Annotated in this window: 112 protein-coding genes and 1 other RNA gene (2 of these 113 cut by a window edge); 60 read left to right on the plus strand and 53 right to left on the minus strand. The window is 58.8% G+C overall.

Translation table 11 applies throughout. From position 1 onward, the window contains the following. Positions 1-12 carry the 5' portion of an MBL fold metallo-hydrolase gene (locus tag AC0V6V_RS03600; RefSeq protein ID WP_486166035.1) on the minus strand. The gene continues 630 nt to the left of window position 1, outside the view, so 12 of the gene's 642 nt are visible here — the first part of the coding sequence; its start codon is at positions 10-12; its stop codon lies beyond the left edge, outside the window. Between the two features lie 148 nt (positions 13-160). Between AC0V6V_RS03600 and AC0V6V_RS03605 the strand changes: the two genes are divergently transcribed. Together AC0V6V_RS03605 and AC0V6V_RS03610 are read left to right on the plus strand one after the other, a co-directional pair. Continuing rightward, complete coding sequence (locus tag AC0V6V_RS03605; protein ID WP_486166204.1) at positions 161-361, plus strand: HAD hydrolase-like protein; 201 nt, start codon at positions 161-163, stop codon at positions 359-361. Then, a complete protein-coding gene (locus tag AC0V6V_RS03610; protein WP_486164085.1) occupies positions 351-788 on the plus strand; it encodes an HAD-IA family hydrolase in 438 nt (145 codons plus the stop codon). The genes AC0V6V_RS03605 and AC0V6V_RS03610 overlap by 11 nt, the downstream gene beginning before the upstream one ends. 31 nt (positions 789-819) lie before the next feature. Here the strand turns inward: AC0V6V_RS03610 and AC0V6V_RS03615 are convergent, their stop codons facing one another. After that, positions 820-1,518: a S24 family peptidase gene (locus tag AC0V6V_RS03615; RefSeq protein WP_486164086.1), complete on the minus strand. Its 699-nt coding sequence runs from the start codon at positions 1,516-1,518 to the stop codon at positions 820-822. A gap of 166 nt (positions 1,519-1,684) precedes the next feature. On the opposite strand from AC0V6V_RS03615, the gene AC0V6V_RS03620 reads away from it, so the two are divergent. Together AC0V6V_RS03620 and AC0V6V_RS03625 are read left to right on the plus strand one after the other, a co-directional pair. Continuing rightward, entirely contained in the window at positions 1,685-1,966 is a 282-nt protein-coding gene (locus tag AC0V6V_RS03620) for a hypothetical protein (protein ID WP_486164087.1), read from the plus strand. After that, entirely contained in the window at positions 1,956-2,390 is a 435-nt protein-coding gene (locus tag AC0V6V_RS03625; protein ID WP_486164088.1) for a hypothetical protein, read from the plus strand. Before AC0V6V_RS03620 ends, AC0V6V_RS03625 begins: the two co-directional genes overlap by 11 nt. Here the strand turns inward: AC0V6V_RS03625 and AC0V6V_RS03630 are convergent. The 9 genes from AC0V6V_RS03630 to fsa all read right to left on the minus strand — a co-directional run bounded on the left by AC0V6V_RS03630 (position 2,387) and on the right by fsa (position 12,068). Beyond that, positions 2,387-3,826, minus strand: coding sequence for an aldehyde dehydrogenase family protein (locus tag AC0V6V_RS03630; protein ID WP_486164089.1), 1,440 nt, complete (start codon positions 3,824-3,826; stop codon positions 2,387-2,389). The genes AC0V6V_RS03625 and AC0V6V_RS03630 overlap by 4 nt on opposite strands. Positions 3,827-3,853: 27 nt before the next feature. Beyond that, positions 3,854-5,509 (minus strand): acetolactate synthase large subunit, encoded by a 1,656-nt coding sequence (locus AC0V6V_RS03635; protein ID WP_486164090.1) that lies wholly within the window; start codon positions 5,507-5,509, stop codon positions 3,854-3,856. Between the two features lie 90 nt (positions 5,510-5,599). Continuing rightward, complete coding sequence (locus tag AC0V6V_RS03640; protein ID WP_486164091.1) at positions 5,600-6,538, minus strand: D-2-hydroxyacid dehydrogenase; 939 nt, start codon at positions 6,536-6,538, stop codon at positions 5,600-5,602. Between the two features lie 124 nt (positions 6,539-6,662). Further along, a complete protein-coding gene (gene cysS, locus AC0V6V_RS03645; protein WP_486164092.1) occupies positions 6,663-8,108 on the minus strand; it encodes a cysteine--tRNA ligase in 1,446 nt (481 codons plus the stop codon). Between the two features lie 107 nt (positions 8,109-8,215). Continuing rightward, a complete protein-coding gene (locus tag AC0V6V_RS03650) occupies positions 8,216-8,878 on the minus strand; it encodes a nitroreductase (RefSeq protein WP_486164093.1) in 663 nt (220 codons plus the stop codon). A gap of 5 nt (positions 8,879-8,883) precedes the next feature. After that, positions 8,884-9,162: a DUF7336 domain-containing protein gene (locus AC0V6V_RS03655; protein ID WP_486164094.1), complete on the minus strand. Its 279-nt coding sequence runs from the start codon at positions 9,160-9,162 to the stop codon at positions 8,884-8,886. Then, positions 9,159-10,997, minus strand: coding sequence for a cobaltochelatase subunit CobT (gene cobT, locus AC0V6V_RS03660; protein WP_486164095.1), 1,839 nt, complete (start codon positions 10,995-10,997; stop codon positions 9,159-9,161). Before cobT ends, AC0V6V_RS03655 begins: the two co-directional genes overlap by 4 nt. Positions 10,998-11,061: 64 nt before the next feature. Beyond that, a complete protein-coding gene (locus AC0V6V_RS03665; RefSeq protein WP_486166205.1) occupies positions 11,062-11,385 on the minus strand; it encodes a hypothetical protein in 324 nt (107 codons plus the stop codon). 29 nt (positions 11,386-11,414) lie between these two features. After that, positions 11,415-12,068 (minus strand): fructose-6-phosphate aldolase, encoded by a 654-nt coding sequence (fsa, locus tag AC0V6V_RS03670; RefSeq protein WP_472645637.1) that lies wholly within the window; start codon positions 12,066-12,068, stop codon positions 11,415-11,417. Between the two features lie 176 nt (positions 12,069-12,244). Between fsa and AC0V6V_RS03675 the strand changes: the two genes are divergently transcribed. Next, a complete protein-coding gene (locus tag AC0V6V_RS03675; protein WP_486164097.1) occupies positions 12,245-14,413 on the plus strand; it encodes a primosomal protein N' in 2,169 nt (722 codons plus the stop codon). A gap of 45 nt (positions 14,414-14,458) precedes the next feature. Then, positions 14,459-16,021, plus strand: coding sequence for a cryptochrome/photolyase family protein (locus tag AC0V6V_RS03680; protein WP_486164098.1), 1,563 nt, complete (start codon positions 14,459-14,461; stop codon positions 16,019-16,021). A gap of 9 nt (positions 16,022-16,030) precedes the next feature. Here AC0V6V_RS03680 and AC0V6V_RS03685 read toward each other — a convergent pair whose 3' ends face one another. Continuing rightward, positions 16,031-16,411 carry a nuclear transport factor 2 family protein gene (locus AC0V6V_RS03685; protein ID WP_486164099.1) on the minus strand — a complete coding sequence of 127 codons (381 nt, stop codon included), beginning with the start codon at positions 16,409-16,411 and terminating at the stop codon, positions 16,031-16,033. Between the two features lie 139 nt (positions 16,412-16,550). Between AC0V6V_RS03685 and AC0V6V_RS03690 the strand changes: the two genes are divergently transcribed. After that, a complete protein-coding gene (locus AC0V6V_RS03690; RefSeq protein ID WP_486164100.1) occupies positions 16,551-17,183 on the plus strand; it encodes a glutathione S-transferase family protein in 633 nt (210 codons plus the stop codon). On the opposite strand, the gene AC0V6V_RS03695 is transcribed toward AC0V6V_RS03690, so the two are convergent. Both AC0V6V_RS03695 and AC0V6V_RS03700 read right to left on the minus strand, forming a co-directional pair. Continuing rightward, on the minus strand, positions 17,180-17,929 hold the full coding sequence (locus AC0V6V_RS03695) for an isocitrate lyase/PEP mutase family protein (RefSeq protein WP_486164101.1): 750 nt from the start codon (positions 17,927-17,929) through the stop codon (positions 17,180-17,182). The genes AC0V6V_RS03690 and AC0V6V_RS03695 overlap by 4 nt on opposite strands. 1 nt (position 17,930) lies before the next feature. Further along, positions 17,931-18,995 (minus strand): bifunctional transcriptional activator/DNA repair enzyme AdaA, encoded by a 1,065-nt coding sequence (locus AC0V6V_RS03700; RefSeq protein WP_486164103.1) that lies wholly within the window; start codon positions 18,993-18,995, stop codon positions 17,931-17,933. Between the two features lie 59 nt (positions 18,996-19,054). Between AC0V6V_RS03700 and AC0V6V_RS03705 the strand changes: the two genes are divergently transcribed. Next, positions 19,055-20,662: a S1 family peptidase gene (locus tag AC0V6V_RS03705; protein WP_486164104.1), complete on the plus strand. Its 1,608-nt coding sequence runs from the start codon at positions 19,055-19,057 to the stop codon at positions 20,660-20,662. 399 nt (positions 20,663-21,061) lie between these two features. Here AC0V6V_RS03705 and AC0V6V_RS03710 read toward each other — a convergent pair whose 3' ends face one another. Beyond that, positions 21,062-21,889, minus strand: coding sequence for a TauD/TfdA dioxygenase family protein (locus tag AC0V6V_RS03710; protein ID WP_486164105.1), 828 nt, complete (start codon positions 21,887-21,889; stop codon positions 21,062-21,064). A gap of 133 nt (positions 21,890-22,022) precedes the next feature. Between AC0V6V_RS03710 and AC0V6V_RS03715 the strand changes: the two genes are divergently transcribed. From AC0V6V_RS03715 to AC0V6V_RS03740, 6 genes are all read left to right on the plus strand, one after another. Continuing rightward, positions 22,023-22,412 carry a DUF1304 domain-containing protein gene (locus AC0V6V_RS03715; RefSeq protein WP_486164106.1) on the plus strand — a complete coding sequence of 130 codons (390 nt, stop codon included), beginning with the start codon at positions 22,023-22,025 and terminating at the stop codon, positions 22,410-22,412. Between the two features lie 176 nt (positions 22,413-22,588). Beyond that, entirely contained in the window at positions 22,589-23,143 is a 555-nt protein-coding gene (locus AC0V6V_RS03720; protein ID WP_486164107.1) for a F0F1 ATP synthase subunit delta, read from the plus strand. 12 nt (positions 23,144-23,155) lie between these two features. After that, complete coding sequence (gene atpA, locus AC0V6V_RS03725; RefSeq protein WP_486164108.1) at positions 23,156-24,685, plus strand: F0F1 ATP synthase subunit alpha; 1,530 nt, start codon at positions 23,156-23,158, stop codon at positions 24,683-24,685. Positions 24,686-24,708: 23 nt separating this feature from the next. Continuing rightward, positions 24,709-25,578: a F0F1 ATP synthase subunit gamma gene (locus AC0V6V_RS03730; RefSeq protein WP_486164109.1), complete on the plus strand. Its 870-nt coding sequence runs from the start codon at positions 24,709-24,711 to the stop codon at positions 25,576-25,578. A 23-nt stretch (positions 25,579-25,601) separates the two neighbouring features. Then, entirely contained in the window at positions 25,602-27,059 is a 1,458-nt protein-coding gene (atpD, locus tag AC0V6V_RS03735; protein ID WP_472645653.1) for a F0F1 ATP synthase subunit beta, read from the plus strand. Between the two features lie 21 nt (positions 27,060-27,080). Continuing rightward, entirely contained in the window at positions 27,081-27,338 is a 258-nt protein-coding gene (locus AC0V6V_RS03740) for an ATP synthase F1 subunit epsilon (protein WP_486164110.1), read from the plus strand. A 66-nt stretch (positions 27,339-27,404) separates the two neighbouring features. Here the strand turns inward: AC0V6V_RS03740 and AC0V6V_RS03745 are convergent, their stop codons facing one another. Beyond that, positions 27,405-27,785 carry a hypothetical protein gene (locus AC0V6V_RS03745; RefSeq protein ID WP_486164111.1) on the minus strand — a complete coding sequence of 127 codons (381 nt, stop codon included), beginning with the start codon at positions 27,783-27,785 and terminating at the stop codon, positions 27,405-27,407. Between the two features lie 216 nt (positions 27,786-28,001). On the opposite strand from AC0V6V_RS03745, the gene AC0V6V_RS03750 reads away from it, so the two are divergent. Further along, positions 28,002-30,194, plus strand: coding sequence for a prolyl oligopeptidase family serine peptidase (locus AC0V6V_RS03750; RefSeq protein WP_486164112.1), 2,193 nt, complete (start codon positions 28,002-28,004; stop codon positions 30,192-30,194). A gap of 229 nt (positions 30,195-30,423) precedes the next feature. Further along, positions 30,424-30,663, plus strand: coding sequence for a DUF1153 domain-containing protein (locus AC0V6V_RS03755; RefSeq protein ID WP_486138719.1), 240 nt, complete (start codon positions 30,424-30,426; stop codon positions 30,661-30,663). Between the two features lie 57 nt (positions 30,664-30,720). Here AC0V6V_RS03755 and AC0V6V_RS03760 read toward each other — a convergent pair whose 3' ends face one another. The 4 genes from AC0V6V_RS03760 to glmU form a co-directional block, all read right to left on the minus strand. Continuing rightward, a complete protein-coding gene (locus AC0V6V_RS03760; RefSeq protein WP_486164113.1) occupies positions 30,721-31,371 on the minus strand; it encodes an SOUL family heme-binding protein in 651 nt (216 codons plus the stop codon). 101 nt (positions 31,372-31,472) lie between these two features. Then, positions 31,473-32,381: a methyl-accepting chemotaxis protein gene (locus AC0V6V_RS03765; RefSeq protein ID WP_486166206.1), complete on the minus strand. Its 909-nt coding sequence runs from the start codon at positions 32,379-32,381 to the stop codon at positions 31,473-31,475. A gap of 81 nt (positions 32,382-32,462) precedes the next feature. Further along, positions 32,463-32,738, minus strand: a complete 276-nt coding sequence (locus AC0V6V_RS03770; protein WP_486164116.1) for an HNH endonuclease — start codon at positions 32,736-32,738, stop codon at positions 32,463-32,465. Beyond that, positions 32,735-34,093 (minus strand): bifunctional UDP-N-acetylglucosamine diphosphorylase/glucosamine-1-phosphate N-acetyltransferase GlmU, encoded by a 1,359-nt coding sequence (gene glmU / locus AC0V6V_RS03775; RefSeq protein ID WP_486164117.1) that lies wholly within the window; start codon positions 34,091-34,093, stop codon positions 32,735-32,737. Before glmU ends, AC0V6V_RS03770 begins: the two co-directional genes overlap by 4 nt. Before the next feature lie 91 nt (positions 34,094-34,184). Here glmU and AC0V6V_RS03780 point away from each other — a divergent pair, with 91 nt between their 5' ends. Then, complete coding sequence (locus AC0V6V_RS03780) at positions 34,185-34,868, plus strand: HAD-IA family hydrolase (RefSeq protein ID WP_486164118.1); 684 nt, start codon at positions 34,185-34,187, stop codon at positions 34,866-34,868. Positions 34,869-35,006: 138 nt separating this feature from the next. After that, a complete protein-coding gene (locus tag AC0V6V_RS03785; protein ID WP_486164119.1) occupies positions 35,007-35,936 on the plus strand; it encodes an SDR family NAD(P)-dependent oxidoreductase in 930 nt (309 codons plus the stop codon). Between the two features lie 105 nt (positions 35,937-36,041). Here the strand turns inward: AC0V6V_RS03785 and AC0V6V_RS03790 are convergent, their stop codons facing one another. The 4 genes from AC0V6V_RS03790 to AC0V6V_RS03805 are packed head-to-tail and all read right to left on the minus strand — an operon-like array spanning position 36,042 to position 39,101. Then, positions 36,042-36,401, minus strand: a complete 360-nt coding sequence (locus AC0V6V_RS03790) for a DUF2794 domain-containing protein (RefSeq protein ID WP_486164120.1) — start codon at positions 36,399-36,401, stop codon at positions 36,042-36,044. Beyond that, on the minus strand, positions 36,398-37,126 hold the full coding sequence (epsC, locus tag AC0V6V_RS03795) for a serine O-acetyltransferase EpsC (protein ID WP_486164121.1): 729 nt from the start codon (positions 37,124-37,126) through the stop codon (positions 36,398-36,400). The genes AC0V6V_RS03790 and epsC overlap by 4 nt, the downstream gene beginning before the upstream one ends. A 42-nt stretch (positions 37,127-37,168) precedes the next feature. Then, positions 37,169-37,777: a P-loop NTPase family protein gene (locus AC0V6V_RS03800; RefSeq protein ID WP_486166207.1), complete on the minus strand. Its 609-nt coding sequence runs from the start codon at positions 37,775-37,777 to the stop codon at positions 37,169-37,171. A 22-nt stretch (positions 37,778-37,799) separates the two neighbouring features. Further along, positions 37,800-39,101, minus strand: a complete 1,302-nt coding sequence (locus AC0V6V_RS03805; RefSeq protein ID WP_486166208.1) for a heavy-metal-associated domain-containing protein — start codon at positions 39,099-39,101, stop codon at positions 37,800-37,802. A 69-nt stretch (positions 39,102-39,170) separates the two neighbouring features. On the opposite strand from AC0V6V_RS03805, the gene purM reads away from it, so the two are divergent. The 3 genes from purM to AC0V6V_RS03820 are packed head-to-tail and all read left to right on the plus strand — an operon-like array spanning position 39,171 to position 42,448. Continuing rightward, positions 39,171-40,268, plus strand: coding sequence for a phosphoribosylformylglycinamidine cyclo-ligase (gene purM / locus AC0V6V_RS03810; RefSeq protein WP_486164125.1), 1,098 nt, complete (start codon positions 39,171-39,173; stop codon positions 40,266-40,268). Beyond that, entirely contained in the window at positions 40,261-41,226 is a 966-nt protein-coding gene (purN, locus tag AC0V6V_RS03815; RefSeq protein WP_486164126.1) for a phosphoribosylglycinamide formyltransferase, read from the plus strand. The genes purM and purN overlap by 8 nt, the downstream gene beginning before the upstream one ends. A 13-nt stretch (positions 41,227-41,239) precedes the next feature. Continuing rightward, positions 41,240-42,448, plus strand: coding sequence for a sulfotransferase family protein (locus AC0V6V_RS03820; protein ID WP_486164127.1), 1,209 nt, complete (start codon positions 41,240-41,242; stop codon positions 42,446-42,448). Between the two features lie 63 nt (positions 42,449-42,511). Here AC0V6V_RS03820 and ndk read toward each other — a convergent pair whose 3' ends face one another. The 5 genes from ndk to AC0V6V_RS03845 form a co-directional block, all read right to left on the minus strand. Next, positions 42,512-42,934: a nucleoside-diphosphate kinase gene (ndk, locus tag AC0V6V_RS03825; protein WP_486164128.1), complete on the minus strand. Its 423-nt coding sequence runs from the start codon at positions 42,932-42,934 to the stop codon at positions 42,512-42,514. A gap of 161 nt (positions 42,935-43,095) precedes the next feature. Then, complete coding sequence (locus AC0V6V_RS03830) at positions 43,096-43,596, minus strand: hypothetical protein (RefSeq protein ID WP_486164129.1); 501 nt, start codon at positions 43,594-43,596, stop codon at positions 43,096-43,098. Between the two features lie 57 nt (positions 43,597-43,653). Then, entirely contained in the window at positions 43,654-44,088 is a 435-nt protein-coding gene (locus AC0V6V_RS03835) for a DNA polymerase III subunit chi (RefSeq protein ID WP_486164130.1), read from the minus strand. A gap of 8 nt (positions 44,089-44,096) precedes the next feature. Then, complete coding sequence (locus AC0V6V_RS03840; RefSeq protein WP_486164131.1) at positions 44,097-44,228, minus strand: DUF2256 domain-containing protein; 132 nt, start codon at positions 44,226-44,228, stop codon at positions 44,097-44,099. Between the two features lie 20 nt (positions 44,229-44,248). Beyond that, positions 44,249-45,709, minus strand: coding sequence for a leucyl aminopeptidase (locus AC0V6V_RS03845; protein WP_486166209.1), 1,461 nt, complete (start codon positions 45,707-45,709; stop codon positions 44,249-44,251). 209 nt (positions 45,710-45,918) lie between these two features. Between AC0V6V_RS03845 and AC0V6V_RS03850 the strand changes: the two genes are divergently transcribed. The 5 genes from AC0V6V_RS03850 (at position 45,919) to AC0V6V_RS03870 (ending at position 52,049) form a co-directional block, all read left to right on the plus strand. Then, positions 45,919-48,141 (plus strand): LPS-assembly protein LptD, encoded by a 2,223-nt coding sequence (locus tag AC0V6V_RS03850; protein ID WP_486166210.1) that lies wholly within the window; start codon positions 45,919-45,921, stop codon positions 48,139-48,141. A gap of 215 nt (positions 48,142-48,356) precedes the next feature. Further along, complete coding sequence (locus AC0V6V_RS03855) at positions 48,357-49,697, plus strand: peptidylprolyl isomerase (protein WP_486164133.1); 1,341 nt, start codon at positions 48,357-48,359, stop codon at positions 49,695-49,697. Positions 49,698-49,708: 11 nt separating this feature from the next. Then, positions 49,709-50,722 (plus strand): 4-hydroxythreonine-4-phosphate dehydrogenase PdxA, encoded by a 1,014-nt coding sequence (gene pdxA / locus AC0V6V_RS03860; protein WP_486166211.1) that lies wholly within the window; start codon positions 49,709-49,711, stop codon positions 50,720-50,722. Then, entirely contained in the window at positions 50,715-51,548 is an 834-nt protein-coding gene (rsmA, locus tag AC0V6V_RS03865) for a 16S rRNA (adenine(1518)-N(6)/adenine(1519)-N(6))-dimethyltransferase RsmA (protein WP_486164135.1), read from the plus strand. Before pdxA ends, rsmA begins: the two co-directional genes overlap by 8 nt. Positions 51,549-51,656: 108 nt before the next feature. Beyond that, positions 51,657-52,049 carry a PilZ domain-containing protein gene (locus AC0V6V_RS03870; protein ID WP_486164136.1) on the plus strand — a complete coding sequence of 131 codons (393 nt, stop codon included), beginning with the start codon at positions 51,657-51,659 and terminating at the stop codon, positions 52,047-52,049. Positions 52,050-52,070: 21 nt separating this feature from the next. Here the strand turns inward: AC0V6V_RS03870 and AC0V6V_RS03875 are convergent, their stop codons facing one another. After that, positions 52,071-54,167, minus strand: coding sequence for a malate synthase G (locus tag AC0V6V_RS03875; RefSeq protein ID WP_486164137.1), 2,097 nt, complete (start codon positions 54,165-54,167; stop codon positions 52,071-52,073). A gap of 175 nt (positions 54,168-54,342) precedes the next feature. On the opposite strand from AC0V6V_RS03875, the gene AC0V6V_RS03880 reads away from it, so the two are divergent. The 4 genes from AC0V6V_RS03880 to AC0V6V_RS03895 all read left to right on the plus strand — a co-directional run bounded on the left by AC0V6V_RS03880 (position 54,343) and on the right by AC0V6V_RS03895 (position 58,202). Then, positions 54,343-55,536, plus strand: a complete 1,194-nt coding sequence (locus AC0V6V_RS03880) for a hydrolase (protein WP_486164138.1) — start codon at positions 54,343-54,345, stop codon at positions 55,534-55,536. Continuing rightward, a complete protein-coding gene (locus AC0V6V_RS03885; protein ID WP_486164139.1) occupies positions 55,533-56,549 on the plus strand; it encodes an arginine N-succinyltransferase in 1,017 nt (338 codons plus the stop codon). Before AC0V6V_RS03880 ends, AC0V6V_RS03885 begins: the two co-directional genes overlap by 4 nt. Continuing rightward, positions 56,546-57,811: an N-succinylarginine dihydrolase gene (locus AC0V6V_RS03890; protein ID WP_486164140.1), complete on the plus strand. Its 1,266-nt coding sequence runs from the start codon at positions 56,546-56,548 to the stop codon at positions 57,809-57,811. Before AC0V6V_RS03885 ends, AC0V6V_RS03890 begins: the two co-directional genes overlap by 4 nt. 136 nt (positions 57,812-57,947) lie before the next feature. Further along, positions 57,948-58,202, plus strand: coding sequence for a hypothetical protein (locus AC0V6V_RS03895; RefSeq protein WP_486164141.1), 255 nt, complete (start codon positions 57,948-57,950; stop codon positions 58,200-58,202). A gap of 29 nt (positions 58,203-58,231) precedes the next feature. On the opposite strand, the gene AC0V6V_RS03900 is transcribed toward AC0V6V_RS03895, so the two are convergent. From AC0V6V_RS03900 to mscL, 3 genes are all read right to left on the minus strand, one after another. Continuing rightward, positions 58,232-58,675, minus strand: a complete 444-nt coding sequence (locus tag AC0V6V_RS03900; RefSeq protein ID WP_486164142.1) for a hypothetical protein — start codon at positions 58,673-58,675, stop codon at positions 58,232-58,234. 172 nt (positions 58,676-58,847) lie between these two features. Next, positions 58,848-59,191: a transfer-messenger RNA gene (gene ssrA, locus AC0V6V_RS03905) on the minus strand. A gap of 64 nt (positions 59,192-59,255) precedes the next feature. After that, positions 59,256-59,678, minus strand: coding sequence for a large conductance mechanosensitive channel protein MscL (gene mscL, locus AC0V6V_RS03910; RefSeq protein ID WP_486164143.1), 423 nt, complete (start codon positions 59,676-59,678; stop codon positions 59,256-59,258). Between the two features lie 181 nt (positions 59,679-59,859). Here mscL and AC0V6V_RS03915 point away from each other — a divergent pair, with 181 nt between their 5' ends. From AC0V6V_RS03915 to AC0V6V_RS03935, 5 genes are all read left to right on the plus strand, one after another. Then, entirely contained in the window at positions 59,860-60,462 is a 603-nt protein-coding gene (locus AC0V6V_RS03915; protein WP_486164144.1) for a LemA family protein, read from the plus strand. Between the two features lie 77 nt (positions 60,463-60,539). Continuing rightward, entirely contained in the window at positions 60,540-61,349 is an 810-nt protein-coding gene (locus tag AC0V6V_RS03920; RefSeq protein ID WP_486164145.1) for a TPM domain-containing protein, read from the plus strand. Continuing rightward, on the plus strand, positions 61,350-62,024 hold the full coding sequence (locus AC0V6V_RS03925) for a TPM domain-containing protein (RefSeq protein ID WP_486164146.1): 675 nt from the start codon (positions 61,350-61,352) through the stop codon (positions 62,022-62,024). 11 nt (positions 62,025-62,035) lie between these two features. Further along, the gene (locus AC0V6V_RS03930) at positions 62,036-62,638 is read left to right on the plus strand and encodes an NUDIX hydrolase (RefSeq protein WP_486166212.1); all 603 of its coding nucleotides are present in this window, start codon (positions 62,036-62,038) and stop codon (positions 62,636-62,638) included. A 22-nt stretch (positions 62,639-62,660) separates the two neighbouring features. Continuing rightward, positions 62,661-63,455: an SDR family oxidoreductase gene (locus tag AC0V6V_RS03935; protein WP_472638323.1), complete on the plus strand. Its 795-nt coding sequence runs from the start codon at positions 62,661-62,663 to the stop codon at positions 63,453-63,455. A gap of 150 nt (positions 63,456-63,605) precedes the next feature. Here AC0V6V_RS03935 and AC0V6V_RS03940 read toward each other — a convergent pair whose 3' ends face one another. Beyond that, positions 63,606-63,821 carry a PspC domain-containing protein gene (locus AC0V6V_RS03940; RefSeq protein WP_472642717.1) on the minus strand — a complete coding sequence of 72 codons (216 nt, stop codon included), beginning with the start codon at positions 63,819-63,821 and terminating at the stop codon, positions 63,606-63,608. After that, on the minus strand, positions 63,818-63,946 hold the full coding sequence (locus tag AC0V6V_RS03945; RefSeq protein ID WP_486138684.1) for a recombination protein F: 129 nt from the start codon (positions 63,944-63,946) through the stop codon (positions 63,818-63,820). Before AC0V6V_RS03945 ends, AC0V6V_RS03940 begins: the two co-directional genes overlap by 4 nt. A gap of 248 nt (positions 63,947-64,194) precedes the next feature. Between AC0V6V_RS03945 and AC0V6V_RS03950 the strand changes: the two genes are divergently transcribed. Next, on the plus strand, positions 64,195-64,449 hold the full coding sequence (locus AC0V6V_RS03950; protein ID WP_486164148.1) for a hypothetical protein: 255 nt from the start codon (positions 64,195-64,197) through the stop codon (positions 64,447-64,449). Positions 64,450-64,506: 57 nt separating this feature from the next. Continuing rightward, positions 64,507-65,595 (plus strand): DNA replication/repair protein RecF, encoded by a 1,089-nt coding sequence (gene recF / locus AC0V6V_RS03955; protein ID WP_486166036.1) that lies wholly within the window; start codon positions 64,507-64,509, stop codon positions 65,593-65,595. Here the strand turns inward: recF and AC0V6V_RS03960 are convergent. After that, on the minus strand, positions 65,592-66,350 hold the full coding sequence (locus tag AC0V6V_RS03960; protein WP_486164149.1) for an arylesterase: 759 nt from the start codon (positions 66,348-66,350) through the stop codon (positions 65,592-65,594). The genes recF and AC0V6V_RS03960 overlap by 4 nt on opposite strands. A 59-nt stretch (positions 66,351-66,409) precedes the next feature. Between AC0V6V_RS03960 and AC0V6V_RS03965 the strand changes: the two genes are divergently transcribed. Both AC0V6V_RS03965 and AC0V6V_RS03970 read left to right on the plus strand, forming a co-directional pair. Then, positions 66,410-67,120 carry an ABC transporter ATP-binding protein gene (locus AC0V6V_RS03965; protein WP_486164150.1) on the plus strand — a complete coding sequence of 237 codons (711 nt, stop codon included), beginning with the start codon at positions 66,410-66,412 and terminating at the stop codon, positions 67,118-67,120. Beyond that, the gene (locus AC0V6V_RS03970) at positions 67,117-69,663 is read left to right on the plus strand and encodes an ABC transporter permease (RefSeq protein ID WP_486164151.1); all 2,547 of its coding nucleotides are present in this window, start codon (positions 67,117-67,119) and stop codon (positions 69,661-69,663) included. The genes AC0V6V_RS03965 and AC0V6V_RS03970 overlap by 4 nt, the downstream gene beginning before the upstream one ends. Before the next feature lie 55 nt (positions 69,664-69,718). Here AC0V6V_RS03970 and AC0V6V_RS03975 read toward each other — a convergent pair whose 3' ends face one another. Continuing rightward, entirely contained in the window at positions 69,719-70,204 is a 486-nt protein-coding gene (locus AC0V6V_RS03975) for a DUF805 domain-containing protein (RefSeq protein ID WP_486138679.1), read from the minus strand. Positions 70,205-70,342: 138 nt separating this feature from the next. Continuing rightward, complete coding sequence (locus tag AC0V6V_RS03980) at positions 70,343-73,153, minus strand: TonB-dependent receptor (protein ID WP_486164152.1); 2,811 nt, start codon at positions 73,151-73,153, stop codon at positions 70,343-70,345. Between the two features lie 183 nt (positions 73,154-73,336). Between AC0V6V_RS03980 and typA the strand changes: the two genes are divergently transcribed. The 6 genes from typA (at position 73,337) to AC0V6V_RS04010 (ending at position 80,858) form a co-directional block, all read left to right on the plus strand. Next, on the plus strand, positions 73,337-75,187 hold the full coding sequence (gene typA / locus AC0V6V_RS03985; protein WP_486164153.1) for a translational GTPase TypA: 1,851 nt from the start codon (positions 73,337-73,339) through the stop codon (positions 75,185-75,187). A 206-nt stretch (positions 75,188-75,393) separates the two neighbouring features. Next, a complete protein-coding gene (locus tag AC0V6V_RS03990; RefSeq protein ID WP_486166213.1) occupies positions 75,394-78,123 on the plus strand; it encodes a TonB-dependent receptor domain-containing protein in 2,730 nt (909 codons plus the stop codon). Between the two features lie 196 nt (positions 78,124-78,319). Continuing rightward, positions 78,320-78,721, plus strand: a complete 402-nt coding sequence (locus AC0V6V_RS03995; protein ID WP_486138675.1) for a thioredoxin family protein — start codon at positions 78,320-78,322, stop codon at positions 78,719-78,721. A 60-nt stretch (positions 78,722-78,781) separates the two neighbouring features. Then, positions 78,782-79,501 carry a cytochrome c biogenesis CcdA family protein gene (locus tag AC0V6V_RS04000; RefSeq protein WP_486164155.1) on the plus strand — a complete coding sequence of 240 codons (720 nt, stop codon included), beginning with the start codon at positions 78,782-78,784 and terminating at the stop codon, positions 79,499-79,501. 88 nt (positions 79,502-79,589) lie between these two features. Next, entirely contained in the window at positions 79,590-79,979 is a 390-nt protein-coding gene (locus AC0V6V_RS04005) for a VOC family protein (RefSeq protein ID WP_486164156.1), read from the plus strand. Positions 79,980-80,117: 138 nt separating this feature from the next. After that, entirely contained in the window at positions 80,118-80,858 is a 741-nt protein-coding gene (locus AC0V6V_RS04010) for an extensin-like domain-containing protein (RefSeq protein ID WP_486164157.1), read from the plus strand. 72 nt (positions 80,859-80,930) lie between these two features. Here the strand turns inward: AC0V6V_RS04010 and AC0V6V_RS04015 are convergent, their stop codons facing one another. The 7 genes from AC0V6V_RS04015 to AC0V6V_RS04045 form a co-directional block, all read right to left on the minus strand. Beyond that, positions 80,931-81,554, minus strand: coding sequence for a response regulator transcription factor (locus AC0V6V_RS04015; RefSeq protein ID WP_486138671.1), 624 nt, complete (start codon positions 81,552-81,554; stop codon positions 80,931-80,933). A 150-nt stretch (positions 81,555-81,704) separates the two neighbouring features. Next, the gene (locus AC0V6V_RS04020; RefSeq protein ID WP_486164158.1) at positions 81,705-82,451 is read right to left on the minus strand and encodes a proteasome-type protease; all 747 of its coding nucleotides are present in this window, start codon (positions 82,449-82,451) and stop codon (positions 81,705-81,707) included. A 75-nt stretch (positions 82,452-82,526) separates the two neighbouring features. Beyond that, positions 82,527-83,351 carry a transglutaminase family protein gene (locus AC0V6V_RS04025; protein WP_486164159.1) on the minus strand — a complete coding sequence of 275 codons (825 nt, stop codon included), beginning with the start codon at positions 83,349-83,351 and terminating at the stop codon, positions 82,527-82,529. Further along, on the minus strand, positions 83,351-84,295 hold the full coding sequence (locus AC0V6V_RS04030) for an alpha-E domain-containing protein (RefSeq protein ID WP_486164160.1): 945 nt from the start codon (positions 84,293-84,295) through the stop codon (positions 83,351-83,353). The genes AC0V6V_RS04025 and AC0V6V_RS04030 overlap by 1 nt, the downstream gene beginning before the upstream one ends. Positions 84,296-84,312: 17 nt before the next feature. Further along, entirely contained in the window at positions 84,313-85,710 is a 1,398-nt protein-coding gene (locus AC0V6V_RS04035) for a circularly permuted type 2 ATP-grasp protein (RefSeq protein WP_486164161.1), read from the minus strand. Between the two features lie 97 nt (positions 85,711-85,807). After that, a complete protein-coding gene (locus AC0V6V_RS04040; RefSeq protein ID WP_486164162.1) occupies positions 85,808-86,581 on the minus strand; it encodes an esterase/lipase family protein in 774 nt (257 codons plus the stop codon). 156 nt (positions 86,582-86,737) lie between these two features. Continuing rightward, positions 86,738-87,277 (minus strand): DUF3617 domain-containing protein, encoded by a 540-nt coding sequence (locus tag AC0V6V_RS04045; protein WP_486164163.1) that lies wholly within the window; start codon positions 87,275-87,277, stop codon positions 86,738-86,740. A 354-nt stretch (positions 87,278-87,631) separates the two neighbouring features. On the opposite strand from AC0V6V_RS04045, the gene uvrB reads away from it, so the two are divergent. Continuing rightward, positions 87,632-89,830 (plus strand): excinuclease ABC subunit UvrB, encoded by a 2,199-nt coding sequence (gene uvrB, locus AC0V6V_RS04050; protein ID WP_486164164.1) that lies wholly within the window; start codon positions 87,632-87,634, stop codon positions 89,828-89,830. Further along, positions 89,827-90,444 carry a hypothetical protein gene (locus tag AC0V6V_RS04055; protein ID WP_486164165.1) on the plus strand — a complete coding sequence of 206 codons (618 nt, stop codon included), beginning with the start codon at positions 89,827-89,829 and terminating at the stop codon, positions 90,442-90,444. The genes uvrB and AC0V6V_RS04055 overlap by 4 nt, the downstream gene beginning before the upstream one ends. Here the strand turns inward: AC0V6V_RS04055 and AC0V6V_RS04060 are convergent. Beyond that, the gene (locus AC0V6V_RS04060) at positions 90,416-92,437 is read right to left on the minus strand and encodes a protein-disulfide reductase DsbD family protein (RefSeq protein WP_486164166.1); all 2,022 of its coding nucleotides are present in this window, start codon (positions 92,435-92,437) and stop codon (positions 90,416-90,418) included. The genes AC0V6V_RS04055 and AC0V6V_RS04060 overlap by 29 nt on opposite strands. Positions 92,438-92,591: 154 nt before the next feature. Between AC0V6V_RS04060 and AC0V6V_RS04065 the strand changes: the two genes are divergently transcribed. After that, positions 92,592-93,809: an FAD-dependent monooxygenase gene (locus AC0V6V_RS04065; protein ID WP_486164167.1), complete on the plus strand. Its 1,218-nt coding sequence runs from the start codon at positions 92,592-92,594 to the stop codon at positions 93,807-93,809. Here AC0V6V_RS04065 and AC0V6V_RS04070 read toward each other — a convergent pair. The 3 genes from AC0V6V_RS04070 to hemC form a co-directional block, all read right to left on the minus strand. Next, positions 93,806-94,729, minus strand: a complete 924-nt coding sequence (locus tag AC0V6V_RS04070) for a hypothetical protein (protein ID WP_486164168.1) — start codon at positions 94,727-94,729, stop codon at positions 93,806-93,808. The genes AC0V6V_RS04065 and AC0V6V_RS04070 overlap by 4 nt on opposite strands. A gap of 69 nt (positions 94,730-94,798) precedes the next feature. Beyond that, the gene (locus AC0V6V_RS04075; protein WP_486166214.1) at positions 94,799-95,482 is read right to left on the minus strand and encodes a uroporphyrinogen-III synthase; all 684 of its coding nucleotides are present in this window, start codon (positions 95,480-95,482) and stop codon (positions 94,799-94,801) included. An 18-nt stretch (positions 95,483-95,500) separates the two neighbouring features. Continuing rightward, entirely contained in the window at positions 95,501-96,412 is a 912-nt protein-coding gene (gene hemC / locus AC0V6V_RS04080; RefSeq protein ID WP_486166037.1) for a hydroxymethylbilane synthase, read from the minus strand. A gap of 98 nt (positions 96,413-96,510) precedes the next feature. On the opposite strand from hemC, the gene tsaD reads away from it, so the two are divergent. The 11 genes from tsaD (at position 96,511) to AC0V6V_RS04135 (ending at position 108,914) form a co-directional block, all read left to right on the plus strand. Further along, positions 96,511-97,575: a tRNA (adenosine(37)-N6)-threonylcarbamoyltransferase complex transferase subunit TsaD gene (gene tsaD / locus AC0V6V_RS04085; protein ID WP_486164170.1), complete on the plus strand. Its 1,065-nt coding sequence runs from the start codon at positions 96,511-96,513 to the stop codon at positions 97,573-97,575. Then, positions 97,575-98,591 carry an NAD(P)H-dependent glycerol-3-phosphate dehydrogenase gene (locus tag AC0V6V_RS04090; RefSeq protein ID WP_486164171.1) on the plus strand — a complete coding sequence of 339 codons (1,017 nt, stop codon included), beginning with the start codon at positions 97,575-97,577 and terminating at the stop codon, positions 98,589-98,591. The genes tsaD and AC0V6V_RS04090 overlap by 1 nt, the downstream gene beginning before the upstream one ends. Positions 98,592-98,662: 71 nt before the next feature. Further along, positions 98,663-100,159 (plus strand): lipopolysaccharide biosynthesis protein, encoded by a 1,497-nt coding sequence (locus AC0V6V_RS04095; RefSeq protein WP_486166038.1) that lies wholly within the window; start codon positions 98,663-98,665, stop codon positions 100,157-100,159. 108 nt (positions 100,160-100,267) lie between these two features. Beyond that, positions 100,268-101,971, plus strand: a complete 1,704-nt coding sequence (locus tag AC0V6V_RS04100; protein WP_486164172.1) for a vWA domain-containing protein — start codon at positions 100,268-100,270, stop codon at positions 101,969-101,971. 98 nt (positions 101,972-102,069) lie between these two features. Next, entirely contained in the window at positions 102,070-102,705 is a 636-nt protein-coding gene (locus AC0V6V_RS04105; protein WP_486164173.1) for a hypothetical protein, read from the plus strand. A gap of 62 nt (positions 102,706-102,767) precedes the next feature. Continuing rightward, a complete protein-coding gene (locus AC0V6V_RS04110) occupies positions 102,768-103,127 on the plus strand; it encodes a response regulator (RefSeq protein WP_486164174.1) in 360 nt (119 codons plus the stop codon). Positions 103,128-103,218: 91 nt separating this feature from the next. After that, positions 103,219-105,159, plus strand: a complete 1,941-nt coding sequence (gene acs, locus AC0V6V_RS04115; RefSeq protein ID WP_486164175.1) for an acetate--CoA ligase — start codon at positions 103,219-103,221, stop codon at positions 105,157-105,159. A 278-nt stretch (positions 105,160-105,437) separates the two neighbouring features. Further along, the gene (locus AC0V6V_RS04120; RefSeq protein ID WP_486166039.1) at positions 105,438-106,628 is read left to right on the plus strand and encodes an acyl-CoA dehydrogenase; all 1,191 of its coding nucleotides are present in this window, start codon (positions 105,438-105,440) and stop codon (positions 106,626-106,628) included. Between the two features lie 14 nt (positions 106,629-106,642). Next, complete coding sequence (gene maiA / locus AC0V6V_RS04125) at positions 106,643-107,287, plus strand: maleylacetoacetate isomerase (RefSeq protein ID WP_486166040.1); 645 nt, start codon at positions 106,643-106,645, stop codon at positions 107,285-107,287. Then, positions 107,284-108,294 carry a fumarylacetoacetate hydrolase family protein gene (locus tag AC0V6V_RS04130; protein WP_486164176.1) on the plus strand — a complete coding sequence of 337 codons (1,011 nt, stop codon included), beginning with the start codon at positions 107,284-107,286 and terminating at the stop codon, positions 108,292-108,294. Before maiA ends, AC0V6V_RS04130 begins: the two co-directional genes overlap by 4 nt. 86 nt (positions 108,295-108,380) lie before the next feature. Continuing rightward, positions 108,381-108,914: a peroxiredoxin-like family protein gene (locus AC0V6V_RS04135; RefSeq protein ID WP_486164177.1), complete on the plus strand. Its 534-nt coding sequence runs from the start codon at positions 108,381-108,383 to the stop codon at positions 108,912-108,914. A gap of 29 nt (positions 108,915-108,943) precedes the next feature. Here AC0V6V_RS04135 and AC0V6V_RS04140 read toward each other — a convergent pair whose 3' ends face one another. The 4 genes from AC0V6V_RS04140 to ald form a co-directional block, all read right to left on the minus strand. Beyond that, positions 108,944-109,312 carry a cupin domain-containing protein gene (locus AC0V6V_RS04140; protein WP_486164178.1) on the minus strand — a complete coding sequence of 123 codons (369 nt, stop codon included), beginning with the start codon at positions 109,310-109,312 and terminating at the stop codon, positions 108,944-108,946. Next, positions 109,312-110,418: an S-(hydroxymethyl)glutathione dehydrogenase/class III alcohol dehydrogenase gene (locus AC0V6V_RS04145; protein ID WP_486164179.1), complete on the minus strand. Its 1,107-nt coding sequence runs from the start codon at positions 110,416-110,418 to the stop codon at positions 109,312-109,314. Before AC0V6V_RS04145 ends, AC0V6V_RS04140 begins: the two co-directional genes overlap by 1 nt. A 68-nt stretch (positions 110,419-110,486) precedes the next feature. After that, entirely contained in the window at positions 110,487-111,152 is a 666-nt protein-coding gene (locus AC0V6V_RS04150) for an alternative oxidase (RefSeq protein ID WP_486164180.1), read from the minus strand. 167 nt (positions 111,153-111,319) lie between these two features. Further along, entirely contained in the window at positions 111,320-112,405 is a 1,086-nt protein-coding gene (gene ald, locus AC0V6V_RS04155) for an alanine dehydrogenase (protein WP_486164181.1), read from the minus strand. 174 nt (positions 112,406-112,579) lie between these two features. Between ald and AC0V6V_RS04160 the strand changes: the two genes are divergently transcribed. After that, positions 112,580-112,595, plus strand: the 5' end (the start) of a protein-coding gene (locus AC0V6V_RS04160; RefSeq protein WP_486164182.1) for an NAD-dependent succinate-semialdehyde dehydrogenase. It continues 1,433 nt past the right edge of the window; the window shows 16 of its 1,449 coding nt (coding positions 1-16); the start codon lies at positions 112,580-112,582; its stop codon lies beyond the right edge, outside the window.

Consider the following 112,595-nt stretch of genomic DNA (forward strand, 5'->3'; position numbering starts at 1 on the left):
CGCGGCTTTCATCGGCGGTGTTTTGGGTTGTTCAGTCATAGACCGAGATGTGGCGGCGTGCGCTAAGGATTGCAAGCTAGTGCCACATATGAGCTTGCGACCTGATCTGGGAACCCTAATCGTGTATTGCTACAATACTTGTGGGAGATGTTGCCGAGCTATGGACCTATCAACTTGCAAAGCCATAATTTTCGACAATGACGGTGTGCTCGTCAATTCTGAAGTCATCCACATTGAGGTCGAGCGAGAAATGCTCACTGAGCTTGGGTTGTCTTACGATCGCGAGGCATACCTTTCGCGCTTTGTCGGGCTGTCTTATCCCGATTTCTACGCGCGGTTGGCGTCGGATTATGTTGCATGAACGCACAGAGCCTCGAATTGAGACTGAGCTTCAGCCGCTTGACGGCGTGCCGCAGCTAATCGAGGCATTCTCAGGTAAAGTTGCAGTCGGATCCTCTGCTCCAACGGATAAGTTAGTCAAGAAGCTGGAGATCACGAACCTCACTAAGCTTTTCGCGCCCCACATCTATTCGGTTGATGCCGTAAGCGCCGGGAAACCCGCACCAGACCTGTTCCTTCATGCCGCTAAGCAGATTGAAGTCCCGCCAGCGCGATGCGCTGTGATCGAAGACAGCATCAACGGCATTCGAGCAGCGCGCGCGGCAGGCATGTTGCCCATTGGCTTTGTTGGAGGTGGCCACGCAGATCAGGGTCTCGGGGATCGACTGCTCGCGAATGGGGCGTCGCTAGTTGTATCTAGCCATCACGAAATTGTCGGATTGCTATGAATGAACAGCTAGCGCTCCGAAGGATCGACCCTCAAATCCGTCCGCCTTTCCAAACCACGCGGCCGATAATCTCACATTCCTCCGCCGCCACATCAATCGGCGGGTAGGCGAGATTCTGCGAGATCAACGCCAGCCGGCCCGGCCCAGCGCTAGCGACGCGCTTCACCATCAGATTATCGCCCAGCCGCACGACATGCACACCGTCTCTGAAAGGACGCTCGGCGCGGTCGACCAGGATTTCGTCACCATCATGCAGCAGCGGCTCCATCGAATCGCCCGTCACCGTAATCGCGGATAGCTTGGCCCCCTCAAGCCCTTGCTCGGTCAGCCAGCGGCGTGAGAATTGGAACGCATCATAGGGCTCTTCTGAATCGGGCAAAGTACCCGGTCCGGCCGAGGCCCCAATATCAAGCCGCGGCACATCGACCCACACTTTCGCGCTCATGCCCCGGCCCAGTTGTGCCGCCGCAGACGAAGTGTAGGAATTTTCCTTCGAACCACCAGGCAGAGCGCCCAGTTCCGCCTCAGCAATGCCAAAGAACTGCGCAAGGACGCGGCGGTCATTTTCTTCAAGCTTCTTAGGAGAGCCTTTCGTGATGAATTGTTGCAGATAACTCGCGTTGCGCCCCAGCATTTTCGACAGATTCGCAAGGCTCGTGCCCCGCTCCTTTGACAAGTCCTGCAGGCGCTGACGCGGGTCGGATGGATTGTTTTTCTCTGAGTTCCTCATTTTTCCTTCCTACACGCAAGATTTTTCCTAGACAAGTAGGAAATTGAATGGAACATTTAATGAACATTGAGCGATTCGAAGCAGGATGATTCGCTCTTTTGGTGTCAGATGAAGGGGAAATCACATGCTGATCAGAGTGATTGAAAAGTTCCTGAGGGACCACGATATGCCAGCCACAAAATTCGGACGGTTGGCTGCGCATGACCCGCGCTTTGTGCTGGATTTGCGGATGGGCCGCACGCCGCGCGCCGCCACCGAAGCGCGCACACGCCAATGGATGTCGGACTATATCGGCGCAGCCACCGAGTGCGCAAACGCTCCGGCGGAATTCAAGGCAACACCCGGCAGCTTCCGGCCCCGCAACGGCCAAGCCCCAAGCTATAGCGCCGGAACCTTCGGCATGAAACTCGCTCAAAACCTTGGTCAGGATATCGCCCATGCTTATTGAAACCAAATCCGCCGACAGCGGCCAGATCGATGTTCCAGCAGACATGATCGACACGCCGCCAGCCACGCAGAGTGCGCAGGCCGTACGGCGAGCGCGGCGTTATCGCCCCCGGCGCACGACCAGCGACCGGGTGCGCGAGGCATTGCTCAAGCTCGCAGGTGGGCACGGCAATCTGCTCACTCACGAAGAAAAGCCCTGGGCATCGATCACCTTTTCCGGGTCGCGTCACGAATTGGTGCTGGAATTTGACGGGATCACTGCCTGCAAGGTCGGGGAGGAATTTATCGCCGCCCTGCCCGAGCACGAATTTCACATACCCAGCCAGCTTGTCGCCGATGCAACGATATCGAGCGTTGAGAGCAATTACACACCGGAGCCGCAAATGCAGGTGACGGCGGTGCTGTTGCTGCTCGAGGAGAGCTAATTCCGCCTCACCACGAGGTTCCGGATTTCGCTCATATCTTCCATGGCGAACCGGATACCTTCGCGGCCAAGGCCTGAATCTTTCACCCCGCCATAGGGCATGTTGTCAACGCGGTAACTCGGCACATCGTTGACGACGATACCGCCAACATCAAGCTCGTCCCAGGCGTCGTACATTTTGAACAGGTCGCGGGTGAAGATGCCCGCTTGCAGGCCAAATTTGGAGCGATTCACTTCGTCCAGTGCAGCATCAAAGTCGGTGAATTTCTGCAGGATCGCAAGCGGGCCGAAAGCCTCTTCATTGATGGCCGCCGCATCGGGATGGACATTTTCGAGCAGCGTCGCCTCCAGCATATTGCCGTTCGACAATCCGCCGCCGGTCAGCAAATCCGCCCCGCCCTCGACCGCATCGTCGATCCAGCCCTTAAGGCGCGTCGCCTCACTCTCTGAGATCATGGGGCCGATAAACGTGTCACGGTCTTTCGGGTCGCCCGCGATCAGCGTCTTGGTTTTCGCAACCAGCATGTCTTTGAAGCGGTCATAGATATCGGCGTGGATGATGATCCGCTGCACGCCAATGCAGCTTTGCCCGGACTGATAGAACGCGCCGAAAATAATCCGCTCCAGCGCATCATCCAGATCGGCATCGTGATCGACAATGACAGCGGCATTCCCGCCGAGCTCCAGGATAACCGGCTTCTTGCCAGCCTTGGCCTTAAGGTCCCAGCCAACGCCCGGAGAGCCGGTAAAGCTGAGGAGTTTCAACCGCTCATCGGTGGTGAATAGATCCGCGCCATCGCGGCTGGCTGGCAGGATCGAAAACGCCCCTTCGGGCAGCACATCGCATTCGGCCAAAACCTCGCCCATGATGATTGCGCCAAGCGGCGTTTTACTCGCGGGCTTCATCACAAATGGACAGCCCATTGCAATGGCGGGCGCAATCTTGTGCGCGGCGAGATTGAGCGGAAAGTTGAACGGCGAGATAAAGCTGCAAGGCCCAATAGGAACGCGTTTCCACATCGCTTGATAGCCTTTGGCTCGCGCCGAAATATCGAGCGGCATAACCTCGCCGTAATTGCGCACGGCCTCCTCGCCTGCGATGCGAAAGGTATCGATCAGGCGGGTGACCTCACCTTCGGCATCGTTGATCGGCTTTCCCGCCTCGACGCACAGCGAATAGGCAAGCTCGTCGAACCGCTCTTTGAACCGCGCAACGCAGTGCATCAGCACGTCCTGCTTCTCATAGCTGGCGAGCTTCGCCATTGGCGCGGCTGCGCGCACGGTGCCCGCAATCGCCTCATCAATCACCTCAGGCGTGGCGAGCGCGGTGCGGAAGGCGACCTCGCCTGTGTATTTGTCGGTCACCGCCAAATCGGTATTGGGCTGCGCAGCCTTGTTGTTGAGATAGAGCGGATAGGTGTCTTTGAGTTGAGGCATGGGGATATCCTGATTGGGGGCTTCGGCTCAGAGCTTCGCGCTCAATTCCTTGATCTCATGGTTCAAAATGTGATCGTTTTCGCTGTAGTCGACCGGACAATCGATCAGATGGACGCCCGGCGCGTCGCGCGTGTGGGCAAGCAGGTCAGTCAAATGCTCGCTGCTGGTCACGCGGTGACCATGCGCGCCGTAACTCTCGGCATATTTTACAAAGTCGGGATTGCCATAGGTCAGGCCATAATCCTTAAAACCCATATTCGCCTGTTTCCAACGGATCATGCCGTAGGCATCATCGCGCAGGATCAGCACAGTCATATTGAGGCCCAAACGTACCGCGGTTTCCATCTCCTGACTGTTCATCATAAAGCCGCCATCGCCGCAGATCGCCATGACTTTGCGATCCGGATATAGCATCGCACTCATCATCGCTGACGGCAGGCCAGCCCCCATGGTCGCCAGCGCATTGTCGAGCAGGACCGTGTTCGGCAGATACGCGGTATAATTGCGTGCAAACCACAGTTTATAGACCCCATTATCGAGGCAAATGATGCCATCATTGGGCATGCTCTCGCGCACTTGGCGCACCAGATGCGGCGGGAAGATGGGGAAGCGGTTGTCCGCCTCCAGCGGCTTGGAATGGTCGACCTCTGCCGCGCGATACTCCAGCATTCGTTCGCACAAACAACCATCGCGTTTGGTCGCGCCCTCTTTGATTTGCCAGATCGCATTGGCAATATCGCCGATCACCTCGATCTGAGGGAAATAGACCGGGTCGACCTCTGCGGTCTTGGTCGAGACATGGATCACGGTCGCGCTGCTGTCGTTCATGAAGAACGGCGGTTTCTCGATCACATCATGGCCGACATTGATGATGAGATCCGCATCCTCAATCGCGCGGTGGCAGAAATCACCGGCAGACAAGGCAGCGCAGCCGAGGAACAGCGGATGCCGCTCATCAATCACGCCCTTGCCCATTTGCGTGGTGACAAAGGGGATCTGCACCTTCTCGATAAACTCACCCAGCATATTGCTGGTCATCTTGCGATTGGCACCGGCACCGATCACCAGCACTGGGCGCTGCGCGGCTTCCAATGCCTCCACCGCCATGCGCACGGCTTTGACCTCGGCCGATGGCCTGCGCGCGACCGAGCGGGCGATGGGCACTGAATCGGTTGGCTCCTCGGCGATGTCCTCAGGCAATTCGAGATGCGTCGCGCCGGGCTTTTCCTCTTCAGCCAGACGAAACGCCTCGCGCACGCGGCTGGGAATATTGTCGCCTGCGTGCAGCTGATAAGCGTATTTCGTGATCGGCCCCATCATATCGACCACGTCGAGGATCTGGAACCGGCCCTGCTTGGATTTCTTGATCGGCTTTTGCCCAGTGATCGCCAGCGTTGGCATTCCGCCGAGCTGCGAATAGGCGATCGCAGTGACCATATTGGTCGCACCTGGCCCTAGTGTTGCCAGAAACACGCCGGTCTTACCTGTGTGCCGTCCATAAGTCGCGGCCATAAAGCCGGCGCCTTGCTCGTGCCGGGTCAGCACCAGTTTAATCTGATCGGAGTTGGACAAACTCTCTAGAAAATCGAGATTTTCCTCGCCCGGCACGCCAAAGATATATTCAACACCCTCCGCCTCTAGACATTCGATAAAAAGGTCGGAGGCTTTCTTAGTGTTGGTCATCGCTGCGTTCTCCTAGGAGCTTCAAAAACACAATGGCTGAGATTGCCTATTGTTTCAGCCATTTTTGGCGGTGCCTGTTCTGGACTGCAATCAGTACCCGCGCACCGGATCAAAAATCGGCGCAACCGGTTCTCCGCGGCGATATTTTGCAAGATTATCAAGGAAGCGCGCTGCGCTGCGGATGAACATTTTGTCCTGAGCACGGCCCGACAGGTGCATGGAGATATGCGCATTGTCGAGCGTCCACAGCACGTGATCATCCAGCAGCGGTTCAGGCGTAGTAACGTCCAAGAACGCCCCGCCGATTGTCTTGGCTTGTAGCGCCTCAATCAAAGCCGGCTGGTCGATCACCGCGCCGCGCGCAATGTTTACAATGACGGCGTCCGATTTCATCGCCGCAAGCTCATCTGCGCCGATCATTCCGTCGGTTTCAGACGTGGCCGGGACCGCCAGAATGATCCAGTCAAACTCACCCAATTTTGCGCGCCATTCATCCGGGGTCAGCACGCCCTCCCCGCCGGAGCGGCGAACCACGGTCACATCGACATCAAACGCTTCAAGGCGCGGTTTGATCAGTTTGCCAATCGCACCATAGCCGAGCAGCAAAGCCTTTGATCCGTGCAGCTCGCGCTTGCCCGGGCTGTCTTGCAACCATTCGCGTCGTTCCTGCGCGCGGACAACATCGCGGTAGCCCTTGGCGATATTCAGCATACCCATCACGACATATTCGGCGATGGTTATAGCGTTGATTCCGGCCCCATTGGTGACCGTAACCCCGCGCTCAATCAGGATATCCAGCGGCAGAAAATCGAGCCCCGCATAGATCGAATTAAGCCATTTCAGCTTCTTCGCCGCGCGCAGGGTATCGGCCATCGCCGCCTGATCATACATGTCGAACCAGCCAATCTCCGCCTCGGGCACGGCCTCCAACGCCTCTTCGTGCGTCATGAACCAGCGGACATCGACATCGCCGGGCAATTGCGGCTCGAGCAATGGCCGGATCAGGCCGGAAATGGCGAGGGTTGTCATGTGTTCTCTCTTTTCTCGTCATTGCGAGGAGCCCGGTGGGCGACGCGGCAATCCATGGCCCAACGCCGCACCGGTACGCAAGCTTAGTCCATGGATTGCTTCGCCTGCGGCTCGCAATGACGAATTACGACAGTTTCCACTCCCAGCCCAGCGGGTCGCCGTCCATCACTTCGACGCCCTGCTTCGCAAGCTCATCGCGGATAGCGTCGGAAGCCGCAAAGTCCTTCTCCGCGCGCGCAGCCTTGCGGCGCTCGAACGCTGCGTCGATTTCTGCTTCGGTGATCACTGCGTCTTTCGGTCGGTTGCGCAGGTCCGTGCGCGCAAGTTCAAACAGGCCGAGACCCAGAACGCTATCGATCCGCTCAACAACCGCGCGCTTGACCCCTGCATCAACCTTCTTGGTTGCGAGCGCATCTTCCAAGGCCGTCAGCGCGATCGACGTGTTGAGATCATCGGCAATTGCGGTCTCAAACTTCTCCAGCACAGGTGCAAATTTGGGGTGATCGGTCGCGCCGCCGCTTGGCGCATCGGCGAGACGTTCCACCAGCATCACGATCCGCTTTAACCGGGTGAGCGCGGCGGTCAGCCCCTCCCACGAAAACTCCAGCTCGCTGCGGTAGTGCGCTTGCAGGCACATCATCCGATAGGCGAGTGGGTGATAGCCTTTGTCGAGCAGCAATTGCAGGCGCAGGAATTCGCCGGAAGACTTCGACATCTTGCCAGAGCGCTCAACCAGAAAGTTGTTGTGCATCCAGATATTCGCGCCAGAATTGCGCGCATCGGATAGCCCGCCGCAGCCGCAAAACGCCTGGTTCTGCGCAATCTCATTGGGATGATGGATTTCGCGGTGATCAATGCCGCCAGTGTGAATATCGAACGGAAAACCAAGCAGTTTCTCACCCATGACCGAGCATTCAAGGTGCCAGCCGGGAGCGCCCTTGCCCCACGGGCTGTCCCATTCCATCTGACGCTTTTCGCCAGCGGGTGTCTTGCGCCAAATCGCAAAGTCAGCCGCATTGCGCTTGCCTTCGACTGTGTCGATCCGGCCTTCGCCGTCCTCGGTCACAGCACGCGCCAACCTTCCGTAATCCTCGATGGTTGAGACATCGAAATAGAGCCCGCTATCTAGCTCATAGCAGTGCTTGTCCGCGATGCCTTTTGCGAACTCCAGCATCTCTTCGATGTAATCCGTCGCGACCGACCATTTGGCAGGTTGGCGGATATTCAGAGCCTTCACATCCGCCCAATAGGCCTCTGTGTAATGCTGCGCGATGTCCCAGATGCTTTGCGCCTTTTCAGACGCCATCTTTTCCATCTTGTCCTCGCCCGCATCCGCGTCATCGGTCAGATGGCCAACATCTGTGATGTTGATGATGTGCGTGAGGTCATAGCCCTTGTGTGACAGGGTCCGCCCCAGAATATCCGCAAACACATAGGCCCGCATATTGCCGATATGCGGATAGTTATAGACCGTCGGCCCGCAGGTGTAGACGCGCGCCTCGCCATCGTGGACAGGGCGGAAGGGTTCGATTTCGCGGGTGAGCGAATTGAAGAGTTTGAGGTCAGTCATTTCGCATCGCGCTTTGCCTCTTGCGTCATCCCAGCGCAAGCTGGGATCTTAGGCGGTAATGTTCAGCTTTGCAGTTTTAGACTCCAGCTTTCGCTGGAGTGACGAAGCTACTCAAACCCCAAAAACTTCACCTGATCGCCGAGCGGCACACGCTCACGTTCAAAATTATTCACCGGCGCATCCGGATCGCGGTAACCAATCGCCATCCCGCAAAAGAACATATAGCGTTCGTGATCGAGGCCAAGATGTTCGCGAATGACATCGGCGTAATAGGCCATGAATTCCTGAAAGCAGCTGTCGAGCCCCTCTTCGCGCAGCAGCAGCGCAACCGTCTGCAACCACATGCCGGTATCGGACCATTGCGGCTCTTTCATCAGGCGCGGAAAATAGACGAACATGACGGCGGGCGCGTCGAAGCTGGTGGCGTTGCGGCCCATCGCGGCCATGCGCGCAGGCCCATCATCGCGCGCGACGCCCATCGCATCGAACATGCCCTCCGCGAGACTGTAGAGGCGGTCTTTGTAGGCGTCTTCTTGCTTGGGTGCGTCCCAATCATACTCCAGTTTTTGCGGTGGGGTGGAGGTGATTTTGGCTTGCAATTCCTTAAGCGCCTCGCCTGTAACCACGGTCGCTTCCCACGGCTGGTAATTGCATCCCGATGCCGCCCAACGCGCGGTGTCCATTACGCGGCGGATCGTCTCTAGCTCGACCGGCTGGTCGGTGAATTGACGCACAGAGCGGCGGGATGTGATGGCTTCGGTTACGTTCACTACTCTTATTCCTCAGCATCAGCGGGCAAGTGGAATACTTCGCCCTTCGCATCTTTGGGTGGATCCCCAGTTACGCTAACAAAACCATCCCGCCAGCCAGTTAAACCCAATTTGCATTCCTCAAATTGGAAACCTTCGGGATAGTCTCGGAATCCGGGTTTTGAGCTTAGCTTGTCGATTGCTGCGAGAGCATCGGCTTCTGACTCGTAGAAACCAATAGAAAGTTCAGTGTCTTCGCGGTCTTCGTATTCGCGCTGAAACCAGAGGTGGAACACCGTGCTCACCGCCGCTTCACACCCTTCTCATCCTCAAACAGTTCCGCGAGCTGCTCCATGATCGTGCCGCCGAGCTGCTCGACATCCATAATCGTCACCGCACGTCTGTAATACCGCGTCACATCGTGGCCGATACCAATCGCGACGAGTTGCACGGGTGAGACGTTCTCTATCCACTCGATCACACCGCGCAAATGCGCCTCCAGATAGCCCGCCGAATTCACGCTCAGCGTGCTGTCATCAACCGGCGCGCCGTCAGAAATTACCATCATGATCCGGCGATCTTCTGGCCGGTGGATCAGGCGGGAATGCGCCCACATCAACGCCTCGCCATCGATGTTCTCTTTGAGTAGCCCCTCGCGCATCATCAGGCCCAGATTGCGGCGCGCGCGGCGCCAGGGCTCATCCGCTTGCTTGTAAATGATGTGACGCAAATCATTGAGCCTGCCCGGCCCCTGCGGCTTGCCATCGGCGAGCCAAGCCTCGCGGCTCTGTCCGCCCTTCCAGGCGCGCGTGGTGAAGCCCAGGATCTCTGTTTTGACCCCGCAGCGCTCCAGCGTGCGCGCCAGAATATCCGCGCTGATTGCGGCGATGGAAATCGGCCGCCCGCGCATAGAGCCGGAATTGTCGATCAGCAGCGTGACGACAGTGTCGCGAAACTCAACATCGCGCTCGACCTTATAAGACAGCGCGGTGCCCGGTGAGATCACCACGCGGGCCAGCCGTGCGGCGTCCAAGATGCCCTCTTCCTGATCAAAGTCCCAGCTGCGGTTCTGCTGCGCCATCAGGCGGCGCTGCAACCGATTGGCTAGCCGCGTGACCACGCCTTGCAAGCCGGTCAGCTGGCTGTCGAGATAGGCGCGCAAGCGGTCGAGCTCTTCCGCATCGCACAGCTCCGGTGCCTCGACTTCCTCGTCGAATTTCTCGGTAAAGGGTTTGTAGTCCAGCCCATCAGGAATGTCGGCCTGCGGACGGTTTGAACGGACGGGCGCATTGCTGGCATCGCCGTCTTCGCCCGGCTCGCCATCCTGCATTTCCTCTTCGCCAGACAGCTCGGTATCAGCGTCGCCGTCGCCATCACCTTCCGCCTGTTCGCCGGCCATATCGGTGGCTTGCGGATCGGCGTCGCCCTCTTGCTGCTCGTCGCCTTCTTGCTCGTCGTCGGCGCCTTCTTCCTCGTCACCGTCGTCATTATCCGCCTCATCAGGCGCATCTTGCGGACGGGTGAGATCGAGATCGCGCAGCATATCAAGCGCAAGCTTTTGAAACGCCTGTTGGTCGCCCAGAGTATCGGCGAGACTACTGAGATCATCGCCAATGCGCTCTTCGATGAATTCGCGCACCATTTCGACCCCGGCGCGCGCCTGCTCTGGCACCGCCAGCCCGGTCAATTGCTCGCGCACGATCAGCGACAATGCGCTTTCGAGCGGAACTTCGCTGTTATGTTGGGCGCGGGCAATCGGGTCGGTCGCGGTCCGCTGCTCCACCGCCGCATCAAGGTTAGAGCGAATGCCGCCGAATGCGTTTGCACCGAGAGCTTCATAACGCACCTGCTCAATCGCATCATAGCACGCGCGCGCTACCGGCTCCGGCGGGCTACCGCTGGCGTGCAATCCAGCGTTGTGATGGCGCAGTTTGAGCGAGAAGCTGTCGGCGAACCCGCGCGCCTCGGTGACTTGCTCAGCGGGTAAATCACGGCCCGGCAAGGGTACGCGAAAACGATTTCCCGCAGAGCCCGGCACATCCGCGCTCCACGCAACCTCCACCTCCGCATCGCGCGCAATTGCGCGGCTGGCGCCCGTCAGCGCCTGCTTAAACGTGTCGAGAGGGGATTCTTCAGTCACTTATTTCCGGTCGCGGCTTCCCGCGATTTTATCGCACAATCTAGCAGTGGATTTAAGAGAGACATTAATCAAAGACCTCTTCGACAGGATCGTCTGTCCAGCGCCTTTTGAGCATAAAATAATATACACCAAAACAAAGTCCAGCTGGCACAGTGAGCTTTAAAATTACAGCAAAGAATGAACTCAGGAAACTACCAGAAAGCCCTTCAGGTAGAGACGATTCAACTTGAAACGCGAAAAACAACACGATCAAAGCTGTAGAAAGAATTGTTGTCCTCATAAACCTCTGAAACGGCCCCAATTCTTTAAATAAAAAGAATGAAACAATCCAATTAACGAAAGCGATATATAGAAATGGCAAGAATATTGTAATAACGAGAGCAATCATCAAACTTTCATCCTTCACAATCTAAAGGCTCAGACGATCTTCTGACCCGTCTTAGCCCAGTCCGCCATAAACGCATCAATACCCTTGTCGGTGAGCGTGTGATTGAACAGAGCTTTGATCACTTTCGGCGGTGCCGTCATGACGTCAGCTCCGATCTTCGCGCTTTCGAGCACGTGGGTGACGTGGCGCACGCTGGCGACCAGAATTTCGGTCTCAAACATGTAATTGTCGTAGATCAGGCGGATGTCTTCGATCAAGTCCATCCCGTCAAAGCCATTGTCATCGTGCCGGCCCACGAATGGCGAGATAAAACTCGCCCCGGCCTTCGCCGCGAGCAGCGCCTGATTGGCAGAGAAGCATAGAGTCACATTGACCATAGTGCCATCCCCGGTCAGCGCTTTGCAGGTCTTGAGACCATCAATCGTCAGTGGCACTTTGATACAGACATTGTCGGCGATTTTGCGCAGCACCTCTGCCTCGCGCATCATGGTTTCGTGATCGAGCGCGACGACTTCTGCGGACACAGGACCATCGGTGATCCCGCAAATTTCCTTCGTCACTTCCATAAAATCGCGGCCCGACTTGTGGATCAGCGATGGATTGGTGGTGACCCCATCAAGCAGGCCGGTCGCAGCCAGTTCTTTGATGTCGTCAATTTCGGCGGTGTCGGCAAAGAATTTCATCTCGTCTCAGGCTCCTAGTGGCAGATCACGAATCGCCAGACCTGATTGGCATAGCGCGGACACGCTGACCAGCCACGCAGACGCCCGCTCTCCACGGTAACGTCAGCAATATGATGATTATTGCGCAGCCGCACCTTGCCGATAGTCGTCAGCCGCGCCCATATTAAGGGCCGATCATGAACCGCGTCCGCCTCCTTGTCCTCAATGCCGCGCTTGGCCCGCTTGATTACAAGCTGCCTGAAGGGGTGAGCGCGCCTGCTGGAACGGTGGTGCTGGCCCCGCTCGGCCCGCGCACCGTCACCGGCATTGTTTGGGATGAAGGGCGCTTGCCGGGCCGCGATTTTGACCCCAGCAAATTGCGCGCAATCCGAGAAATACTGCCGGTCCCGCCTCTGTCAGAGCCGCTGCGCAGGCTGATCGAGTGGACTGCAGATTACTACTGCGCCGCGCTGGCCAGTGTGGCGCGCATGGTCCTCTCTAGCGGCGGTGCGCTTGGCGGCCCCGCCACCATGACCGAATACCGTTTGAGCGGATCGGAAGGCTCAGGCCGGATGACGCCTCAGCGCAAGCTGGCGCTCGAGGCTTTGGTCGGTGAGCAAGGCACCATCCGCGAGCTGGCCGGGATCGCAAGCGTATCGGAAGGCGTGCTGCGCGGAATGGTGAACGCGGGGCTGATTGAGCCAGTGACGGTCGCGATTGATCGCCCCTTCCCGCCAGCCGATCCGGAGCATTGGGTGCCAGAGCTATCCCCTGATCAGGCCGAGGTTTCCGATAGACTGGTGAAAGCTGTAGCAGCGGCGGAGTACGCGCCGTTCCTGCTCGACGGGGTGACCGGATCGGGCAAGACCGAGACCTATTTTGAGCCTGTCGCAGAAGCCATCCGGCAGGGGCGACAAGTGCTTGTGCTGCTGCCCGAAATTGCGCTCACTGAGAATTTCCTTGTGCGCTTTGAGCAGCGCTTTGGCACGCCGCCTGTGCTGTGGCACTCATCGCTCAAATCCACAGAGCGCAGGCGCGCTTGGAGAGCCATTGCAAACGGCACAGCGGGCGTTGTTGTCGGTGCTCGATCGGCGCTGTTTCTGCCTTACGCCAACCTCGGCCTGATTATAGTCGATGAAGCGCATGAGGTCAGCTTTAAGCAAGACGAAGGCGTGCGCTACAACGCTCGCGATGTATCCGTAATGCGCGCCCGGTTTGAGAAAATTCCTGTAGTGCTCGCGAGCGCGACCCCGGCGCTTGAAAGCCTGCATATGGCATCAACCGGCATTTATGAACGGCTGGAATTGCCGAGCCGGTTTGGCGGCGCGACTTTGCCAAAAATTCGCCTCGTAGACCTAACGCAGGAACAGCCGGGCAGCGGGCGCTGGCTGGCCCCGCCGCTGGTCGCTGCGCTGGAAGATCGTCTGGCGAAGGGCGAGCAATCGCTCCTGTTTCTAAACCGCCGCGGATTTGCTCCGCTCACCTTGTGCCGCAATTGCGGGCACCGCTATCAATGTCCCAATTGCAGCGCATGGATGGTGGAGCATCGCCTGTCCGCCCGCCTCGCCTGCCATCATTGCGGGCACGAAACAGGCGTACCCGACAAATGCGCAGAATGCGGGGAGCCGGATTGCCTGGTCGCCTGCGGCCCCGGCGTCGAGCGCATCGCGGATGAAGTCGCAGAGCTGTTTCCCGAGTCGCGCGTAGCCGTCGCCACGTCCGACACTTTGGGATCGCCCGAACGCGCCGCTGAGTTCATCGCTCAGGCAGAGGGCGGAGCGATTGACGTGATCGTTGGCACACAGCTGGTGACCAAAGGTTTCCACTTCCCAGAGCTGACCTTGGTCGGTGTAGTCGATGCAGATCTTGGCCTGGAGGGCGGCGATTTGCGCGCGGCTGAGCGGACTTATCAGCAGGTCGCGCAAGTCGCTGGGCGCGCGGGGCGCGGGGCAAAACCCGGCGAGGTTCTTATCCAAACGCGCCACACCGATGCCCCGGTCATCGCCGCGCTTGAGGCAGGCGACCGCGATGCGTTCTACGAGGCTGAAACCGAAGCCCGCAAAGACGCAGGCGCGCCGCCGTTTGGCCGCTGGGCGGCAATCATCTTGTCGAGCGAAGATGAGAGGGAAGCGCGCGCTGCGGCAATGCGGCTGGGCGATACGCGGCCAGAGCAGAATGACCTCTACATCCTCGGGCCCGCGCCCGCTCCGCTGGCTCTGCTGCGCGGTCGCTACCGCTATCGCTTCCTCGTCAACGCGCGGCGCTCCGCCAATCTGCAAAAGGTCATTCGCGGCTGGCTGGATGCGCATGACTTCCCGCCGGGCCTGCGTGTCGGCGTCGATATCGATCCTTATAGTTTTGTTTAAACAAACAATTCGGCACTTTTTGCGGGCCTGAGCATTAGAAGCCTCATGGCATCCAACCCAATCCTCATCCCAATCCTCGGCGACCAGCTGACCCGCACTCTCGCCAGCCTTCGCGGCCGCACCAAGGACGACAGCGTCATCCTGATGATGGAGGTTTGGGACGAGGCGACATACGTCAAACATCACAAGCAAAAGATCGCGCTCATCTTTTCTGCAATGCGCCATTTCGCAGCGGAGCTAGAAGAGGCAGGCTGGCAGGTCGACTATGTGAAGCTGACGGATGGCGACAATTCTGGCAGCTTTACCGGAGAAGTCGCTCGCGCGATTGAACGGCACCATCCGCGCGCAGTCCATGTGGTTGAGGCAAGTGAATGGCGCGTTCAGCAAGCCATTGGGGAATGGCCCGACAAGTTCGCCTGCGACGTCGAGATTCTGCCAGACGACCGCTTCCTCTGCTCGCACGCCGAATTCGAGGAATGGGCCGAAGGGCGCAAGCACCTCACCATGGAGCATTTCTACCGCGAAATGCGCCGCAAGACCGGCCTGCTCATGCTGGACAATGGCAAGCCGAAAGGCGGCGAATGGAACCTCGACAAGCAGAACCGCGAACCGCCCAAAGGCGATATGGATGCGCCCGCTCGGCCCAAGTTTAAGCCCGATGAAATCACACGCGAAGTACTGGCGCTGGTCGAGGACAAATTCTCTGACCATTTCGGCGATCTGGAACCCTTCGAATGGCCAGTAACTAGCGCCGAGGCGGAGCAGGCGGCCGATGCGTTTTTCGCCGAGCGCATCGAAAACTTCGGCCCCTATCAAGACGCCATGGTCTTCGGCTCAGACGACCTCTATCACTCCATGCTCTCAACCAGCATCAATTGCGGTCTGCTCGATCCGATCGCTCTGTGTGAGCGCGCTGAGCAGGCCTATGAAGATGGCCGCGCGCCGCTCAATTCGGTCGAGGGATTTATCCGCCAGATCATTGGTTGGCGCGAGTATATTCGCGGGTTCTACTGGCACTTTATGCCGGGCCTTGAAGAGGCCAATGATTTGGAGGCGACGCGCGCCCTGCCCGAGTTTTTCTGGACCGGCGAGACGGATATGCGATGCCTATCGGATTGCATTCGCTCAACCAAAGAAAACGCCCATGCGCATCACATTCAGCGCTTAATGGTGCTTGGCAATTTCTGCCTGCTGGCCGGGATCGATCCACGCGCGGTGCAGGATTGGTATCTCGCGGTTTACGCCGATGCCTATCAATGGGTGGAGCTGCCGAATGTCTCCAGCATGATCCTCTACGCCGATGGCGGCGCGCTGGCGACCAAGCCCTATGCGGCGAGCGGCAATTACATCAATAAAATGTCCGATTACTGCAAAGAATGCAGCTATTCCGTGAGCAAGAAAACGGGCGACGGCGCATGCCCGTTCAACCCGCTTTATTGGCACTTTATGGACCGTCACCGCGACCGGCTGTCGAGCAATCACCGCATCGGTAGGATCTATGCGACGTGGGACCGGATGGGTGATGAGAAGAAGCAAGAGTATCTCTCCAGCGCAGAGAGCTTCCTTGAGACTTTGGAGCCCGCTCGCGATGGCTGGGCGCGCGACTAAGCGACAGAATTAGCACGCAGACAGAGCCTTCATCAGGCCAGCCGCAGCCGCCGTATCGACATATTCGCGCAGCACCGTAATTTTGCCATCGGACACCTCGCCAACAACGCACACAATTAGGTCGAGCTGGCTGCCATCGGGCAAAGTCCCGCGCACTCGGTGTTCTTCAACAAAGCCCGTTTCAGTCGCGGAACGCACCGCTTCTTCATAGCGAAAATCAGGAACAACCGCATTCACTATCCCGGTGAATTTCAACAGCCTATCACGGTCCATTTCGGGTCCGCCGTTCTGTGATCCGCGAAAGTTCTCAGCGCAGCATTCACGCGCGCGCTCCAGATCGTTGTTCTCAAATGCGGCGAACAATTGCTTTGCAAGGTCAGGTCCAGTCATGGGGGCGAACTTAACCGGCATTGCGGCGCTTGAGAAGCACCAGCAGACCCGAAGTCAATCGCGCGCATCGCCACAAAAGGCTCGACAATCCTCACGCCTAGCGCAAAAGCTCGCTGCACAAACTTTGGGAGCTATTTTCATGCTGACTGTCCATCACCTTCGCATTTCGCAATCCGAACGCATCGTTTGGCTGTGTGAGGAGCTGGGCATTGAGTATGACCTCAAACTTTACAATCGCGATCCCGAAACGCGGCTGGCTCCGGCAGAATTGAAGGCGCTGCATCCGATGGAGATCGCCCCGTTGATCGACGACAATGGCACGCTGCTAGGCGAGAGCGGCGCCATCGTCGAATACATCATCGGCAAATATGCGCCCGGCACTAATCTGGACCCGGGTCCGGACAGCCCCGATTTTGCTGATCACCTTTATTGGTTCCACTTCGCCAATGCGACGCTGATGACGAATGGCATGATGAGCATCGCTGTAAACGCGGTTGGCGCGGAAATGCCGCCGCCTCTGATGAAGCGGATCACCAATGCCTGGGCAGCGATTGAAAGCCGGCTGGGCGAAGCGGATTACTTCGGCGGATCGCAGCTAACGACGGCCGACATTATGATGGGCTTCTCGCTCACAACGGCGCGCGCTTTCAACGATATGAGCATCGACCACATGCCCAATCTGAAGGCCTATTTGCAGCGCATCGGCGCGCGCGATGCCTATCAGGCGGCTATGGCCAAAGCAGAGCCGGGCTTTCCGCCAAAACTCGACTAACCAGCAAAAGCCTCCGCAGCAGCAGCCTCGACGGTCGCCATCGCCTCGCGCCACGGTCCGGGACCATAGCTGATCCGCGATACCCCAAGGGCAGCTAGCTCTGCGTTGGTCACCATGCCGGGCAAACGCATGGCATTGATCGGAATGCTTGTTTCCCGACACATCCTTTTGATGAGAGCAGGATGGCTTAAACCGGGCACAAAGAAGCACCCTGCCCCGGCCTCTTGATAAGCCTGCGCGCGCACAATCGCTGCGTCCACTAACTCGTCTTGATTGGGATCCTCGCCTGCCATCAGAGGTCCGAGGAAAGTGTCAGTGCGCGCATTCACAAACAGGCCCGCGGCCGAGACTACGGCAATACGCTCCGCTTGCTCTGCTACATCGCGCAGCCCCTCGCCTCCGATCAAGCGGTCCTCAAGATTGCAGCCGATTGTCCCTGTGTCCGCCAATGCCGCCGCATTGTCGGAGAGCTGGCCCAGTGTCGCAGCAAAACCGCTCTCGATATCCACGCTCAAGGGCAGTCCAGACGTCGCCGCAGCAATCTGTTTGGCTGTCACGATCAGCGCGTCAAACGGAATCGCTTCGCCATCATCGAACCCTTGCGCTCCAGCCAGCCCGGCGCTGCCGGTTGCAATCGCTTTCGCGCCTGCCTTGGCAACCGCTTGAGCGCTCGCCGCGTCCCAAATGTTGAACAGGATCAGCGGCTCGCCCGCGATATGGAGCGCGGCAAATTCAGACTTTGTCATGTTAAAACAATTCCTCTTGATCGCTGCTACTTTCCGCGCCTTCGCGCTTGAGCAGCTCCGCCTTAATCTCCGGGCCATAGGCATAGCCGCCAATCGAGCCATCCGCCTGCACAACCCGGTGGCACGGGATCAGCACAGCAATATTGTTCGCGCCGTTTGCGCTGCCGACCGCGCGGCTCGCCTTTGGATTGCCAAGCATGGCCGCCTGCTCCCCATAGCTACGCGTTTCGCCAGCGGGGATTTTACGCAAGGCCTGCCAGCACCGCTGCTGAAATGCGGTGCCTTTCACATCAAGCGGGATATGCAGATTTTCCAGACTTGGATCTTCGACGACCTTTACGACCTGATCGAACAGGGCTTTGAATGGCTGGCCAGCTTCAACCAAGTCAGCGTTAGGAAAACGTCCGCGAAGCTCAGCCTCGCCCTCGCCAAAAGCAAGGCAACAGACACCAACGTCAGTCGCCGCGACGAGCATGTCGCCAAGGCTCGTTGCAATTACGCTCCAATGCACCGTGCGGCCTGCGCCGCCGTTCGACCAATCGCTGGGCGTCATACCCATCTTGTCTTTCGTCCCGTCGTAAAACCGCGAAGGCGCCGAATAGCCCGCCTCATAGACCGCCTCGGTTACCGTAGAGCCCTCGGCTAAGGATGCTTTCGCTCGTTCCTCCTTGAGCGCGCGAGCATACGCTGCGGGAGACAACCCAAGCGCGCGCTTAAACACGCGCTGAAAATGCGTCGGTGAGTAGCCGGTAAGCTCAGCCAAATCATCCAAAGTCGGCCTGCCTTCGGAGGCCTTGATCTCATCAATTGCAGCCAAGACCGCGGCCTCGTCGCGGCCAACATCATCGGGCAGGCAGCGCTTGCACGCCCTCAGCCCAGCTTCGCGCGCCTCTGCCCCGGTTGCGAAAAACCGGACATTTGCAGGTGACGGATGGCGAGCCGCACAAGACGGGCGGCAATAGATGCCCGTGGTGAGCACGCCGGTCACAAACCGTCCGTCAAAACTGCGGTCGCGCTGTGTTACGGCAGCCCAGGCTTGTTCAAAGGGGATTTCGTTCTCGCTCATGCAATCTGTCTTAGCCGAATGCGCAGATAGTCACATCCCGAAGCTTGCGGTCAAAGTGAATGCCCGGCAAATACGCAGAGATGGACCGCGTTCTCTTTACCCTATTGGGCTTCTTTATCCTGCTCACCCCTATCAGCGCTCAGGCCGATGCCGGCGATGTTGACGCCGCTGCCAGAGGCGTTGTGCGCGTGGTCATCATCGGCAGCGATGGCGAAGAGGTGTTCCCGATCAGCCATGGCAGCGGCTTTGCCGTCAGCCCGACGAAGATCGTCACCAATGCTCATGTGGTGCGCGAAGCGTTGCAGGATGACACATTGCGGATCGGCATTGTCCCGACAGAGGGCGAAGAAGGCGGCTTTGGCCGAGCGATTGCGGTTAGCCCGCGCAATGATCTGGCGCTGATCGAGATTACCGAAGGTTCGCTGCGCCTGCCGCCGCTAACGCTCGCCGGCGCGCGCAGCAGCGATATGGGCGAGGTTTCAGCCGTGGGGTATCCGATGAACGTCGATGTTGCTCAGGGGCTGGAGTTCGGCGACATCTTCCGGGCGCAACCGCCGGTGAAAAGCCGAGGGTTCTTATCCGGCGAGCGTCCAAGCCGGCAATTCGACACGATCCTGCACACCGCCCCAATTGCGCGCGGCAATTCTGGCGGCCCGCTGCTCGATGGCTGCGGCCGTGTTCTCGGCGTCAATTCCTTTGGCGCGGACTCGGATGGGTCGGATGCGGAGTTTTACTTCGCGGTGTCCTTGCGTGAATTGCTCCCCTTCCTACGCGCGAATGACATTGAGCCGCGCACAAATGCCCTGCCCTGCCGCTCGATCGATGAACTCAACGCGGCCGAACGCGATCGCTTTGAGCAAGAACGCGAAGAGGCCCGCGCATTGGTCGCTGCGCGCGAGGCTGAGCTCGCTGACAAACGCGCCGCCGCCATGCGTCAGGCACAATTTGAAGTTATGGAAGAGCGCGACAATGCGATGGCGCTGGCCATGCTGCTCGCGGTCGTCGCGCTTGGTTCTGGATATATCGCCTATCAGGCCCGCCGAGACGGAGCGAAGGGCAACAAAGTCATGATCGCCGCAGGAATTGGCGGTGCAGCTCTGATTGGCACGATGATCGTCTGGGTAACGCGCCCTGCGTTCTCCGAGATTGAAGAACGGGTCGCCGCCGCAATGGAGGAAGCAGAAGCGCCAGCGAGTGATGATCCCTCCTCGCTGGCGGACGATGGCACTCTATTGTGTACCTTCATTCCAGAGCGCAGCCGCGTGACCGGCGCCCGGACCGATGATGTGGAGTTTGATTGGGCTGCGGACGGCTGCGTCAACGGCCGCACGCAATATGGCATGGCGGGCGGGGAATGGTCGCGCGTGTTCGTTCCCAATGACGAAGCGGCGGTCTCTGTAAATTCCTACGATCCGCAGACACGGATATTCCAAACCGACCGGTATTTGCTCCGCCGAGGACCAATGCAGGAGGCCCGCGAGGCGCGCTCCAAATATAAGCCTGCATCCTGCGGCGTCACCGATGCGGCAAGCCAATTGGGAGAACAGCAATCAGCCGTGCTGGCGCTGCTCCCGGATCGCCCGAACGAGCGGCTGGTCTACACCTGCGAATCCCGCGCCAGTTCAGCGGGCACCACCGGCGGTGATACGGTAGAGGGAGAGGAATGAAATTAGTGGAAAAAGCCCGATCAGACCTTGCGAACACAGGGTGAACACTTTAATAGGGCTGTGTCCTCATTAGAGGGGATGTCTGAGAGGTCCCATTATGGGCAAATTTCTGAAATCCCCGACTTTGCCGCAAGCGTTGCAGCGTTTGATGGTTTAGCCAAAACGGGGCGAATTGAGTAAACAGTGAATGAGCGAAGCCTTCAATACCGCAGTGCGGTCTAAAGTTGAGCCCATCGCTCCCAAGTGGAGGCTGCAACTGAAGCTTGGCGAATGATCGCGGCGGTGCCCGATCGACTGATAACCTGGGAGGCTGCGGCTAAGCGATTTGAAAACTAGGCCCCGTCAATGACGGACTAGCCAAAGATCAAATTCGGCAAAGGCAGCCTCCTACTCACCCAACTAAGCCGCCAACGCTTCGCCGCTGAGCGTAATGCGGTGCATCTCGCGGCGGTGGCCGGCGTAATCGTTGATCGCGTTGTGCCAGCTCGTCCGGTTATCCCAGATTGCCACAGTGCCCGGTGCCCATTGCAGGCGGCACTGGTTGTCATCGGTTAGCGCGGCATCAAGCAGCTTGGTGAGCAAAGGCAGGCTTTCTTCGCGCGTTTGCCCAACGAAATTGATTGTGAAGCCGCCATTTACATAGAGCAGCTTGCGCCCTGTTTGCGGGTGCCGGATCACAACCGGATGGACCGCGCCGGTCTTTAGGTTCTGGCCGCGCAAGTGTTCCCCCATATCGGTCTGAGCATACAGGCCGCCTTCTTCATAGACATGGTCCGCGGTATGATAGGCCTCTAGCCCTTCGATCTCCGCCTTCAGATCATCGGGCAGAGCATCATAGGCGGCCCCCATATGTGCCCACATTGTGTCTCCACCTTTCGGAGGAAGTTCGCGCGCGACGAGCACTGAACCCATCGCCGGGATTTGGTCGTAGGAGTGGTCCGTATGCCATGCGCCGCCAATATTGGTCGATTGATCGGCCTCTTTCTTCACCACCGCGATCTCATTGAAATCTTCCTGCAGCGGGAAATAATTGTTCACATCAATACCGCCCCAGCGGCGGCCAAACTTGATGTGATCTTCCGGCGAAAAATCCTGGTCGCGAAACACCGCAACGCCGTGCTCATAAATCGCCTGCTTGATCTCCAGCAGTTCAGCATCGCTGCAATCTGCTAGCGAAACGCCGGACACTTCCACGCCGCATTGGGGCGCCATCTTTGTATGGTGCATGTTTGCCTCTCCTCCGATCCGTTTCTAAAAGAAATTGATCTGAGCGCAAGTTTGCCCCGCCAAGCCACCTAGCGCTTCACGCCAGACACACGCCGTGTACACAGAGCGCGAACTAAAGTTGGAAAACGACACAATGCTTAAGCTCGCCAAGGTGCTGATCGGTCTGATTGCCGCCCTTCACATATATATTGCATGGTTTGAGATATTCGCGTGGGAGACACGCGGGCCGGCCGTCTTCTCTACGTTTCCAGCAGAACTCTTCTCGCAGACAGTCTCTATGGCTGCGAACCAGGGACTATATAATGGGTTCTTGGCGACAGGGCTGATCTGGTCGCTGATGATCAGAGATTCGAAATGGCAAGCGAACGTCGCATTTTGCTTTCTGGCGTTCGTGGCAATAGCGGGCATCTTCGGCGCATTCACCGTGTCCCCACGCATCGCGATAATCCAAACCCTGCCTGCAATTGCGGCGATGGTCTGCCTGTTTGTCGGGCGCCGGAAGGCAAAGTCCCAGCTGTCGTAAAGCGAAAGCACGCAAGCACGTTTGCACAAGATGCAACCAATAAGAGCGGACTCGGCTTGCATCACTTCACACCCGATGCTAGGCGCGCGCCAGCTTTGCCGGAAGACCAATTTGGGCTCTGGAACAGACAAAGCGATGCATCGTTTTTTCGATAGACCCAAGAGGACTTTAAACGCGTGGATATTTCCGCCGGTATTCAGGCTAGCCTTGCAGGACGTTACGCTTCAGCTCTTTTTGAGCTTGCAGCAGAGAACGGAACTGTAACCGCTGTCGAGACAGACCTTGAAGGTCTCGCCGCTGCGCTCACCGATTCGGCTGAGCTGCGCGCTGTCACAACCAACCCAGAGCTTTCGCGAAGCCAGCAGGCCGCAGCGATTAAGGGCGTCGCGGGCCACCTCGGCCTCAGCGAGCTTACTCAGAGCTTTCTCGGCGTGCTCGCCGGCAATCGCCGCCTGTCGGCTTTGCCCGACATGATCCGCGCGTTTCAGATGATCGCTGCAGCTCAACGCGGCGAAGTTACCGCCGATGTCGCCAGCGCTCACCCGCTCAGCGCCGAACAACTTTCTGCCCTCAAGGACAAGCTGACCGCACGCGAAGGCCGCACTGTTAAAGTGAACCCCAGCGTCGACCCAGAGCTTCTTGGCGGGCTTGTCGTCACTATTGGATCGCAGCGCATTGATGGCTCGATCCGTACTCGTCTCAATTCTCTCGCCCAGGCAATGAAGGCCTAAAGGACTACGAACATGGAAATCCGCGCAGCAGAAATCTCCAAGGTCATCAAAGACCAGATCGCCAATTTCGGCACCGAAGCTGAAGTCAGCGAAGTCGGCTCCGTTCTCTCCGTTGGTGACGGGATCGCCCGTATCCACGGCCTCGACAAGGTTCAGGCCGGTGAGATGGTTGAATTCGCCAACGGCGTTCAGGGCATGGCCCTCAACCTCGAAGCGGACAATGTCGGTGTCGTGATCTTCGGCTCTGACGCAGAGATTAAAGAAGGCGACAGCGTTAAGCGGACCGGCACCATTGTGGACGTTCCGGTTGGCCCAGGCCTGCTTGGCCGCGTGGTCGATGCCCTCGGCAACCCAATCGATGGCAAGGGCCCAATCGAAGCTGCATCACGCCAGCGCGTCGAAGTGAAAGCGCCGGGCATCATCCCGCGCGAATCGGTTAGCGAGCCTGTACAATCCGGCCTCAAAGCGATTGACGCTCTTGTGCCTGTTGGCCGCGGCCAACGCGAACTCATCATTGGTGACCGCCAAACTGGTAAGACGGCTGTCGCAATAGACACCTTCATCAACCAAAAGAACATCAACCAAGGCGACGACGACAAGAAGAAGCTCTTCTGCGTCTATGTTGCCGTTGGTCAGAAGCGCTCGACCGTTGCTCAAATCGTGAAGCAGCTCGAAGAGAACGGCGCGATGGAATATTCCATTGTTGTCGCCGCGACCGCGTCTGAACCTGCTCCACTGCAATATCTCGCGCCTTACACCGGCTGCGCGATGGGCGAGTATTTCCGCGACAACGGCATGCACGCCGTGATCGTGTATGATGACCTTTCAAAGCAAGCTGTGGCTTATCGCCAGATGTCACTGCTGCTTCGCCGCCCGCCAGGCCGCGAAGCGTACCCTGGTGACGTTTTCTACCTTCACAGCCGCTTGCTAGAGCGTGCCGCGAAAATGAACGGCGACAATGGCGGCGGTTCGCTTACCGCCCTGCCGATCATTGAAACACAGGCGGGCGACGTGTCGGCCTACATTCCAACCAACGTGATTTCGATCACCGACGGCCAGATCTTCCTTGAAACCGACCTGTTCTATCAAGGCATCCGTCCTGCGATTAACGTGGGTCTCTCGGTTAGCCGTGTTGGCGGCGCCGCTCAGACCAAGGCGATGAAGAAGGTTTCTGGCTCGATGAAGCTGGACCTGGCGCAATACCGCGAAATGGCGGCCTTTGCTCAGTTCGGTTCGGACCTCGATGCCTCCACGCAGAAGCTGCTTAACCGCGGTGCGCGCCTGACCGAGCTGCTCAAGCAAGCTCAGTTCTCGCCAATGCCGTTTGAAGAGCAGACCGTGTCGATCTTCGCTGGCACCAATGGCTATATTGATGATGTGCCGGTTGAGCGCGTGAACGATTACGAAGAGCAATTGCTTGCCTTCATCCGCAGCGAGCACGCCGACATCCTCAGCGAAATCCGCGAGAGCAAGAAGTTCGAAGGCGATGTGAAGGACAAAACCGTCGCAGCGCTCGAAGCCTTCGCCAAGCAGTTCGCGTAAGGGATAAGCCCAGGGGATAGCCAATGGCTTCACTTAAGGAACTTAAGGATCGGATCGGGTCGGTTAAATCGACTCAAAAGATCACCAAGGCCAAGCAGATGGTCGCAGCGGCGAAATTGCGCCGCGCGCAGGCCGCTGCTGAAGCTGCGCGCCCTTATGCAGAGCGGCTTTCCGCCGTTATGGCCTCGCTCGCCAGCAAGGTGAGCGGCGATGGAGCACCGCGCCTGCTCGCCGGCAATGGCAAGAACCAGCGCCACATGCTGGTGCTGGTCAACACGGATAAAGGCCTGTGCGGCGGTTTGAACTCAAACCTCGTCAAAGAGGCTAAGATTCAGGCGAAGAAGCTGATCGCTGAGGGCAAGGACGTCTCGTTCTACCTCGTCGGCAAAAAGGGTCGCGCGCCGATCAAGCGCGAATATCCTAATGGCATTGCCAAGCACTTCGACACCTCAAACGTCCGTACTCCGGGCTTTGAAGAAGCAGACGCGATTGCCGCTGAGCTGGTCGAGATGTTTGATGCCGACGCATTTGACGTGGCTCACCTGATCCGCCCGGATTTTCAATCGGCGCTGGTTCAAAACCCAACCACCACTCAGCTTATCCCGGTCCCCTCACCTGAGGTCACTGAGGACAGCGACGCTGTGGTCGAGTATGAGCCAGGCGAAGAGGAAATCCTCGAAGAGCTACTGCCGCGCTACGTGAAGACGCAAATCTTCGGCGCGCTGCTTGAACGTGAGGCATCCGAACAAGGCGCCTCGATGACCGCCATGGACAATGCGACCCGCAATGCCGGCGACCTCATCAACTCACTGACAATTCAATACAATCGCAGCCGTCAGGCGGCGATTACCACCGAACTTATCGAAATTATTGCTGGCGCAGAAGCGCTGTAAGAATCACAGGCTAAGGAAACACCATGGCTACCGCACCCGTCCTCAACCAGACCACCAATGGCACGATCGCCCAGGTCATCGGCGCTGTCGTTGACGTACAGTTCGAAGGTGAACTGCCAGCGATTTTGTCCGCACTCGAGACCAAGAACGGCGACAACACGCTCGTTCTGGAAGTTGCTCAGCACCTCGGCGAGAACACCGTTCGCACCATCGCAATGGATGCGACCGAAGGTCTCACCCGCGGCAGCGAAGTGATCTCAACCGGCAAGCAAATCTCTGTGCCAGTTGGCCCAAAGACACTTGGCCGCATCATGAATGTGGTTGGCGAAGCGATTGACGAGCGCGGCCCAATCGGCGCGGATATGACCGCTCCGATCCACGCTGAGGCACCTGCCTTCATCGACCAGTCAACCGAAGCTGCGATCCTCGTGACCGGCATTAAGGTTATCGACCTTCTCGCGCCTTACGCGAAGGGCGGTAAGATCGGCCTGTTCGGCGGTGCCGGCGTTGGTAAGACAGTTCTTATTCAAGAGCTGATCAACAACATCGCAAAGGGCCACGGCGGCGTGTCCGTGTTCGCCGGTGTTGGTGAGCGTACCCGCGAAGGTAACGATCTCTACCACGAATTCCTCGACGCAGGCGTTATCGCCAAGAACGAAGCTGGTGAAGCGATCAGCGAAGGCTCGAAAGTGGCCCTCGTGTTCGGTCAGATGAACGAGCCTCCCGGGGCGCGTGCCCGTGTTGCTCTGTCCGGCCTGACCATGGCGGAATATTTCCGCGACCAAGAAGGCCAGGACGTGCTGTTCTTCGTGGACAACATCTTCCGCTTCACCCAGGCGGGTTCGGAAGTGTCCGCTCTGCTTGGCCGTATTCCGTCGGCTGTGGGTTATCAGCCAACCCTGTCGACCGACATGGGTAACCTGCAAGAGCGCATCACCTCGACCACCAAGGGTTCGATTACTTCGGTTCAGGCCATCTACGTGCCTGCCGATGACCTTACCGACCCTGCACCAGCAACCTCGTTTGCTCACCTTGACGCAACGACCACGCTGAACCGCGCGATCTCTGAGCTGGGCATCTACCCAGCGGTTGACCCGCTCGATTCCACCAGCCGCGTGCTCGAACCGCGCGTTGTTGGCCAAGAGCACTATGAGACCGCTCGTAAGGTTCAAGAGACCCTGCAGAAGTACAAGTCGCTGCAAGACATCATCGCAATTCTCGGCATGGACGAGCTTTCTGAAGAAGATAAGCTGACCGTTGCCCGTGCGCGTAAGATCCAGAAGTTCCTCTCGCAGCCGTTCCACGTCGCTGAGGTCTTCACCGGTATCCCAGGCTGCTTCGTGCAGCTCGAAGACACTGTTGCCTCGTTCAAGGCCGTTGTCGAAGGCGAGTACGATCACCTCCCAGAGCAAGCCTTCTACATGGTTGGCGGCATCGAAGACGTGGTCAAGAAAGCGGCTGAAATGGCTGAGGACGCCTAAGGGCGCTTAAAGGTAAGTCTGATGGCTCTCCACTTTGAACTCGTAACCCCTGCCCGTCAGGTCCGCAGCGAAGACGTCCACATGGTCGTCGTGCCCGGTGCCGAAGGTGAATTCGGCGTCCTAGAAGGCCACGCGCCTTTCATGTCGACCATTCGCGATGGCGCGGTGCAGATCTACAAGACCGAAGGCGCGGAGCCAGAAACCATTGAAGTCAAAGGCGGTTTTGCTGAAGTTGGCGACGCTGGCTTGACCGTTCTGGCGGAGCACGTCGAGGCTTGAGCGAGAGCTGACATCACATGAATTTTGAAAAGGGCGGCTCTAACGGGTCGCCCTTTTTCGTTGCGATTAGGCAGCCTCATCCATCAAACCGCTGACGCATTGCGGCATTGGCATAGCGCGCTCTTCGAGCTCGTCGAGGGTCTCATCGATGCCTGCACCTGGCATTTCCTGCGCGATAAAGTCGATCAGCGAACGCTGAACGCGCTGCTCAAACTTCAGGCTGACATGATTGCCGTAAACGCTGCGCACGCGCAGCGGCAGGCTGAGGAAGCCAGCGACCAGCAGATACATCTTTTGGTTCGCTTGCAGCTTCAGGTTGTCATCAACGATAATCTCAGCATCGGTTTGCGTGAGCCAGACGATCACAGCGGATTCTGATTTTCCGTTGATCATCAGGGAAAGGCTGGTCGCCTTTGCGAGTTCGTGATTGTCTGCCGTGTGCATCATGTGGTCCTTCGTGTTTAGAAGTTCGCGTCTGCGTGTTGTTAGACGGCAAAAACGTTAACGCGAATTAACTCTGGTCTGTAAAATGATGTAAATCTCTTGCCCCGTCGCAGGAGTTGAGGCGCTGCCAATTGGTCGATCTTTTCGCTTTCCATATGGCCAGCAAATCGCCACTCTCTGCGCCAACAATCTGACGTGAATTCTCATTGGAGAGGACAATTGAAACTTGTTTCCAAATACGCAATTTCAGCCGCGCTTGCCGGAGTGCTTGCGATGACCGCCGCAAGCCCAGCCGCAGCCGACGGACACGCCGCTGACGCTCAGCCCGCCGCCGACGGCGTGCCCGGCCCAGAACAAGATCCTTACATCTGGCTGGAGGAAGCGCGCAGCGACGAAGCGCTGGAATGGGTCGAGAATGAGAACAAACTGACCCTCGCCGCGCTCGAAACCGATCCTCGGTTCGAACAGCTAAAAGCGGAAGCGCTCGCGATTTATGACAGCGAGGACCGCATTCCCTATGTGAGCTTCCGCCCGGATGGCCTCTACAACTTCTGGCAGGATAAAGAGAACCCTAAGGGTCTGCTGCGCCGTACGACGTTGGAGAGCTACCAAAGCGATGAGCCGGAATGGGAAACCATTTTGGACGTAGATGCGCTCGCTGCCGCCGAAGGTAAGGAATGGGTCTATCAGGGCTCAACCTGTCTGCCCCCTGCCCTCAATAAGTGTATGATTGCACTGTCAGACGGCGGCGAAGATGCCACCATCATGCGGGAATTCGACACCTCTACGAAGAGCTTTGCCGAAGGCGGCTTCGCGATCGAAGAGAAAAGTCAGGGCGGCGTCAGCTGGATTGACGAAGACACGCTTCTGGTGGGCCGCGACTTTGGCGAAGGGACGCTGACGGAAAGCGAGTATCCATTCACTAGCCGCATCTGGAAACGCGGCACCGAACTCGCCGATGCTCCCGAAGTGTTCCGCGGCCAAGCCGATGATGTATGGGCCGGTGCCAGCCTGCTGCGCGACAGTTCCGGTACGATCCACGCCATGACGGCGTTTCGCGGTGTGAGCTTTCACGAGAGCGAGTATTTCGTCTCGATCGACGATGACTGGATCAAACTCGATATTCCGAAAAAGGCATCGCCTTACGGGATCGTCGATGGCCACTTGCTCTACTCAACCGATGTTGATTGGGAAGTAGACGGCCAGACCTTCCCGGCAGACAGCCTGATCGCGGTTGATCTGGAAGAATGGAAAGCCGATCCGAACGGCGCGGCGAAGACCTTGGTTTGGGCGCCAGCAGAGCGTCAGACCAAGCGCGGCGGAGCCATCACGGGCAATGCACTGTTCGTGACGATGCTCGACAATGTCGTTGGAAAGGTTTTGCAGTTCAACTTCAAAGACGGCGAATGGCTCAGCGAGCAAGTCGATCTGCCAGATAACGCGACACTCGGCATTGCGGCCTCGTCATCGGAAACTGACCAGATCATGTTCACCGTTACAGATTTCCTGAATCCGACGACGCTCTATTACTCCGAAGGCGGCGCTCCTGAAGTGCTCAAGACCTCACCCAGCCGGTTCGACAAGACCGGTATGGAAGTTGAGCAGCATCAGGCAACCAGCGCCGATGGGACGAAAATTCCTTACTTCATCGTCAAGCCCAAAGGCATGGCGATGGATGGCAGCACACCAATCTTGATGAGCGGCTATGGCGGTTTCCAAATCCCTCGCCTGCCCGGATATATGGGCACCACAGGCAAGCTGTGGCTAGAGAAAGGCGGCGCTTATGTGCTCGCCAATTTGCGCGGCGGCGGCGAATTTGGCCCTGGCTGGCACCAAACGGCCATCCGTGAGAACAAGCAGCGCACTTGGGACGATTTCATCGCAGTGGGCGAGGATCTCGTTGGGCGCGGCTTCACCTCGCCTCAACATCTCGGCATCCAAGGCGGATCGCAGGGCGGCTTGCTGGTCGGCACGGCCTTTACCCAGCGGCCCGACCTGTTCGGCGCGGCAATCGTCGCGATCCCGCTGTTCGATATGCTCCGCTATCACGTGATCGGGCGCGGCGCATCGTGGATTGGTGAATATGGCGATCCGCGCATTCCGGAGCAGCGCGCCTGGATCGAGGGCTATTCGCCCTATCAAAAGATTGTTGATGGCGTGGACTACCCCGCCCCGTTCCTATGGGCTTCAACCGCCGATGACCGCACGCATCCGGCCCACGCCCGCAAAGGCGCGGCTAGGCTCAAGGCGCTGAGTCAGCCCTATTATTACTTTGAGGACATGACCGGCGGCCATTCCGGCGGGGTCGATAACGAACAGCGCGCCAAGCTCCAGGCATTGCAATATGTCTACCTGATGCAGCGCCTGATGGATGAGCGCGAAACTGAGGCTGAAAGCGCCTTTGGCGGCTGAATTTCAGCATCCTGACGAGTCTCTAAACAAGGGCGATCAGTGCACAAAACGCATCGGTCGCCCTTTGCGCATCGGGCTGTGTAAGCGCATCCGACACTTTTCCAACGGTTCGTCGCGCAGACAGAACCTATAAGGTGGTTAGGTCAAAATTAACCATGTTTGAAAAGACGGAATTAAGTCTCTGAGGCTCAGCTTTCTATCACCGGGGGCGGTAATAGGAGATTATTTAATGGCTTATCCGCGCGACATATCCATCGCTGAGGCAATTAAGCGTGCAGGCTTGCCACACTCACACCGAGTGCACTGGTCAAAGGCCCGCAAGGCGGACGTCGTCCGTGCTGTACGCGAGGAAGTGATCAGCTTTGATGAAGCCCGCGAGCGCTATTTGCTCAGCCGTGCAGAATTTCAGCAGTGGGAACGCGAAACCGGCGGGAACGTCTATCGCATCCGCTCGCTCGAAGAGGCGTAAGCCTTAACTTACTGGTCTAGTCTTCGACCTAGCGTTGAACGTTGCGGTGGAGCCCCCTTACTCCGCCGCAACTTCAACCATCACCTCATTTCGGCGCAGTGGCCCTGGTACCATCGGCGCATCGTAAAAGGCATGCTCAAAGCCGCCAATTGGCTTTAGCCCTTCGCTCACGACCCAATTGCTAAGCTCTGTCTCCATATCGGCCAGATCGCCCGCTCGGGCATTTCCGCTAAACCTAACCGCAGCAATCCTTCGCCCCGGCACCTGAGTTAGGGTGATATCCGCGGGCGCAGCAGGCAACGTTTCGAGTGTGTATTTCGATGGCATGACAAAGCGCGTGCGCCACTGATCCGCCTCTGGGCTATCGCGCATCACCGGAGCGGTCATCGCAATTGCTTCGTCTTGATCAACTGCGCGGTCTTGCATGACCGGCGCGGTCATGGCGATGTCTTCGCCGCCTGCAGGGCGGTCCTGACCAAAGATGTACGCAGCCAAGCGCCGAAAGCCTTCGCCGCGCGTGCGGCTTTGATCGCCGGTGTGAGTGACCTCGGCAACGATCATCGGCTTATAATCGCGCAGCTCGAAAGGAGCTTCCGCTTTCACGACCTGATAGGCGGGCTCTTCAATATCGCGGTATTGCGCATAAACGGCAGCCGCTCCGATGGCTGCTACACCAACGCCCGCTGCGATCCATTTCTTGATACCCATGCCTTTGGCTCCTGTATGTGACTGTTTATGCAGCAGTTACGCGGTCCAAAGGTTCCCGGATGCTGTGAGTTTCGGCGGCTCAGGCGCCTTTGAGGCGCGCATCAGGCGGCTCTGGCGCCTTCGTTCAACCCAGCGTCAGTGGTAATGGATTCAGTGCGCTGATCGCCCATATTCCAGGCCGCACGCATTTCGTCGATGCAGCCCTGAAGCTCGCGCGAGATCTGAATGTTCTCAGCCGATCCTTCGATCGCAGCGATGGTATCATCCTTGAGCTTACCCATGCCTTCAGTGATTTGAGAGAGTTGCTCCAAATGGGCAGATGACGCGGCATAGGTCGAATCCGCCAGTGAGAGCGACTCGTCAAGACTGCGGTCCACGGTCTTGAGCACCTCAATGCTCTTCTTACCGCTCTCGGTGCTGCTGATCATGCGCGATTCCAGGCTGCTGCAACTGGAAACCAATGATCCCACATCACTCGTCAGCTCGGAAATCGTGCTGGAAATGCTGGTTGCGCTGTCGCTGGTGAGATTGGCAAGCTCGCGCACTTCCTGAGCAACGACGCCAAAGCCATGCCCGTGCACGCCCGCTCGGCCAGCCTCAATCAGAGCATTGATGGACAGGATATTGGTGCGGCTGGCGACTTGTTGGATCGCTTTGGACACGCTTTCAACTTCGGCAAATCGACTTTGGAATTCCGCTAGACGGGAAGACAAATCTTCGATCTGTTTCAGCGCATTATCGAGCGTTTCAACGATACCGTCGACCTCGTTCGACATATTGTTGGTTGCTTGAGAAGCGTTGTTGAGCGCATCGCGCGCGTTCTCATTTTGCGCACGCAGCGAGCCGATGTCCTCGCCAATAGACTGCGATCTCTCGGTAAGATTATCGACGAAGGCAGCACGCTCAAGCGAGGCCGCGTTAACGCGCTGTGCGTTGGAGAGCACTTGCTCAACCAGCACCTTCGCTTGCCGATAATTTTGATCACCGTCTTCAATCATCCTGAGTGCCATAGCGCCCGTTGCTTAAGGAAATTCTAACCATGATCGGACCCGCACTACGCAACGATACTAGGCGAGCCATTGTGGCGAAAATTACCGGCGGGTTGGTGCGTGAAAATCGGGCGGCTTGTTCGATACCCAACTTACGAATTTCTCCACTTTGGGATGGGCGCGGATGGCTTGCACCTCGTCGCCAATGCGGGCCAGCTCTGCGTTGGTGAAATTGGCGTGGATCGCACGGTGGCAGATCGGATGAACTGGGACGGTGCCGCGCCCCTTCTTCGATTTAGGAACCGGGTGGTGCCACTGGATCAGAGTACCAAACGGACGCTCGCACAGCCAGCAAGTGAGATCTTCGCCTCCACTCACCCCTTGTTCTTGGCCGCCTTCTTCTTTTTCATCGTGTCGTGAAAGCGATCAGCCCAACCGGGCTTCACGAATTGCTCGGCCCGCACCATGCGCAGCTCTCCGTCGGCAACATCACGGCTAACCGCGCTGCCTGCCGCAACAATTGCGTCGGCACCAATGGTAACCGGCGCGATCAGCGCGCTGTTTGAACCGATAAAGGCGCGTTCGCCGATCACGGTCTGATATTTGAAATAGCCATCGTAATTGCAGGTAATTGTGCCAGCGCCGATGTTGGCGCCCGCGCCGACGGTCGCATCGCCAAGATAGGTGAGGTGGCTTGCCTTGGCACCGGGCCCAAGCGTCGCCTTCTTCATCTCGACGAAATTGCCGACAAATGCGCCCTCTTCCAGCACCGCACCGGGCCGCAGCCGCGCAAACGGTCCGACTTGAGCACTACTGCCCACAGACGCGCCCTCAACATGGCTGAACGCCTTGATATGCGCGCCATCAGCGACTGTGGCCCCAGGACCAAACACGACATTGGGTTCGATGGTGACATCGCGGCCAATCTTTGTGTCATAGCTGAAGAACACCGTCTCAGGCGCGCGTAGACTGGCGCCATCGACCATTGCTTGCTCTCGGCGGGCGACTTGCCAGCGCGCTTCTGCTTGGGCGAGTTCGCTGCGTGAATTGATGCCTGCGACTTCGTCAGGATCATCAGTGCAAACCACTGCGCAAACCCGGCCATCAGCAATCGCAATATTGACGATGTCGGGGAGGTAATATTCGCCCTGAACATTGTCGTTGCCGACCCGGTCCAGCAGAGCAAACATATCCTTGGCGCTCGCCGCCATTAGCCCCGAATTGCACATCCGGCACGCGCGCTCAACCTCGCTTGCATCTTTAAACTCGACCATCTTGCTGATCGCGCCGTCATCATCGGCAATCACGCGGCCATATTGCAGCGCATCCTCCGGCTCGAAGCCCAGCACCACTACCGCTGGCGCATCATCCTGATGCAGCCGCTCCAGCATGGCCTGCATGGTCTTTGCGCGCACAAAGGGGACATCGCCGTAGAGCACCAGCACATCGCCATCAAAGCCCTCTAGCGGTGCCTGCGCCTGCTGCACCGCGTGGCCAGTGCCGTGCTGCGGCTCTTGCAAGGCGGTATCGGCTCTGCCAGCTACAGCCGCCTCGATTTGCTCCTTGCCAGCGCCAACCACGACCACGCGCCGCGCAGGGCTCAGCTCATCAACCGAGGCCATCAAATGATCGAGCATTGCCCGTCCCGCAATCGGGTGAAGCACTTTGTGAAGATCGGATTTCATCCGGGTTCCCTTGCCCGCAGCAAGGATGATGGCAGCAAAATCAGTCATGCGGCTTCCCTTATAAGTCTGCTTGCATGAAGTGAAGCCGTACGCGCGCAAAACCTTGCGATTTCACATCGGTTGGGCCAACCGCCCCGTCATGACAGATTTCCCCTTTGATGCCGTGGGCTTCGACCTTGATGGCACCTTGCTAGACACGTTTCGCGATTTGGGCACAGCGGTCAATCACGCGCTGGAGCTGGGCGGTTTCGCTCCAGTCCCGGTGGATAGCTCAAAAGACCTGATCGGCGGCGGCGCGAAGATCATGCTCGGGCGCGCCATCGACGCGCAAGGCGGATTGCCAAACGAAGAGTTTCGAAAGCTCTACAAGGCGATGCTGCGCTATTATTCCGAAAACAATGCGGTGTACTCACGCCCTTACCCCGGCGTGATCGAAGCGCTAGACGAGCTGGCCGCGCGCGGTGTCAAAATGGCGGTGGTCACCAATAAGTTTGAGGAGTTTGCGACCAATATTCTGGATGCGCTGGGACTGACCGACCGCTTTGTCACCATCATCGGCGGCGACAGCATAGGCAAAGGCGCAGACGGCACATATCTGTCAAAACCGCATCCAGAGCCTGTTCTAGCCGCGAAAGAGGCCTGCAATTCGTCTGCCTTCGCGTTCGTCGGCGACAGCTCTTACGATGTCTCCGCAGCAAAGGCCGCTAGCGTGCCAGTGATCGTCGCGGCCTATGGCTATTGCGACAAACCTCCCCACGAATTGGGCGGAAATGCAGTGATTGATTCGTTCCACGGCCTGATTTCTGCCTTGGAATCGCTCTAAGGCCTTCCTCCTGCCCTTACGGCACGCGATATCCCAGACCAGCGGTGTTGCATCGCAGCAGAGAAACTGCCACGCAACGCCCACACAAACTTTACGCGCGCGTAAACCGCGCCACACCACTCGCAGGAGATACAAGCCATGACCATCGATTTTAAAGACAAGGTAGCCATCGTGACGGGCGCAGGCGGAGGCCTGGGCAAGGCATACGCGCTTGAGCTGGCAAAGCGCGGCGCGAAGGTCGTCGTCAATGACCTCGGCGGTTCACGCGACGGCACCGGCACATCAGACGCCGCTGCTGAAGTTGTTGCTGAAATCAAAGCCGCCGGCGGCGAAGCCATGGCCAATGGCGGCAGCGTCACTGAATATGACCAGATGGAAAAGATGGTCGCCGACACCAAGCAAAAATGGGGCGGCGTTCACGTCCTCATCAACAATGCCGGCGTCCTGCGCGACAAGACTTTTGCCAAGATGACCCCGGACGATTTTGAGTTCGTTCTGAAAGTGCACCTCACCGGCTCAGCTTTCGTCACCAAGGCATGCTGGGAAACCTTCCGCGAGCAGGCCTATGGCCGCGTTCTGATGACCGCCAGCTCCACCGGACTGTTCGGCAACTTCGGCCAAGCCAACTACGGCGCAGCCAAGCTGGGCCTCGCTGGCCTCACTAAGACGCTGCAACTCGAAGGCGCGAAGTACAACATTCGCTGCAACTCGCTGTCACCAGTGGCTGGCACCCGCATGACCGAAGACCTCTTCCCAGAAGAAGCCTTCAAGCTGTTTGCCCCTGAAAGCGTTGTTCCAGCAGCCCTGTTCCTGGTCAGCGAAGACGCACCAACCAACGCGATCGTCGGCGCTGGCGCTGGCGGCTTCCACTCTGCATGGACCGTTATGAATGATGCCGTTTGGCTCACCGATCAAGAGCGCACGGTCGAAGGCTTTGCCGCTCGCTGGGACGACATCAGCGATTTCTCAAACCTGGTTGCACCGCAATCCGGCAATGAGCAATCAGGCGCGATCTTGAAAGCGATGCAAAAGGTAACTGGCACTGGTCCAAGCAGCGCTCGCAGCTAAGACCGGCGTTTTAGACGCAAACAAAAGCCCGGCTTTTCCATCAGGAGGAGCCGGGCTTTTTGTATTCAGCGGCGAGGTATTCGCTAAGCTGCGAGTACGAGGGCGTTACTCGTCGACCGCTTTCACAAGTCGCCGTTCAACCGGGGCCAAGACATTCGCCAGATCATGCCCGCGTTTGAGCGTTTGGCCGTGCTCGCCAAACAGCGTCCACATCCCTTGCTTATTGCGCAGGCTCGGTCGCTTTTCGATCCGTGCCTGTGGACGTTCAGCCGCTCGGCGAAAGGCTGAGAAGATCGCTGCGTTCTTGTCGAAATCCATCGCGTAGTCGCGCCATTCCCCGGCGGCCACCATCCGGCCGTAGAGATCGAGAATGCGCTGCAATTCTTCGCGCTCAAAGCCAATTTGCCCCTGAGCGCGGCCAGGAAAGGCAACTACAGAACCGCTCGGTGCAGTGCTTGCGCTCATGCGCGGTCGGTTCCGCTACGCTTGGCAACAGGCTCTGGTTCATTCGCGTCTTGATCTTGGAGTGGCACGCCTGACTTCAGCGCGTTCATCTCAGCTCGCAAAGCCGCGATTTCGCCTTCAAGTTTCTCGATGCAATCGACGCGGTTGCCCTCGGCATCCTCGCAATTGGGCGTACCGTATGGCGTAAACTCTTTGATCCATTCTTCAGCCGGCACCAGCGTGGAGCGAGCCTTCAAGCCAACCATAGTCGCACCCTCTGGCACATCGTCAGTCACCACAGCGTTCGCACCGACGCGGGCACGTTTGCCCACTGTAATCGGCCCGATGATCTGCGCGCCCGAACCAATGATCACATTGTCACATAGAGTCGGGTGCCGTTTACCGCCCTCGCCATTTGTCGGATTTGTACCGCCCAATGTGACGCATTGATAAATCGTCACATTATCACCGATTTCCGCTGTTTCGCCGATCACTGTAAAGCCGTGATCAATGAAGAAATTCTTCCCGATTTTCGCGCCGGGATGGATATCGATGGCCGTCAAAAACCGCGAAAAATGGTTCACGAGCCGGGCGAGAAAATACAATTTTGCATCAAAAAGCCAGCTGGCAATCCGGTGAAAGAATAACGCAGAAACCCCTGGATATAATAGGATTTCCCAGCGAGACCGCGGAGCGGGATCGCGCGCATGGACCGAGTCCAAATAAGATTTCAGCCGATCAAACATGCTCTACTCCTTCGGCCAAACGCGCAGGTTTTGCAAATCGCATCACAGCAACCGATGTTGCTCTGGCCCATGCGTTGCCTCCAGCGCATCACGCCAAACCGACATGGTGGCAGGCACCTGACGTTCAAGGCTGATCCGATCAATTGCGACGACAAGTCGCTCAATTGCTTCATAGCTGCGCACGGCGCGCGGGACCAAATACTCTGCCGCACCGTCAGCCAATGACAGGCTGCGCTGCTCCGCAATCGCATGGATCAGTTCCGCCGCCATTTCATCGTCCGGTTCGCCAATTTCCAGCTGCAGCGAGCCCCCCATCCTGGATCGCAAGTCCGGCAGTGTGATCTTCCAAGGTTGAGCATTGGCGATCAGCAGCAGCGGAGCGCCGCTTTCCTGCGCCGCGTTCCACCGGTGAAACAGCCCGGTTTCGTCTTCGCTGTCTGCCCCATCAACGATTGTTATGCCTTGTGCAGAGGCCCAGCGCCCGATCAGGCTCTTACCGGAGCGCGGCGGGCCGGTGAGCACTGCGGTTCGAAACGGCCAGCTGGACGGGTCAGACAAGGCCTCCACCACACCAGCATTGGCATTGCCAACGATAATCCGGGCTGGATCGCCCTGACTGCGTGTCTCAAGCGGGAGTGCAATTTGTGACATCTGGAAACGAGCTTTGCCGCTTTTAGCGGCTGATGGCGAGTGCGTTTGCGCCCTGACGCACGGTAAAGCCGCGCGACCGCAGAGCGGCGGCAAGCTGGCTCAAATCTCCGCCGAAGCTTACTCGCATTACCGACGTGCCGCCAATCGCTGTGCTGGAAACGGCGGTACCGCGCACGCCGCCGGTGCCGCGAACTGCGCCGATTGCCGCATCAAAGCTGGCCGCATCAGGCGTTGCGAATTGCACAACGAAACTGTTTACTACAGCAGCCTCAGGCGTTGGCGTGTCGGTCGGCGTCGTTGTCTCAACCCCCGGATCTGCAGCCTGAGCCGCCGCCGCAGCCTCACGAGCACGGATCGCGCGGCCAATCTCGATGAGACGTTGCAATGCGGGATCAACCTGGCCCGAGCCGCCAAGACGCAGGGTGGGATCGGGCCGTAGCTTTCCGTCGACCAAAGCTTGCTCAAAAATATCGTCAAAGCGTTCAACCGCTTGGCTAAGCATCGCGGGCAGCTCTCTTGAGTTTTCCGCCGTCAGCGAGAACCCGTCGAGATACGTGCTGTCCGGGCCGTAGCGCGCAATAAACGTGCCCTCGATTGGCCCGCCTGGATATTGATGCTCCAGCTTCGCAACTGGCACCAGAACATCTGCGGCGGTGTATTGATCGAGAACGGCACGCCACCAAGCGCGGCTGCGGCGGCTGACCTGGCCGTAATTGAGCAGGAGCGAATCGCCGCCTGCGCCGCTGGGCCGAACATAGTCGATGCGGCTGGTGCCCGGGTTATATTCCGCCCACGCGCGCTGCCACGGGTTACGCACTTCAAAGACAGTGTAAGCTCCGCCTGAGACCGAAACAGGCATGACCAGCATCGGCGCTGAGCTACGCTTTTGCGCCTGCCCGCCAAGGTAGCGCCCTGCTCGCTGGCGATCAAAGATCACGCCAAGGGTCGCAATGTAGCGTTTCGGCCCGATCCGCTCGCGCTCGATAACAATCGCAGAGACCATCGCATTGAGTTGGCTGTCAGAGACCGATGGCCCGTTGACCTTTTCCCAGGCCAGCCGCTGCGCACGCTTCCAGGCTTCTTGGCGGGCTTCCTCGCCGGTGTCGCCCTTCACATCGACCTCGATACCGCGCACATCAATGTCACTCGACGAGGCTGTCGGCGCAATGCCACGATTCCCCGTCACCTGAGCCAAAGCGATTGCCAATCCGACGCTCAATAGCGCAAACACGCCAATCACCGCCAAAGCCCTTGAAAAGGCACGGTTCCAGCGCGTTGGCTGAGCGGTCGGCATAGGGCCGTTCGAGGCAGAAAGCATTCTCATCGGGGAAAAGCTTGCGCCTTTTGCCGAAAGACGAGTGGAATTCCAAGCGCGAATGGCTAAACGATCACCATGAGTGGCAAGAACTCCCCATATACTTACGAGCAAGCCGGTGTTTCGATCGCTGGCGGCAATGCTCTGGTCAAAGCAATCGGCCCCTTGGCCAAGTCGACCGCGCGTCCCGGCGCCACCAGCGAGCTGGGCGGCTTCGGCGGGTTTTTCGACCCGAAGGCGGCTGGCTACGAAGACCCTCTATTGGTTGCGGCCAATGACGGTGTCGGCACCAAGCTGAAGCTGGCGATTGAGCATGGTCGCCATGACACGGTCGGCATCGATTTGGTTGCCATGTGCGTCAACGATTTGATCGTTCAGGGCGCAGAGCCTCTGTTCTTCCTCGACTATTTCGCGACTGGAAAGCTGGAAAACGGCATTGCAGAGCGCGTTGTCGCGGGCATTGCCGATGGCTGTAAGCAAGCGGGCTGCGCGCTAATCGGCGGCGAAACCGCTGAAATGCCGGGCATGTATGCACCGGGCGATTATGACCTTGCTGGATTCTGCGTGGGTGCGGTTGAGCGCGGCGAGCAATTGACGGGCGAGAAAGTCGCACCGGGCGATGTACTGCTCGGCCTTGCAAGCTCAGGCGTACACTCCAACGGCTATTCTCTGGTGCGCAAACTGGCTGAGGACTTCGCATGGAAGCTCGATCGGCCGGCCATTTTTGATCAAGATCGGCTGCTGATCGATGCCTTAATTGAACCGACCCGCATTTATGTGGCGAGCCTGTTGCCTCTCGTGCGCGAAGGGCTGATCAATGGTCTTGCCCATATCACCGGCGGCGGATTGCTGGAGAATATTCCGCGCATCCTGCCTGAAGGCGCGCATGCGATGGTTGATGCCGCGAATTGGCCTCAGCCGCGCTTGATGGCCTTCTTACAGGCGCAAGGTCACATTGAGCCAGCCGAAATGGCGCGCACATTCAATTGCGGTGTGGGCATGGTGCTATCGGTCGACCCGGATGATGTGGAAGACGTCACAAAACGCCTCGAGGCCGCAGGCGAAACAGTGCTGAACATCGGCGAAGTTGCTGGCGGCCCGCGCGGCTGCACCGTCATAGGCGCGGCGGGCGTATGGTCAGCCACCGCAGATTGGGACGCGACGCATAGTGGCTGAAAAGGCCAAAATTGCGGTCTTCATCTCGGGCACCGGCACCAATATGGCCGCATTGCTCTATGCCAGCAGGCTCCCCGGCTCCGCCTTTGATATCGTTCTGGTTGCCAGCAACAAAACGAATGCGGAAGGGCTGAAGCTCGCAGAGCTCGAGGGCATCTCCACATTCGTCCATTCGCATAAGGGGCACAGCCGCGAGAGCCATGACGCCGCAATGGAAGACGCGGTTCGCGAAGCTGGCGCAGACTACATCGTGCTCGCTGGCTATATGCGGATTCTCTCGGATGAATTTGTGATCCGCTGGCTGGGCCGGCTGATCAATATCCACCCTTCCCTACTCCCCAAGTACAAGGGGCTGGACACCCATGCCCGCGCAATCGAAGCGGGCGACGGCCATGGCGGGGCAAGTGTGCATCTTGTCGTGCCCGAGCTCGATGCCGGCGAAGTGCTTGCGCAAGTCAAAGTTCGGATCGCACTGAATGAAACATCGGACACTTTGGCGGAAAAAGTGAAACTCGCCGAGCATCAGCTATACCCCCGCGCGGTGAGCGACTATGTGTCGCGCGGCAATGATCCGGCCTATCTGTTTGAGCGAGTCCGCTCGCTGGCTTTGGCCCTGCCCGAAACGCATGAGCGTGAGAGCCATGGCTCCCCGGGCTTTCGGGTCGGCAGCGAGAAATCCGGCAAATACTTCGCTTATTTCAGCGACCGTCACCACGGCAGCGAGCATATCGCATTGCTGGTAAAAACCAGCGGAATGGACGAGTTGATGGATCTCGTCGAAGCTCAGCCAGAGGCCTATTACAAGCCGGCATTTTACGGCGCGAGCGGCTGGGTCGGCGTGATCCTGAACCGCACAGATGCCGACTGGGACAGCGTGTCTGAATGGCTCACGCGCAGTTGGCGCTCAGTTGCTCCGGCCCGCCTCACCAAGCTGCAAGACGCAGCGGATATGTTCTAGCTCAGCCGCAGTTATGCAGCCGCGCACGTCCCCGCTTGATCGCACCCGATTGGTCGACCGCTCCAGCGCCTTTTTGGGCCGTGCTTGGTCCAAAGGCTGGTTGCCAGAACCAGCGATCGAAGCAGATGAGTTATGGGCCATCGCGGCCAAGAGCTTCGGCGATAGCGCGGAGGAAGCGGAAATTGCAGGGCGCCGTCCAGAAGACGTTGCCGATTTTCGGATCAGGCTTGAGAAACTCACAAAGAGCGTTGTTGCAGAAGCTGATCTGAACCCTTTGGGCCGCGCAATGGCTCACGGTCAGCTTGTCCGCGTGATCAAACAGCGCCTGCAATTCGGCGAATTGTGGTCGGCTAAGCCTGCGCTCACTGAAACCGCGCTCGCGCCGCCGATCATCATTATCGGTCACATGCGATCCGGCACCACCCGTGTGCACCGCCTGCTGGCCGCTGATCCGGCGCATTCCTCCACCCGATTTTGCGACAGCTGGCACCCTGTGCCGAGCAAGCTGCATGCGCGCCGCCTTTGGGGCGGTCTCAACCTCACGATTGCGCGGCGGCTCAACCCCTGGATTGATGCCCTGCATCCGATGAGTTCTGGCCGGGTGGAAGAGGAGCTCGGCTGGCTCGCTTGCGCGCTCAACCATTCCACCTATCAAACCCAGTGGCACATCCCGAGCTATAGCGCGTGGAGCGAAGCACGTGATGCAGGCCCGGTCTACCGCGAGTTTGCCCGCATCCTGCGCACTGACGCGGCGCACCGCAATATCGCGGACCGCCCACGGGTGATGAAAGTGCCGCAGTTCTCCGAGGATTTGCCGTCATTGCTGGCAGAGTTTCCGGAAGCCAGATTGGTCGTGGCGCAGCGCGACAGTGAGGACGTGCTGCGCAGTGCCGTCTCTATTGTCGCTAATCAAATGGCCATTCAATGCGACAATTGTGACCTCGATTGGATCGAGCAGGAATGGCAGCGCAAGCTCGACCTGCGCAATGCCCGGATGAAGGAAGCGCTTGAGCACTGGAATGGTCCGGTCGCGCACTTGCAATTTGCCGCGCTTGGCGATGATTGGGAGCGGGAAATCGCTCGGACCTATCAGGCGCTTGGCATTGAGCTATCCGGCGACGCGCTGCTCGCGATGCAGCGCGAAATGGCGAGCAATGAAGGCGGACATCACACGGCCCATGCCGATCAAATGGCTGCTTTCGCACAGGCCCCCAAGGACTAAACGCACAAAAAAGGCCGCCCCTCGCGGAGCAGCCCTCTTTGTTGAACCATTGCTAGCCGAGAATTAGCCGACGATTTCGTCTGCGCTGAAGAAGAAGTCGATTTCGATCTTCGCATTCTCGTCGCTGTCCGAACCATGGACGGTGTTTTCACCGATTGAGAGCGCGTGCTCCTTACGGATCGTGCCCGCGTCGGCTTCTGCTGGGTTGGTTGCGCCCATGATGTCGCGGTTGCGCTTCACGGCGTCTTCGCCTTCGAGAACCTGCACGACCACTGGTTCGCTCATCATGAACTCAACGAGTTCGCCGAAGAACGGACGCTCTGAGTGAACGGCGTAGAAGCCTTCAGCTTGCTCGCGGCTCATGTGGATGCGCTTGGATGCGACAACGCGAAGGCCAGCGCCTTCGAGCATTGCGGTGACCGCACCGGTCAGGTTGCGGCGGGTTGCGTCAGGTTTGATGATCGAAAAAGTGCGGGTAACCGCCATGATGAATATCCTTGATGTAAGAGCAGCCAGTTTTGGTCCGCTGAAAAGAGAGTGGGGTGAAAACTTCACAGTGTGATTTCTGGCGCGCGCCCTAGCCGCGCCGCAACGAAGCTGCAAGCCCGCTCTTACTAGTTGGGACTGCACTGCTGCGAGAATTAAGTTCAGTCGCCCGCCATCGCCGGATCAAACCCAACGAGCAGCTGCGCCATCGTAGCTTCAGCTTCGGGCGTTGCATTGAGCGTAATCGTGCGGCCTGTGCCGTCTCTACCGCCGAGAATTTGCGCGCCGTCGGTTTCCATCTCGAACTCAATCGGAATGCCTGCGTCCTCGGCCTGCTTGCGATAGAACGCTGCGACTTCTTCAGGGCTGTCCTGCGTCTCCATCACCAGCATCGAGCCATAGGTTTCCGCGTCTTTGAAATTGGTGTTGTTGAGCACAGCCGCGCCGGGATAGACCGAAAAGCCTTCCGCCAGCTCAACCGGAACATTTTCACCGGAGCGCACCGTCGAAGACCCTTTCTCCGTCTCGATTGTCATGCGCGCCTCGCCGGTCTCGGCATCAATTGCGTATTCGCCAGTGGTCTCTGCCTGATCGTCCGATGCGTCAGACCCGCAAGCGGACAGCAGCACAGTGATTGCGATTACCGAGCCGGAACGGCGCATAGTTGTCTCCTTTAAGTGCCGCGCACCATCTGCTGAGCGTGCGCTCAAAGCAAGCGCTCAGGCGACCTTCACCCATTTGCCATCGTCCTGACGGAAAAATGAACGCTCGAGTCCCTCTGCCCCATCGAGCGAGCGCCAAGTGGCCCGCGCGGCTTCGAGGCTGCTTTCATCAAACAGCAGAAACGCGCGCTCAAAACCGGCTGGATCGCGCCATTCGCCATCGGCAAACACAACGTGGCTGGCGCTGTTCGAGGTTTCGCATTTGTCCGACAGTAGGATGGGATGCTGATCCGCACCCGCGCCCGATGCTTCGCCATTGGCGAGGAAACTCTCTGGCCCAGCCTTCCACAGCCCGCGCGAAATTTCTTGGCGGCGCTGAGCATCCTCCGCCACCACCAACAGGCGCTCATCAGAGCCGAGCACGCGCCCAGCGATCAGCGCCACAACCTTTTCAACCGGGTCATGCGATAGCTGCCAAAAATCCACTTTCATGCGCGCACCTATTTGGCTTTCCTGCATCGCTCGGAGCAAAAGCGGACATTATCCCAGTCGCGCTCCCATTTCTTGCGCCACGTAAATGGGAGGCCGCAACTCGCGCAGATCTTGCTCGGCAGATCAGATTTCTTGCGCATTTTTGGGATGGGCTGCGCTCCTATCCCTCGAGGTTATCCGCGACAAACTGATCGATCAGGCGCGCGCCATAGCCAGTTGCGCCTTTATCCCAGCTGTGCCCGGGCTTGTCCGCCCAGACCATGCCGGCAATGTCGCAGTGCGCCCACGGCGTGCCCTTTTTGATAAAGCGGTGGAGGAATTGCGCCGCCGTGATCGAACCCGCGGGACGTGGGCCGACATTCTTGATGTCTGCAATCGGGCTGTCGATCAGCTTGTCGTAAGCCGGGCCAATCGGCATGCGCCACAGCTTGTCACCGCTGCTCTTGCCCGCTGCCAGCAGCTTGTCAGCCAGCGCATCGTCATTGGCGAAGACGCCGCCATGCTCGTGACCAAGCGAGATAATCATCGCCCCGGTCAAAGTCGCAAAATCGACGATTTGCGCAGGATTGTACTCTTCCTGCGCCCAATGCAGCGCATCGCACAGGACAAGACGACCTTCCGCGTCGGTGTTGATCACCTCAACCGTCTGACCGTTCATGGTGGTCACAACATCGCCCGGGCGCTGAGCCTTTCCATCGGGCATGTTCTCAACGAGGCCCAGCACGCCGATCACATTGGCTTTTGCCTTGCGGCTGACCAGAGACAACATGCCGCCAGCAACCGCGCCCGCACCGCCCATATCCCATTTCATGTCTTCCATGCCGCCCGGCGGCTTCAGCGAGATACCGCCGGTGTCGAAGGTCACGCCTTTGCCGACAAAGACGGTAGGCTTTTCGCCTTCTTTGCCACCATTCCAGCGGATAGCGAGAATGCGCAATTCGCGCTCTGAACCCTGGCCGACGCCAAGCAATGCGCCCATGCCGAGCTTGGTCATCTCGGCCTCGTCCAGAACGGTCAGTTCAGCGCCAGTGCCTGCAAAGGCCTCCTCACACAGAGCAACAAAGCTCTCTGGATAAACCACATTGGCAGGCTCCGCGACGAGCATACGGGTGAACTCGGTGCCCTTGGCCAGCGCCTCTGCCGCAACCCAGGCTGCCTCTGTGCCTTCAGGCGCATTGATAATTGTGACCTTTTTCAGGGTCGCTTTCTTTTCCTCCGCCAGCGTCGTGCGGTATTTGTCGTGCCGCCATGCGCGCAGCCGCGTCGCGAGCAGAACAGCGGCAGCCTCTTCGCCGGACAAATCCGCATGGCCCAGATCGAGCACCATTTCGGTCTCGCCCGAGGTCAGGTATTTCGCGACCAGCGCAGCGCCCGCGCGCTCGACATGCATGCGGCGCGCCTCGGCTGACGCTTCGCCCGCTCCGGACAGTGCAACACGGCGTAGCGCGCCATCATCCATCGCAAAGCCTTCAAAAACCTGGCCAGCCCGCCCAGCAAAACGAGCCGCATGTGCGCCATCAGCCAATGCTGCATCAAGGTCGCTAAGAGAATCGCCCTGATTAACAATGCGAGCAATCAAGCGAACATCGGATGGGGATTGGGCGCTGAATTCGATTTGCATAACAACTCCGGGTTGTGCCTCCGGCAAAAGCCGGAATTTGAGCCAGTTTGGCCGCCAAGCGAAAGCTATGGTCGACAGGTGGCGGAATGGCGATTGCGATTAGGCGTGAGCGGTGCGATAGGCAAGCCATGTCGGGAGGTTTCAGGTACGGCGCCCGCGCCGCAGCTTCAACACAGGTGGTATGCCGGATGCGTCCAGCAGCGATTGCTATGCTGCTGGCGGGCCCGTTGTCATTGTCTGCGCCATTGCTTGCCCAGACCATTCCACCGCCACAACCTAATCAGCCCGTCTCGGAAGCCGATTCATTGGAATCGCAGACCACCGAATCCGGTGATCGCATCGACTTTGAGGCCGATGAGCTCGCTTATGACAACACCGCCGACGTTGTTACCGCGCGCGGAAATGTCGTCTTGCGGAGCGAAGATCGTTCGGTCCGCGCTGACGAAGTGCGCTGGAACCGCAGTGCTGGCACAATCCTCGCCAACGGAAACGTGCGCTTGGTTGATGAAAGCGGCAACCAGCTGTTCACCGAAAGCGTCGAGTTAACCGACACTTTTGAAGCAGGCGCGATGGAGGACTTACTGCTGGCTTTAAGGGCTGGCGGACGTCTTGCCGCGCGATCTGGCGAGCGCGGAGATGATGGCACTATCGTACTGAGCGATGCGGCATACACGGCCTGCGCGCTGGCCGATCAGGAAGAATGCGCCAACAACCCGAGCTGGCGGATCACCGCTGACCGGGTGACCTATGATCCTGAGGATACGAGGGTCCGCTTCCGAGGCGCCGTACTTGAGCTATTCGGCGCGCGCATCCTTCCCCTGCCCGGTCTTGCGATCCGCACTGATGGCCAGCCAGTCTCCGGCTTTTTGGTGCCAGACGTACGCATCTCGCAGAGCAATGGCTTGGAGCTGTCGACCGAATACTACTGGCGGATCGACGAGAACAAGGATCTCACGCTGGGCGGGTTTGTTTACACCGACGTTGCGCCCATGGTGTCGGCGGAATGGCGTCACCTAACCGACAAAGGCGCATACCAAATCACCGGCTATGCGACGCATTCCCGCCGAATTGTGGGCAATGACGGAACGCTAGCCAGCTCCAGCGATCCGCGCGGCTACTTGGATGCGAATGGGAAATTCCAATTCTCGCCAGAGTGGAGCCTGACCGGGTCGATCCGGCTTGCCAGTGATCGCACCTTCCTGCGCCGCTACGACCTCAGCCGTGATGACCGGCTGCGCTCAACAATCAATCTGGAGCGGATCGACAACAATTCCTACCTCTCTATCGCCGGCTGGGCGACCCAGACTTTACGCATTGGCGCGGATCAAGGGCAGGTGCCTGTTGCTCTGCCAGCGATTGATTACCGCCGCCGGATTGCTGATCCGATTGCCGGGGGGGAGCTGGAATTGCAATTCAACTCTCTCAACCTGTTGCGCAAAGATGGACAAGACACGCAGCGCGCCTTTGCCGGAGCGCGGTGGGATTTGCGGCGGCTCACCAACCTTGGCCAAGTCGTCACGCTGAGCGCGCTTGCTCGCGGCGACGTTTATCACACCGATCAGACCTTGCTCACCACCACCGAGATTTATCGCGGAAACCCCGGTTGGACCGCGCGGGCCATCGCGATTGCAGCGGTTGATGTGGAATGGCCCTTCGTCGGCGAAGCCTTTGGTGGCACACAAGTGCTCAAACCGCGCGTCCAAGTGGTCGCGAGCCCGCCAATCCGCAATTTGGCCGTTCCCAATGAGGATTCGCGCGCAATTGATTTGGAGGACTCCAACCTCTTCGCGCTTAACCGCTTCCCCGGTTATGACCGCGTCGAAGACGGCGTTCGCGTAACTTGGGGTGTTGACTGGGAGCTGCAACGACCCGGTTGGCGGATCAAATCCACCATCGGCCAGTCTTACCGCTTTGATGCCGCGCGCGAAATCTTCCCGGATGGCACTGGCTTGTCAGAACGAGTCTCCGACTTTGTCGGACGCACCGAGGTTCGGTTCCGCGATTTTGTGAAGTTCACGCACCGCTACCGGCTGGATAAAGACAATTTTGCGATCCGCCGCAACGAGATCGACACGACCATCGGTAGCCAGCGCACTTATGTTGAGCTCGGCTATCTCAGGCTCGACCGCGACATTCAGGACCTAGAGGATTTGTTAGACCGCGAGGAGGCGCGCGCGGCGGTGCGCGTCGCGATCGACCGCAGATGGTCGGTGTTCGGGTCTGGCGTGTTCAACCTCACCAACGAAGACGAGGATCCTACCTTCTCGCCCGATGGGTTTGAACCGATCCGCACGCGGCTCGGCGTCGCCTATCAGGATGAGCAGCTGGAGTTTGGCCTAACCTGGCGGCGCGATTTCATCACCGCCGGCGACGCGGCACGCGGCAACACATTCCAACTGTTTTTCAGCCTTAGAAACCTTGGGTTTAGGTAAGCCCGTTGAGGAGTGCGCCGAAGCCGTTGGCACAGCGTGAAAAAGCCGCTATTCGGCCCAAATACGGGTGGACGCGGTGCTTGGCGCAAAACCGCGCTCAGCCATGGTTAAGCCATGAGCTGGCATTGAGCGAGGTAGATGGTTGCGCGGCATGCCTTATCAGGGTGTAAGCTGCGGAAACCAAAACACATTTAGATTACAATCGGGATTTACACGTGACACGCAAATTTTGGTCAAAACTCATCGCTCCGGCGGCTTTGGCAGGTCTTGCAGCAGCGCCGGCTACCCTGCTCGCGCAAGCCGCTGCACCAGCCAATCCGTTCGGCATCCCCGACAGCGTGACCATTTTTGGTAGCTCCAACCCAAATATGCGCACAGCGACCGCCATCGTGAACGACTTTGTCATAACCGGCACGGACATTGATCAGCGTGTGGCTTTGGTTACGGCAGCTGCCGAAAACCAAGTCTCAGAAGAAGAGCTCGCGCGTCTGCGCCGCCAGGTTCTGCGCAATCTGATCGATGAAACGCTGCAAATTCAGGAAGCAGCTAAGCTCGAACTGCCGGTTGATCCTGCCGAAGTGAACCAGACCTATGCGCAATTGGCCGCACAGAACTTTGGCCAAGACCCAAGCGCGATGGATACCTATCTGCGCAGCATCGGCTCCTCGCCTGCATCGTTGAAGCGTCAGATCACCGGCGAATTGGCGTGGCAACGGGTGCTCAGCCGCAACGTCACAGCGTTCATCAACGTCTCTGAGGAAGAAGCACGCGAAGTGCTGAAACGCCTTGAGGCGGATCGCGGCACAGATGAATATCGCCTCGGCGAGATTTACATGTCCGCCACCTCAGAAAATCGCGAAGCCGTGCGCCAGAACGCACAGCGGATTGTCGAGCAATTGCAACAAGGCGGCAGCTTTGTTGCTTATGCGCGCCAATATTCCGAAGCGACCACAGCCGTTGTGGGCGGCGACACTGGCTTCCTACGCCTTGGCACACTGCCCGGCCCAATGGCCGAAGCAGCGCAGCAAATGCAGCCCGGCCAGCTGGTTGGACCGCTCGAAATTCCAGGTGGCTTCACAATCATGTATCTGATTGAGAAGCGTCAGGTGCTGACCGCCGATCCATTGGAGGCGCTGCTCAGCCTCAAGCAAATCTCGATCACTTTTGAGCCGGGCACAACCGAAGAACAAGCCGCGGGCCGGGTCGAGCAATTCGGCACATTTGTCCAAGGCCTGCGCGGCTGTGCGGATGCAGAATCGGCGCGCGACGTTCTCGGCGCTTCGGTGGTTTCCAACGAGCAAATCCCTGCTCGCCAGCTGCCTCAACAATTGCAGAACATCATTCTCAACCTGCAAGTCGGCCAGTCTACACCGCCATTCGGTTCAATCACAGAGGGCGTGCGCGTCCTGATGCTGTGCGGCCGCGATGATCCGCAGGTTGCGGGCAGCCCGACCGTTCAATCGGTGATGAACCAGATTGAGGAAGAGCGCATCAACAAGCGTGCGCAGCGTTACCTGCGAGATCTGCGCAACGACGCCTTCATCGAATACAACTGAGCATAGCTTAGGTGGGTTCTGCTGCGCTTCCCCTCGCCGTGTCATTGGGCGATCCGGCGGGGATCGGGCCAGAACTGATTGCACATTGCTGGGCGCGCCGTGCGGAACGCGGCATTGCGCCGTTTTTCGTCGTTGGCGGCTTTGACGTCATTCGTGCTGCCGCCGAGACGGTGGGCGCGGACTGTCCAGTGATTGCCATCGGAGACACCTCCGAAGCTATCGAGGCGTTCTCGGAGGGCCTGCCCATTCTGGTCGGCGAGGATTGCGAATATCGCCCCTCCCAGCCGGACGAGGAAGGCGCCGCGCTCGCGATGCACTCGCTGGCCGAGGCCACGCGTATGGCCCTGCTCGGCAATGCCTCAGCTCTCGTAACGGCGCCCGTAGCAAAATCGCAATTGGCGAAGGTCGGATTTGATTTTCCCGGCCAGACCGAATTTCTTGCCGCTGTGTGCGGGCTCTCCCCCTATGATGCGGTCATGATGCTGGCCGGGCCGTCGCTGCGCACTGTGCCGCTGACGGTCCATATTCCTCTGAGTCAAGTTTCAACCACGCTGTCGTCTGAGTTGATCCAGCATAAAGCGCAAATCGTCGCCGCGGCATTGGCGCGCGATTTTGGCATTGCCAGCCCCCACTTGGCCGTCGCGGGGCTAAACCCTCACGCCGGTGAGGATGGCAAATTTGGCGATGAGGAAGCGCGCATTGTTACGCCGGCTATCGATGCCTTGCGTGAAAGCGGTGTCGATGTGAGCGGCCCGCATCCGGGCGACGCTTTGTTCACGCCGCGCGCCCGCGCTGGCTATGATGCGGCGCTGTGCATGTATCACGATCAGGCTCTGATCCCGCTAAAAGCGCTGGAATTTGATGAGGGTGTGAACGTCACCCTCGGCTTGCCGATCATTCGCACATCGCCCGATCATGGCACCGCATTTGATATTGCCGGCAAAGGTGTCGCAGACCCCGGCGCAATGATCGCGGCCATGCAAATGGCAGCGCAGTGCGCGGCGGCACGCAGCCCCAATGCCTGATCTCCCACCGCTTAGGGAGGTGATCGCGGCTCACGGGCTTAGCGCTTCCAAAAAACTCGGTCAGAACTTTCTGTTCGACGAGCAATTGCTGGACCGGATCGCGGCGATCCCCGGTGACCTGAGCGGTCAAAAAGTGCTAGAAATTGGCCCCGGACCTGGCGGGCTGACACGAGCACTGCTGCGCGCAGGCGCGAACGTGACGGCAATCGAGATGGATGATCGCTGCCTGCCAGCCCTCGCCGAGCTCAGCGATGCATTTCCGGGCAAGCTCAGCGTCATCCAAGGCGATGCGATGAAGCTTGATCACAATGAGATCATGGGCGGCGAGCCATATCACATCGCCTCTAATCTGCCCTACAATGTGGGCACTGCCTTGTTCGTAAACTGGCTGAACAGCGCGCAATGGCCCCCGCTTTGGCGCTCGCTCACTCTGATGTTTCAGCAAGAGGTTGCCCAGCGGATTGTGGCGTCCTCCAGCGGGTCGGCCTTTGGCCGCTTGGCCGTGCTCGCGCAGTGGCGATCCGAGGCAAAACTCGCGCTCAAGGTGCACCGCAGCGCGTTTACCCCGCCGCCCAAAGTGATGAGCGCAATTGTCCACGTTACGCCCACAGCCGCGCCTGAAGGTGTTGTACCGCGAACACTTGAACGCATCACAGAGGCAGCCTTCGGCCAGCGCCGCAAGATGCTGCGGCAAAGCCTCAAAGGCGTGCCGGGCGCGCTGGACGCTCTAGAGCAAGTTGGCATCGAACCAACACGCCGCGCCGAGACCTTGAGCGTTGATGAGTTTGTCGCCATTGCGAGGAAACTGGGCGGTCACGCTGGTTAATTTGGCGTAACCAAGCTTGCGAACATCTTAGAGGGATTTTGCGATCTATCACGCTGAGCAAGAGACCGTTACCGGACGAACCATCCGGACAGACAGGTAAGAAACGCCATGAGCTTTCTCGAAAAACGCCAGCAGGCGGCGCATAGTGATCAGCGCCGCTCGGGCCGCTTTGCCGTGGAAATTCCAGCGACATTTCGCACCACCAGCGGAGAGCGCGCGTGCCGTATGGCCAATATCTCCGACAATGGCGCGAAACTGGAAACCGACAATCCGCCAGCCACCGGCGTGTCCGGCATGCTGCTGCTCGGCTCTGAGGAAATTTATTGCACGGTCATCTGGTCAAACGACAATGCCTGCGGGATCGAGTTTGAGCGCAGCATTGGCGAGAATGCTCTTGTCCAGATCGCTGGAGAGCAGGTCAGAAACACCGGACCTGTGGCTCAGGCCTGCAACATCCAGATGGGCCGAAAGCGGGGCCGGCTGGTGACACACCACAGCTGACCGCGCTTTCACTGGCTGACCTCAGCCCGCCTTCTTTGCCAGCCGCCATTGATGCAACAGCGGCTCTGTGTATCCGCTAGGCTGCTCTACACCGTTGAAGATCAGCTCTTTCGCCGCGCTGAATGCCGCGCCATCTTCATTGCCAGTGAGCGGAACATAGGTGGGATCGCCCGCATTCTGCGTATCAACCTTGGCCGCCATGCGGGTCAGGCTGTCCATAACCTGATCCTGCGTCACGACCCCGTGGTGAAGCCAATTGGCGATATGCTGCGATGAAATGCGCAAGGTCGCGCGGTCTTCCATCAGGCCAACATCATTGATGTCCGGCACCTTGGAACAGCCCACACCAGCATCGATCCAACGCACAACATAGCCGAGCAGGCCCTGCGCATTGTTATCCAGCTCATCGCGAAGCTCTTCGTCAGACCAATTGGTGCCTTCCGCGAGGGGGATGCTCAGCAAGGTTTCAACCGGAGGAATCTCGCCCAGCCCTTGCTGGATCTCAAACACGTTTTCCTGATGATAATGCAGCGCGTGGAGTGTCGCAGCGGTGGGCGACGGGACCCAAGCGGTGTTTGCCCCTGCGCGCAAGTGGCCGATTTTCTCCTGCATCATCTGCCCCATCAGATCGGGTGCAGCCCACATGCCTTTGCCGATCTGAGCTTTGCCAGAGAGGCCGCAAGCAAGGCCAATCGCAACATTGCGCGCTTCATAGGCCGTGAGCCAATCAGAACCCTTCATTGCGCCTTTGCGCATCATCGGCCCAGCGCGCATGCTGGTGTGAATTTCGTCACCCGTCCGGTCGAGGAAGCCGGTGTTGATGAACACGATCCGCTCACGCACCGCGTGGATACAGGCAGCAAGGTTCGCGCTCGTCCGGCGTTCCTCGTCCATCACGCCGACCTTGATCGTGTGGCGCGGCAAGCCGAGCAAATCCTCCACTGCATTGAACAGATCATTGGTGAAGGCGCATTCTTCCGGCCCGTGCATCTTGGGCTTCACAATGTAGATCGAGCCGCATTTTGAATTGCCGTATTTCGCCTGGCCTTCGACATCGATCGTGCTGATTGCGCTGGTGAAGACGGCATCCATAATGCCTTCCGGTATTTCTCCGCCATCCGCCAGGCGGATCGCGGGATTGTTCATCAGGTGCCCGACATTGCGCACAAACATAAGGCTGCGCCCGGATAGGCTCTGCGCATTGCCATCGCGGTCGCTATAGAGCTTATCGCCAGAAAGCTTGCGAGTTAGCGTCTTGCCGCCTTTTTCAAAGCTCTCATGTAGGTCCCCGCGGATCACGCCCAGCCAATTGCGATAGGCAAGCAGCTTATCCTCGGCATCAACCGCCGCGACGGAATCTTCGCAATCGGCAATTGTCGTCAGTGCGGCTTCGACGTTGATGTCCGCAATGCCGGCCTTGTCCGTCTGGCCGACTGGAGAGGCGGCATCGAACACGACTTCGATATGCAGGCCGTTATTTTGGAACAGCAGGCCTTTCTCTGTTTTGCCGACATATTGGCTTTCATCCTGCAGCTTGCCGTCGTTCTCATCGGCCAGATCCGCCCAGCTTTGATCAACCAGCGGGAGCGCTTGATCCAGAAATGCGCGGCCACGAGCGATCACTGCATCACCGCGAGCTTTGTCATAACCACCAGACTTCGCAGGCGGCGCGTCGAGCGCATCCGTGCCGTAGAACGCGTCATACAAGCTGCCCCAGCGCGCATTGGCCGCGTTCAGCAGAAAACGCGCATTGAGGATCGGCACAACCAGCTGCGGCCCCGCCATAGTTGCGATTTCAGGATCGACGTTCTGCGTGCCAATTTTGAACGGGCTGGGTTCTGGGACGAGATAGCCAATCTCTTCGAGGAACGCCTTGTAAGCGCCCGCATCATGGGGCTGACCTTTGCGTGCATCGTGCCAAGCATCGATCTGAGATTGCAGCTGTTCACGTTTGGCGAGCAAATCCTCATTGCGCGGCGCGAACTCGGCCAGCAAATCGGCAAAACCCTGCCAAAAGGCGTCCACATCCCGGCCCAGCGGGGCAAGCACTTCGCTGTCCAAGAATGTCGCTAGCCGCTCATCCACAGACAGTCCGGCACGGGTAATCAAATTGCTCATAAGTCCTCTAACACTCCAATGCGCAGCGCAGCGGCCGCGAACAGATCAACATGGGTTCCTGGGGAGGAGGACGTCCCAGCCTATGGCCAAAGCCAATGCGGATTGCAACGGGCGAAAGCCTCACTTCAAAACCACTGCTTGGATGATAGCGTCTGCGCCGCTAGAGCAGTCAGCAATGACAAGCGAAATTCTTGAAAAATTTGATGCCGCTGCAATGCTCGCCCAGGTGCAAGACTGGTGCGCGATCAACACTGGCACCGGCAATATCGAAGGACTTGCGCAGCAGGCTAGCAAACTGGCCGACGCCTTCTCCGCCCTGCCCGGTGAAGTTGAGCTCATCGATCCAGCGCCCGTCACCGCCATTGCCGCTGATGGCAGTGAGTTTGAAAAGCCCAACGGCCAACATATGGTTCTGCGCGTTCGCCCACAGGCCAATGCTCGCATCTTGCTGACCGGACATATGGATACCGTCTTTCCCAAAGAGCACTCGTTTCAGAACCTGACTTGGCTGGAAGACGATGTGCTGAATGGTCCGGGTGTGGCCGACATGAAGGGCGGGATTTCCGTCATTCTCCATGCACTAACGGCATTTGAAACAATGTCGGGCTCTTCTGCGCTCGGCTATGATGTGATGATCAATTCCGATGAAGAAACGGGGTCTCTTGCAAGCGCCGCTTTGATTGCCGAGATGGCGCGGGGGAAGCTCGCCGCGCTCACTTTTGAACCCGCCGCATTGCCGGATGGCACATTGGCGCATGCGCGTGGCGGCACGGGCAATTACTCCATTATCGTCACCGGCAAATCAGCCCATGCGGGCCGCAATCCGCACGAGGGTCGCAATGCGATCGTTGCAGCGGCGGACTTGATCCTGCGGCTGAAGGCAATGGAGCGCGAAGACATCACCGTAAATCCTGCAAAGCTGGAAGGCGGAGCGGCCAATAATGTCGTGCCGGACCACGCCGTCTTGCGCTTCAACATTCGCCCCAAAAGCACAGAGGCAATGGAAGCCTTCGATAACAATCTCAATGCTTTGCTGCGCAGCATTGAGAGCGATCACGAAGTGTCTGCGCACCGACACGGCGGCGTAACACGCCCGCCCAAACCGGTTGATGATCAAGCGCAGCGACTATTCGATCTGGTGCAGAAATGCGGCGCACAATTAGGCCAGACAATCGCCTGGAAATCTACCGGCGGCGTGTGCGATGGCAACAACATTGCCGCCTGCGGCGTGCCTGTCGTGGACACCATGGGCGTGCGCGGCGGCAGCATCCACTCGCCAGATGAATTTCTTATCGTTTCGAGCCTGACAGAACGCGCCGCTCTGTCCGCTCTCGTTCTTTCTCGCATTGCTGCTGGAGACATGCATTGACCTTTCGCATGCGCGCATCGCGCACGTCCGATCTTGAGCATTTGTACGAAATGGCAAAGCTGACCGGCGGAGGGTTCACCAACCTGCCCGCTGACCGAGAAGCGCTGGCGGCCAAGCTCGAAACCTCTGCCAAAGCGTTCGCCAACACGGGCGACGAGCTGACCAATGAGACCTTCGTCTTGGTGCTCGAAAATGTCGCCACTGGCGCGGTGCGCGGGACCTGCCAATTGATGACGCAGGTCGGACAGCAATGGCCGTTCTATTCCTACCGCCTCAACACGCTGACTCAATACAGCCAGGAATTGGACCGCACAGTTCGCGCCGAAATGCTCAGCCTTGTGACCGATCTGGAAGGATCAAGCGAGGTTGGCGGATTGTTCCTCCATCCCAATGAGCGCGCAGGCGGGCTCGGCTTGCTGCTCGCGCGCAGCCGCTATTTGTTCATGGCGATGCACCGCAAACGCTTTGCCGACCGAGTACTGGCTGAGCTGCGCGGTATTATCGACGAGCGCGGCGGATCGCCATTTTGGGATGGCGTCGCCGGGCGCTTTTTCGGAATGGGCTTCCAAGAGGCGGACTATTTCAACGCCATCAACGGCAACCAATTTATCGCCGACCTGATGCCCAAACATCCGGTCTATGTCGCCATGCTCGACGATGAAGCGAAGAAAGTCATTGGCCTGCCTCACCCTACTGGCCGCGCGGCCATGCGGATGCTGGAGAAGGAAGGTTTTGCCTATGAGGGCTATGTCGACATTTTCGACGGCGGACCCAGTATGATAGCCAAGACCGATCAGGTGAAAAGCGTCGCCGGTTCAACCGCGGCAAAGATCGCGGGTGTCGAGAATACCGAAGGCGAGAAAGCCCTGATCGCGACCGGCTCGTTGAACGATTTTCGCGCGTGCTATGGTGTGCGCTCAGCCTCTGAAGATGGTTCAATCGAAATTGATTCCGTCGCCGCTGACACACTCGACGTAAGCACAGACGACACCGTGTGGAGCGTTGCTCGATGAACGGCCCAAACAGTAATCTGGTAGAGGTCAATTTCGACGGTATCGTCGGGCCTAGCCACAATTATGCCGGTCTATCCCTTGGCAATATCGCCAGCGCCAGCCACGGCGGCGATGTCTCTTACCCCCGCGCCGCAGCGCTCCAAGGCCTTGAGAAGATGCGCGGTAATCTCGCGCGGTTTGGGCATCAAGGCTTCCTGCTTCCCCTGCCCCGGCCAAACACTGATCTCACCCGGCAGTTGGCGGTGGATGAGGACACCCCGCGCCAGCTTCTCGCCGCGGCTTGGTCAGCATCCAGCATGTGGACGGCAAACGCTGCGACGGTTAGCCCAGCGCCAGATACCGCCGACGGCAAATGTCATCTGACACCCGCCAATCTCGTCACTATGCTGCACCGAGCGCAGGAATGGCCCGACACCAAACGCATGCTCGACATAGCCTTTGGCAACAGCGCGCATTTCGCCGTGCATGACGCGGTCCCGCCAAGCTTTGGCGATGAAGGCGCGGCTAATCATATGCGCCTATGCGAAGGGCATGGCAGGAACGGCGTAGAAGTGTTCGTCTATGGCAGACCCGGTGGCAAATTTCCCGCGCGTCAACACGAACAAGCAAGCCGCACTGTTGCCCGCCTCCACGGTTTGGACCCAGACGCCTGCGTCTTCATTGAGCAGAATTCAGCCGCGATCGAGGCGGGCGCGTTTCACAATGATGTTGTCGCCGTGGCGAACGAACATGTCCTGTTCACTCACACCGAGGCCTTCGCGGACCAGCAAGGAGCCTATGCAGCGATGCGCGCTGCCTTCCCCGCGCTTGAAGTGGTCGAAGTGCCGAGCAGCGCCGTCAGCCTGGCCGAGGCGATCCGCACCTATCTGTTCAACGCTCAGCTTGTAACGCAGCCTGGCGGCGGCATGGCTCTCATCGTGCCAGAAGAATGCCGCGAAAGCGCCAGCGTTCGGGCTTGGTGCGAGGATATGCTCGCCAGCAATGGGCCGATCCGCGAAGTTATTCCCGTCGATGTGCGCCAAAGCATGGCCAATGGCGGCGGCCCGGCCTGCCTGCGATTGCGCGTTGTATGCGATCCAGCGACCGTCGATCCACGCTTCCTCCTGTCCGAAAGCAAGGCCGACATGATGGCCGGTGTGATCGAAGCCAATTGGCCCGAGCAGATCGATCCAGCCGATATTGGCAGCGAAAACCTTGCGAGCTCGGTGATCGCCGCAAGAGCGGCACTGCTCACCGCGCTCGAACTCACAGAACTTGGTTAAACAAAGTTAACGCGCTTGGCGGCTGCGTCGGGCATGCTTACACTTCCTGCATCGTTAACCAATCAGCCGCGCAAAAAAGCGTTGCTGGCACAGCACTTGCACCCAAAAATGCGAAGTGTTTAACGGCGGAGAAACCATGCTGCGTAAGATCGGAAGGCTGTTTGTCATCAAGACAAGGTTCGAAGCCTTCGTGATCATTTACGCGCTCGCACTCGGCGCGACATCGCGCGGCGCAGCATATTTGCAGGAATACCCCGGATGGGGCGGCAAGCTGCTGTTCCTGGCAACCACCGGCGCGGTGTTCCTGGCCGGGGCGAAAATCCTCGACTGCCTGAAGTATGAGAAGGCTGAGCGGGAGCGAGCCAAGGTGGCGGAAAACGTCGAAGGCTGAACGGCCGGTTGCGACTCAATTGCGAAGGTTCACCCAAACTGTTTGGCGTGGAGGTAAAGGCTCAAGTCCCGCAGGTGCCGTCCCCAATAAATTTCGAACAGCAAGCGGAAGTGCCAATGCGCATCATCTGCGCCCAGCGCATCGTAGCGCCAAGAAATCTCGCGTAGGTCCCGCACAATGTCTACCAAGTCATCTATTGCATCGCCGACTTTTGGCTTCTCGTCCAGCACGGTAGTCGGCGATGCTGAGGCATAGTATCCCAACTCAGGAAACCTCGCGCCGACTTCAGAATATTTCGGTAGAAAGTCGGGCATTTCCGGTTCTGTATTCGCCGGGGAGCCCTCAGGACACGCATAGTAGGCTAGAGCCAGCCCGTCCAAGGACTGTGCAAGATGCTTATCTGACGGCGGCTCACCATCATTCACGAGCGTGATGAAAGCGCGGGCACGGGCGATAGTTGACGGCAAAGTCATTTTACCTGGGTATTTATGGGTTTGCGAAATGGCAAGGTGAAGCGGGGATCTGTTGCTAGGCGTCCGCGTCCTTGTTTGATGACGGGGGAGGACCGCCGGACAAACATGCGGTCGTTGCTCACTCCATAAATTATGGGTGGGGGGTTCTGTTGCTAGGCCCCCCCGGGCCCCCGGAATCCGCTTCTGTTGCCCGGTGGGTCCAACCGCGCTTTAGCTTTGTAAATTCAGGCCGTTAAGCCGTCACATTACGCTGCGATTGCGAGTGCTTCGTTATCGTTTGCACTTATAAAAATGAGCCTTTTACGGGGTTTCTCAACCCGGGCAAAAACTACGCCTTTCAACACACGTCGATCCTAGTTCGGCCCCGTCAAAAACCTCGTAAAAACCGAGAGTTATGGTGGAGCCGCCGGGTACTGCCCCCGGGTCCGTTGCATCTATTATACGCAGCAATTTATCGCCATATCCCGCAAAAACGGGCAGGACCTATATAGACCCTGCCCGCTTAATGTGAAGTGTATGCTTAGTTTGCGGCTAGGCAAGCTCGGGACCGAAGTCCCGAGCCTACCCAAACAACGACGCCCTATTTTTTCAGCGCGTCACGGATTTCCGTGAGCAGGTCGATCTCGCTTGGACCTTCCTCTTCCGCTGCCTCTTCTTGCTTTTCAAACTTCGCTTTTGCTTTTTCAGCGTAGCGAACCAGCAGGAAGATGATGAAGGCGAGGATCACGAAGTTGATCACCGCAGTGACGAACGCGCCCCATGCGAGAACATTGGCACCCGCCTCGCGCGCTGCTTCTAGGCTCATACCTGCGTCGACTTCGCCCGACAAAACGATGTATTTGTTGCTGAAATCAACATCACCGAAGATCAAGCCGACGATCGGCATGATCAGGTCAGAGGTCATCGATGCAACGATGACCGCAAATGCGCCTGCGATAATGACCGCAACGGCCAATTCCATGACGTTGCCTTTGGCGATAAAATCTTTGAATTCCGAAAACATATTATTTTCTCCCTAGACCCGGATTCAGTCGCTATTTCGCAGCAAATTCAGCCCTTGCCAAGCGCCCTGCGCCGTCAGTCCACTGCTTGAAAGCGAGCTTAGGTGTGCTATATCTATAGTACAGGACACACTCATTGATGGTGCGCGCGCCGATCTGGCTGCGCGAGGGAAAGGGACATTCATGAATTTTAGGAATATTCGCCGCTTTGCGCTGGTCGCGGCCGCTTCTTTGGGGCTCGCCGCATGCGGCATCAACTCGGTGCCCGCTGCTGAAGAAAATGCGAAGGCCAAATGGGCCGATGTTCAAAGCGCTTACCAGCGTCGTGCAGACCTCATTCCAAACTTGGTTTCTACAGTTGAAGCAGCGGCGGATTCCGAAGAGGCGATTCTCACTCAAGTGACTGAGGCTCGTGCTAAGGCCATGGGTATCACCATCACGACTGATGACCTGTCAGACCCAGAAGAGTTTGCGAAATTTCAAGAAGGTCAGAACCAGTTAACGCAAGCGCTTGGACAGTTCCGCTCAGTTGTCGAACAATACCCACAGCTAGAAAGCAACGCTCGTTTTGCAGACTTGATGGTCGCACTCGAGGGATCGGAAAACCGCATCGACAATGCGCGCACGAAGTATAACGAGTCAGTACGCCAATATAACACCACAATTCGCACTTTCCCCGATACAATCGGCGCAAACATCATCCACGGCGCAGAACCCATGGAATCCTTCACGGCACAGCCTGGTTCCGAGGCCGCGCCAGAGGTTAATTTCGGTAGCAACGATTGAGCGCGAACAACGATTTGTTCATGCTCCGATTTCTGAGATTTTGCGCGCTATTTTTTGCGTTTGTGGCGATCCCTGCCATGGCACAGGCATTGCCAGATCGTCCAAACGGCCCAATTCTCGATCAGGTCGACCTAATCCCAGCAACTGAGGAAGCGGTTCTTGATCAAAGGCTACGCAACTACACAGACCAGACCGGACGCTCCATCGTGGTAGCCATTGTCGCCTCATTGAATGGCGAACCGGTAGATGTGTACGCCAGAAACCTAGGAGAGAAATGGGGTGTCGGAGGAGCGGAAACAGAAGAAGGCGTAGTCCTCCTTATAGCTCCCAATGAACGTGAAATGTGGATAAGCACTGCGCGCGGCGTCCAAGATAGGCTGACCGATATTAGCAGCGGTCGGATCTATCGGGACACCTTGCGACCAGCTTTTCGTGCCGGAGATTTTGCCGGCGGAATAAACGCGGCAGTAGATCAAATGATTGAGCGTTTGAATATGACGCCAGCTCAGGCTGAAGCCATTGCCGAAGCTGAGGCCGCAGCCGACCGTGAGCGCCAATCGGGTGGCGGCTTTCCAGTGGGCGCATTGATATGGCTGGGCTTCATGTTCTTCTTCTTCGTCCTGCCCATTTTGCGAGGTCGCGGACGGCGCCGCAAATATCGCGCAAAAAAGGGCAAAGGCCCGTGGGGGCGGCGCAGTGATGAGCGTGATTGGGGCGACACTGTCGGCGACATCATCCTGTGGGAAGTTGGCAGCGCGATCGTTCGCGGGGCAATGAGCGGCGGCGATGACTGGGGCGGCGGAGGTGGCTTTGGCGGCGGCGGCTTTGGCGGCTTCGGCGGAGGCGGCGGCGGTTTTAATGGTGGCGGTGCCGGGGGAGGCTGGTAGATGTCGTATCTATCCGAAGCGCAGCACAAAATCATCTCGGATGCGGTTGGCGAAGCGGAGCTCACGACCTCCGGCGAGATCCTGACCGTCCTCGCGGACCGGTCCGACGGTTATTCCGACATCTCTTTGTTTTGGGCAGCCGCGCTGTCATTCACGGCGATGAGCCTGTTTGCCGCCCTGCCCCAGCCTTTCCTGGATTTCTGGGACACTCTGATTGGCGGATGGGGCCATGAATGGAGCACAGGCGAGCTGGCCAGCATGACAATCGCGCTCGGTCTCATCACATTTGTGGTCGCTTGGGCGGCGCAATTGTGGGATCCGCTGCGCTTTGCGCTGATCCCGGGGCCGGTCAAAACCGCACGTGTCCATGGCCAGGCGGTCAAACACTTCAAAGTCGGCGCAGAGGCCCGCACCCATGGCCACACCGGCATCCTCATCTACCTATCGATGCGCGAGCACCGCGCGGAAATCGTCGCAGACCAACCAATTGCCGAGAAGGTCTCGGCCGAAGTCTGGGGCGAGGCGATGGCCGATATGCTGGTTGAAATCAGACAGGGCCACATCGCCGAAGGCATGGCCGCTGGCGTGCGCGATGTTGGACAAGTGCTGTCCGAGCATTTTGAGCGCGCCGATGATGACGAGAACGAGCTTCCCGACCGCTTGATCGAAGTCTAAGCATAGCCGCCATGAGCGCTGACACCCCCGGATTCGATATCCCTGAAACTGCCGACCTTATTCGCGATACGGACGCGGACAAGCCCGAAGAGGTCATGTGGGAAGGCAAATTTATCACCGCCAAACGCCGCGGCCGGTGGGAATATGTTGGGCGTTCACGCGGCATCCGCGCCGCAGCGATCATCGCCATCGACACAGACCCTAGCGGCGAGCCTCACGTCATTCTGGTCAGCCAATACCGCGTCCCGCTTGGCCAGTTCTGCCTCGAAATACCAGCGGGCCTCGTCGGCGACGATGAGGGCAAGCAAGGCGAGGCCGCAGAAGAAGCGGCGATGAGAGAGCTTGAAGAAGAAACCGGCTACACCGCAGAGCGCATGGAGAAGCTGGGCGAGTTTTATTCTTCACCCGGAATGGTCAGCGAATGCTTCACCTTGCTGCGCGCACATGGCCTCAAAAAGGTCAGCGCTGGCGGCGGCATAAACAGCGAGAATATCATCACCCACCGCGTTGCGTTGAGCGAATTGCCGCGCTTCGTTGCCGACTGGCGAGCAGCCGGACACGGTGTCGATGTGCGAATATCCCTGTTCCTGATGAGCGGGCTTCTAACAAAATAAATTTCTTGAGAGGATTGATGACATGCCAACCACCCGCCCCGGACGCGTAGAGGGTAAGCTCGCATTGGTAACTGGCGCGGCGCAAGGCCTTGGCCGGGCGCACAGCATGCGCCTTGCTCAAGAAGGCGCGCGTGTATTGTGCACCGATATCAATGGGCAAGGCGCGCAGGACACCGCCGCTCTGATCAATTCTGAAGTCGGCTCTGGCCATGCCTTTGGCATCACCCACGACGTAACCGACCCGCAAGCTTGGGAGGCCGCGGTCGATGCCGCTCGCGAAGAGCTGGGCGGTCTCAACGTGCTGGTCAACAATGCCGGGATCGGTGTCGCGGGCAATATTGAGACATGCGATTTTGACGATTGGAAGCGCTGCTTCTCGATCAATGTCGATTCCATCTTTCACGGCTGTCAAAAGGCTTTGCCGCTGATGCGCGAACACGCGCCCGGTTCGATCATCAATATCAGCTCCATCGCGGGTCTTATCGCGAGTGACACGATGCCAGCCTACAATGCATCTAAAGCGAGCGTTTGGATGCTGTCCAAGTCGATCGCGCTGCACTGCGCGAAGAAGAACATGCAAATCCGCTGCAACTCGGTACACCCGACCTTTGTCGATACGCCGATCCTTGATGGAACGGCGCAGCATGCCGGGATCGAAAAAGATGTGCTGCTGGATAAGCTCGCGCGGCAAATTCCGCTGAAATTCGTGGGCGAACCGAATGATATCGCCAATGCGGTGCTCTATCTCGCCAGCGACGAAAGCCGCTTTGTTACCGGAGCGGAAATCAAGCTCGACGGCGGTATCTCAGCGATGTGATGGGTGACGGGGCTTTCTGCTCATTGCGGCAAGCCACTGGCGCTCTGGTCCTGATACAAAAAAGAGGGGCCGTTTGGCCCCTCCCGGTTTGTTTACATTCGATACGCAGCGGTCCGAAAAACCGGGACATCCGCTTGTCGTCGCTGCGTATCAGTCGGCAATCAGGCCAACTGCGATATAGATCGGAATGGTCAGGCCAAAGCCGAGCAGTGTTGCGGCTACAAAGCCAATCCGAACGATGATGGGATCGATGCCGGTATAGTTTGCGATGCCGGCGCTAACGCCCATCAGTTTGCCATTGTGCTTATCCAGGCGAAATCCAGCGCGCGGCGGCTTGCCATTTGGCGAGTTGGTTACGTTGTTCATGCCATCACTCCAAGTGCAAGTGCAGGAGAGGCTGGGACAATCGCCGTGGCCATGAATACAGCGGAGATTGCGAGGGCCGAGACGGCTGCAAACACGCGGCTGCTAAGGTCAATTGAAGCGAACATTTTGATTGGGTTTCCTTTGGTTAGATTGATTGGTTGGTTGCTGTCTGACTAGAAGATCATGCGAACATTCCGGGTGAGCCGGGGACAATTGCACTGGCCATTACGATGGATGAAATTGCGACTGAGAAAGCGGCTACGATCAGGCGAGAGGCGATGTCGTTGCTAAACATGATGTGGTCCTTTTGATGAAACGTTCGGCTTGGGATTAAGCGAACAATTGTGGGCTGGCTGGGAGGATCGCTGTGGCCATGAACACTGCCGAGATGGCGAGTGAGAAAGCTGCGGCGAAGAGGCGGTCTGAAGTATCGGTAGCGAACATTGTTGGTCTCCTTGGTCTTTGTTTCGTTCCTGGTGAGATTGTCTCACTGGATGCCAAACACTCTGCAGGAGCCGTGCCAAACTCGAAAAACGGCGGAATTCTGCCGTTTCTGGAATTTACAAGTTTTAACTTCATGTTCATCAAACCGAAAGGTTGGGAATTTTCACCATCTATTGGGATTTAGATTTTTGGGTGGATTTTCATGGCCATTCTGCGCGCCCATGCTAACCCTGCGCGCTCTATGGCGCTCGAGAAGATTTCCCTCGAAAATTTCCGCAATCATGCGGGCAGTGAGCTTTCCAAGACCGCCAAGTTCAATCTCTTGGTCGGCGACAATGGTGCTGGCAAAACCAATATCCTGGAGGCGCTGTCGCTACTCAGTCCGGGTCGCGGCATTCGGCGAGCGGCTCTGACCGAATTGGCACGGCAGAATGCTGACGGCCCGAGCGCTGGCGGATTTGCGATTGGTGCGAGCCTGACCGAACAAGGCCTCGTCAGCGCGCGGATCGGCACATATGTTGATCCTGACCAGCCCCGCCGCCGCCTTGTGCGGATCAATGGCGCCGATGCGAGCGCCAGCGCGCTCAGCGAATGGCTGGCGATTTCCTGGCTAACCCCGGCGATGGACGGCCTCTTTATGGATTCAGCCGGCGCGCGGCGCCGCTTTGTTGACCGTATGACGCTGGCGATAGAGCCGGGCCACGCCAAATCCGTCTCGCAGCTGGAAACTGCTCTACGGGAACGCAACAAACTCCTCGAGGAACGCGGCGATGCGCGCTGGCTTGATGCGATTGAGGCTCAGGCCGCTCAGCACGGCGCCGCTGTTGCGGGCAATCGCATGGCCCTTATCGAGGCGCTGGGCGTGGAACTGTCCGCCCTCCCCGCTCAACCGTTCGCCCGACCGGTTCTGACATATCGCCCCGGCGGCCCAATGGAACCACAGGCTTTGTGCGATGAGTTAAGCCGGCAACGCGGGCGCGACCGAGCCGCTGGCCGCGCGCTCACCGGGCCGCACCGCGATGAACTCGACGTGGTAATGGCGGGCTCCGGCCAATCCGCCGCCTCGTGCTCAACCGGCGAACAGAAAGCCATGCTGATCGCTATCACCTTGGCGCACGGCGTTCTGGCCGCTGAGGGGCGGCCATCAGTACTGCTGCTGGATGAGGTCGCCGCTCACCTTGATCCGGTGCGCCGCGCCGCCCTGTTTGAACGCTTGGGGCAAGGCCGCGCGCAGGTCTGGATGACCGGCACGGAGCTATCGCCGTTTGAAGAGATCACAGCAGAGGCCGCCATCTGGCAGGTCAGCAAGGGTACGTTAGAGCGGCTTTAGTTCGCCTCGCTGCTCGCTTCCTCATCCTGCGGCAAAGCGGCGGAGACCTGATCCAAAGTCGCCGCGACCAAGCGATCAATCCCTTCCTCCGTCGGATGAATCCGATCCGATTGGAACAGGCCCGGCTCTTGATAAATGTCCTCCAGCCAGAACGGGATCAGCGCCGCGCCATATTCACGCGCAAGCTCGCCATACATGCCATCAAACTCTGCCTGATATTCAGGGCCATAATTCGGCGGCGCGCGCATGCCCATCAGCAGAACCGGAATCTCGCGGGCTTTCAACTCATCCAGCATGGCAACAAAGTTTGCCCGCGTTTCATCCGGTTCAATCCCGCGCAGCAGATCATTCCCGCCCAGCTCCAGGATAAACAGGTCTGGCTTTTCTTCCTGCGCGTCCAGCGTGAAGGAAAGCCGCTGACGTCCAGCAGAACTGGTGTCGCCTGAAATGCCCGCATTGGCGACCACCGCATTGATGCCGGCTGCGCGCAAAGCGTCCTGCAATTTCGCCGGATAGCTGTCGTCTTTGGCAACGTTGTAGCCAGCGAACAGACTATCCCCAAACGCTACAATGCGCCGCTCTGGGCCTTCAACGGGAACTGGAGTGCCCGCTTGTGGGTTAGCAGTGGGACTATCACCGCTGCCTGCGCCAGCAGCAGCCGTATCAGGAGCCTCACTGCCACATGCCGTCAAAGCGAGCACCAGTAAGGGTGCTGCCAGTTTTAGCGGTTTCTTCGACCAAACGCTGATGCGCATCTATGAGCCTCCGACTTCAGTATCTTGTTTGCAACCCACCCCTATGCCATCTGGACCCTGTGAAAAACCCTTCTCTCGCGATCTCCGCAAGTAACCTTAAACTCACCCTCGGTTCGGCCCAAGCGCCGGTCGATATCTTGCGCGGTATCGACCTCGACATTGCCACCGGCGAAGTCGTGGCGCTGCTCGGCCCATCCGGCTCCGGGAAAAGCTCGCTTATGGCGGTGCTTTCCGGGCTGGAGCGCGCCACCAGCGGCAGCCTCGAGGTGGCGGGCGAGGACTTTGCCAACCTCGATGAGGATGGTTTGGCGCGCGCTCGGCGCGGGCGGATCGGGATCGTGCTGCAAGCGTTCCACCTGCTCCCAACCATGACGGCGGCAGAAAACGTAGCCACTCCGATGGAACTGTCCGGCGGCGAGCACCCTCGCCAGCGGGCAGAAGCGGAATTGCAAGCGGTTGGCCTCGGTCACCGCATCGGCCATTACCCAACGCAATTGTCAGGCGGCGAACAACAACGCGTCGCCATCGCCCGCGCCATCGCGCCCCGCCCAAGCCTGATCTTCGCGGATGAGCCAACCGGCAATCTCGATGCGGCTACCGGCCAAGAGATTGTCGAACTGCTGTTTGAGCGCCGAGCAGAAACCGGCGCCACACTGCTGATCATCACCCACGATCCGAAGCTCGCCGAACGATGCGAGCGGGTGATCACTATGGCAGATGGCGTCATTGCGTCTGACACCTCGAGCACACCCGGGGTCTCTGCCGCGTGAGCGCTGCGGAAACTTCAGCGACGCTTTCTTGGGGCGGAGCCTGGCGGATCGCCCGGCGCGATCTCAATGCGCGCTTTCGCGGATTGCGACTGCTGCTGGTGTGCATATTCCTAGGCACAGCCGCTCTCGCCGCGATCGGCACGCTAACGGCCGCGATTGAGCGCGAGCTGGAGTCCAATGGGCAGGAACTGCTCGGCGGCGATCTCGAAATCGAAATCTGGCAGCGCAGCCTCAATGCGGAAGAGCTCAGCGCGATTGGCGAATATGGCGAGATCTCTGGCGGCACCCGCCTGCAAGCCATGGCATCCAGCGGCGAAAACGCTGCGCCGATTGAACTCAAGGCCGTCGACCAGAAATGGCCGCTCTACGGCACGCTCACTCTAAACGATGGCAGCACGACCGGCGCACCAACGGGCAATAACGCCTATCTCGGCCAAGGCGCGATGGACCGGCTCGATATCGCTGTCGGTGAAACCTTCCGTGTCGGCACGGTCGATCTGGTCGCCGCTGGCGTAATCGAAAACGAGCCTGACCGCTTGTCAGAAGGCTTTCAATTGGGGCCGACAATCATTGTCGCAGAAGACGTGCCGGGCCGTGCGGGCTTGCTGGAGCCGGGCTCACTCTATGAAAGCAAATACCGCGTCGCCTTCACCAACCAAGCGCGCGATCCCGGCGAGGTTGAAGAAGAGCTGACCGAAGCCTTCCCCAACTCCGGTTTTGATTTTCGCACCCGCGACCGCGCCTCGCCGGGCGCCGACCGCTTTGTCCAGCGCATGAGCGATTTTCTCACCCTCGTCGGCCTCGCCGCCTTGGTGATTGCCGGGATCGGCATTGCGGGGGGCGTCTCGTCCTATCTGGAGGCCCGCAGAAGTAGCATCGCGACGCTCAAAGTTCTGGGTGCATCATCCGCCGATATTGTCCGCATATATGCCATGCAAATCGCGGTCGCCGCACTGATTGGCAGCGCCGCCGGGCTGACCGTGGGCGTGTTGGTGACCCCAGTGCTCGGCGCTGCTCTTGAGGGCCTGCTGCCGGTGGAAGCTGGCTTTGTGATCGAGCCTGCGCCGCTGCTGCTCGCGGCGGCTTACGGCTTGCTTGTCGCCTTTGCCTTTGCCGCAGCGCCTCTTTTGCGGGCGCGCACATTCCCGGCGATGGCGCTGATGCGCTCAAGCACGCCGCTGTCGAACACTGATTGGCGGCCGCTGTGTTGGACGGGCGGAGGCATCGCAGCCGTCTGTATTCTGGCCCTAGTCAGCACCAATCAGCTGGTTTTGACCGCTGGCTTCCTGCTTGGCGCGGGCGGCGCTTTGCTTGCGCTCGGCGCTCTCGGTATCGCAATCCAGAAGCTCGCGCGCAGTGCGCCCCGGCCCAGCAATCCGCTGCTGCGCAGTGCGGTCACCAATCTGCACCGCCCCGGCGCGCCAACCGGCTCTTTGGTCACCGCGCTTGGCTTTGGCTTGGCCGCCTTTGTTCTGCTCGCCGCTGTCCAAAGCGCAATTGACGGCAACATCCAAAGCCGCGTGCCCGCAGAAGCGCCTGACTACTTCGTACTCGACGTGCCGCGTGAGGGCGAAGAGACCTTCCGCGGCCTCATCGAAGAGCAGTTTCCCGGCTCCGATATCCGCACCGTTCCGACCTTGCGCGGCTCCGTCCTCGCCTTTGGCCCAGAGGGCGCGATGCAGCGCGTCGCGGACCTTGAAGAGATACCCGAGGGCGCGTGGGCGCTGCGCGGCGAGCGCGGCCTTACCTATGCCGATGAATTGCCGGTTGGCAACAGCCTGACCGAAGGCGAATGGTGGGACGAAGGCCATTCCGGCGACCCGCTGGTGTCGATCGACGCGCAATTGGCCGAGGGCGCTGACCTTAGCATTGGTGACAAGCTGACCATCGGCGTGCTTGGCATTGAGCGCACCGTCACCGTCGCCAACATCCGCGAGATCGACTGGGAAAGCATGGGCTTCAACTATGCGCTCGTCTTCTCAGAAAACGCGATTTCCGACGCCCCGCACAATCTGGCGGCCACCATTGAATTGCCCACCTTTGCTGGCGATGAAGGGCGCGGAGAATTGCTGCGCGCAATGGTGCGAGAGTTCCCATCAAGCTCCGTCGTGGAGGTGAAGGACGTCCTGACCGAAGCGCGCACAATCCTGCAGCAAGTTGGCCTCGCGACATTGGCCGCCGCCGCCGTCACGGTTCTCGCGGGGCTGGCTGTCCTGATGGGCGCAATTGCCGCTGCGCGGGCCGCGAGAATGCGAGACACCGTCATCCTGCGCGTCCTCGGCGCTAGCCGGAAGCAGGTGCTGCTGATGCAGCTGGCGGAATATGGACTGCTCGCCGGCCTATTGGCACTCGTCGCACTGGGCCTTGGCTCGGCGCTCGCTTGGGTGATCATCACCCAACTGTTCGAGTTCGATTGGCTGCCAAATTGGGGCGAAGTGCTGAGCGTGCTTGGCGTCGGCCTCTTTATGGTGCTGGCCTTCGCTCTGGGCGGCTCCCTGCCGCTGCTAAGAGCCAAGCCAGCGCAGGCACTGAGAGAGCTTTAGGCAAAGAAAAAGGGAGCTTGCACAAGGCAAGCCCCCTCTTTCAAATTTGTGAAGTCTACTCGAAGACCGAAGAACTGGTCGGATTCTTCGGATCTGGACCAAAGCGGTTGGGTCCTGGCGTACCCGGCAGGCACATAAGCACCAGAAATCCTATACTGGCCAAGAAGCCAACAATCGGGATCAGGCTTGCGACCATAATTCCGAGATACCACCAACCTGACATGTCGCGATCGTGCAAACGGCGCACAACGACAGCGATTGAAGGGATTAAAATCGCCAAAGCGTAGATACCAAACAGGCCAAAAAGCAGAGAACTGACCATCCCGCCTCCAGACAGTGCATTCTCAATCGCTGCTGCTTCAGCCATTGGATCCCCGCTAGCGCCCGCTGCGAAAGATGCCGACATCATCGAAAAAACGAATGGGCCGACCAGCACCGTGCCGATGATCAGGTTGAGAAGCGCAAACATCCAATATTCTTTGCGCCGCGAGCGCCCCTGAAAATCTGCATAGCGTTTCAGCGGCAAAATCATCCATTCCATGTAAGTGATCCCCTCAATTTTAGCTTTGCCCCGGACTTGCGGGACGCGCACTATTTGCACCATACCTAGGTATTAAGCGCAATGAAAAAGGGGCCCGCAATCGCGAGCCCCTCTTTTTAATGGTCGTGTCTGACAGGATCAGAACTTGAAGCGAACAACGCCGCCGTAAGTGCGCGGCGCGTTTGGATAGCCTGAAACCGTTCCAGCCTGGGCGACGCCATCAAAGATCGTCAGAATGAAGCGTTCATCGAGCAAGTTACGCCCGAAAACACCGACCTCAAGACCGTTATCAAGTGCAAGAGTAATCGAGCCATTGACGAGATTGACCTCGCGGCGGAACTGAGTTGTGTCCCCAAACGTCGGTAGACCATTTAGAATATCGACGTTGCTTTCATGATTGTAGTCAATCCGGCTCGTCAACCGCGCACCGCTATCCCATTCATGGGTGTAGGTGGCTGATGTCGAAAGTGTCCAAGCCGGGATACCAGCTGGACGCTGTCCGGTTAGATCACCCAATGGACTTCCCTCGAAGCTGTCGAAAAACGGGTCCAGATGCGTCACAGAGAAAGTGAAGAGCAAGCCGTCGGTTGGATTGATATTGGTATCGAGTTCGAAACCACGCACTGACTGCTCACCAGCATTATTGAGCTGGAAACCCGTGCCGGTGAAGAGAAACGACTGGAACCCTTCAATTGTCTGATCGAACACAGCAAAGTTGAAGCCAAAGCCGTCAAACTGGCCTTTTATTCCAAGCTCAAACACTTCTGCTTCTTCTGGCCCGGCAAACCGCGAACCGGTGCCCAAATTAGGCACTGCTAGGCCTGCATCCCGAATCGGTGAAGACGGTGCCAAGATTGCAGAGCCGCCTGCACCAGGGATGAAGTCACCGAAAGCCGGGCGGCTATCACGCGACAAGTTCACCGAACTGGCTTTGAAGCCTGTAGCATAGCTAGCATATGCGTTAAGCTCCGGAGTAATATCCGCAGCCACACGCAACGTATACGAGAAATCGCTGTCGCTGGTGCTAGATTGCTCAATTCCATTGGGTATATTCAGGAAAGGTGGCTGGAACTGGAACGCTGAGAATCCCAGAAGGCCATTGGGCACCAAACCTGGCACTGGACTGAGATCGAGACCGTCTGGGTTGCCGAGTGCCGCAGCGATAACCAATGGTGCCGCAGGATTGTTGGCTTGGAAATCAGCAAATTGTACAGGGTCAGTAGCGTCGATCCCCAGTGGAGCAAGAGCGCCAACGAGGAAAGCGTCAACTAGGTTAACCTGACCCAGCTCATCAAACGAAGTCTGGCTTAGTGCAAAATCCTTCTGATCATCAGTGTAGTTAAAACCAGCAGTAAATACGAGACCGTCGACGGGCTCAAAATCTACCGTCCCAAAGATCGAGAAAGACTGGTTGTCCAGCGAATAGGCCTCTGTTGTGAGAGGGCCAGCGGAGAAAATTTCGCCTGCTGGAATGCCGAGACTGAATGGCCCGCCATCTTCAATCAGACCGAAGGTTCCAAGGCCACCGGCAAGCAATTCGAAAAATGGGCGTGCCGAAGCCCCGGTATCAAGCTGACTATTTTGAGTCACGCTTTCATCGAAGTAAAAACCACCGAGCAAAAAGTTGATTGGACCGTCGAAATCCGATGCCAAACGGAATTCTTGTGTGAATGTTTCAACCTGCTGATCGCGAATTTCGCTCACAATGTCAGCGCTGGTAAAATCCACATCCTGATTCACGAAATTCCGTAGCTCGCGATAGGCGGTGATCGAAGTTAAAGTAAGCGCGCCAATGTTCCACTCAGCATTGATCGATCCGCCGTAGTTATCGACTTCATTGACCGGGACCTGACTAAGGAACGTCTCGTCGCTGAAGAAGTCGGTGTTTAGAGCACCGCCTACACCAAACACTGCGGGGGCGGTTGGGCCAGCCACCAACGTATTCACGGTGCAGCATGATTCGTCGATGCGCGAGTAATCGAATTGGGCGCGAATGCTAACATCTGGGTTTGGTTCAAACAGCAGCTGCCCGCGCGCATTCCAACGGTTGCGATCGTTCAGGTCAGCATTGTTCAAATTGGTGATTTCAGCGAAACCATCGCGGCGATTGTAGCTGGCATCGACTGCGAATGCGATATTCTCAGTCAACGGCCCGGTCACATCGCCCTTGACCACTATAGTATCGAAATTGCCATATACCGCTTCAACAGAACCGCCAAATTCGAATTGTGGTTCCTGTGTAACAACATTGATGACGCCAGCTGACGCGTTCTTGCCAAACAGAGTTGATTGCGGGCCACGCAGAACTTCAATGCGCGAGATGTTAGATAAATCGCCGAGTGAGCCAATCGAGCGTGAACGGAATACACCATCGACGAAAACGCCAACCGAAGGCTCAATGCCGAAGTTGTTATCGCCATTTCCGAAACCGCGAATAATAAAGGTCGTGCTTGATGAGTTCTGCAGCTGACTGACCCGCAATGACGGAGTAACGGTTTGAAGGTCTAGAATGTCACGGATCTGCGCATTATCGAGCGTCTCTGCGGAAGTTACTGAGACTGAAACTGGCGTCTCTTGCAACGTTTGCTCACGCTTGGTTGCGGTCACAATGATTTGATTGCTGCTAAAGTTTTCTTCCGCCTCAGGAACTTCAGCATCTTGCGCGGCGGCCATCGTTGGCGCGCCAAGCGCAATTGCTGCTGCACCTGTCATAAGGGCAAGACGTTGTAGGCCGGCAGAACCGGTCGAAATCGAACGCATAGGAACTCCTCTCCAAAAATTCAGGCAGGCCGTATCTCCAAATACGTTAATATCCCTGCCAGTCCTGCATACAGATAGGGCAGTGCCCGCGGTGCCACAAGCGACAAACCCCACTAAACGGTGGGTTGCAACAGCCAGTGTGGCATCGGCGACACAGTGCAAAATTGCTGCACTGCAATGACTTTTCACGCCCCAATCGCTTGCCGTAACGGCGAGCCTGCGCTAGGCGCGCCAGCAATGCTGCATCGCAGCACATGTCTTACTATAAAATAGGCGGTATTTTGGGGCGTCAATTTGTCGCCAACACCCGCCAATTTCTGTGTTTTTGGCCACCCGGCTTTGCCGCGGGCCTTTATTCGAAAGCGTTTTTCAATGTCCGCCTCTCAAGATCGCGCCTTGCGCAACATCGCCATCATCGCGCACGTCGACCACGGCAAAACCACTTTGGTCGATCAACTCTTCCGCCAGTCCGGCACATTCCGTGAGAACCAGCGGATCGAAGAACGCGCCATGGATTCCGGCGATCTCGAGAAAGAACGCGGAATTACTATTCTCGCGAAATGCACCAGCGTTGAGTGGGACGGCGCCAATGGCGAAACCACCCGCATCAACATTGTCGATACCCCCGGCCACGCCGACTTTGGCGCCGAGGTTGAGCGTATTCTCAGCATGGTCGATGGCGTTATCCTGCTGGTCGACAGCGCGGAAGGCGCCATGCCACAAACCAAATTTGTAACCGGCAAGGCGCTGGCGCTCGGCCTGAAACCGATTGTTGTGGTGAACAAGGTCGACCGTCCTGATGGCCGCGGCCAAGAGGTCTTGGACGAGGTGTTTGACCTGTTCGTCTCGCTCGATGCGAACGACGAACAGCTCGACTTCCCAGTGCTGTTTGCCTCAGGCCGCGATGGCTACGCCAGCGAAGATCCAGAGGCCCGCGAAGGCACCCTCGCCCCGCTGTTTGAGCGCATCATCGCGCATGTGCCCGCCCCTGGTCTCGACACCGATGGGCCGTTCAGCTTCCTCGCGACGCTGCTTGACCGCGATAACTTCATGGGCCGCGTGCTGACTGGCCGCGTCCAATCGGGCGGCCTTAAGGTCAATGATCCGATCCACGCGATTGATGTCGATGGCAATGTCGTGGAGGTTGGCCGCGCAACCAAGCTGATGAGCTTTGACGGTTTGGAGCGCGTTCCAGTTGAGAGCGCGGAGGCTGGTGACATCATTGCACTCGCCGGGCTTGAGAAAGCGACCGTTTCCAACACCATCGCTGACCCTGCGGTGAAAGAGCCAATCGCTGCACAACCAATTGACCCGCCTACGTTGGCGATGCGTTTTGCCGTTAACGACAGCCCGCTGGCCGGGCTTGAAGGCAGCAAGGTAACCAGCCGGATGATCCGCGACCGCCTGCTGCGCGAGGCGGAGACCAATGTTGCGATCCGCATCACTGAAAGCGACGACAAGGACAGCTTTGAAGTTGCTGGCCGCGGCGAGCTGCAGCTCGGCGTTTTGATCGAGACCATGCGCCGCGAAGGCTTTGAACTGGGCATTTCGCGCCCGAAAGTTCTGTTCCGCGAAGAAGACGGTCAACGCATGGAGCCATATGAGACGGTCGTCATCGACGTGGATGACGAGCATTCCGGCACAGTCGTTGAGAAAATGCAGAAGCGTAAGGCGGACCTCACCGAAATTCGTCCGTCAGGCGCAGGCAAGACCCGCATCACCTTCTCCGCCCCCTCGCGCGGCCTCATCGGCTATCACGGCGAATTCCTGTCCGACACGCGCGGCACAGGCATTATGAACCGCCTGTTTGAAAAATACGGCCCTTACAAAGGCGCCGTTGGTGGTCGCAATAACGGCGTTCTTATCTCCAACGGCAATGGCGAGACCAATGCCTATGCGCTCAACATGCTGGAAGAGCGCGGCGAATTGTTCGTGGGAGCAACCGTAAAAGTTTATGAGGGCATGGTGATCGGCGAAAACGCCAAGCCAGATGACCTTGAAGTCAACCCGATGAAGGCCAAGCAGCTTTCCAACGTGCGCTCGTCAGGCAAGGATGACGCGATCCGCCTCACACCGCCTCGGCGCATGAGCCTAGAGCAGTCGATTGCTTACATCGATGACGATGAAATGGTTGAAGTGACGCCGGAATCCATCCGTCTTCGCAAGTCTTCTTTGTGCCCACATGAGCGCAAAAAACTGAAGCGTAAGAAAGATGCCGCCTGATCTGTTGCAGTTTTGCTACAGCTCGGGAGAGTGCGCCAAACACCCAATAAGCCACTGTACTTAAAAGTTTTTCAGAATAGGTTCAGGAATCAAAACTGAATCCACGCATTCGTTTGCGTGAAAATTTGCATCACGAAACCTACGGACTCTTCCCTTCGCTAAATCTGCGCGTATTAAAGCAGATGAGAGAGAGGAGACCCCCTGTTATGAAAAGCTCTAAGACTTTGTTCAAATTGTCTTGTGCGATTGCCGCCATTGGTGTGGCAACGCCAGCTCTTGCGCAGCAGCAAGAGACAGTGACCAGCGACAACACAGCCGTGGAAAGCGGCGATGATAACGAGATTATCGTCACTGGTTCATTTATTCGCCGTCAGTCTCAAGCTGATCTGGCATCCCCATTGGCCACCGTTGATAGCGGCGCGATCGCAGATATCGGCGCGCAAAACATCGGTGAGATCACGCAGTCGCTTACGATCAACAGCGGCGCACAAAACAACCCGGACGCCTTCACCCAAGGCGGCACGACCGGCACCTCAAACATCAACCTGCGCGGCCTTGGCGTCGCCTCGACACTGATCCTGCTGAACGGCAAGCGTCAGACCCTGTCGGCATCGCCAACCAATGACGGCATCAACTTCGTCGACACCAGCTCACTGGTTCCGCTGATCGCGGTTGAGCGTGTGGAAATCCTCAAAGACGGCGCATCGTCGCTTTACGGTTCCGACGCGGTTGCCGGCGTGGTGAACTTCATCACCCGTGACGATTACGAAGGCCTGCTGGTCTCTGGCGAATATACAGAGCACCTCAGCACTGGCGATTACAGCGAATACAACATTCAGGCGCTTGCTGGCGCCGAATTTGGCGACCTCAATCTGGTCGCTGCGGTAAGCTATGTTGACCGTTCGCCTCTCACCACAGCGGAGCGCCGCCTGTCTGTACCAGCCAATGACACCTCAGCGCTCGGTAACCCTGGTGCGTTCTTTGGAGTGCCAGGCGCTCCAGCTGGCGCACCGACATTCGATCCGGGCTGTGCGGATGCCGGCGGCACGCCGTTGCCTGCAAGCGCCGCTGCCGCACCGCTACTGCCAGCTGGTATCGGCTTTTGTGGCTTCGACTTTGGTGAATTCTTTAACTTGGTCCCAGACGAACAGCGCCTAACCGCTTATGTTTCGGCCAAGGCAGACCTCTCTGACTCGGTCCGTTTCAGAGCAGAGGTCAGCTATGCCGACAATACGGCGCGGCGCGGCAACTCGCCAACATTCCCGTTCTTGCAGCTTGGCCAAGCGGTTGTCCCAACCTTCAACCCAGACAACCCGTTCGGTGCGAACGTCGTGTTCTTCGGCCGGGCAAGCGGCAATGGCGGCGAGGTTTCTCCCGCTCTGTTTAAATCGCAAACCTTGCGGATTTCTTCCACATTGGAAGGTGATTTTGATTCCGGCCTGCTTTCCAACGGTCGCTGGAACGTCAATCTGACCTTTGCGGATAATGACTTCACCGGAAACGTAGAGGACACTGTTCGTGACCGCTTCGCTTGCGCACTGCGCGGGTTCAACGCAGTTCCAGCGTTCAACGCCGCCACTGGCCTTGATTGCACCGCCTCCAACCCGTTCCTGACGGCCAATGGCGCGGCGATCCCAGCTGACGGCACCTTCTTCAACCCGTTCGCAACGGCACTGGCCGGCGGTGGCAACACTAACGCCGCCCTGCTCGACTACATCACCGAATTCGCGGTTTCTAATCGTGATGCGGAACTTTTCGTTGCAGAGGGCTATGTCTCAGGCGAGATCGCTGAACTGCCCGCGGGACCAATTGGTATCGCCATCGGCATGCAATATCGCGAACAGCGGATTTCTGCGACATTCGACGATATTTCCGAAGGCGACGGCTTTGCCTTCCTGATCGGTGAACAAGCATTCGCTGGTGCGCAAGACGTCTATGCGATCTTCGGTGAGCTCGCTGTTCCGATCACCGATTGGGCTGATCTTCAGTTGGCTCTTCGCTTCGAAGATTACGGTACCGATGGCGGCGACACGCTCGATCCAAAGATCGCTTTGCTGCTGCGTCCAACAGATTGGATCTCACTGCGCGGGTCGTTCTCAACCTCGTTCCGTGCGCCATCGACCTTCCAACAGCAAGGTCAGTCGACCACGCTGCAACAGGTTACTGACCCACTCGCGGGCAATGCATTTGTGGCCGTCCGTGCGGTCGGCAACCCGAACTTGGTTCCAGAGGACTCAACCGCATACAACCTGGGCTTCACGCTCCAACCAATCAGCGGCCTTGAGATCAGCGCAGACTATTACAATTTCGATTTCCAAAACGCGATTGTTCAAACCTCTGCGCAGGCTCTGGTGAATGCCGATCCAAACGGTCCGGACATTATCCGCAGCCCGGCTGGTACGATCATTCAGGTCAACAACAGCTATGCGAATGCCGCCAGCGTCGAAACATCAGGGATTGATTTCTCAATCCGCTACGCAATCGATGTGGGCTCTGCTCGGATCACTCCAAGCTTCGAAGGCAACTATGTCCTCAGCTATGATCTGCAGGAAACTGTAGGCGGACCTGAAATCGACGGTACCGGAAACCGCAACTTCACCAATTTCGGTTCGCCAACACCGGAATTGCGCTTCAACGCTGGTCTCCAGTTTGAAGTAGGGGCGCATTCCCTCAACGTCTTTGGCCGTTACATCGACAGCTATCTCGACGATCAAAATGGCGGAGCGGACATCGACAGCGATTTCCGGGTCGACGTTCAGTACAGCCTCGCGATCAACGAGCTGTTTGACCGCGACAAGGCCGTCACTCTGACCGCTGGTGTTCGCAACGTCTTCGGTGTGACCGCGCCTAGCGTGGCAACCAATGGCGGTTTCGACAGCCGGGTTGCTGATCCGCGCGGCGCCGTTGGCACCGTCGGCCTGGTTGCTGAATTCTAAGACTGAATTTGCAAGCTAAGCTTCGGCTTGGTCCAGCTTAAGAAACACAGGAGCCCCGGGTGCATATCGCGCTCGGGGCTCTTTTTATGCGCGCGAGAAAAAGTTTCGCCTTTTGTGTAACCAAGCCCTTGTTCGCTGCGAACTTCATCATAACCGTCGGCAATTCTGCCGATAATCCGTTTTGGAGATCACGAAAATGATGCGTTTCTTTGCCCTTATCGCTGCCATTGGCGCCATTGCCATTGGTGCGATGCAACTCTCTGCCAAGTCTGACACGGCTGGCTGGCAGACCTATGACGCGGCAGAATTTGCCATGGCGCAAGGCAAAGGCAAGACCATTGTGGTTGACGTCTATGCTGACTGGTGCCCGACCTGCCGCGCTCAGGCCCCGATCCTCGACGAGCTGCGCAGCGAGAAAGCAAGCGCGAACGTACAATTCGTCAAAGTGAACTTCGACGATGAAAAGGCGTTCCTGCGCAAGCACCGTATCCCGCGCCAATCGACCGTTCTCGTATTCAAAGGCGAAAAGGAAGTTGCCCGCACCATCGCGGAAACGAACCGCACTCGCCTGCGCAGCGCTATTCTGAAAGCGCTCTAGTCCACTGCGTTTGCGCGCGGCAATCCCTCGTGCGCATCACGGAAAGCTGAAGGCAACGCCATGCTAGGCAGCACGCTCTTATCCTTTGTCGCCGGTCTGGTGACGATCCTGAACCCTTGCGTGCTGCCGCTGGTGCCGATCTTGGTCGCATCAGCCCTGGGCAAGAGCAAGTTTGGCCCCCTCGCCCTCGCGGCGGGTCTGGTCACCAGCTTCACCCTGTTTGGCTTCACCGTCATCGCCTTTGGGTATTCCATCGGGATCAACGAGCAGGCCATTCGTCTGTTTGCTGGCGCCTTGCTGGCGGTGGCGGGGGTCGTTCTGCTGGTCCCGCAAGCGCAGGCGGCGATAAGCGCTGCCGCCGCGCCGATCTCAAACTTCGGCAATCAGCGGCTTTCCAAACTAAGTGGCGACGGCGCTGGCGGACAGTTCGCCATCGGCTTGCTGCTCGGCATCGTTTGGGCTCCCTGCGTTGGCCCAACGCTGGGCGTCGCGATCGCAGCGGCCAGCCAAGGGCAGGACTTGCTCGCGAGCTTCTTCATCTTCTTGGTCTTCGGGTTGGGCGTCGCAACCTCGATCCTCGCATTTGCCTATGGCTCACGCAAAGCCATGGGAGAGCGCCGCAAGACGATGATGACGCTGGCGAAATACGGCAAGCCCCTGTTTGGCATCACGCTGCTATTGGTTGGCGTCATGGTGCTCACAGGCTTCGACAAAGTGATCGAGATTGCTCTGCTCGATGCCCTGCCCCAAGGCTTGATTGAGTTCACGACGCGCTTCTAATTCGCACGCACCCTCATCGCTAGCCAACTCTGGACCGCCAAAGCACACCTTTCTATGCTGGCCCATCAGAACAGTGATGGAGGGCAAGATGGCAGATACGGACGAGCCGCGGATTACCGGCCTTGGCGGTGTATTTTACGTGGTCGATGATCCAGCGGCGACGCGCGAATGGTACCGCGACACTTTGGGTCTGGACGGCGAATATGGGCCGCAGCTCGCCTGGGCCGAAGAACCCAAGACCAATCCCTATTCCCTGATCAGCCATTTTTCCGACGGCACATATATCAAGCCCGGCAAGAACGGCTTTATGATCAACCTGCGGGTGAATGATCTCGATGGCTTCGTCGCCAAGCTGAAGAAGAAGGGCGTAAAAATCCTCGATACGGCTGACGAGGGATATGGCAAATTTGCTTGGTTGCTCGATCCCAATGGCATCAAAATCGAATTGTGGGAGCAAGTGGCGGACGAATTGCCGTAGCCCTGAGGTCCTTTCCCCAGTTCTGCGCTCAGGCAGCTCAACCCCACGGTGGGCTGCATGTGCGTCCGCTCCCATCGATTGCCAAAGCCAGTATGGTTAGCGCGTTGTTAACCATATCTGCGGCATGCATGCGGGACCATGAAACGCACCTCAGCTCTTCACAACATTCCGCTTAGTCGCAAACCCAGCTTTGCGGTCGCCACGCGCGCGGTGATCCTGGCCGCTAGCGCGGCCGCCCTGGCAGGCTGCGGCATATTGCCCTCCTCGAATGGCTCCGCGGCGCGAACGGGCAGCAAACCGCCCGTCAGCTCAACGCAGGGCGACATCTCTAATCGCGCCGCTGACCGCACCTGCTTTGCGCAGCTCAGCGCATCGGGCGTCCGCTTTGATCCTCTGCCAGATGCCTACGGCGCACCCGGTTGCAGCAAGCTGGGCACTGTACAGCTTTCCGCCCTCGCGGGTGATCGCTCCCGCTTTGAAATCAGCAATATCGGCCCGGTGCAATGCCGCACGGCCAGCGCATTCAACGGATGGGCTAGGTTCGGCGTCGACCGAGCAGCCCGGCAAATTCTGGGCAGCGGACTAGAGCGGATCGAAACCATGGGATCGTACTCCTGCCGTAATGTCGCAGGCACCTCGCGCCGCTCCGCTCATGCCCGCGCAGAGGCAATCGACATCTCTGGTTTCGTACTGAAAGACGGCCGACGCATCAGCGTGCAAGGCGATTGGTCGCGCGGCAGCGCAGCAGAGCGCGAGTTCCTAAGAGTGGTGCACAAGAGCGCCTGCAAACGCTTCGGAACGGTCCTCGGCCCCGACTATAACAGAGCCCACGAAGACCATTTCCACGTTGAGGGCACCAACGGCAGCTTCTGCCGCTAAGCCGACTGGATCAGCGACTTAAGAAGCGGCAGCCGCTCGCGTCTGGCAACAGGCCTGCGCCCCGCGCCGCACCTATTCGACCGGCATCTCCGGCTCCAGCTTCGCCTCTATCTTTAAGCGCACAGCCTCGGCTGCATGTCTTGCACCCAGCTTGGTCATCATATTGGCACGGTGAATTTCGACAGTGCGAGGGCTGATATCCAGCTCTCTCGCGATCACCTTATTGCTGCTGCCTTCGGCCAGCCAATTGAGCACTTCGCGTTCCCTGTTCGAAAGGCTGGAAATGCGGCTGCGTGCTTCGATCATGCGGCGACGCGCCGCGCCGAACACTTCAGCCTCTTTCTCAATCCGGGTGAGACAGCGCGAGAACCGTTCTGGGTCGAGCGGCATGGATAAATAGTCGAGTGCGCCGGCCTTGATCGCCTCGACAATGCGGCCCGGTCGCGGCTGCTCCTCAACAGCAATCAGCGGTAGCCAAACGCCCAGCTTGCTGAGCCGTTCGAGGATCATGGCAACACCGCCTTCCTCGATCGCATCGCGAGCAATTATGATCCCATCCCGCGGCGGATGCGCCGAAAGATCACTCAGATCGCCATAAACTTCGCAGTGGTGCCCTAAGGCGAACCCCGCGCGAGACAATTCCGCCCTATGACGGCTGGAAGAGTCGATGAAGTGGAGGATGGCTTTGCGTGTCATTCATAATGAATGCGCACTTCCCCATATGGAATCATCCCGAGTTTGATCCGTTGTCGAGTAGACCTGAACTGACTCGGAGGGGGCCGAGGTCCAAAATGGATGCAACAGCTTGTGCGACCGCTCAGTGCTTTCGCGGATCAGGTCAAATGACTAGGTTTCCGGGCCGAAACTGTAATCCGGCAAAGAGTGAAATGCCGATTTTAGCGCATCGCCCCAACTCGATGAGATCGAGTCGAAATAGGGGTCGTCCTGCGTGATCCGGTGCTGATGCGTGGGCGCAAAGTCATCGCGGCCAATCACCATCAGGTCGAGCGGCAGCCCAACTGAGAGGTTCGCCTTAAGCGTGCTGTCGAACGACACCATCAGCAATTTCACGGCGTCCTCAAAGCTCATGTCGCGGTCATATCCGCGCAGGATAATCGGGCGACCATACTTTGTTTCACCAATCTGGAAGAACGGTGTGTCGAGGCTAGCCTCAATGAAGTTGCCCTCTGGGTAGATCATGAACAATCGCGGCTCCATGCCTGCGATCTGGCCAGCAACGATAATGGTGGCGGTGAACTTGCCGCGCCCGCGATCGCCATTGGCGCTTTGGCGTTCTTCGATTGTCGTGCGCAGCAGCTTGCCAATGTCGGAGGCAACCTGAAACATGGTCGGCGATTTGAACAAAGTGTTCTCGCGCTCGTCAGGCTCTTTGGTGCGTTCCTCCAGCTTGCCAATCACGGCTTGGGTGGTGGCCAAATTGCCAGCGGTCATAACCGTGATCATACGCTCGCCCGGGACGCTCCAATGGAACATCTTGCGGAACACCGAAATGTTGTCGACGCCCGAATTGGTGCGCGTGTCGCTCATCAAAACCAGGCCGCGGTCCAGCATCATGCCAACGCAATATGTCATATGATTCTCTTATAGTTATCAGAGCGCGCAATTAGCTGACTTGCCTCGCGCCGCAAAGCGATATTGTGTGAGCGCCTATTGCTGGCTTTGCTGTTCCACGGCGACTTCAACCTTCAGCGATTGCTGGGCCGATCCAAAGCTGATCCCGGTGACCGGCGCAGCGTCGCGGTAGTCCCTGCCCGTGGCAACGCGAACATAGCGCGGATCGGGGCTGATCCCGTTGGAGATATCAAATCCGACCCAGCCCAGCCCATCAATATGCGCCTCGGCCCAGGCGTGGCTCGCCTCTTGGTCGATCCGGTCGTTCATCATCAGATAGCCGCTGACATAACGCGCAGGAATATCGGCCATGCGCGCAGCGGCTAAGAAGATATGCGTGTGGTCCTGACATACGCCCTCGCCCGCCTCAATCGCCTCTTCTGACGTCGTGCTGACCCCGGTTGAGCCGGTACGGTAGGCAACCTGATCGCGGATAACCGCAGAAAGTGCGTGGAGGAAATTGAGCTTATCGCTCTGACCATCGCCCTCGCCCGTATCCACCTCGCGCACCAACGCGCGCAGCTTAGGCCCCGGCTTGGTCAGCTTGGTCTGACCCATAAAGCTCCACAGCGGCAAATGGCCCGAATGGCGGCCAATGACGCCCGCATTGTCTTCGGTCTCCACCACGCCGCGGCAGGTCACGCTGACTTCCTGAACGCCGGGCTCCAGCGCGATCAACGTGACAGTGTTGAAATGCTGGTCGTCATATTCCAGCTCGCTATGCGCGTTCTCATAGTCCATCTGCCAATCTAGGATCTTCTGACCCTGCGTCTCTTTCGGCGTCAGGCGCAGCCGCTGGAGCGCATGCACCACGGGATCAGTGAAGCTGTAACGGGTGGTGTGGCGGATCGAGAGGCGCATCAGTGGTGAAACCTGTAATCGCTGGCAATCGCCGCACTGATTGCAACATTGCTATGCATGAAGCTCAGCAGGAAATCGTGCAGGCCCTGGTCAAATATCTGGTCCACGGTGATATCGGCAATCTCCATATCGGCCTCGCGCATCAAAGAATTGCACTCGCCTTCGCTCCCGTGAATCCGGGCCAAGGCCGCCAATTGATCGCGCAGCGCGCTGCGGCAAAAGGCCAGGCTGCGAGGGAAGCGGTCATCCAGCACCAGGAATTCGACGATCCCGCGCGCTTCGATCCGTCCGGCGTGCAGCCAGGTGTAGGCGCTCGCCCCGGCGACGGATCGCAGCACTTGCTCCCATTGGCTGCTGTCAATCCGCGAGCCGACATGGCCAAGCGTTGGCAGCAGCAGGTAGTACTTCATATCGAGGATGCGCGCCGTGCTTTCCGCGCGTTCGATAAAGGTGCCTGCACGCGCAAAGTGATAGGCTTCATTGCGCAGCATTGAGCCCTCCACCGCGCCATGCACCAGCGTGCCCGCGCGGCGGATCATAGCGACCACATCACCGACGGAATTTTGCCCCACCGGGCGTCTCAGCGCGTCTTCCAGCGCCATCCAATTCTCATTGACCGCAGCCCACACTTCGCTGGAGATATTTGTCCGCGCCATGCGCGCATTGGTCCGCACGGCGCCAAACATTTCGCGCACGCTGGCCGTGTTATCGCGGTCGCGCAGGATGAAGTTCCACACCTGCTGCCCGGTGTAATCGTCGTGTGTGGCTTCATAGGCCGCCTGCTGACCGGAGGTCGCGATGACAGAGCGCCATTCTTCCTCGGCCGTCGCCGTGTCCCGGGTCAGCGCCATGCGCAGCCCAGCCTCTAAAAGCCGCGCAGTGTTTTCGGCCCGCTCCAGATAGCGGAACATCCAAAACATGCCATTGGCGGTGCGTCCTAACATCGTGCCGTTCCCCGCCCCTAGTCCTTAAGGACCCAAGTGTCTTTGGTGCCGCCGCCCTGGCTGGAATTGACGACCAAAGAGCCATCTTTGAGGGCTACGCGCGTCAGACCGCCCGGGGTGATGTCGATGCCGTCAGGCGAGACCAGCACGAATGGGCGCAAGTCGACGTGACGCGGCGCGAGCCCCTTGCGAGTGAAAATCGGACAGGTCGACAAGGCCAGCGTTGGCTGAGCGATGTAATTTTCCGGATTGGCCTCCAGCTTAGCGCGGAATTTCTTTATCTCGCGCTTGGATGCGGTCGGCCCGATCAGCATGCCATAGCCGCCAGAGCCGTGGACTTCTTTCACCACCAGCTCGTCCAGATTGTCGAGGACATAGGCCAGGCTGTCATCATCTGCGCAGCGCCACGTTTGCACATTGGGCAGCAGCGGCTTCTCGCCGGTGTAGAACTCGACGATTTCAGGCATGAAGCTGTAAATCGCCTTGTCATCGGATACGCCCGTGCCCGGCGCATTGGCGATGGTAACGTTGCCCGCGCGGTAGACGTCCATGATGCCGGGAATGCCCAGCACGCTGTCGGGATTGAAGGTCAGCGGATCGAGATAATCGTCATCCACCCGGCGATAGATCACATCCACTTGAGCATAGCCATCAGTGCAGCGCATTTGCACTTTGCCATCGACCACGCGCAGATCGCTCGCCTCGACCAAAGTGGCGCCCATCTGATCGGCCAGAAACGCATGTTCGAAATAGGCAGAGTTGTAGATGCCCGGCGTCAGGACTGTGACGTTCGGCTTGCCTTTGGTGCCCTCCGGCGCGCATGCGGCCAGACTGCGTGCAAGGCGGCGCGGATAGTTCGACACGCTCTCCACCCCAATGCGGGAGAAGAGATCGGGGAACATCGACATCATCGTCTCGCGGTTTTCGAGCATGTAAGAGACGCCCGATGGGGTCCGCGCATTGTCTTCCAGCACGAAGAACTCATCCGGCCCGGTGCGCACCAGATCAATTCCGACGATATGCGTGTAAATCCCGCCCGGAGGAGTGAAGCCAACCATATTAGGCAGCCACGCGTCATTGTTCCGCAGCAGCCGCTCTGGCAGGCGGCCCGCGCGGATAATCTCCTGCCGATGGTACAGATCATAAAGGAAGGCGTTGAGGGCGCGTACGCGCTGCTCAATCCCCTTGGTCAGCCGCCGCCATTCGCCCGCTGTGATAATGCGCGGGACCATGTCGAACGGGATCAGGCGCTCTTCGGCTTCATCTTCACCATAAACATTAAAGGTTATCCCGGTGCGGCGAAAACTCTCGTCTGCATCCTTGGCTTTGCGGCGCAGCAGTTCATTCTTCTGCTCGCCATACCATGTTGAATAATCAGCATAGGCCGGCCGCGGAGCCCCATCGGGGTCAAACATCTCATCAAATTGGGAAGCTGACAGAACCGATTACCCCTAAGAATTGCGCGCTATGCAAGGATGCTAGGCATTATTGCGCAGTCTCACAAGCAAAGGTTCAATCGCGATTGAGTTCCTCAAGAACGGCAGAAATCGCCTCTTCCGAGTAAGAAAAGCCAATATGCGTGCAGCGCAAGGCAACCGCACGGTCGCGTTCCTCTGCGGTGCCACAGGCGGCGCGCGGGGCGATCATCCCGTCGCGCGGGCTCCACAAGGCGATGGTCTCGACCGGTGGTTTCTCGCCCAAGTCCGTATCGATTGGCGGATCATCGACCGAATGGCCGGTCACAAATTGATAGGCGCGCCAGACATTGTTGGCTCGCGGATCACCAGAAAACGGCGATCCCATCGTGATCACTTTCGCCACCGCTTGCGGTTGGCGCTTGGCCAGCTCGCGCGCGAAAATCCCGCCAAGGCTCCAGCCGAGCAGCACGACCGGCTCTCCGGCCCGCTCGCTCAAATTGACCAAACGCTCCTCCAGGCTGGCGAGGTTTTCTTCGCTTGGCCCCAGATTAAATCCGAGGCCCCAACGTTTCGCGGTGTGGCCTGCGCGCTCCAATTGCCGCGCCATAAAGCGCATGCGCAGCGGATGCGTCATAAAGCCGGGCAGCACCATAATCGTGCGCGGATGCCTGGCGCGCTCAATTGCAATCTTGCGGCGCGGACGCTTGACCACTTCTGCCAGCGCCTCGGCCTCACCCAGAAATTGCATCAGGCTGGGCCGCGGCGCGCGCTCTTCCTCTGGCTGGCGCGCCAGCGCGATCCGGCGCGCGAACTCATCACGCGTCCACAGTGAGGATTTCAATTCGGCAAGAGTAGCGAGTGAAGCCATAATCTTAGAACAAATCCCTTGGCAAAGCAGCGAGACTTACGGAGCGAAATCATCTTCGATCACGTAAATTAAGCTGCGCGCGTGAACGCTTGGTGAAGCGAATTTGCGCCCCACCATCGCTCTGCCACGGCTCACAGATTATGGCCTCAAAGCGGCTTAGCCCGCTGGGCAATCGCCAATGCGTTCGCTGGCGATGTTCATGGTCATCTTCATATCGCCCATGCCGGCCATATTGCCTTCCATCGACATGGTCATATCCATGCTGGTTTCGGTGCCAGTGCCATCCAGGGTCATCACCATCTCGCCTTGGCCCGGCACGTTACAGGTCATCTCTGCGCTAATATCGCCGCCATTGACGTTGAACTTACTGGTTTCGCATTCGCCGTTTTGCGGACCCTTTGCGAGCTCTTCAAAACCCTTGTCAGCGTCTTCTTGCGACATGCAGGTCTCAGTTACCTGCTGGTCCATGCCACCTTTCATCATCTCCGCAACTTCTGGTGGAGCGCCGGGGATTTCAACGCTGATCAGCTTGGTGGTGGAGCGATATTGCCCCGCCTTGGGCTTGACTACCTCGCTTGCAACATTGGCCATTTCTTCGCTCGAGACAACGCCGTCACCATCCGCATCGGCATCGGTCGGCCCTGAACACGCTGCAATCGCTCCCGCGAGCGCCAACACACTTACAATCCGCTTCATATCCAAATTCCCTCCAGAAAGACTATTCATGGTGCTATCTGTCAGAGCGCCACTTCACAAGCGCGCATCCGCGCCGCATATGCCTTTGCATGTCCGAACTTGACCTTGGCTCATGGGTTCGGACAGCACTGACGGAGCCAATTTGGCCTTCTCAATAGGCGCGAGGAATGAACCATGGATAACCATAGTGATTGACGAGCAACGAAGTGAGAAGGCCAAATTGGCCCGCCGCTTTGCGGTCGCAGTATGGGAGCCCTCGAACAGCGTCACTTCGCTTGTTCGGGCAACCAGCCCGACCGGTGCGGCGTTCCTTGTCGAGAACTCCCATACTGCGATCAGGGACTGCCCGAACCCATGAGCCAAGGTCTTATCATCCGCCGAGGGTTAGAAGAACCCGACACCTCAGGGGATTTCACCCCGCATCGCCCCGATCGTCCAGAGAAAAGCGATCCGGGCAGGCCGTTCAAAATCGTCTCTGAATATGAGCCCGCTGGCGACCAACCCACGGCCATCGCAGAGCTGGTGGAAGGCGCAAATGCGGGCGAAAAGACGCAGACCCTGCTGGGCGTGACCGGGTCGGGTAAGACCTTCACCATGGCAAAGGTGATTGAGGCGACGCAGCGCCCTGCCCTGATCCTCGCGCCCAACAAGATCCTCGCTGCGCAGCTTTACGGCGAGTTCAAAAGCTTCTTTCCCGACAATGCGGTCGAGTATTTCGTATCCTATTACGATTACTACCAGCCAGAGGCCTACGTCCCGCGCTCTGACACCTATATCGAGAAAGAAAGCTCGGTAAACGAGGCGATCGACCGGATGCGCCACGCGGCCACCCGGGCTTTGCTGGAACGCGATGATGTGATCATCGTCGCCTCGGTGTCGTGCCTCTACGGTATCGGCTCGGTCGAGACTTATTCGGCAATGATCTTCGACATCAAGAAGGATGAAACCGTCGATCAGCGAGAGTTGATCCGCAAGCTCGTCGCCCTTCAGTACAAGCGTAACGATGCTGCCTTTCAACGCGGCACTTTCCGGGTGCGCGGCGACAATCTGGAGCTTTATCCTTCGCACTATGAAGACATGGCCTGGCGCATCAGCTTCTTTGGCGACGAGATCGAAGAGATCGCCGAATTTGATCCGCTGACGGGCAAAAAGGGCGCAAACCTCGACAAGGTCCGCGTCTATGCGAACTCGCACTATGTGACGCCCGGACCGACCATGAAACAGGCCGCCGCCGCGATCAAATTTGAGCTGGAGCACCGGCTCAAAGAGCTGCAGGAAGAAGGGCAATTGCTGGAGGCGCAGCGGCTGGAGCAGCGCACCAATTTCGACCTTGAGATGATTGCCGCGACCGGCAGCTGCGCCGGGATCGAGAATTATTCCCGCTTCCTAACCGGACGCCTGCCGGGTGAGCCGCCGCCCACTTTGTTTGAATATCTGCCGGAAAACGCGCTGCTGTTTGTCGATGAGAGCCACCAGACCGTGCCGCAAATCGGCGCGATGTCGAAGGGCGATCACCGCCGCAAGATCACTTTGGCCGAGCACGGCTTTCGCTTGCCGAGCTGCATCGACAACCGCCCATTGCGCTTCAACGAATGGGACGCGATGCGCCCGCAAACCTTTGCCGTGTCCGCAACGCCGGGCGGCTGGGAAATGGAGCAAACGGGTGGTGTTTTTGCCGAGCAGGTGATCCGCCCCACCGGACTAATCGATCCGCCGGTAGAAATCCGCCCGGTCGAGGATCAAGTGCAGGATTGCATCCAGGAATGCCTTGCGGTGGCCAAGAAGGGCTACCGAACACTCGTCACCACGCTGACCAAACGCATGGCAGAAGACCTCACCGAATTCATGCACGAGGCGGGCGTTCGCGTGCGCTACATGCACTCCGACGTTGAGACGCTGGAGCGGATTGAACTGATCCGCGACCTGCGTCTTGGCGTCTATGACGTGCTGATCGGGATCAACCTGCTGCGCGAGGGACTCGACATTCCCGAATGCGGCTTGGTGGCGATTTTGGATGCTGATAAAGAGGGCTTTTTACGCAGCGAGACCTCGCTGATTCAGACGATTGGCCGCGCCGCGCGCAATGTCGACGGGAAGGTGATCCTTTACGCGGACCGGATCACCGGCAGCATGGAACGCGCCATGGCGGAGACGGAGCGCCGCCGCGAGAAGCAGCGCGCCTTCAACGAAGAACACGGCATCACCCCGCAAACGATCAAGCGCGATATTGCCGACATTGTCGCGCACAGCGCCGCCCAAGATGGGGTGACAGTCGATACCGGCGATGAAGAGGTCAACAATCTCGTCGGCCACAATCTGCGCGCCTATATCGAAGACCTTGAGAAACGGATGCGCGATGCCGCCGCAAACCTCGAATTTGAGGAAGCTGGCAGGCTACGCGATGAAATCCGCAGGCTCGAAAATGACGAGCTGGGCCTGCCTGATGACGAGAAGAATGCTCCCAAGGTTGGTCGCTCTGACGCTGGCCGCCCGGGAACGCGCAAGACCCGCTATGGCAAGAAACGCGCGAAATTTATGGGCGGGAAGCCGTGAGCCGAAACGCAGCCATCGCCGCGCTTGGATTGACGGCCATTGCCCTCGCCGCCTGCAAGCCGCCGCCGACCGATGCGGATATTGCTCGCGATATGCCTGCCGAGGTGCCGCAGGGCCCTTCTGAGCCGCTCGACTCCCCAGATATCGAGGGCGCGGTTTGGGCGGCTAGCGCGACCCCTTGGCGGATCATCTATGGCAAGCCTGGCGAAGCGCCCTTGGTCTCGCTCGAATGTGTTGAGACGGCAGGTGATCCGAACCTGCGCGTCACTCGCTATGCTACGGCGGACGAAGGCGCGGGCGCGATCCTGGCCTTTGTTGGCAATGATAGAATTGGCCGCATGAAGGTCGATGCGATTGAGACCAACGCCGGCTTTTTGTGGCGCGGTGAAGATCCGGCGGTTGATCAGGACTGGGAGCCGCTGATCGGGCCAGAGGAAGTGACGCTGACCGTGCCAGGCGCTGGCATGGTTACGCTGAACCCCAGCCCGCTGCCGGTTGATTTGGTAACAGGTTGCCGGGGCGGTCGGTTGGAACCACTCAAGGGCGCGCTTGATGACGCAATTATCGAGGAAGCCGCGTCAGAGACTAACGAGCCCGCTCAGCCCGCTCCTTAAGCAAATCTGGAGTCAGCACTTGCGGCAATTGCTCCGCCTCCGTGCCCGACTCATACCACAGATACAGCGGCACACCCGCCGCGCCTTGTTCAGACAGGAACATGGTGATCGCCTCGTCGCGCTGCGTCCAATCGCCCGCCATGGTGACCACGCCAGCGGCTTCGAACGCCTCGCGGGTGGCCTCGCGCTCAATCGCGACGCTCTCATTCACTTTGCAGGTGACGCACCAATCGGCGGTGAACCATAGGAACACCGGCTGTCCGCTGGCACGAGCATCCGCCAGTGCCTGCGCACTGTAAGCCTGAGGCGAATGGATCGATTCCTCGGTGAGGTTCGTCACTGGCGCGGCAAAGCTGGCGGGCAAAGCGAAGGCCCCGAAAATTACAAACGGCGCGGCGATCAGGCCAAAGGCGGGCCAGGCCATTTTGCCCGCGCGCTGCAAGCGGCCTACCACCAGCAAGGCGACAATGAGACCGAACACGACAATCAGCGCGAACAGCGCAAATCCTTGCCCGCCCAGCCGCGCCGTTAGCCAGATCAGCGCAAGCGCGGTCAGCCCCATCGGGATCGCCATGATCCGGCGAAAACGCTCCATCCACGCGCCTGGCTTCGGCAGCATCCGGCGCAGCGCAGGCACAAAGCCGATCAGCAGGAAAGGCAAGGCCAAGCCGAGCCCCAGCATCGCAAACAGTAGCAGCGCCTGCGGCACAGGCAGCAGCAGAGCCGCACCCAGAGCCGCCGCCATAAACGGCCCGGTGCACGGGGTCGCCGCGAAAGCCGCGAGCAGGCCGGTGGCAAACGCGCTAGCAGGCTCTCCGCCGCGCGTGATGGAAATGGAGGGAAGCTCAAAAACGCCTGCGAAATTCGCGGTGATCACGCTGGCGAGCACGAGCAGCACGATGACAACGCCGGGGCTTTGCAACTGGAACGCCCAGCCCACTTGCTCCCCGCCAGCCCGCAGAATGAGCATCACCGCACCCAACCCTACGCAGGCGAGCACAACGCCAGCGGTGTAGGCAAGCCCCTCGGAGCGCGCCTTGGCCTCGCTCTCACCAGCGCGCGCGAGCGCAATCGCTTTAAGACTGAGGATCGGGAAGACGCACGGCATGATGTTGAGGATCAATCCGCCGACCAATGCGCCGAGAATTAGCGTCCAGAGAGGCGGGGTCTGCGGCGCAGAAGAAGTGATGATCCGCTCGCCCGTGAGCGCCACTTCGCCTTCACTCGCCTCAAACCTTACCCCAGCGCCATTGCCGAAAGACAAGATGCCTTTGACGCCGTCCGCAGGCTGCCCCTCTTCTACCCAGTCGGACAGTGGAATCTCGACGCTGAGCATGTCGCCATCGCGGCGAAAGGTTTGGGCGAGCGAATATTGAACCAGCTGCTCGTTCTCGATGAACACATGCGGATCGCTGAGGCTAACCTCAGCAGGCAGCGGTATCGCCAAACGCAGGTTCGTGCCTGCAACGGCAAAACTCGCCTCCGCATCCAGCAGCGGCGCAATCTCTGCGCGCCAGCGGGCAAAATCACCACCCTGCCTTTCCCGCAAAACCGCATCCTGCGGCACGCACACTTTGTCGGTGCAGGCAAGATATTCGACGAAGCCAGAGATCGGCTCGCGGGTGGTGTTATTGACCTCGCCGGTCACCTGGATCGGCACCAGAACCGTGTATGCGCCCTTGTAAATGTGGTTCATCAGCTCGGTATCGACCAGCTGCTGAACAAATCGCTCTGGCACGGGGTAGAGCGGCTCGCCCATCTCCCAGCCATCGGGCAGGTTCAGCCGCAATTGCATGCCCTGCCCCGCATCGCCGGGGTTGGACCAATATCCGTGCCATTCCTCATTGCTGTTCGGGTCCGGCGTGAATCTCAGGGCGAGCAGCCATTCCTCGCCCGCTTTCGGTAGGCCATCCGCGCGCAGCTCCACACTGATGTTCTTATCGCCAAACCGCGCCTCTGTCGGGATTGCGCCATCTTGAGCGTGTGCCGGCAAGATGGCAGCCGCAAATGCACTGAGCGCAAGCACCAGTGCAGCAAACCATAGCTTTGGTAGCGGGAACTTTCTTGCGTCTATCACGGTCGAACCTCTAGGACTGTCAAACACTATTCGCAATCAAAGCGGCATAGGTTTCATAGAGGCAGGCAGAATGACGAATGACACGCGCGATCTTTTGATCCTTGGCGGCGGGCTGGTCGGCATGACGCTAGCGCTGACCGCTGCGCGTAAGGGCTTTTCCAGCCATGTCGTCGACCGCGCCAATCCCGATGATCTGCTGAAGGAAGGGTTTGACGACCGCGCCACCGCGATCTCGACCGCCAGCTGGCAATTGTTCCGCAATATTGGCCTGGCAGAGACACTGGAGTCGTTAGCATGCCCGATTGCGAGCATTGCCGTGACCGACCAAATGAAGCCGGGGCGGATCGATTTTCAGCCCGAGCCGCACGAGGGGTCGCTCGGGCGGATGCTGCCCAATCTCAGCCTGCGCCGGGCGATGTTTGAGGCGGCGGCGAAAGAGCCGCTGATCAATTGGGTGTCCGAGGCAGAGATCACCGAGCGCCAGCGCAGCGAGTTTGGCGTTGCCGTGGTGCTAAGCGATGACACAAAGCTCAAAGCCAGCCTGATGGTAGCCGCCGAGGGGCGCAGCTCGCCCACGCGGACAGAAGCCGGGCTGGTGGTCGCCAATTGGGAATACAGCCACCGCGCGATCATCGCCGGGCTGACGCATGAAAAACCGCATGACAATGTCGCTTGGGAGATATTCTATCCCGCCGGGCCATTCGCGCTGCTGCCAATGCTGGACGATAAGCAAGGTCGGCACCGGTCCTCGCTGGTGTGGACCGTCGGCGAAGATGACGCGGCAGGCTTTTTGAAACTGTCCGATCGCGCATTTCTGGCCGAGCTGGAAAAGCGCATGGGCGGGATGTTTGGCGCGATCACCAGCACGGGTGCACGCTCATCATGGCCATTGGGCTTTCACCACACGGCCAAAATCACCGGCGAGCGCCTGGCGCTGGTTGGCGATGCGGCGCACGGCATTCACCCGATTGCTGGACAAGGGCTCAACCTTGGCCTGCGCGATGCCGCGACTTTGGTCGAAGTGCTCGAAGAGGGCCGCAGGATCGGCCTTGATCCCGGCGATCATCAAAGCCTGATGCGCTATGAAAACTGGCGCGGGCTTGATGCCTTTATGGTTGCGACCGCTACCGATGGCCTGACGCGCTTGTTCGGCGTGCCGGGCAAAGCGGCCTCTGCCGTGCGCCGATTGGGCATGGCCGGGGTGCAGCGCAGCGGCGCGCTAAAACACTGGTTTATGGACGAGGCACGCGGCGTCTCTGGCGAATTGCCAGAGCTGCTGCGCGCTTAATCTTCGCTGGTCGCCTCTACCGGGCTCAATTGTTCCACTGCATTGCCGGCGCCATCACGCAGACGGCGCGGTTCAAGCACGGCGGCGGTTTCAATCGTGTCGAGTGCGTCCATCGCATTGCTGAACCGGGTGGCATCCGCGATCCAGTTTTCTGCGCTGGCCGCGCCAGGCAGGTTTTGCACCTCGGCAATGGCTGCATCGACCCGGCCGCTTTCGAGGAACAGGCGGGCCCGGTCCAAGCGGCGCTCTGGCTGAGGGGACGGCGTATCTTCGCGGCGGATCACGAACAATTCGCTGAACTCGCGGCGAATATCGGCCCAGGAAGAGACCTCGTCAGGCTCGGCCAGATCTGGGCCAAGGCCCTCAAGCCGCGCGAGCAATTGATCAAGCGTTATTGGACGGCGCGAAAACGAGATGATGGTGCGCACCGCATTTGGCCAGTTATCTCCAAAACGCAGACGCAATTGATCGGCCAGAAAGCCAAGCTCAGCCCCGCGTTCGATCGCGCGGCGCGTCGCAAAAGCGATCAGCAGGCCCTCGGCCCGCGCCGCATTACCGGCCGCCGCCTGCGCTTGCAGGTCAAGCCGCGCGAGGCGCTGCTCCGCTGCTGCCAAGCGTTGATCGAGGCCGCCTTGCTGCTCCGCGAGACCTTCAACGGCCTCAACCTGCTCTTCAATCGCCGCTTCGCTTTCCTCTGTGGTGGGCGTGGGCAAAGCAGGCAGTTCCAGCCCCGGCGTTTCTTCCGAGCTGGCGACCGCGACCGGCTCATCTGCCGTTTCAACCGCAGCGATTTCGTTATTGGCATTGTACCAAACGATGTAACCGATCAGTGCTCCTCCAGCAGCGAAGGAGAACAGAGCGGCCAGCATTATTCCTTTGGTTGAGCCGCTTTTGCGGCGACTGCCGAATTTCGATTCCATTTTAGTCCGTTCTGCGATCCGTTGTGCGCGGCCCGTTTTGGGGGCTGAGCCGCTGCCATATTTGTGATGCTATTGCCACATGTCCAGCGTCATGGCTAGCAATTCGGCGTCCCTCGGCCGGGGGGCAGCGCGCGTATCGGCCCAGCCAGAGCCAGCAGCGGCCAGAATACGCGGGCCGAGCGCAGCCAATGAAATGCGCGATTTGTCGATGCCTAGACGGTCGCACTCTTTGGCAAAATGCTGTGCTGACGACGCCGAATAAAGCAGCACGATCGCAGGAACAGTCATCAGCTTTGCATGCGCATTGGTCATTGCAATTTCACGCATCCGATAGACCACTTTTTCGGTGATTGTGACGCCTTCGGGCGGCATCAGGTTGATCCGTTCCTCTCCCGCGAGGCGCAGATAATGGATCGGGGAGACGGCAACAGTGTCCAGCACGCGTTGCAAACCACCCTCGCCAGACAGCGCCACCTTAAAACCCATATCGCGCGCAGCTTCTGCGGTTGCCTGCCCGACCGCATGAACCGGCAAATGTGTAAGCTCGCTAAGTTTGCTTCCGCCATGACGAAAGGCATTGGCGCTGCCGACTAGCAGCGCCTGCATTTGACTGAGGTCGGGCATTTCCCATGCGACTGGCTCTGCTGCAGAAAGCGCGAAGCCTTTAATGGGCAGGCCCAATTCCTCGCCCAGGTCCAGCGTTGATGACAGTCCCGGCTCTGGCCGAACCGCAATGATCGTCTGTGCGCTCATGGGCGGCTCATATCCGGCCTAGCCAGCGCCGCCAAAGTGCGGGGTGGTGCCCGGCCCAGCGCGCGACAGCAGGTCCGCCGCCAGCGCTTTCGCCGCAGCAGCATCGCCAATGGCAAAGCACGCCTCGCCCTCCACACGTTCTGCCCCATCCGGGCTGAACAGGGCGGCGCGCATCGAAATGCGGTCTCCATCAGCCTCGCACAGCACAGCAACCGGGCTGTGACAGGTGCCGCCGAGCGCCTCAAGCAGAGCGCGCTCCGCCAGAACTTCAGCGCGGGTCTGAGCATGATCAATCGCGGCAACAGCCTTTAAAGCGGCCTCATTGCCAGCGGCGCATTCAATCCCAATCGCGCCCTGAGAGGCCGCCGGGATCCAATCGCCAGTCTCCAGCGGAGTGCCCACGCCAGTTTCGCCCAAACGCTCCAGTCCAGCTGCTGCGAGGAAGGTCACATCCGCCTCGCCCGCCTGCAATTTCGCCAGCCGGGTTGCGACATTCCCGCGAAACATCACCACTTCAAGATCTGGCCGCTGATTGAGCAATTGCGAAGCCCGTCGCGGCGCGCTGGTGCCGACCTTAGACCCCGGCGGGATCGCCGCAATAGCACTCGCCCCGATCAACACATCGCGGCGGTCCGCACGCGGCAAAAACGCCGCCATTACAAAGCTATCAGGCCGGATCGTCTCAACATCTTTGAGCGAATGCACCGCGGCATCAATCTGCCCCTCGCCAAGCCACTGATCGAGCTCTTTGGTCCACAGCGCTTTGCCGCCGATATCAGCCAGCGGGCGGTCTTGGATCTTGTCACCGCTGGCGCGCACCGGCACCAATTCGACCTGATCCTCGCTCCAGCCATGCGCCTCGCACAGCCGCCGCCGCGTCTCGTACGCCTGCGCCATCGCAAGCGGAGATTCGCGCGTTCCAAGCCGCATCTTAATGGGGTTTGCGGCATCCGCCGCGCTGCTCTGATCGTTAGGCTGGCTCATAGGCACGCTTGCTCTAACCACCTAAGCGACTAAGGAAAAGCCGCATGAGTGAATTGCCGTCAATCATACCCGACAACCCTACCGTGTTAGGCATCGAATCTAGCTGTGATGAGACGGCGGTTGCTGTGGTGCGCGGCGATCGGACAATCTTTGCTCAGCGGATTGCCAGCCAAGAGGCGGAGCACGCGCCCTATGGCGGGGTCGTGCCAGAAATCGCTGCCCGCGCGCATGCAGAGCGCCTCGCCCCAATGCTGGAGGCGGTGATGGCGGATGCAGAAATGACGCTGGAGGATGTGGATGCGATTGCCGCCACCGCTGGCCCCGGCCTGATCGGCGGGGTGATGGTTGGCCTGGTCAGCGCAAAGGCGCTGGCAATGGCATCGGGCAAGCCGCTGATCGCGATCAATCATCTGGAGGGGCATGCACTCTCCCCGCGCCTGGCTGATCCTGAGCTTAACTTTCCTTATCTGCTGTTGCTCGCATCGGGCGGGCATTGCCAAATCCTGCTGGTGGAAGGCGTTGGCGAATATCGCCGCCTTGCAACCACGATCGATGATGCCTTGGGTGAAGCGTTCGATAAGACTGCCAAGATCCTGGGCCTCGGTTATCCCGGTGGGCCGAAGGTGGAAAAGTTAGCGCTCTCCGGCGATGCCTCCACCGTTCCGCTGCCCCGCCCGCTAAAGGGATCAAAGGAACCGCATTTCTCCTTCGCTGGCCTCAAAAGCGCGGTTTTGCGGGCCTATGACAGCGGGGGGCACCGGTCCGAAGACATTGCTGCGAGCTTTCAGCAGGCAGCGATTGACTGCCTGATCGACCGGTTAAACCACGCCCTGAAAGGCTTAGAAACGCCTCCCGCCCTAGTGGTTGCCGGAGGCGTTGCGGCCAACACCGCGATCCGATCCGCGCTTGAAGCCTTCGCCAACAAACATCACATGCGCTTTGCCGCGCCGCCCTTGGCGCTGTGTACAGATAACGCCGCGATGATCGCTTGGGCCGGGTGTGAACGCATGCCGCTGGAGCAATCTGATCCGCTCGATTTCAAGGCGCGTCCGCGCTGGCCGCTTGATCCAGAGGCGGAAAAAGCGCGCGGCGCAGGAGTGAAAGCATAATGACGGCTCTTCCCAAGATAGGCGTGATTGGCGCAGGCGCATGGGGCACGGCTCTTGCACAAATGCTCAGCACCGACGGGCGCGATGTGCTGATTTGGGCCTATGAGGCGGATTTGGTCGATGCGATCAATTTAGAGCATCGCAACGCGCTATACCTGCCATCAGCAACGCTTTCGCCCAGCATTCGCGCGACCAATAATATTGCCGATCTGGCGCAGCTGGACGCGGTTCTGGCGGTGACACCGGCGCAAAACCTCGGCGCGGTGCTGTCGCAATTGCCAAAGGCGCCGCGCGATCTGGTGCTGTGTTCCAAAGGCATCGATGCGGGCACGGGTCAGCTGATGAATGAGGTTGCCAAAACCGCCTGTCCAGACAGCGACATCGCCGTCCTATCCGGCCCCACCTTCGCGCATGAGGTTGCAGACGGCCTGCCCACGGCGGTCACGCTCGCATGCGGCGGCGGCAATGCGCAGTGGGAGCGCCTTTCGCCAGAAATCGCCCGACCATCGTTCCGCCCGTATTACACCCATGATGTGACCGGCGCAGAGATCGGCGGCGCAATCAAAAACGTGCTCGCGATTGCCTGCGGCGTGGTCGACGGCCTGGCGCTGGGCCAGAATGCCCGCGCGGCCCTGATCGCGCGCGGCTATGCCGAAATGCTGCGCTTTGGCGAAGCGCTGGGCGCAGAGGCTGAAACACTCGCCGGGCTGTGCGGTCTGGGTGATCTGGTGCTCACCTGCTCCTCCACCTCCAGCCGCAATTTCTCGCTCGGCAAGGCCCTTGGCGAAGGCGGGTCTGCCACTGATCTGATGGCGGATCGCCGCACCGTTGCAGAAGGGGCGCACACCGCGCCCGTTCTCAAGCGTCTGGCCGAGGAACGCGGCATCACCATGCCGATTGTGATCGCCGTCAATGCAATCCTCGCCGGGGAAAGCCCGCGCACCGCAGTCGCCAGCCTGCTCGCTCGTCCGCTAAAGGCGGAGCAAGAACGCGAGAACAGGAACCATCAGGCTTGAGCCTACCCCCAGCCTCATCTTCGCCGCCAGCCAGCGGAGCAGCCAGCACACCCGGCGATGACAACGCCGATATGCAGGCGCTGGCTAAGGGTGGTCGGACCAATTTCTTTGGTTTCATCCTGCGGCTGGTTGCCCGCCTGCCCTTTCTGTTTATCGCCGGGCGGCTGTACGGAATTGACGCGGTCGGACGCTTCGCCTCTGCGCTTGTCCTGATCGAAATCCTCGGACTCGTTTGTTCTCTCGGCGAAAAGCGCGGCTTGGCTCAGCGCCTGACCGAGGGCACAGATGGCGACGGACCCGAGGCCGAGCGAGCCAAGGTCAATCTCGTGTTCGACGGGATGCTGATTGCGCTGATCCTGTCCGCATTCGCCGGCCTGATCCTGTGGCTGTTCCCGGTCGTGATGTTCCCGAACGGGATGAACAGCGACTATGACATCTGGCTGATTGCGGCGATCCCAGCCATTGCGCTCACGGAAATTCTGCTGGCCGCGCAGGCATACAAATACGACATCGCCACCACCGTGCGCGCGCGGGCCATAGTGGAGCCGTGGACGATATCGATCATGGCGGGCGTGTTCTTCTACCTGCCGCTTTACAATGGCATCACTGAGTTTCGCGAAGCTGGCCTAGCCCTTGCGTTCATCTGCTCGATATACGCCGCACTGGTGACCGCCGCCTGGTCGTTCTTGCGCAGCTATGGATTGCCGAGCGGATGGCGTCCTCGTCCGCGCTATATGTGGAAAGTCACCGCACGCGCTCTGCCGCTGATGGGTGCAGATGCCGTCGAATGGGGCACGCGCCGGGTTGATATCTTTATCCTCGGCTTCTTCGCCTCACCCGCCGCCGTCGCGGTCTATTACATGGCTCAGCAAATCGCGAGCCTGCCGCAGAAACTCAAAACCAGCTTTGAGCCAGTGCTGGGCCCGGTCATTACCAAAAACCTGAAGAGCAAGAACTACGCCGCCATCGCAGCTCAGGTCCGCCAAGTCGGTTTCTGGATCATCGCCGCTCAGGCCGCGATTGCACTTGCGCTGGGCGTACCGGGCGAAGGCGTGATGGGCCTCATCGGACCGCAATATGTTGGCGGCACTGGCGCGCTAGCCTTCCTGCTCGCCGCAGAGGTGGCCGCGGCTATGGCGGTCGTCTCGGAAAGCGTGCTGGTTTACATTGCGCGCAAGCGAAACCTGCTGATTTCGGTCGGCACGATTGCGCTGCAGGCTGCGCTCACCATTGGGATTATCAAAGGGGTCGAACACCTCGGGTTTTCCGAGCCGTTTAAGGCCGCCGGTGCAGCGCTCGCCTTGCTGATTGCATTGGGATGCGCGAGCTTGGTCAAGGCGCTGCTGCTCAAGAAGCTATTGAAGGCCCCGGTCAGCAACTGGCGCTGGGCCTTGGTCTGGGCCGCCGCGCCCGCCGTCGTCGTGGGTACAGCGGCCACATGGCTGCCGGAATGGGCCGAGCTGTTGTTCGGAATTCCGGCAATCCTGCTGACATTCGGCTGGGTCATCTGGCGCCGCGGATTTGGCGAGGAAGACCGCCTGCTGTTCCGCAAGAATGTGGGCGGATAGAGAGCCTCCAAGCCCACCCGTTTCACCGCGCGTCCGGCACGTTCAGTCACGATTAACGCCCAAAAGCAGAGCTTTGCATCTCGAGGGTTATTGTGGGGAGTCGTGAAGATGCGGAATTCAAACCTAGCGTTTAAACTGGCAGGCGTTGGCTTGCTAAGCCTGGTGATAGCGGGCTGCGCAGCCAATCAGGGCAATGTCGCCACAACCGGCCAACCTGATGAAAAGGTCGCTGTCGCACCTCCACCACCGCCTCCGCCGCCGCCTCCGCCGCCGCCACCCCCACCAGCGCCCGTCGCCGCAGAAACGGTAGTCGTCACGGGCGCGCGGATCGCTGGTGCAGACTACGCACCTGTGACCCGCCGCCGTCCGCCCCCGATTATCAGCGTCCCGCCCGTGCGCGTGCCAACCGATCCGGGCCGCGAGCAATATGACGGCGAAGAGGTCTCGCCAGTCAAACTGACCAGCGCAGAGCCTGTCTCCACCTTCAGCGTCGATGTTGACACCGGCGCCTATGCCAATGCGCGCCGCTTCCTCACGCAAGGGCAGATGCCGCCGCGTGCCGCCGTGCGCACCGAGGAAATGATCAACTATTTCCGTTATGATTACGCCAAACCAGCCGACCGCTCTCAGCCGTTCAGTGTGAACACAGACATCGCCCGCACACCGTGGAACGAAGACACCTATCTGATGCGGATTGGCCTGCGCGGCTATGATTTGCCGCGCGAAGATCGCCCACCGGCAAATCTCGTATTCCTGATGGATGTGTCAGGTTCGATGGGCCAGCCGGACAAGCTGCCCTTGGTCAAAACCGCGCTGGCAGGCCTCGCTGGTGAGCTTTCGCCGCAGGACCGCGTATCCATCGTCGTCTACGCAGGCGCTGCGGGCATGGTGCTCGAACCCACCAATGACACAAAGAAAATCCGCCGCGCTCTGGACGAGCTTTCCGCTGGCGGCTCAACAGCTGGTGGCGCAGGCTTGAAGCTTGCCTACAACATCGCGGAGGACAGCTTCATCAAAGGCGGCGTCAACCGCGTGGTCCTGGCCACTGACGGTGACTTCAACGTCGGCGTATCGAGCCAGGACGCGCTGATCGAACTGATCGAGGAAAAGCGCGACAGCGGCATCACGCTCACCACGCTCGGCTTTGGCCAAGGCAATTACAACGAAGCGATGATGGAGCAGGTCGCCAATCACGGAAACGGCAATTACGCCTATATCGACAGTGCGCTGGAGGCGAAAAAGGTTCTGGGCGAAGAGATGAGCTCCACCCTTTTCACCATCGCCAAAGACGTCAAAATCCAGGTCGAATTTAACCCGGCAGTCGTCAGCCAATATCGCTTGGTCGGCTATGAAAACCGCGCGCTGCGTGAGGAAGACTTCAACAATGATGCGGTCGATGCTGGCGACATTGGCGCAGGCCATCAAGTCACCGCTATTTACGAGATTGTCCCCACCGGAACCGAAGGCTGGATCGCGCCGCGCCGCTATGAAGACAAGCCCTCGCAAACCGCGCAAAGCCGCGAGGCGGAGGTCGCTCAGGTAAAGCTGCGTTACAAATTGCCCGATGGCGATAAATCGCGCCTGATTGAGCGGTTGGTAAAACGCAGCGAACTGCTGCAAGCGAAACAACCGTCCGGCGATTTTGCCTTTGCCAGCGCCGTTGCCGCCTATGGTCAATTGCTTCGCGGGGACAATCTCATGAAAGGCTTTGGCCACAGCGATATTGAAACGCTCGCGGGCTCTCAGGATGATTACTGGCGGCAGGAATTCATCCGGCTGAACGCCCTTGCAGGCAGCATGAGGGGCGGCTGAGGCGCACCAATCTCTCAAAACTTATGATGACCGCTTGGAATGCGCGAAGCGTCGCTGCTATGGCGCGTAGGCAAAGTGGTAATTCATAGGATTGAGAGATGACACCTGAGTTCTTTGAGGCCAATTGGCCCGTCATTCTGATTGTCGCGATTGTGGTGCTGTTGCTGGCGTTTTTCTGGCTGTCGGCAAACCGCAAAGCATCAGTCGTCGACAAGGACACGAAAGATGTTCTGGACGAAGGCGCTGCGCCTGCGGCCCGCAATCAAGCGCTCATCGATGCGCCTAAGGCTGCGGTCAACGATACAGGCGTTCCGGTGCCTGAGGCCACGCCTGAGCCAGCACCAGCACCCGCGCCCACCCCTGAACCAACGCCGACACCTGAACCCGTCGCGCCGCTGATCCAAGAAGATCCTGCCCCGCCCGTTCTGGGCGAAGCGCCAAGCGAGCCCGCCGGTGAAGCGGACATGCCTGCCCCCGCGCCGTCCTCTGGCGCAGCAGATGATCTGACCCAGATCAAGGGCCTGGGACCGAAGCTCGCCGGGCTGCTGAACACCCTTGGAGTGACGACGTTTGCTGAGATCGCTAGCTGGGATGAGGCCGATATCGACCGGGTCGATGATCAGCTTGATCGCTTCAAAGGGCGCATCCGCCGCGACAGCTGGGTGGAGCAAGCAAAGCTGCTTGCCGCTGGCGATGAAGCAGGCTTTTCCAACAAGTTTGGCCAAAACGGTTGAAATAAATGGGAAACATTTGCCCAAACTGTGTTACATAGGAATATGTGAACGAGGAGAGGACAATGACTCAGGCACGGATTTTGGTCGCTGAAGACGAGCGAATCGTCGGTTTTGACCTCTGCGAAACGGTGGAAGAAGCCGGGTTCGAAGTGGCCGGTCCGCACACCGATATCTCCTCAGCGATGCTCTCGTTCCAGAAGAACAAGCCCGACTTGGCAATTCTGGATGTGCAATTGGATGACGGCATCGTCTATCCGCTCGCACAGAAATTGCGCGATGAAGACGTGCCGATCATCTTCCACTCCGGCCAGTTCACTCGTGATGAAGTGAACGAGCGTTTTCCAGAGGCAACGACTTTGCTGAAACCCTGCCCGCCCAATGAAATGCTGCGCACGGTGGTGAAGATCCTCGAAGACCAATAATCGCGTCAAATCGCGTATCCACTAACGCGGCGCTTCCCACACGCCTCCGCTTCGCTTATCCCTGTACGTCATAAAAGACGGAGAGCGATACGTGAGCCAAGACCTGTTTCCTGTGCCAGACGAATGGGCGACAAACGCAAAGTTCAACGCAGCCAAATATCAGGCCCACTATGCCCGTTCGATCAGCGATCCTGACGGGTTCTGGCGCGAGGAAGCGCAGCGGATCGATTGGATCCAGCCATTCGAAACCGTCAAAGACGTAAGCTATCACGAAGCTGATTTTCGCATCGGCTGGTTCCTCGGCGGGAAGCTCAACATCTGCGCCAATGCGCTCGACCGGCATTTGCCGAAACGCGGAGACACCGCGGCGATCATCTGGGAACCGGATGATCCCAGCACGCCGGGGCGCACCCTCACCTACCGCGAGCTTCACCGCGAGGTTTGTCGTTTTGCCAATGTGTTGAAATCAAACGGCGTCACGAAAGGCGACCGGGTCACGATCTATCTGCCCATGGTGCCAGAGGCCGCAATTGCCATGCTCGCCTGCGCGCGGATCGGCGCGGTGCATTCTGTCGTGTTTGCGGGTTTCTCTCCTGATGCGCTGGCGGGCCGGATATCCGATTGCCAATCCGACATTGTGTTAACCGCCGACGAGGGCCTGCGCGGAGGCAAGAAAGTTCCACTCAAAGCCAATGTCGATGCGGCCCTGGAAAAGGTCGATGTCAGCCGTGTCATTATGCTGAAGCACACTGGCAGTGATGTCGGCTTCACTGAAGGCCGCGACATCTGGTGGCACGACGCCATCGGCGCAGCGAGCGATGAATGCGAACCAGAGGTGATAGATGCAGAAGACCCGCTGTTCATCCTCTACACCTCAGGCTCCACCGGAAAGCCGAAGGGCGTGCTGCACACAACCGGCGGCTATGCCGTGTGGACCAGCATGACGCATGAATATGTGTTCGATTACACACCGGGCCAAATCTATTGGTGCGCGGCTGATGTCGGCTGGGTCACCGGGCATTCCTATGTCGTTTACGGTCCGCTGCTGAACGGCGCGACGCAGGTGATGTTCGAAGGCGTGCCCAACTATCCCGACCACTCGCGGTTCTGGAACGTTATCGACAAGCACAAGGTCGAGATTTTCTACGCCGCCCCCACTGCCTTGCGCGCGCTGATGCGCGAAGGCGATGAGTTTGTGACAAAGACGGATCGCTCCTCGCTCCGCCTACTCGGCAGCGTGGGCGAACCGATCAATCCAGAGGCGTGGGATTGGTATCACCGCGTGGTGGGAGAGCGCCGCTGCCCCATCGTCGACACTTGGTGGCAGACCGAGACGGCGGGCGCGATGATCACCCCCCTGCCCGGCGCAACTGCGTTAAAGCCCGGCAGCGCCAGCACGCCAATGTTCGGGGTTCAGCCCGGTTTGGTCGATGCGGAAAAGGGCACTATGCTGGAGGGCGCAGCCTCTGGCGCGCTCGTGATCACCGACAGCTGGCCGGGGCAGATGCGCACCGTTTACGGCGATCACAAGCGCTTTTTTGACACCTATTTCAGCCAATATCCTGGCTATTATTTCAGCGGCGATGGCTGCCGCCGGGACGCGGATGGCTATTACTGGATCACAGGCCGGATCGATGATGTGATCAATGTCTCTGGCCACCGCATGGGCACCGCCGAGGTGGAAAGTGCGCTGGTCGAGCATCCGCTGGTGGCCGAGGCCGCGGTGGTTGGGATGCCGCACGAGGTAAAGGGCCAAGGCATCTACGCCTATGTCACGACCAATGCAGGCACCGAAGACAGCGAGGATTTGCGGCGTGAACTGGTGCAATGGGTGCGCAAGGAAATTGGCCCGATCGCGACGCCGGATGTGCTGCAATTTGCCCCAGGCCTGCCCAAGACCCGCAGCGGTAAGATCATGCGGCGGATCCTGCGCAAAATCGCCGAGAATGACATGGGCAGTCTGGGCGACACCTCGACATTGGCCGACCCGAGCGTGGTCGAAGATTTGGTCGCGAACAGGCCGGCGGTATGATGGCGCGATGGGCGCAAAGCTGTCCTACAGCGGGCGCCGCGCCTATGGTCTCAGCCACCCTGAAAACAGCCTTGGAACAGCGCATTTCCCAAAAGTCACACTTTGCATCCGTGCATCCGCCCCAAACCTCTGATAAACGGGCGGTAATTTCAAAAGTCACACATTTGAAAACGGCGTATGTGTTCCAAAGCCGAAAACGGCCAACGCAAAGCTTGCAGGAGGCAACGAAGCCTGCAACAGACCCTCTAAACTGGTTTCAGGAGTAACTAATGGCCGGAATGGCGCCCTTCAATTGGGAAGACCCCTTCGATCTCGAAACGCAGCTGACCGAGGACGAGCGGATGATCCGCGACAGCGCCCATGCGTTCGCGCAGAGCGAGCTGCAGCCGCGCGTGATCGAGGCCTATCGCAATGAAACCGCCGCACCGGAGCTGTTCCCGCTGATGGGTCAGGCCGGGCTGCTCGGCGCGACCATTCCAGAGGAATATGGCGGCGTTGGCGCAAGCTATGTCGCATACGGCCTGATCGCGCGCGAGATTGAGCGCGTGGACAGCGGTTATCGCTCTATGGCGAGCGTCCAATCGAGCCTCGTGATGCACCCGATATACGCCTATGGGTCAGAGGAGCAGCGGCGCAAGTACCTGCCCGGCCTCTCCTCCGGCGAGCTCATCGGCTGCTTCGGCCTGACAGAGCCAGACGCGGGTTCAGACCCTGCTGGTATGAAGACCGTCGCGAAGAAGGACGGCGCCGGGGAGAATGGGGGCTACGTCATCAACGGCTCCAAAACCTGGATCTCAAACTCGCCCTTTGCTGACGTCTTCGTCGTTTGGGCCAAGAGCGAAGAGCATGGCGGCGGCATTCGCGGCTTCGTGCTTGAGAAGGGGATGAAGGGGCTGTCCGCACCCAAGATCGAAGGCAAGATCAGCCTGCGCGCATCGACCACCGGCATGATCGTGATGGACGATGTGAAGCTGCCCGCCGACGCTGTGCTGCCTGATGTGCAAGGTCTCAAGGGACCGTTCGGCTGCCTCAACCGCGCGCGATACGGCATCAGCTGGGGCGCGATGGGCGCAGCGGAATTCTGCATGCATGCCGCACGCCAATACGGCCTCGATCGCAAGCAGTTTGGCAAGCCTCTGGCCGCTACGCAGCTGTTCCAGAAGAAGCTCGCGGATATGATGACCGACATCGCCATGGGCCTGCAGTCAAGCCTGCGCGTTGGACGCTTGATGGACGAAGGCCGCTTTGCACCCGACATGATCAGCATCATCAAACGCAACAACGTCGGTAAGGCTTTGGACATCGCCCGCCAAGCGCGCGATATGCACGGCGGCAATGGCATTTCGGAAGAATACCAAGTGATCCGCCATGCAGTGAACCTCGAGACGGTCAACACCTACGAAGGCACGCATGATGTCCATGCGCTCATCCTGGGCCGCGCGGTCACTGGCATCGCGGCGTTCGGGTAAGGAGGGTTCACGCCATCAAACTCTACGGCTACTTCCGCAGCTCAACCAGCTACCGCCTGCGCATCGCATTGGAGCTGAAGGGTCTCGGCTACGAGAATGTGCCCGTGAACCTGCTCACATCTGAACAAAAGGGCGAGGCGTTCACCAGCCGCAATCCGTTCGGCTCTGTGCCCATGCTGCAGGCTGATGGCCGCGACCGCGCGCAGAGCATGGCGCTGCTCGAATGGCTGGACGAGGCCTATCCTGACCAGCCGCTGATGCCGCGCGATATTGAGGCACGCTACACTGTGCGCGAGCTGACCTATGCCATCGCGACAGAGCTACACGCGCCGCTCAACCTGCCGGTCTTGAAGTACCTCAAGAACGAGTATGGCCAATCACAAGACGCGATCGACACCTGGTATCGTCACTGGCTGGCCCGCACGCTGGAGCCGGTCGAGGCTCGGCTGGCTCAGCTTCATACGGGCGACTTCCTGCTCGATAAGCCGGGTCTGTTCGAGACTTTGCTGCTGCCGCAAGTCTACAACGCCCGGCGCTTCAAATACGATATCGATGCACACAAACACATCGCGCAGATCGAGGCGGCGTGCCTTGCCCTGCCCGCGTTTCAGCGTGCCCACCCAGACAATCAACCCGACAACCCGGAGAACTCCGCATGAAACTAGCAACGCTCAATGATGGCACCCGCGATGGCAAATTGGTCGTTGTGTCGAAGGATCTCACGCGCTGCTGTGCGGCGGGTTACATCGCGCCGACCATGCAGGCTGCGCTGGATGATTGGGAGCGGATTGCGCCGCAATTGGAAGTGCTCGCCACCGATGTGGAGCATCAGGCCGTGCCGTGCGAGCGCTTTCACGAGCGTGAAGCGCATTCGCCTCTGCCGCGCGCTTACCAATGGGCCGATGGCAGCGCCTACATCAACCACGTTGAGCTGGTACGCAAAGCGCGCGGTGCCGAGGTGCCAGAGAGCTTCTACTCCGATCCGCTGATGTATCAGGGCGGCTCTGACAGCTTCCTGCCGCCGCGCGCCAACATCCCGCTAGGCGATCCAGCGTGGGGCTGCGACATGGAGGGCGAGGTCGCCGTGGTGACCGATGATGTGCCAATGGGCGTGTCAGCCGAAGATGCCGCTGGTCACATCAAGCTGATCATGCTGGTGAACGATGTGAGCCTTCGCGGGCTGATACCGGGCGAGCTTGCCAAGGGCTTTGGCTTCTTCCAATCCAAGCCTTCCAGCGCGTTCTCACCTGTTGCAGTCACACCTGACGAGCTGGGCGATGCCTGGGCGGACAGTCTCATTCACCTGCCCTTGATGGTCGACTACAATGGCGAGGCGTTTGGCCGCGCGGAAGCGGCCAAGGACGCGACGTTCAACTTAGCGCAGCTCGTCGCCCATGCAGCCAAGACCCGTAGCCTATGCGCTGGCTCCATCGTTGGCTCCGGCACGGTCAGTAACAAGGGCGCAGATGGCGGGCCGGGTAAGCCAGTTGCCGAAGGCGGGCTTGGTTACAGCTGCATCGCGGAAATCCGCATGATCGAGACGATTGCAAATGGCGAGGCGACAACGCGCTTCATGCGGGAAGGCGACAGCGTGAAGATCGAAATGCGCGATAAGGACAACCACTCGATCTTTGGCGCGATCGAGCAGAACGTCGTGGCGGTGTAGAGCCACAATTTCGGCTTTTACGCGTGTAACCAATCCCACGCCAAGTACGAATTGTGTAGGCAAACCAAACAATAAGGACTTTTCCCATGGCAGTATCCCCTCTTGTTCCTGGCTCTAAATTTCCAGCAATCACCGTTCCTCAACTTGGCGGCGGCGAGCTGGCTCTGGGCCAGACAGATGACACTCACGATTGGCAAGTCCTGATCATCTACCGCGGCAAGCACTGTCCGATTTGCACCGGATACCTCCAGCAATTCGAAAAGAAGCGCGCCGAGTTTGACGAGTTAGGTGTGGAATTGGTTGCCGTGTCATCCGACAGCGAAGACCGGGCTACGGCTCAGATGGCTCAGGTAAAACCGGGCTACCGTATCGGTTATGGCCTGACGGTCGAGCAGATGCATGAATTGGGTTTGATGATATCCGGCCCGCAAAATGGGACTGATGTCGCCGGCCCCTTTGCCGAACCTGGGCTGTTCGTTATTGATGAAGACGGCCTAATCCGCGTTGTCGACATCTCGAACGTACCATTTGCACGGCCTGATCTAGGCACGCTTTTGATGGGCCTGAAATATGTGAAAAATGTCGAAGGCGGTTATCCGATTTCCGGCAACCATTTGTGAATGATGACGCCCGCTAGGCAGAAATCGGACTAGACCTCTATGGGCTTGAACGCCGTCGCCTCATCGCCGGTGTTCGCCGTGCCTTCGGCGTCCATGATCACCAGCTTGACCTCGCCCTGCCGCGCGCAGGGACGATGTTCAACGCCGCGCGGGACGACGATCAGCTCGCCTACTGACAGGAGCTCAGTGCGATCTCGAAACTCCATTTCGAGCGCGCCTTCGACCACCAAGAACAGCTCATCGGTGTCGTCATGATTGTGCCAGTGGAACTCGCCATCAACCTTTGCGAGGCGCACCTCATTGCCATTGTAGCGCGCGGCAAGGCGCGGCGCCCAATGCTCAGAGAAGCCAGCAAACTTGTCGGCCAGATTGATCTTCTTTGGAGTTGCGCTCGCCATCAATACACCACCACGCTGCGGATGCTCTCGCCAGAGTGCATCAGGTCAAAACCCTTGTTGATCTCTTCTAGCGTCAGGGTGTGCGTGATCATCGGATCAATCGCGATCTTGCCCTGCATGTACCAGTCGACAATCTTGGGAACATCAGTCCGTCCCTTCGCGCCGCCAAAGGCCGTGCCGCGCCAATTGCGCCCGGTCACCAGCTGAAATGGACGCGTGGCGATCTCTTTGCCCGCTTCCGCTACGCCAATGATGATGCTGGTGCCCCACCCCTTGTGACAGCACTCAAGCGCTTGCCGCATGACATCGGTGTTGCCCGTGCAATCAAACGAATAGTCTGCGCCGCCATCGAGCATTTCCAAGAGATGGTCAACAACGTCAGAGGTCTCTTTGGGGTTCACGAAATCGGTCATACCGAACTTCTCGCCCCATTCGCGTTTGGCTGGGTTCAAATCCACGCCCACGATCCGGTCTGCGCCAGCCATCTTTGCGCCTTGGATCACGTTGAGACCGATTCCGCCAAGGCCGAACACGACGACATTGTCGCCGGGCTTCACCTGAGCCGTGTTGGTCACCGCGCCCACACCTGTCGTCACCCCGCAGCCGACATAGCATGCACTTTCAAACGGTGCGTCGGTGCGGATCTTAGCGACGGCGATCTCAGGCAAAACCGTGAAGTTAGAGAACGTCGAGCAACCCATATAATGGTAGATCGTCTCGCTCTTATAACTGAACCGCGATGTGCCATCCGGCATCAGACCCTTGCCCTGCGTCTCGCGGATCGCGCTGCACAGATTGGTCTTGCCAGACAGGCACATTTTGCACTGCCTGCATTCAGGCGTGTAGAGCGGGATGACATGATCGCCGGGCACAACCGAGGTCACGCCTGCGCCAACTTCCCGTACAATCCCGGCGCCTTCATGGCCCAAAATGCCGGGGAACAGACCTTCGCTATCCAGCCCGTCCAGCGTGTAAGCATCGGTGTGGCAAATCCCGGTCGCCATAATCTCGACCAGTACTTCGCCGGCCTTCGGCCCTTCCAGATCCAGCTCGACAATCTCAAGCGGCCTTTTGGCTTCAAATGCAACGGCGGCTCTGGTTTTCATGGTGCGTCTCTCTCATTCAAATCGAGAGAAACGCAACACCAGCGCGGGGCCCGCGTCAAGCGCGCAGATCAGTCAGCGCGCTTGTTGTCGATCACGGTCACAAAGTCGTGGTTGACGTCGCGGTGCTCCGCCTCGTCCGCGCGAACGGCGATAATCACATCGCGCAGCCGCGCATCCTGCGGCAATTGCCAATAGTCGATGGCAATCTGAGGCGCCGGCACATTCTCATGTCGCCCAGCATCAACCTCGGCGAGATATTGGGTGTAGCTGAAGACCGCTTCTTCCTCGAAATACGCCACCACCCGGTGCGCCGTGCGCGGCGCGAACAGGTAGAGCCAGAAATAGAAATTGTAGAAGATCAGCTGGGTTATCATGATCAGCATGCGCTCAAACCGGTTGGGATCAGCGATCTTGATAAAGGTCATCAGATGCATCCGCTCGTTCTCTGCCTCTTCCAGCAAAGTGCGGATCCAGCCCTCATCATCGCGGATATAGCGCAGCGCCTTGAGGTGCTGCCACAGGCCGCCGACCATTCCAGGCACGGCCGCCACAGTCTCCAGCACAACGGCGCGGTGGCCATACCGGGTGGCGAAGAACTTGTCGGCGAAGAACCGCAGCATTTTGACAAAGGCAAAGGCCACCTTGTCGCTGGTTGTGACCGGCGCGACATGGATATCCAGCTCTGCGTCGAGGTTCACTTGGCGAACCAGTGGTGCGGTGTTCAGGTGTTTCATTAGCCACTTCCGTAGAGCCGCTTAACAACCGAGGAGCTCAGTCCCCTCCGCGCGCAGCGACCATGTTCAGACATGCTTCGTTTACCCAACGCTTAAATGCACGTTCTGATCCGGAATAAACATCGGATTCGTGACAGTATATGTTCAGTTTTTTGCAACTTGGTGCATCAAGTGAAACCGAGGCTGTCCGCCACCGCTTGGTTCACGATCTTGCCCTGATGGACATTGAGGCCAGGCGCGAGATGGGGGTCGTCTTCGCACGCGGCCACACCCTTACTCGCAAGCGCAAGGCCAAATGGCAGGGTCGCATTGTTGAGCGCATAGCTCGAGGTGAGTGGCACCGCGCCGGGCATGTTGGCGACGCAATAGTGAATGATTCCATCGACCTCATAAGTCGGGGCCTCGTGCGTGGTCGGCTTTGACATTTCGAATGCGCCGCCTTGGTCAATCGCAACATCCACCAGAACCGCACGGTTCTTCATCAGGCCCAGCATTTCGCGCGTGACCAAATGCGGTGCGCTCGCGCCGGGGATCAGCACTGCGCCAACCACGACGTCAGCGTCGGTGATCGCTTGCTCGATTGTGGAAGAGGTGGAGTATCGCGTTGTCGCGCGCCCTTGGAACATATCATCAAGCTGGCGGATGCGCGGCAGCGAGCGGTCAAAAATCTCGACATTCGCGCCCATGCCCACGGCCATGCGGGCCGCCTGCGTTCCAACCACGCCGCCGCCCAGCACAACCACTTTGGCAGGCAGCACACCGGGTACGCCGCCCATCAAAGTGCCGCGTCCGCCATTGTTCGCTCGCAGCGCCATCCCCGCCGCTTCGATCGACAGGCGGCCAGCAACTTCGCTCATCGGGGCAAGCAGTGGCAGCCCGCCATGACGGTCCGTCACCGTCTCATAGGCGACAGCTGATATTCCCGCATCCATCAGGCCCCGCGCTTGATCGGGATCGGGCGCGAGGTGCAGATAGGTGAATAGGATTTGTCCCTCGCGCAGCTGCACCCATTCGCTTGGCTGAGGCTCTTTGACCTTCACGATCATGTCAGCCTTGGCAAACACTTCAGCGGCGTCTGCCGCAATCTGTGCGCCCGCCGCAAGGTAGACATCATCGTCCTTGCTAATGCCTAGGCCCGCACCGGCTTCGACAAGCACTTGGTGGCCAGCAGCAATGTATTCGCGCGCCGCCTCTGGGGTCAGGCCAACACGATATTCATGGGTTTTGATTTCTTTGGGGACGCCAACAAGCATGCCGAACTCCTGGGGGAATATGGGTACATTGGGTTCGAATCGAACCTTAGGTGACGCGCAACAAAGTTACAATCGAAACAAACATGCTTGCTTTCCTTCGCGGGCTTTGGTGAGACTGCCGCTGCACACAAACGCACAGCAATTGGTGCGCATATGTAAGCCTGGAGAATTGCCATGACCGCCTATCCTC

The organism is Erythrobacter sp. S249 (assembly GCF_057364975.1).

What these genes read in the sequence shown, in the direction of transcription:
- AC0V6V_RS03605 (WP_486166204.1), top strand. Translation starts at nt 161, where the DNA reads ATGGACCTATCAACTTGCAAAGCCATAATTTTCGACAATGACGGTGTG.
- AC0V6V_RS03610 (WP_486164085.1), top strand. Translation starts at nt 351, where the DNA reads ATGTTGCATGAACGCACAGAGCCTCGAATTGAGACTGAGCTTCAGCCG.
- AC0V6V_RS03615 (WP_486164086.1), bottom strand. Translation starts at nt 1,518, where the DNA reads ATGAGGAACTCAGAGAAAAACAATCCATCCGACCCGCGTCAGCGCCTG.
- AC0V6V_RS03620 (WP_486164087.1), top strand. Translation starts at nt 1,685, where the DNA reads ATGCCAGCCACAAAATTCGGACGGTTGGCTGCGCATGACCCGCGCTTT.
- AC0V6V_RS03625 (WP_486164088.1), top strand. Translation starts at nt 1,956, where the DNA reads ATGCTTATTGAAACCAAATCCGCCGACAGCGGCCAGATCGATGTTCCA.
- AC0V6V_RS03630 (WP_486164089.1), bottom strand. Translation starts at nt 3,826, where the DNA reads ATGCCTCAACTCAAAGACACCTATCCGCTCTATCTCAACAACAAGGCT.
- AC0V6V_RS03635 (WP_486164090.1), bottom strand. Translation starts at nt 5,509, where the DNA reads ATGACCAACACTAAGAAAGCCTCCGACCTTTTTATCGAATGTCTAGAG.
- AC0V6V_RS03640 (WP_486164091.1), bottom strand. Translation starts at nt 6,538, where the DNA reads ATGACAACCCTCGCCATTTCCGGCCTGATCCGGCCATTGCTCGAGCCG.
- cysS (WP_486164092.1), bottom strand. Translation starts at nt 8,108, where the DNA reads ATGACTGACCTCAAACTCTTCAATTCGCTCACCCGCGAAATCGAACCC.
- AC0V6V_RS03665 (WP_486166205.1), bottom strand. Translation starts at nt 11,385, where the DNA reads ATGATTGCTCTCGTTATTACAATATTCTTGCCATTTCTATATATCGCT.
- fsa (WP_472645637.1), bottom strand. Translation starts at nt 12,068, where the DNA reads ATGAAATTCTTTGCCGACACCGCCGAAATTGACGACATCAAAGAACTG.
- AC0V6V_RS03675 (WP_486164097.1), top strand. Translation starts at nt 12,245, where the DNA reads ATGAACCGCGTCCGCCTCCTTGTCCTCAATGCCGCGCTTGGCCCGCTT.
- AC0V6V_RS03680 (WP_486164098.1), top strand. Translation starts at nt 14,459, where the DNA reads ATGGCATCCAACCCAATCCTCATCCCAATCCTCGGCGACCAGCTGACC.
- AC0V6V_RS03685 (WP_486164099.1), bottom strand. Translation starts at nt 16,411, where the DNA reads ATGACTGGACCTGACCTTGCAAAGCAATTGTTCGCCGCATTTGAGAAC.
- AC0V6V_RS03690 (WP_486164100.1), top strand. Translation starts at nt 16,551, where the DNA reads ATGCTGACTGTCCATCACCTTCGCATTTCGCAATCCGAACGCATCGTT.
- AC0V6V_RS03695 (WP_486164101.1), bottom strand. Translation starts at nt 17,929, where the DNA reads ATGACAAAGTCTGAATTTGCCGCGCTCCATATCGCGGGCGAGCCGCTG.
- AC0V6V_RS03700 (WP_486164103.1), bottom strand. Translation starts at nt 18,995, where the DNA reads ATGAGCGAGAACGAAATCCCCTTTGAACAAGCCTGGGCTGCCGTAACA.
- AC0V6V_RS03705 (WP_486164104.1), top strand. Translation starts at nt 19,055, where the DNA reads ATGCCCGGCAAATACGCAGAGATGGACCGCGTTCTCTTTACCCTATTG.
- AC0V6V_RS03710 (WP_486164105.1), bottom strand. Translation starts at nt 21,889, where the DNA reads ATGCACCATACAAAGATGGCGCCCCAATGCGGCGTGGAAGTGTCCGGC.
- AC0V6V_RS03715 (WP_486164106.1), top strand. Translation starts at nt 22,023, where the DNA reads ATGCTTAAGCTCGCCAAGGTGCTGATCGGTCTGATTGCCGCCCTTCAC.
- atpA (WP_486164108.1), top strand. Translation starts at nt 23,156, where the DNA reads ATGGAAATCCGCGCAGCAGAAATCTCCAAGGTCATCAAAGACCAGATC.
- AC0V6V_RS03730 (WP_486164109.1), top strand. Translation starts at nt 24,709, where the DNA reads ATGGCTTCACTTAAGGAACTTAAGGATCGGATCGGGTCGGTTAAATCG.
- atpD (WP_472645653.1), top strand. Translation starts at nt 25,602, where the DNA reads ATGGCTACCGCACCCGTCCTCAACCAGACCACCAATGGCACGATCGCC.
- AC0V6V_RS03740 (WP_486164110.1), top strand. Translation starts at nt 27,081, where the DNA reads ATGGCTCTCCACTTTGAACTCGTAACCCCTGCCCGTCAGGTCCGCAGC.
- AC0V6V_RS03745 (WP_486164111.1), bottom strand. Translation starts at nt 27,785, where the DNA reads ATGATGCACACGGCAGACAATCACGAACTCGCAAAGGCGACCAGCCTT.
- AC0V6V_RS03755 (WP_486138719.1), top strand. Translation starts at nt 30,424, where the DNA reads ATGGCTTATCCGCGCGACATATCCATCGCTGAGGCAATTAAGCGTGCA.
- AC0V6V_RS03760 (WP_486164113.1), bottom strand. Translation starts at nt 31,371, where the DNA reads ATGGGTATCAAGAAATGGATCGCAGCGGGCGTTGGTGTAGCAGCCATC.
- AC0V6V_RS03765 (WP_486166206.1), bottom strand. Translation starts at nt 32,381, where the DNA reads ATGGCACTCAGGATGATTGAAGACGGTGATCAAAATTATCGGCAAGCG.
- glmU (WP_486164117.1), bottom strand. Translation starts at nt 34,093, where the DNA reads ATGACTGATTTTGCTGCCATCATCCTTGCTGCGGGCAAGGGAACCCGG.
- AC0V6V_RS03780 (WP_486164118.1), top strand. Translation starts at nt 34,185, where the DNA reads ATGACAGATTTCCCCTTTGATGCCGTGGGCTTCGACCTTGATGGCACC.
- AC0V6V_RS03785 (WP_486164119.1), top strand. Translation starts at nt 35,007, where the DNA reads ATGACCATCGATTTTAAAGACAAGGTAGCCATCGTGACGGGCGCAGGC.
- AC0V6V_RS03790 (WP_486164120.1), bottom strand. Translation starts at nt 36,401, where the DNA reads ATGAGCGCAAGCACTGCACCGAGCGGTTCTGTAGTTGCCTTTCCTGGC.
- epsC (WP_486164121.1), bottom strand. Translation starts at nt 37,126, where the DNA reads ATGTTTGATCGGCTGAAATCTTATTTGGACTCGGTCCATGCGCGCGAT.
- AC0V6V_RS03800 (WP_486166207.1), bottom strand. Translation starts at nt 37,777, where the DNA reads ATGTCACAAATTGCACTCCCGCTTGAGACACGCAGTCAGGGCGATCCA.
- AC0V6V_RS03805 (WP_486166208.1), bottom strand. Translation starts at nt 39,101, where the DNA reads ATGAGAATGCTTTCTGCCTCGAACGGCCCTATGCCGACCGCTCAGCCA.
- purM (WP_486164125.1), top strand. Translation starts at nt 39,171, where the DNA reads ATGAGTGGCAAGAACTCCCCATATACTTACGAGCAAGCCGGTGTTTCG.
- AC0V6V_RS03820 (WP_486164127.1), top strand. Translation starts at nt 41,240, where the DNA reads ATGCAGCCGCGCACGTCCCCGCTTGATCGCACCCGATTGGTCGACCGC.
- ndk (WP_486164128.1), bottom strand. Translation starts at nt 42,934, where the DNA reads ATGGCGGTTACCCGCACTTTTTCGATCATCAAACCTGACGCAACCCGC.
- AC0V6V_RS03830 (WP_486164129.1), bottom strand. Translation starts at nt 43,596, where the DNA reads ATGCGCCGTTCCGGCTCGGTAATCGCAATCACTGTGCTGCTGTCCGCT.
- AC0V6V_RS03835 (WP_486164130.1), bottom strand. Translation starts at nt 44,088, where the DNA reads ATGAAAGTGGATTTTTGGCAGCTATCGCATGACCCGGTTGAAAAGGTT.
- AC0V6V_RS03840 (WP_486164131.1), bottom strand. Translation starts at nt 44,228, where the DNA reads ATGCGCAAGAAATCTGATCTGCCGAGCAAGATCTGCGCGAGTTGCGGC.
- AC0V6V_RS03845 (WP_486166209.1), bottom strand. Translation starts at nt 45,709, where the DNA reads ATGCAAATCGAATTCAGCGCCCAATCCCCATCCGATGTTCGCTTGATT.
- AC0V6V_RS03850 (WP_486166210.1), top strand. Translation starts at nt 45,919, where the DNA reads ATGCTGCTGGCGGGCCCGTTGTCATTGTCTGCGCCATTGCTTGCCCAG.
- rsmA (WP_486164135.1), top strand. Translation starts at nt 50,715, where the DNA reads ATGCCTGATCTCCCACCGCTTAGGGAGGTGATCGCGGCTCACGGGCTT.
- AC0V6V_RS03870 (WP_486164136.1), top strand. Translation starts at nt 51,657, where the DNA reads ATGAGCTTTCTCGAAAAACGCCAGCAGGCGGCGCATAGTGATCAGCGC.
- AC0V6V_RS03875 (WP_486164137.1), bottom strand. Translation starts at nt 54,167, where the DNA reads ATGAGCAATTTGATTACCCGTGCCGGACTGTCTGTGGATGAGCGGCTA.
- AC0V6V_RS03880 (WP_486164138.1), top strand. Translation starts at nt 54,343, where the DNA reads ATGACAAGCGAAATTCTTGAAAAATTTGATGCCGCTGCAATGCTCGCC.
- AC0V6V_RS03890 (WP_486164140.1), top strand. Translation starts at nt 56,546, where the DNA reads ATGAACGGCCCAAACAGTAATCTGGTAGAGGTCAATTTCGACGGTATC.
- AC0V6V_RS03895 (WP_486164141.1), top strand. Translation starts at nt 57,948, where the DNA reads ATGCTGCGTAAGATCGGAAGGCTGTTTGTCATCAAGACAAGGTTCGAA.
- AC0V6V_RS03900 (WP_486164142.1), bottom strand. Translation starts at nt 58,675, where the DNA reads ATGACTTTGCCGTCAACTATCGCCCGTGCCCGCGCTTTCATCACGCTC.
- mscL (WP_486164143.1), bottom strand. Translation starts at nt 59,678, where the DNA reads ATGTTTTCGGAATTCAAAGATTTTATCGCCAAAGGCAACGTCATGGAA.
- AC0V6V_RS03915 (WP_486164144.1), top strand. Translation starts at nt 59,860, where the DNA reads ATGAATTTTAGGAATATTCGCCGCTTTGCGCTGGTCGCGGCCGCTTCT.
- AC0V6V_RS03920 (WP_486164145.1), top strand. Translation starts at nt 60,540, where the DNA reads ATGGCACAGGCATTGCCAGATCGTCCAAACGGCCCAATTCTCGATCAG.
- AC0V6V_RS03925 (WP_486164146.1), top strand. Translation starts at nt 61,350, where the DNA reads ATGTCGTATCTATCCGAAGCGCAGCACAAAATCATCTCGGATGCGGTT.
- AC0V6V_RS03930 (WP_486166212.1), top strand. Translation starts at nt 62,036, where the DNA reads ATGAGCGCTGACACCCCCGGATTCGATATCCCTGAAACTGCCGACCTT.
- AC0V6V_RS03935 (WP_472638323.1), top strand. Translation starts at nt 62,661, where the DNA reads ATGCCAACCACCCGCCCCGGACGCGTAGAGGGTAAGCTCGCATTGGTA.
- AC0V6V_RS03940 (WP_472642717.1), bottom strand. Translation starts at nt 63,821, where the DNA reads ATGAACAACGTAACCAACTCGCCAAATGGCAAGCCGCCGCGCGCTGGA.
- AC0V6V_RS03945 (WP_486138684.1), bottom strand. Translation starts at nt 63,946, where the DNA reads ATGTTCGCTTCAATTGACCTTAGCAGCCGCGTGTTTGCAGCCGTCTCG.
- AC0V6V_RS03950 (WP_486164148.1), top strand. Translation starts at nt 64,195, where the DNA reads ATGAACACTGCCGAGATGGCGAGTGAGAAAGCTGCGGCGAAGAGGCGG.
- recF (WP_486166036.1), top strand. Translation starts at nt 64,507, where the DNA reads ATGGCGCTCGAGAAGATTTCCCTCGAAAATTTCCGCAATCATGCGGGC.
- AC0V6V_RS03960 (WP_486164149.1), bottom strand. Translation starts at nt 66,350, where the DNA reads ATGCGCATCAGCGTTTGGTCGAAGAAACCGCTAAAACTGGCAGCACCC.
- AC0V6V_RS03975 (WP_486138679.1), bottom strand. Translation starts at nt 70,204, where the DNA reads ATGGAATGGATGATTTTGCCGCTGAAACGCTATGCAGATTTTCAGGGG.
- typA (WP_486164153.1), top strand. Translation starts at nt 73,337, where the DNA reads ATGTCCGCCTCTCAAGATCGCGCCTTGCGCAACATCGCCATCATCGCG.
- AC0V6V_RS03990 (WP_486166213.1), top strand. Translation starts at nt 75,394, where the DNA reads ATGAAAAGCTCTAAGACTTTGTTCAAATTGTCTTGTGCGATTGCCGCC.
- AC0V6V_RS03995 (WP_486138675.1), top strand. Translation starts at nt 78,320, where the DNA reads ATGATGCGTTTCTTTGCCCTTATCGCTGCCATTGGCGCCATTGCCATT.
- AC0V6V_RS04000 (WP_486164155.1), top strand. Translation starts at nt 78,782, where the DNA reads ATGCTAGGCAGCACGCTCTTATCCTTTGTCGCCGGTCTGGTGACGATC.
- AC0V6V_RS04005 (WP_486164156.1), top strand. Translation starts at nt 79,590, where the DNA reads ATGGCAGATACGGACGAGCCGCGGATTACCGGCCTTGGCGGTGTATTT.
- AC0V6V_RS04010 (WP_486164157.1), top strand. Translation starts at nt 80,118, where the DNA reads ATGAAACGCACCTCAGCTCTTCACAACATTCCGCTTAGTCGCAAACCC.
- AC0V6V_RS04015 (WP_486138671.1), bottom strand. Translation starts at nt 81,554, where the DNA reads ATGACACGCAAAGCCATCCTCCACTTCATCGACTCTTCCAGCCGTCAT.
- AC0V6V_RS04020 (WP_486164158.1), bottom strand. Translation starts at nt 82,451, where the DNA reads ATGACATATTGCGTTGGCATGATGCTGGACCGCGGCCTGGTTTTGATG.
- AC0V6V_RS04025 (WP_486164159.1), bottom strand. Translation starts at nt 83,351, where the DNA reads ATGCGCCTCTCGATCCGCCACACCACCCGTTACAGCTTCACTGATCCC.
- AC0V6V_RS04030 (WP_486164160.1), bottom strand. Translation starts at nt 84,295, where the DNA reads ATGTTAGGACGCACCGCCAATGGCATGTTTTGGATGTTCCGCTATCTG.
- AC0V6V_RS04035 (WP_486164161.1), bottom strand. Translation starts at nt 85,710, where the DNA reads ATGTTTGACCCCGATGGGGCTCCGCGGCCGGCCTATGCTGATTATTCA.
- AC0V6V_RS04040 (WP_486164162.1), bottom strand. Translation starts at nt 86,581, where the DNA reads ATGGCTTCACTCGCTACTCTTGCCGAATTGAAATCCTCACTGTGGACG.
- AC0V6V_RS04045 (WP_486164163.1), bottom strand. Translation starts at nt 87,277, where the DNA reads ATGAAGCGGATTGTAAGTGTGTTGGCGCTCGCGGGAGCGATTGCAGCG.
- uvrB (WP_486164164.1), top strand. Translation starts at nt 87,632, where the DNA reads ATGAGCCAAGGTCTTATCATCCGCCGAGGGTTAGAAGAACCCGACACC.
- AC0V6V_RS04065 (WP_486164167.1), top strand. Translation starts at nt 92,592, where the DNA reads ATGACGAATGACACGCGCGATCTTTTGATCCTTGGCGGCGGGCTGGTC.
- AC0V6V_RS04070 (WP_486164168.1), bottom strand. Translation starts at nt 94,729, where the DNA reads ATGGAATCGAAATTCGGCAGTCGCCGCAAAAGCGGCTCAACCAAAGGA.
- AC0V6V_RS04075 (WP_486166214.1), bottom strand. Translation starts at nt 95,482, where the DNA reads ATGAGCGCACAGACGATCATTGCGGTTCGGCCAGAGCCGGGACTGTCA.
- hemC (WP_486166037.1), bottom strand. Translation starts at nt 96,412, where the DNA reads ATGCGGCTTGGAACGCGCGAATCTCCGCTTGCGATGGCGCAGGCGTAC.
- tsaD (WP_486164170.1), top strand. Translation starts at nt 96,511, where the DNA reads ATGAGTGAATTGCCGTCAATCATACCCGACAACCCTACCGTGTTAGGC.
- AC0V6V_RS04090 (WP_486164171.1), top strand. Translation starts at nt 97,575, where the DNA reads ATGACGGCTCTTCCCAAGATAGGCGTGATTGGCGCAGGCGCATGGGGC.
- AC0V6V_RS04095 (WP_486166038.1), top strand. Translation starts at nt 98,663, where the DNA reads ATGCAGGCGCTGGCTAAGGGTGGTCGGACCAATTTCTTTGGTTTCATC.
- AC0V6V_RS04100 (WP_486164172.1), top strand. Translation starts at nt 100,268, where the DNA reads ATGCGGAATTCAAACCTAGCGTTTAAACTGGCAGGCGTTGGCTTGCTA.
- AC0V6V_RS04105 (WP_486164173.1), top strand. Translation starts at nt 102,070, where the DNA reads ATGACACCTGAGTTCTTTGAGGCCAATTGGCCCGTCATTCTGATTGTC.
- AC0V6V_RS04110 (WP_486164174.1), top strand. Translation starts at nt 102,768, where the DNA reads ATGACTCAGGCACGGATTTTGGTCGCTGAAGACGAGCGAATCGTCGGT.
- AC0V6V_RS04120 (WP_486166039.1), top strand. Translation starts at nt 105,438, where the DNA reads ATGGCGCCCTTCAATTGGGAAGACCCCTTCGATCTCGAAACGCAGCTG.
- AC0V6V_RS04130 (WP_486164176.1), top strand. Translation starts at nt 107,284, where the DNA reads ATGAAACTAGCAACGCTCAATGATGGCACCCGCGATGGCAAATTGGTC.
- AC0V6V_RS04135 (WP_486164177.1), top strand. Translation starts at nt 108,381, where the DNA reads ATGGCAGTATCCCCTCTTGTTCCTGGCTCTAAATTTCCAGCAATCACC.
- AC0V6V_RS04140 (WP_486164178.1), bottom strand. Translation starts at nt 109,312, where the DNA reads ATGGCGAGCGCAACTCCAAAGAAGATCAATCTGGCCGACAAGTTTGCT.
- AC0V6V_RS04145 (WP_486164179.1), bottom strand. Translation starts at nt 110,418, where the DNA reads ATGAAAACCAGAGCCGCCGTTGCATTTGAAGCCAAAAGGCCGCTTGAG.
- AC0V6V_RS04150 (WP_486164180.1), bottom strand. Translation starts at nt 111,152, where the DNA reads ATGAAACACCTGAACACCGCACCACTGGTTCGCCAAGTGAACCTCGAC.
- ald (WP_486164181.1), bottom strand. Translation starts at nt 112,405, where the DNA reads ATGCTTGTTGGCGTCCCCAAAGAAATCAAAACCCATGAATATCGTGTT.